Annotated in this window: 93 protein-coding genes, 2 tRNA genes and 2 pseudogenes; 51 read left to right on the forward strand and 46 right to left on the reverse strand. The window is 69.7% G+C overall.

Annotated features, from left to right (window positions below; all coding sequences use genetic code 11):
- Window positions 1–148: 148 nt before the first annotated feature.
- The 4 genes from SSP24_RS25665 to SSP24_RS25680 form a co-directional block, all read right to left on the reverse strand.
- Window positions 149–1,297: a lipid-transfer protein gene (locus SSP24_RS25665; RefSeq protein ID WP_141312066.1), complete on the reverse strand. Its 1,149-nt coding sequence runs from the start codon at window positions 1,295–1,297 to the stop codon at window positions 149–151.
- Complete coding sequence (locus SSP24_RS25670) at window positions 1,294–1,704, reverse strand: MaoC family dehydratase (RefSeq protein ID WP_141312067.1); 411 nt, start codon at window positions 1,702–1,704, stop codon at window positions 1,294–1,296. The genes SSP24_RS25665 and SSP24_RS25670 overlap by 4 nt, the downstream gene beginning before the upstream one ends.
- Window positions 1,701–2,633, reverse strand: coding sequence for a bifunctional MaoC family dehydratase N-terminal/OB-fold nucleic acid binding domain-containing protein (locus SSP24_RS25675; protein WP_373306685.1), 933 nt, complete (start codon window positions 2,631–2,633; stop codon window positions 1,701–1,703). Before SSP24_RS25675 ends, SSP24_RS25670 begins: the two co-directional genes overlap by 4 nt.
- Before the next feature lie 247 nt (window positions 2,634–2,880).
- Window positions 2,881–3,204: a hypothetical protein gene (locus SSP24_RS25680; protein WP_141312068.1), complete on the reverse strand. Its 324-nt coding sequence runs from the start codon at window positions 3,202–3,204 to the stop codon at window positions 2,881–2,883.
- 360 nt (window positions 3,205–3,564) lie between these two features.
- Between SSP24_RS25680 and SSP24_RS25685 the strand changes: the two genes are divergently transcribed.
- Window positions 3,565–4,428: a bifunctional DNA primase/polymerase gene (locus SSP24_RS25685; RefSeq protein ID WP_141312069.1), complete on the forward strand. Its 864-nt coding sequence runs from the start codon at window positions 3,565–3,567 to the stop codon at window positions 4,426–4,428.
- Between the two features lie 716 nt (window positions 4,429–5,144).
- On the opposite strand, the gene SSP24_RS25690 is transcribed toward SSP24_RS25685, so the two are convergent.
- The 3 genes from SSP24_RS25690 to SSP24_RS25695 form a co-directional block, all read right to left on the reverse strand.
- Window positions 5,145–5,229 (reverse strand) — tRNA-Ser (locus tag SSP24_RS25690).
- A 50-nt stretch (window positions 5,230–5,279) separates the two neighbouring features.
- The gene (locus SSP24_RS43015) at window positions 5,280–5,453 is read right to left on the reverse strand and encodes a hypothetical protein (protein ID WP_167529704.1); all 174 of its coding nucleotides are present in this window, start codon (window positions 5,451–5,453) and stop codon (window positions 5,280–5,282) included.
- A gap of 578 nt (window positions 5,454–6,031) precedes the next feature.
- On the reverse strand, window positions 6,032–7,513 hold the full coding sequence (locus SSP24_RS25695) for a S1C family serine protease (RefSeq protein ID WP_141312070.1): 1,482 nt from the start codon (window positions 7,511–7,513) through the stop codon (window positions 6,032–6,034).
- Window positions 7,514–7,751: 238 nt separating this feature from the next.
- Here SSP24_RS25695 and SSP24_RS25705 point away from each other — a divergent pair, with 238 nt between their 5' ends.
- From SSP24_RS25705 to SSP24_RS25715, 3 genes are all read left to right on the forward strand, one after another.
- Window positions 7,752–8,579: a glycerophosphodiester phosphodiesterase gene (locus SSP24_RS25705; RefSeq protein WP_141312071.1), complete on the forward strand. Its 828-nt coding sequence runs from the start codon at window positions 7,752–7,754 to the stop codon at window positions 8,577–8,579.
- Between the two features lie 139 nt (window positions 8,580–8,718).
- Window positions 8,719–9,357 (forward strand): ATP-binding protein, encoded by a 639-nt coding sequence (locus SSP24_RS25710; protein ID WP_141312072.1) that lies wholly within the window; start codon window positions 8,719–8,721, stop codon window positions 9,355–9,357.
- 129 nt (window positions 9,358–9,486) lie between these two features.
- On the forward strand, window positions 9,487–10,452 hold the full coding sequence (locus SSP24_RS25715; protein ID WP_141312073.1) for a DUF5926 family protein: 966 nt from the start codon (window positions 9,487–9,489) through the stop codon (window positions 10,450–10,452).
- 245 nt (window positions 10,453–10,697) lie between these two features.
- Here the strand turns inward: SSP24_RS25715 and SSP24_RS25720 are convergent, their stop codons facing one another.
- Both SSP24_RS25720 and SSP24_RS25725 read right to left on the reverse strand, forming a co-directional pair.
- Window positions 10,698–11,306: a hypothetical protein gene (locus SSP24_RS25720; RefSeq protein ID WP_141312074.1), complete on the reverse strand. Its 609-nt coding sequence runs from the start codon at window positions 11,304–11,306 to the stop codon at window positions 10,698–10,700.
- A 55-nt stretch (window positions 11,307–11,361) separates the two neighbouring features.
- Window positions 11,362–12,027, reverse strand: a complete 666-nt coding sequence (locus tag SSP24_RS25725) for a bifunctional DNA primase/polymerase (RefSeq protein ID WP_141312075.1) — start codon at window positions 12,025–12,027, stop codon at window positions 11,362–11,364.
- Window positions 12,028–12,532: 505 nt separating this feature from the next.
- On the opposite strand from SSP24_RS25725, the gene SSP24_RS25730 reads away from it, so the two are divergent.
- A complete protein-coding gene (locus SSP24_RS25730; RefSeq protein WP_141312076.1) occupies window positions 12,533–14,041 on the forward strand; it encodes a PP2C family protein-serine/threonine phosphatase in 1,509 nt (502 codons plus the stop codon).
- 99 nt (window positions 14,042–14,140) lie between these two features.
- Window positions 14,141–15,607, forward strand: coding sequence for an aminopeptidase P family protein (locus SSP24_RS25735; protein ID WP_141312077.1), 1,467 nt, complete (start codon window positions 14,141–14,143; stop codon window positions 15,605–15,607).
- Here SSP24_RS25735 and SSP24_RS25740 read toward each other — a convergent pair.
- The 3 genes from SSP24_RS25740 to SSP24_RS25750 form a co-directional block, all read right to left on the reverse strand.
- Entirely contained in the window at window positions 15,597–16,505 is a 909-nt protein-coding gene (locus tag SSP24_RS25740) for a triphosphoribosyl-dephospho-CoA synthase (protein WP_141312078.1), read from the reverse strand. The two genes, SSP24_RS25735 and SSP24_RS25740, sit on opposite strands and share 11 nt — an antisense overlap.
- An 11-nt stretch (window positions 16,506–16,516) precedes the next feature.
- Window positions 16,517–17,440, reverse strand: a complete 924-nt coding sequence (locus tag SSP24_RS25745) for an intradiol ring-cleavage dioxygenase (protein WP_141312079.1) — start codon at window positions 17,438–17,440, stop codon at window positions 16,517–16,519.
- Window positions 17,441–17,542: 102 nt separating this feature from the next.
- On the reverse strand, window positions 17,543–17,992 hold the full coding sequence (locus tag SSP24_RS25750) for an ATP-binding protein (RefSeq protein ID WP_141312080.1): 450 nt from the start codon (window positions 17,990–17,992) through the stop codon (window positions 17,543–17,545).
- Window positions 17,993–18,260: 268 nt separating this feature from the next.
- Here SSP24_RS25750 and SSP24_RS25755 point away from each other — a divergent pair, with 268 nt between their 5' ends.
- The 9 genes from SSP24_RS25755 (at window position 18,261) to SSP24_RS25795 (ending at window position 28,229) form a co-directional block, all read left to right on the forward strand.
- Window positions 18,261–19,067 carry a hypothetical protein gene (locus SSP24_RS25755; RefSeq protein WP_141312081.1) on the forward strand — a complete coding sequence of 269 codons (807 nt, stop codon included), beginning with the start codon at window positions 18,261–18,263 and terminating at the stop codon, window positions 19,065–19,067.
- Window positions 19,068–19,270: 203 nt separating this feature from the next.
- Window positions 19,271–20,017, forward strand: coding sequence for a YcnI family copper-binding membrane protein (locus SSP24_RS25760; RefSeq protein ID WP_141312082.1), 747 nt, complete (start codon window positions 19,271–19,273; stop codon window positions 20,015–20,017).
- 159 nt (window positions 20,018–20,176) lie between these two features.
- A complete protein-coding gene (locus tag SSP24_RS25765; RefSeq protein ID WP_141312083.1) occupies window positions 20,177–20,830 on the forward strand; it encodes an SCO family protein in 654 nt (217 codons plus the stop codon).
- Complete coding sequence (locus tag SSP24_RS25770; protein ID WP_141312084.1) at window positions 20,827–21,306, forward strand: copper chaperone PCu(A)C; 480 nt, start codon at window positions 20,827–20,829, stop codon at window positions 21,304–21,306. The genes SSP24_RS25765 and SSP24_RS25770 overlap by 4 nt, the downstream gene beginning before the upstream one ends.
- 12 nt (window positions 21,307–21,318) lie before the next feature.
- Window positions 21,319–23,262, forward strand: a complete 1,944-nt coding sequence (locus SSP24_RS25775) for a copper resistance CopC/CopD family protein (protein ID WP_141312085.1) — start codon at window positions 21,319–21,321, stop codon at window positions 23,260–23,262.
- Window positions 23,263–23,282: 20 nt separating this feature from the next.
- The gene (efeB, locus tag SSP24_RS25780; protein WP_174864710.1) at window positions 23,283–24,611 is read left to right on the forward strand and encodes an iron uptake transporter deferrochelatase/peroxidase subunit; all 1,329 of its coding nucleotides are present in this window, start codon (window positions 23,283–23,285) and stop codon (window positions 24,609–24,611) included.
- A 51-nt stretch (window positions 24,612–24,662) separates the two neighbouring features.
- Window positions 24,663–25,595 carry a prephenate dehydratase gene (gene pheA / locus SSP24_RS25785; RefSeq protein WP_141312087.1) on the forward strand — a complete coding sequence of 311 codons (933 nt, stop codon included), beginning with the start codon at window positions 24,663–24,665 and terminating at the stop codon, window positions 25,593–25,595.
- A 541-nt stretch (window positions 25,596–26,136) separates the two neighbouring features.
- Window positions 26,137–27,414 carry a serine--tRNA ligase gene (serS, locus tag SSP24_RS25790; protein WP_141312088.1) on the forward strand — a complete coding sequence of 426 codons (1,278 nt, stop codon included), beginning with the start codon at window positions 26,137–26,139 and terminating at the stop codon, window positions 27,412–27,414.
- Complete coding sequence (locus tag SSP24_RS25795) at window positions 27,411–28,229, forward strand: HAD family hydrolase (RefSeq protein ID WP_141312089.1); 819 nt, start codon at window positions 27,411–27,413, stop codon at window positions 28,227–28,229. Before serS ends, SSP24_RS25795 begins: the two co-directional genes overlap by 4 nt.
- Before the next feature lie 56 nt (window positions 28,230–28,285).
- Here SSP24_RS25795 and SSP24_RS25800 read toward each other — a convergent pair.
- The 6 genes from SSP24_RS25800 to SSP24_RS25825 form a co-directional block, all read right to left on the reverse strand.
- Window positions 28,286–28,373: transfer RNA gene (locus tag SSP24_RS25800), tRNA-Ser, on the reverse strand.
- A 282-nt stretch (window positions 28,374–28,655) separates the two neighbouring features.
- Window positions 28,656–28,898: an SGM_3592 family protein gene (locus SSP24_RS25805; RefSeq protein WP_141312090.1), complete on the reverse strand. Its 243-nt coding sequence runs from the start codon at window positions 28,896–28,898 to the stop codon at window positions 28,656–28,658.
- 107 nt (window positions 28,899–29,005) lie between these two features.
- A complete protein-coding gene (locus SSP24_RS25810) occupies window positions 29,006–29,725 on the reverse strand; it encodes an ABC transporter permease subunit (RefSeq protein WP_141312091.1) in 720 nt (239 codons plus the stop codon).
- Between the two features lie 10 nt (window positions 29,726–29,735).
- Window positions 29,736–30,647: an ABC transporter ATP-binding protein gene (locus SSP24_RS25815; protein ID WP_141312092.1), complete on the reverse strand. Its 912-nt coding sequence runs from the start codon at window positions 30,645–30,647 to the stop codon at window positions 29,736–29,738.
- Complete coding sequence (locus SSP24_RS25820; protein WP_141312093.1) at window positions 30,644–31,552, reverse strand: ABC transporter permease; 909 nt, start codon at window positions 31,550–31,552, stop codon at window positions 30,644–30,646. The genes SSP24_RS25815 and SSP24_RS25820 overlap by 4 nt, the downstream gene beginning before the upstream one ends.
- Entirely contained in the window at window positions 31,542–32,537 is a 996-nt protein-coding gene (locus tag SSP24_RS25825; protein ID WP_141312146.1) for an ABC transporter ATP-binding protein, read from the reverse strand. Before SSP24_RS25825 ends, SSP24_RS25820 begins: the two co-directional genes overlap by 11 nt.
- A 229-nt stretch (window positions 32,538–32,766) precedes the next feature.
- On the opposite strand from SSP24_RS25825, the gene SSP24_RS25830 reads away from it, so the two are divergent.
- From SSP24_RS25830 to SSP24_RS25855, 7 genes are all read left to right on the forward strand, one after another.
- Window positions 32,767–33,609, forward strand: a complete 843-nt coding sequence (locus SSP24_RS25830) for a M24 family metallopeptidase (RefSeq protein ID WP_141312094.1) — start codon at window positions 32,767–32,769, stop codon at window positions 33,607–33,609.
- 2 nt (window positions 33,610–33,611) lie between these two features.
- Window positions 33,612–35,363, forward strand: coding sequence for an SDR family oxidoreductase (locus tag SSP24_RS25835; RefSeq protein WP_373306684.1), 1,752 nt, complete (start codon window positions 33,612–33,614; stop codon window positions 35,361–35,363).
- A gap of 13 nt (window positions 35,364–35,376) precedes the next feature.
- Window positions 35,377–36,309, forward strand: a complete 933-nt coding sequence (locus tag SSP24_RS25840) for a MerR family transcriptional regulator (RefSeq protein WP_141312096.1) — start codon at window positions 35,377–35,379, stop codon at window positions 36,307–36,309.
- A 126-nt stretch (window positions 36,310–36,435) separates the two neighbouring features.
- Window positions 36,436–36,984, forward strand: coding sequence for an RNA 2'-phosphotransferase (locus SSP24_RS25845; protein WP_141312097.1), 549 nt, complete (start codon window positions 36,436–36,438; stop codon window positions 36,982–36,984).
- Between the two features lie 30 nt (window positions 36,985–37,014).
- A complete protein-coding gene (locus SSP24_RS43025; protein WP_167529702.1) occupies window positions 37,015–37,164 on the forward strand; it encodes a hypothetical protein in 150 nt (49 codons plus the stop codon).
- 42 nt (window positions 37,165–37,206) lie between these two features.
- The gene (locus tag SSP24_RS25850) at window positions 37,207–38,109 is read left to right on the forward strand and encodes an LLM class flavin-dependent oxidoreductase (RefSeq protein ID WP_141312098.1); all 903 of its coding nucleotides are present in this window, start codon (window positions 37,207–37,209) and stop codon (window positions 38,107–38,109) included.
- Between the two features lie 87 nt (window positions 38,110–38,196).
- The gene (locus tag SSP24_RS25855; RefSeq protein WP_174864708.1) at window positions 38,197–39,084 is read left to right on the forward strand and encodes a Cof-type HAD-IIB family hydrolase; all 888 of its coding nucleotides are present in this window, start codon (window positions 38,197–38,199) and stop codon (window positions 39,082–39,084) included.
- 59 nt (window positions 39,085–39,143) lie between these two features.
- Here SSP24_RS25855 and SSP24_RS25860 read toward each other — a convergent pair whose 3' ends face one another.
- From SSP24_RS25860 to SSP24_RS25875, 4 genes are all read right to left on the reverse strand, one after another.
- The gene (locus SSP24_RS25860; protein ID WP_141312147.1) at window positions 39,144–40,202 is read right to left on the reverse strand and encodes a murein hydrolase activator EnvC family protein; all 1,059 of its coding nucleotides are present in this window, start codon (window positions 40,200–40,202) and stop codon (window positions 39,144–39,146) included.
- 157 nt (window positions 40,203–40,359) lie between these two features.
- Window positions 40,360–44,007, reverse strand: coding sequence for a thiol reductant ABC exporter subunit CydD (gene cydD / locus SSP24_RS25865; RefSeq protein ID WP_141312100.1), 3,648 nt, complete (start codon window positions 44,005–44,007; stop codon window positions 40,360–40,362).
- Window positions 44,008–44,058: 51 nt separating this feature from the next.
- Window positions 44,059–45,063: a cytochrome d ubiquinol oxidase subunit II gene (cydB, locus tag SSP24_RS25870; protein ID WP_141312101.1), complete on the reverse strand. Its 1,005-nt coding sequence runs from the start codon at window positions 45,061–45,063 to the stop codon at window positions 44,059–44,061.
- A gap of 20 nt (window positions 45,064–45,083) precedes the next feature.
- A complete protein-coding gene (locus SSP24_RS25875) occupies window positions 45,084–46,589 on the reverse strand; it encodes a cytochrome ubiquinol oxidase subunit I (protein WP_141312102.1) in 1,506 nt (501 codons plus the stop codon).
- A 200-nt stretch (window positions 46,590–46,789) separates the two neighbouring features.
- On the opposite strand from SSP24_RS25875, the gene SSP24_RS25880 reads away from it, so the two are divergent.
- The gene (locus SSP24_RS25880) at window positions 46,790–47,179 is read left to right on the forward strand and encodes a cyclophilin-like fold protein (RefSeq protein WP_141312103.1); all 390 of its coding nucleotides are present in this window, start codon (window positions 46,790–46,792) and stop codon (window positions 47,177–47,179) included.
- A 72-nt stretch (window positions 47,180–47,251) separates the two neighbouring features.
- Here SSP24_RS25880 and hisC read toward each other — a convergent pair whose 3' ends face one another.
- Window positions 47,252–48,331, reverse strand: a complete 1,080-nt coding sequence (gene hisC / locus SSP24_RS25885; RefSeq protein ID WP_141312104.1) for a histidinol-phosphate transaminase — start codon at window positions 48,329–48,331, stop codon at window positions 47,252–47,254.
- A gap of 431 nt (window positions 48,332–48,762) precedes the next feature.
- Here hisC and SSP24_RS25890 point away from each other — a divergent pair, with 431 nt between their 5' ends.
- The 3 genes from SSP24_RS25890 (at window position 48,763) to SSP24_RS25900 (ending at window position 52,347) form a co-directional block, all read left to right on the forward strand.
- Window positions 48,763–49,869 carry a LacI family DNA-binding transcriptional regulator gene (locus tag SSP24_RS25890; protein WP_141312105.1) on the forward strand — a complete coding sequence of 369 codons (1,107 nt, stop codon included), beginning with the start codon at window positions 48,763–48,765 and terminating at the stop codon, window positions 49,867–49,869.
- Between the two features lie 314 nt (window positions 49,870–50,183).
- Window positions 50,184–51,287, forward strand: a complete 1,104-nt coding sequence (locus SSP24_RS25895; RefSeq protein WP_244951800.1) for a metallophosphoesterase — start codon at window positions 50,184–50,186, stop codon at window positions 51,285–51,287.
- A gap of 193 nt (window positions 51,288–51,480) precedes the next feature.
- Window positions 51,481–52,347: a hypothetical protein gene (locus SSP24_RS25900; protein ID WP_141312107.1), complete on the forward strand. Its 867-nt coding sequence runs from the start codon at window positions 51,481–51,483 to the stop codon at window positions 52,345–52,347.
- A gap of 145 nt (window positions 52,348–52,492) precedes the next feature.
- Here the strand turns inward: SSP24_RS25900 and SSP24_RS44290 are convergent.
- A pseudogene (locus SSP24_RS44290) lies at window positions 52,493–52,624 on the reverse strand (thiamine biosynthesis protein ThiC); the annotation flags it as partial.
- Between the two features lie 54 nt (window positions 52,625–52,678).
- Here SSP24_RS44290 and SSP24_RS25905 point away from each other — a divergent pair.
- Window positions 52,679–53,335 (forward strand): DUF4240 domain-containing protein, encoded by a 657-nt coding sequence (locus tag SSP24_RS25905; RefSeq protein WP_141312108.1) that lies wholly within the window; start codon window positions 52,679–52,681, stop codon window positions 53,333–53,335.
- Here the strand turns inward: SSP24_RS25905 and SSP24_RS25910 are convergent.
- Together SSP24_RS25910 and SSP24_RS43030 are read right to left on the reverse strand one after the other, a co-directional pair.
- A complete protein-coding gene (locus SSP24_RS25910; protein WP_141312109.1) occupies window positions 53,244–53,744 on the reverse strand; it encodes a hypothetical protein in 501 nt (166 codons plus the stop codon). The two genes, SSP24_RS25905 and SSP24_RS25910, sit on opposite strands and share 92 nt — an antisense overlap.
- Before the next feature lie 48 nt (window positions 53,745–53,792).
- Window positions 53,793–53,933, reverse strand: coding sequence for a hypothetical protein (locus SSP24_RS43030; RefSeq protein WP_167529703.1), 141 nt, complete (start codon window positions 53,931–53,933; stop codon window positions 53,793–53,795).
- A gap of 130 nt (window positions 53,934–54,063) precedes the next feature.
- Between SSP24_RS43030 and SSP24_RS25915 the strand changes: the two genes are divergently transcribed.
- Window positions 54,064–54,633, forward strand: coding sequence for a DUF4240 domain-containing protein (locus tag SSP24_RS25915; protein WP_141312110.1), 570 nt, complete (start codon window positions 54,064–54,066; stop codon window positions 54,631–54,633).
- A gap of 84 nt (window positions 54,634–54,717) precedes the next feature.
- Here the strand turns inward: SSP24_RS25915 and thiC are convergent, their stop codons facing one another.
- The gene (gene thiC / locus SSP24_RS25920; protein ID WP_141312111.1) at window positions 54,718–56,529 is read right to left on the reverse strand and encodes a phosphomethylpyrimidine synthase ThiC; all 1,812 of its coding nucleotides are present in this window, start codon (window positions 56,527–56,529) and stop codon (window positions 54,718–54,720) included.
- A gap of 728 nt (window positions 56,530–57,257) precedes the next feature.
- On the opposite strand from thiC, the gene SSP24_RS25930 reads away from it, so the two are divergent.
- A complete protein-coding gene (locus SSP24_RS25930) occupies window positions 57,258–58,781 on the forward strand; it encodes a YibE/F family protein (RefSeq protein WP_141312148.1) in 1,524 nt (507 codons plus the stop codon).
- An 83-nt stretch (window positions 58,782–58,864) separates the two neighbouring features.
- Here SSP24_RS25930 and SSP24_RS25935 read toward each other — a convergent pair whose 3' ends face one another.
- From SSP24_RS25935 to SSP24_RS25950, 4 genes are all read right to left on the reverse strand, one after another.
- Window positions 58,865–59,302: an SsgA family sporulation/cell division regulator gene (locus SSP24_RS25935; protein WP_141312112.1), complete on the reverse strand. Its 438-nt coding sequence runs from the start codon at window positions 59,300–59,302 to the stop codon at window positions 58,865–58,867.
- A gap of 100 nt (window positions 59,303–59,402) precedes the next feature.
- The gene (locus tag SSP24_RS25940; protein WP_141312149.1) at window positions 59,403–60,128 is read right to left on the reverse strand and encodes an IclR family transcriptional regulator; all 726 of its coding nucleotides are present in this window, start codon (window positions 60,126–60,128) and stop codon (window positions 59,403–59,405) included.
- Between the two features lie 285 nt (window positions 60,129–60,413).
- Complete coding sequence (locus tag SSP24_RS25945) at window positions 60,414–60,626, reverse strand: DUF5326 family protein (RefSeq protein ID WP_141312113.1); 213 nt, start codon at window positions 60,624–60,626, stop codon at window positions 60,414–60,416.
- 152 nt (window positions 60,627–60,778) lie between these two features.
- The gene (locus SSP24_RS25950; RefSeq protein ID WP_141312150.1) at window positions 60,779–61,096 is read right to left on the reverse strand and encodes a cupin domain-containing protein; all 318 of its coding nucleotides are present in this window, start codon (window positions 61,094–61,096) and stop codon (window positions 60,779–60,781) included.
- A 58-nt stretch (window positions 61,097–61,154) separates the two neighbouring features.
- On the opposite strand from SSP24_RS25950, the gene SSP24_RS25955 reads away from it, so the two are divergent.
- From SSP24_RS25955 to SSP24_RS25975, 5 genes are all read left to right on the forward strand, one after another.
- Complete coding sequence (locus SSP24_RS25955; protein WP_141312114.1) at window positions 61,155–61,532, forward strand: phage holin family protein; 378 nt, start codon at window positions 61,155–61,157, stop codon at window positions 61,530–61,532.
- 5 nt (window positions 61,533–61,537) lie between these two features.
- Entirely contained in the window at window positions 61,538–62,029 is a 492-nt protein-coding gene (locus SSP24_RS25960; RefSeq protein WP_141312115.1) for a low molecular weight protein-tyrosine-phosphatase, read from the forward strand.
- Window positions 62,026–63,183, forward strand: a complete 1,158-nt coding sequence (locus SSP24_RS25965; protein WP_141312116.1) for a cystathionine gamma-lyase — start codon at window positions 62,026–62,028, stop codon at window positions 63,181–63,183. Before SSP24_RS25960 ends, SSP24_RS25965 begins: the two co-directional genes overlap by 4 nt.
- A 228-nt stretch (window positions 63,184–63,411) precedes the next feature.
- Window positions 63,412–64,317, forward strand: coding sequence for a LysR family transcriptional regulator (locus SSP24_RS25970; RefSeq protein WP_141312117.1), 906 nt, complete (start codon window positions 63,412–63,414; stop codon window positions 64,315–64,317).
- Window positions 64,318–64,426: 109 nt separating this feature from the next.
- The gene (locus SSP24_RS25975) at window positions 64,427–64,909 is read left to right on the forward strand and encodes an NUDIX domain-containing protein (protein WP_141312118.1); all 483 of its coding nucleotides are present in this window, start codon (window positions 64,427–64,429) and stop codon (window positions 64,907–64,909) included.
- Between the two features lie 27 nt (window positions 64,910–64,936).
- Here the strand turns inward: SSP24_RS25975 and SSP24_RS25980 are convergent, their stop codons facing one another.
- A complete protein-coding gene (locus tag SSP24_RS25980) occupies window positions 64,937–66,547 on the reverse strand; it encodes a globin domain-containing protein (RefSeq protein WP_373306687.1) in 1,611 nt (536 codons plus the stop codon).
- Between the two features lie 1,244 nt (window positions 66,548–67,791).
- Here SSP24_RS25980 and SSP24_RS25990 point away from each other — a divergent pair.
- A complete protein-coding gene (locus SSP24_RS25990) occupies window positions 67,792–68,658 on the forward strand; it encodes a GNAT family N-acetyltransferase (protein ID WP_141312119.1) in 867 nt (288 codons plus the stop codon).
- A 68-nt stretch (window positions 68,659–68,726) separates the two neighbouring features.
- On the opposite strand, the gene SSP24_RS25995 is transcribed toward SSP24_RS25990, so the two are convergent.
- Window positions 68,727–69,149, reverse strand: a complete 423-nt coding sequence (locus tag SSP24_RS25995) for a GlcG/HbpS family heme-binding protein (protein ID WP_141312120.1) — start codon at window positions 69,147–69,149, stop codon at window positions 68,727–68,729.
- Between the two features lie 153 nt (window positions 69,150–69,302).
- The gene (locus SSP24_RS26000; protein WP_141312121.1) at window positions 69,303–70,511 is read right to left on the reverse strand and encodes an MFS transporter; all 1,209 of its coding nucleotides are present in this window, start codon (window positions 70,509–70,511) and stop codon (window positions 69,303–69,305) included.
- Window positions 70,512–70,652: 141 nt separating this feature from the next.
- Here SSP24_RS26000 and SSP24_RS26005 point away from each other — a divergent pair, with 141 nt between their 5' ends.
- Together SSP24_RS26005 and SSP24_RS26010 are read left to right on the forward strand one after the other, a co-directional pair.
- Window positions 70,653–71,111, forward strand: a complete 459-nt coding sequence (locus tag SSP24_RS26005) for a MarR family winged helix-turn-helix transcriptional regulator (RefSeq protein ID WP_141312122.1) — start codon at window positions 70,653–70,655, stop codon at window positions 71,109–71,111.
- A gap of 9 nt (window positions 71,112–71,120) precedes the next feature.
- Window positions 71,121–71,573, forward strand: coding sequence for a GNAT family N-acetyltransferase (locus tag SSP24_RS26010; protein ID WP_141312123.1), 453 nt, complete (start codon window positions 71,121–71,123; stop codon window positions 71,571–71,573).
- A 118-nt stretch (window positions 71,574–71,691) separates the two neighbouring features.
- Here the strand turns inward: SSP24_RS26010 and SSP24_RS26015 are convergent, their stop codons facing one another.
- The 3 genes and pseudogenes from SSP24_RS26015 to SSP24_RS26025 form a co-directional block, all read right to left on the reverse strand.
- A complete protein-coding gene (locus SSP24_RS26015; RefSeq protein WP_141312124.1) occupies window positions 71,692–73,077 on the reverse strand; it encodes a serine hydrolase domain-containing protein in 1,386 nt (461 codons plus the stop codon).
- An 82-nt stretch (window positions 73,078–73,159) separates the two neighbouring features.
- A pseudogene (locus tag SSP24_RS26020) lies at window positions 73,160–73,396 on the reverse strand (hypothetical protein); the annotation flags it as partial.
- A 64-nt stretch (window positions 73,397–73,460) separates the two neighbouring features.
- A complete protein-coding gene (locus tag SSP24_RS26025; RefSeq protein WP_141312125.1) occupies window positions 73,461–74,441 on the reverse strand; it encodes a quinone oxidoreductase family protein in 981 nt (326 codons plus the stop codon).
- Between the two features lie 82 nt (window positions 74,442–74,523).
- On the opposite strand from SSP24_RS26025, the gene SSP24_RS26030 reads away from it, so the two are divergent.
- The gene (locus tag SSP24_RS26030) at window positions 74,524–74,997 is read left to right on the forward strand and encodes a MarR family winged helix-turn-helix transcriptional regulator (RefSeq protein WP_141312126.1); all 474 of its coding nucleotides are present in this window, start codon (window positions 74,524–74,526) and stop codon (window positions 74,995–74,997) included.
- 187 nt (window positions 74,998–75,184) lie between these two features.
- On the opposite strand, the gene SSP24_RS26035 is transcribed toward SSP24_RS26030, so the two are convergent.
- Window positions 75,185–75,325 (reverse strand): hypothetical protein, encoded by a 141-nt coding sequence (locus SSP24_RS26035; protein WP_229865046.1) that lies wholly within the window; start codon window positions 75,323–75,325, stop codon window positions 75,185–75,187.
- Window positions 75,322–76,797 (reverse strand): replicative DNA helicase, encoded by a 1,476-nt coding sequence (gene dnaB, locus SSP24_RS26040; protein WP_141312127.1) that lies wholly within the window; start codon window positions 76,795–76,797, stop codon window positions 75,322–75,324. Before dnaB ends, SSP24_RS26035 begins: the two co-directional genes overlap by 4 nt.
- A gap of 459 nt (window positions 76,798–77,256) precedes the next feature.
- Here dnaB and SSP24_RS26045 point away from each other — a divergent pair, with 459 nt between their 5' ends.
- Window positions 77,257–78,594, forward strand: coding sequence for an MATE family efflux transporter (locus tag SSP24_RS26045; protein ID WP_141312128.1), 1,338 nt, complete (start codon window positions 77,257–77,259; stop codon window positions 78,592–78,594).
- A 260-nt stretch (window positions 78,595–78,854) separates the two neighbouring features.
- On the opposite strand, the gene rplI is transcribed toward SSP24_RS26045, so the two are convergent.
- The 4 genes from rplI to rpsF all read right to left on the reverse strand — a co-directional run bounded on the left by rplI (window position 78,855) and on the right by rpsF (window position 80,561).
- Complete coding sequence (rplI, locus tag SSP24_RS26050; protein WP_141312129.1) at window positions 78,855–79,301, reverse strand: 50S ribosomal protein L9; 447 nt, start codon at window positions 79,299–79,301, stop codon at window positions 78,855–78,857.
- An 18-nt stretch (window positions 79,302–79,319) separates the two neighbouring features.
- Window positions 79,320–79,556 carry a 30S ribosomal protein S18 gene (gene rpsR / locus SSP24_RS26055; protein ID WP_003949403.1) on the reverse strand — a complete coding sequence of 79 codons (237 nt, stop codon included), beginning with the start codon at window positions 79,554–79,556 and terminating at the stop codon, window positions 79,320–79,322.
- Between the two features lie 57 nt (window positions 79,557–79,613).
- Complete coding sequence (locus SSP24_RS26060) at window positions 79,614–80,192, reverse strand: single-stranded DNA-binding protein (RefSeq protein ID WP_141312130.1); 579 nt, start codon at window positions 80,190–80,192, stop codon at window positions 79,614–79,616.
- 78 nt (window positions 80,193–80,270) lie between these two features.
- On the reverse strand, window positions 80,271–80,561 hold the full coding sequence (gene rpsF, locus SSP24_RS26065) for a 30S ribosomal protein S6 (RefSeq protein ID WP_009189556.1): 291 nt from the start codon (window positions 80,559–80,561) through the stop codon (window positions 80,271–80,273).
- A 263-nt stretch (window positions 80,562–80,824) separates the two neighbouring features.
- On the opposite strand from rpsF, the gene SSP24_RS26070 reads away from it, so the two are divergent.
- From SSP24_RS26070 to SSP24_RS26080, 3 genes are all read left to right on the forward strand, one after another.
- A complete protein-coding gene (locus SSP24_RS26070) occupies window positions 80,825–81,136 on the forward strand; it encodes a hypothetical protein (RefSeq protein ID WP_141312131.1) in 312 nt (103 codons plus the stop codon).
- 190 nt (window positions 81,137–81,326) lie between these two features.
- Window positions 81,327–82,448, forward strand: a complete 1,122-nt coding sequence (gene femX / locus SSP24_RS26075; RefSeq protein ID WP_141312132.1) for a peptidoglycan bridge formation glycyltransferase FemX — start codon at window positions 81,327–81,329, stop codon at window positions 82,446–82,448.
- Between the two features lie 74 nt (window positions 82,449–82,522).
- Window positions 82,523–83,554 (forward strand): alanine racemase, encoded by a 1,032-nt coding sequence (locus SSP24_RS26080; protein ID WP_141312133.1) that lies wholly within the window; start codon window positions 82,523–82,525, stop codon window positions 83,552–83,554.
- 106 nt (window positions 83,555–83,660) lie between these two features.
- On the opposite strand, the gene SSP24_RS26085 is transcribed toward SSP24_RS26080, so the two are convergent.
- Both SSP24_RS26085 and SSP24_RS26090 read right to left on the reverse strand, forming a co-directional pair.
- Window positions 83,661–85,160, reverse strand: a complete 1,500-nt coding sequence (locus SSP24_RS26085; RefSeq protein ID WP_174864709.1) for a glycosyltransferase family 87 protein — start codon at window positions 85,158–85,160, stop codon at window positions 83,661–83,663.
- A 133-nt stretch (window positions 85,161–85,293) separates the two neighbouring features.
- Complete coding sequence (locus SSP24_RS26090) at window positions 85,294–87,996, reverse strand: transglycosylase domain-containing protein (protein ID WP_141312135.1); 2,703 nt, start codon at window positions 87,994–87,996, stop codon at window positions 85,294–85,296.
- 374 nt (window positions 87,997–88,370) lie between these two features.
- Here SSP24_RS26090 and SSP24_RS26095 point away from each other — a divergent pair, with 374 nt between their 5' ends.
- From SSP24_RS26095 to SSP24_RS26110, 4 genes are all read left to right on the forward strand, one after another.
- The gene (locus SSP24_RS26095; RefSeq protein ID WP_141312136.1) at window positions 88,371–89,054 is read left to right on the forward strand and encodes a PadR family transcriptional regulator; all 684 of its coding nucleotides are present in this window, start codon (window positions 88,371–88,373) and stop codon (window positions 89,052–89,054) included.
- A 45-nt stretch (window positions 89,055–89,099) separates the two neighbouring features.
- Window positions 89,100–90,182 (forward strand): inositol-3-phosphate synthase, encoded by a 1,083-nt coding sequence (locus SSP24_RS26100; RefSeq protein WP_141312137.1) that lies wholly within the window; start codon window positions 89,100–89,102, stop codon window positions 90,180–90,182.
- An 80-nt stretch (window positions 90,183–90,262) separates the two neighbouring features.
- The gene (locus SSP24_RS26105) at window positions 90,263–91,525 is read left to right on the forward strand and encodes an MFS transporter (RefSeq protein WP_141312138.1); all 1,263 of its coding nucleotides are present in this window, start codon (window positions 90,263–90,265) and stop codon (window positions 91,523–91,525) included.
- Between the two features lie 124 nt (window positions 91,526–91,649).
- The gene (locus SSP24_RS26110; protein WP_229865043.1) at window positions 91,650–92,075 is read left to right on the forward strand and encodes an LppU/SCO3897 family protein; all 426 of its coding nucleotides are present in this window, start codon (window positions 91,650–91,652) and stop codon (window positions 92,073–92,075) included.
- Window positions 92,076–92,189: 114 nt separating this feature from the next.
- Here the strand turns inward: SSP24_RS26110 and SSP24_RS26115 are convergent, their stop codons facing one another.
- A complete protein-coding gene (locus SSP24_RS26115; RefSeq protein ID WP_141312139.1) occupies window positions 92,190–93,629 on the reverse strand; it encodes a CCA tRNA nucleotidyltransferase in 1,440 nt (479 codons plus the stop codon).
- Between the two features lie 257 nt (window positions 93,630–93,886).
- On the opposite strand from SSP24_RS26115, the gene SSP24_RS26120 reads away from it, so the two are divergent.
- From SSP24_RS26120 to SSP24_RS26140, 5 genes are all read left to right on the forward strand, one after another.
- Entirely contained in the window at window positions 93,887–96,277 is a 2,391-nt protein-coding gene (locus SSP24_RS26120; RefSeq protein ID WP_141312140.1) for a DUF6049 family protein, read from the forward strand.
- 43 nt (window positions 96,278–96,320) lie between these two features.
- Window positions 96,321–98,609, forward strand: a complete 2,289-nt coding sequence (gene murJ, locus SSP24_RS26125) for a murein biosynthesis integral membrane protein MurJ (protein ID WP_141312141.1) — start codon at window positions 96,321–96,323, stop codon at window positions 98,607–98,609.
- A gap of 140 nt (window positions 98,610–98,749) precedes the next feature.
- Window positions 98,750–100,483, forward strand: a complete 1,734-nt coding sequence (locus tag SSP24_RS26130) for a protein kinase family protein (RefSeq protein ID WP_141312142.1) — start codon at window positions 98,750–98,752, stop codon at window positions 100,481–100,483.
- Between the two features lie 27 nt (window positions 100,484–100,510).
- Entirely contained in the window at window positions 100,511–101,236 is a 726-nt protein-coding gene (gene sigM / locus SSP24_RS26135) for an RNA polymerase sigma factor SigM (RefSeq protein ID WP_141312143.1), read from the forward strand.
- Entirely contained in the window at window positions 101,233–102,138 is a 906-nt protein-coding gene (locus SSP24_RS26140; RefSeq protein ID WP_141312144.1) for an anti-sigma factor family protein, read from the forward strand. The genes sigM and SSP24_RS26140 overlap by 4 nt, the downstream gene beginning before the upstream one ends.
- The last annotated feature ends 169 nt before the right edge of the window (window positions 102,139–102,307 follow it).

Here is a 102,307-nt window from a genome sequence, read left to right on the forward strand (position 1 = left end):
GTCGGACGCTCCGGCCCGCTGGGGCGCTCGCTCCCGGTCGTCAGGCGGTCAAAGGTCTCTGAGGGGGCGCTCGCCTCCCGGTGGTCAGGCGGTCAGGGGGCGCGCTTGGAGGGGATCACCTCCAAGCCGTCAGGCGGTCAAGGGTCTCTCATCGGGCGTCATCCCCCGCCGTCAGCACCAGCCCCGACGTCGGCACGCCCGTCCCCGCCGTCACCAGCACCCGCTCCGCCCCGGGCACCTGGTTCACGGACGTGCCGCGCAGCTGTCGTACCGCCTCCGCGATCCCGTTCATGCCGTGCAGGTACGCCTCCCCGAGCTGCCCCCCGTGCGTGTTCAGCGGCAGCCGCTCCTCGGCGACAAAACCGGCCGCCTCACCGCGCCCGCAGAACCCGTACTCCTCGAGTTGCAGGAGCACGAAGGGAGTGAAGTGGTCGTACAGGATCCCCACGTCGATGTCGGCCGGACCGCACCCCGCCGTCCGCCACAGCTGCCGCGCCACCACCGCCGCCTCCGGCAGCCCGGTCAGATCACCGGCGTAGAAGCTCGTCATCTGCTCCTGCCCCCGGCCCGCGCCCTGCGCGGCCGCCGCGATCACGGCCGGAGTGTGCGGCAGGTCCCGGGCGCGTTCGAGCGAGGTGACGACGATGGCCTGGCCGCCGTCCGTCTCCTGGCAGCAGTCCAGCAGCCGCAGCGGCTCGGCGATCCAGCGGGAGGCGGCATGGTCGGCGAGTGTGATCGGGCGGCCGTGGAAGTACGCCGCCGGGTTGGCCGCGGCGTACCGGCGGGCGGTGACGGCGACCGGCCCGAAGGCCTCCTCGGGAGTCAGACCGTAGGTGTGCAGATACCGCTGGGCCGCCATCGCCACCCACGACGCGGGCGTCAACAGCCCGAACGGCATCACCCAGCCCAGTGCCACGCCCTCCGCCGACGGCTCCCGATGCCGGACGCCGGAACCGAAGCGCCGCCCCGAACGTTCATTGAACGCGCGATAGCAGACCACCACCTCCGCCGCCCCGGTCGCCACCGCCAACGCCGCCTGCTGCACGGTCGCGCACGCCGCGCCGCCGCCGTAGTGGACGCGGGAGAAGAAGGACAGCTCGCCGATGCCGCACGCCCGGGCGACGGTGATCTCCGGGTTGGTGTCCATGGTGAAGGTCACCATGCCGTCCACGTCGTCCGGCGTCAGCCCGGCGTCGTCGAGCGCCGCCCGCACGGCCTCGACGGCCAGACGCAGTTCGCTGCGCCCGGAGTCCTTGGAGAAGTCGGTGGCGCCGATCCCGGCGATCGCCGCCCTCATGAGGTGCCCCTGGCCGAGGTGCCCCCGGCGGGCAGCGTGAGGGTCACCGTGCCGGTGACATGCCGGCCGATGCCGTTGTCGCCGGTCACCCGGACCACGGCCGTCGGTCCGTCGATCGCCTCGATGCGGCCGGTCAGCACCATGGTGTCGCCGGGGTAGTTGGGCGCGCCGAGCCGGATGGCGACCTTGCGCAGGACGGCGGTGGGGCCGAAGTGGTCGGTGATGTAGCGGCCGACCAGGCCGTTGGTGGTCAGGATGTTCATGAAGATGTCCGGGGAGCCCTTCTGCCGGGCGACTTCCGGGTCGTGGTGCACGTCCTGGTAGTCCCGCGAGGCGATCGCCCCGGCCACGATCAGCGTGCGGGTGACCTCGATCTCCAGCACCGGCAGCTCGTCACCCACGTTCACGACAGCCCTCCTCGAAACAGCTCTCCTCGGAACACGGGCAGCACCAACTCGTCGTCGTACCGCCGGAACTCCAGCCGCACCGGCATCCCGATGCGCACCTTGTCGTACGGCACCCCGACCACGTTGCTGACGATCCGCACGCCCTCCACCAGCTCGATCAGGCCGACGGCGTAGGGAGGGTCGAAGGCCGGGAAGGGCGGATGGTGCATGACGACGTACGAATGGACCGTGCCGTCCCCGGCCGCGCGGACGGTGTCCCAGTCCAGGCCGCCGCACGCGTCGCAGCCGGGGAGCCAGGGGAAGCGCAGGGTGCGGCAGTCGGCGCAGCGCTGGATCAGCAGCTCGTGCCGCTGGACGCCCTCCCAGAAACCGGCGTTGTCACGGTTGACGACGGGGCGGGGCCGGGTGTCGGCCGGGGCCTTCTTCCGGCGGGCGGGGGCGTACTTGAGGATGCGGAAGCGGTGCGTACCGGCGAGTTCGCCACCGGCGTGGATGCGGGTGCGGGTGGTGACGAAGTAGCCGGTGCCGAGCTTGGTGGTCTTCCTCACCGACACCGACTCGATCACCGTGTCGAAGGTGATCTCGTCGCCGGGGCGCAGGGGGCGCAGATACTCCTGCTCGCAGTCGGTGGCGACGACCGAGGTACAGCCGGCCTCGTCGAGGAGGCCGAGGAGTTCGTCGTACGCCGGTGTCCGCGTCGTATGGCCTGCGAGTCCTCCCATCGTCCAGGCCTGGAGCATGGTGGGCGGGGCGATGGCGCCGGGGCCGGTGTAGGCCGGGTTGGTGTCGCCGAGGGCCTCGCACCAGTGGCGGATCATGGGCAGGTTGACGGGGTCCTTGCCGGTGCCGGCGAGGGTGGCGGGGCGGCCCTCGTAGGCCTTGAGGCGCGCGAAGAGGTCGTCGTCGCCGGTGCGATCCATGCCGTCCATGGCCGTCGTACCCCCTTCCCTCGGGCAGCTTCTGACTGTCCGTCAGATAACCACTGCCTGTCAAGGCCGGTACCCACCGATGAAACGCCCGCCCGATGAAACACCTGCCCGACGGAAGCACCTGTCCGCTGAAACGCCTGCGCGGCGGCGCCGAAGCACCGCCGCGCGGACTGACCTTGTTCACCCCACTGAGCACACCCCACACGGAAGTCGAGGGGGCCGGCGCCGGTGCGCCGACCCCCTCAAATCACCACCAGGGGTAGAAGTTGACGGCGACGTTCTCGTTGCCCTGCTGGAGGGCCGTGTACGCCGAGTCGTCGACCTGCGCGGTGTTGCTCTGGTTCGAGGCGCCGGCGCCGACCGCCTGCTGCTGGGTGGTGGACGAGTTGCCGCTGTTGTCGTCGCCGACACCGCTGCCGATGATGCCCGCGAACGCGTTGGTGACGGAGGCGGTCGATCCGTTGTCCGCGAAGGAGCCGTTGTCCGCCGTCGCAACACCGGCGAAGAGGGCGGCTGCGAGCGGAAGGGCGGAGACTGCGGCGACAACGCGGGCGGTACGGATACTTGCCATGTTTGCTTCCTCCAGTAGCAAATACGCCCGGCCGGACGGCCGTGAGCGTGAAGTACTGCGTGGACCAGGGCAGTTGGCCGACCGCCCCGGCGGTGTGAGCACGACGTCGCGTGATCAGAATTGCCCACCGAATCCCCGGCGAACCATCCCGGAAGGCGCTATTCGCCCTCAAGCGTGATGACAAGTCGATAAACCCCCTAGGTCACGCTGACCCCTCACTTCAGGACACACAGGACGCCTCGCCCCCAAGCGGCACAAGGGATGAAGCGTTCCGCCAACCTTCCGGACAATCCCCTGCCCCCCGGCGCGGCGCGCGCTCCCCCTCTTCCCTTCTTCGAACACTCGTACGAAAATAAATCCATGGCCACCATCGACCGGCAGGCCACGACGCTGGCCCTCGCACACGCCCTGTCAGCCGCCGAGCGCGGCCTGGCCGTCATCCCCCTCTCCCGGACCAAACTCCCGGCCCTCCGTTCCCCCCACCACGCCGACCCGACGGCCCCCGCCTGCCACGGTGAGTGCGGCCGCTTCGGACACGGCGTGTACGACGCCTCGACCGACCCGCGCCGAATCCGCGAACTCTTCGCCGCCGCCCCCTGGGCCACCGGCTACGGCATCGCCTGCGGCCTGCCCCCACACCACCTCATCGGCATCGACCTGGACACCAAGTCGGGTACGGACTCCTCGGCCGCCCTGCGCGAACTGGCGCTGCGGCACCTGTTCACGATCCCCGAGACGGTGGTCGTCCTCACCCCCAGCGGCGGCCGCCACCTGTGGCTGACCGGACCGCCGGACGTGGCCGTCCCCAACTCGGCCGGCCGCCTCGCCCCCGGCATCGACATCCGCGGCGCCGGCGGCTACCTCGTCGGCCCCGGCTCCCGCACCGACCACGGGGTCTACGGCACGGCACCAGGCACGGCCCACCTGGCCCCGGCCCCCTGCCCACCGGCCCTACTGCGCCTCCTGCTCCCCCCACCGCGCACGCCGTCCACACCGAGTGGCCGGACCGCCGGCCACGGCCAAGGCCTCGTCCAGTTCGTCCTCGCGGCACACGAGGGCCAACGCAACACCCGCCTCTTCTGGGCAGCCTGCCGCGCCTACGAAAACGGCCTGACCCCCGACCTGATCCCGGCCCTCCTCGAGGCGGCCCTCGGGACGGGGCTCACCGAACGGGAGGCCCGAGCGACGATCGCGTCGGCGGCACGGCTGACGGGGCGGCCGTGAAACGCCCATGATCAGGCCGGTGGGTTCGGGCCGGTGGAGGCGCTGCCGGCGGTGGGGTGCGTGGGGGGGGCGTTCCACTCCACGGCGGTGGACGAGGCTCATGACCCGGTCCTGTGGCAAGACCTGTGAGCACGCAGACGAGCACGTTGATCGACATGGAGATGTGCTCCACCGTTGCACCGTCGGAGTAGGCGCAGTCGCTGCGAAGAGGCGCCATTGGCAGCTCCCGCCCAAAGCCGCTCCGCCGACCGCGCTGTAATGTCAGCGCCCCCAGATCACCCGCTTCGAAACGCGAGTCTGCCGTGTCCATACGTGAGACCTTCACCGACCTGTTCAAGCGCACGACGAAGACTGCTGCGGGCGCGTCATTCGCAGTAGAACAGCTCTGCCAGTGCTCTCCGGCTTGGCCTGGTCTGGAGACGACAGCGAACGGCTACGTGCTCCCCGCCGAGGCGTCCAGTCACTACAGCGTTCTGACCAACCCCGAGATAGGACCGTTTGTCGCACGCTGCACCGGCTGTCGGGCCCGGTACCCCCGCCCGTGGGTGATCCCGCCAGGCGCCCCCATGCCGTTCGATTGGGCCCAGGAGTGAGAAGCGACGCGTGCCCCTCGCGTGCCCGATCGCCCGGGAACTCACAGGGAATCGCAGTGCTCTACGGTACTCGGACATGAACAAGCCCCCGACCTCAATCCCAGGTCAGGGGCCGTTCACCTGCGGTGGGTGTGGGATTTGAACCCACGGTGGCTCGCGCCACGACGGTTTTCAAGACCGTTCCCTTAGGCCGCTCGGGCAACCCACCTCCGCCCCGCCACCTGTGGCGGAGCGGATACAGCGTACCGGCCCCACGCGTCAGCCGTGCGAGCGCCGGGATTCCCGCACGGCGTGGGCACTGGTGATCGCGGCCGCGAACCACAGCAAGGCCGAGCTGAGGGCGAGCCGACTCTCCACATGAGCTGCGGCGGCCGCCGCGTAAACGGCGATGGCCACCCCGGCACGGCTGCGATCGAGGGCACGTCCCGCCACGGCCGCACGATCGACGTCCGCCCCACAAGGAGCCGGATCGCGACGGCCCGGGCGGCAGGGCCCAGCTGGCCATCGCGACGAGCGCTCCGTTGTTCGCGATCTTCTTCGTCTCGCCCTTGTTGAAGTAGGCGGCCTCGACGGTCTGGACGATGTCGTCGCCGTCCAGCCTGTAACTGGTCGGCACGGGCGCGCCGTTGGCGTCCTTTGCCCAGGGCGCCTCCACCGTACCGAGCGTGACGTGCACGCCTTCCGCGGTCTCCTTGGTGATCTCGAACCCCCCTTCCCCGTCCTCCGCGATCTGCGCGCCCTGCGGCAGGTCGAGCCCGAAGCGCTGCTGCGCAGGCAAGCAGGAGGCTCAGGGAACCGCTTCCCTCGCTGGTGGCGGTGACAGAGCCAGTCGCCTGGTTCGGGGCGCTGACCGTCACCACGCCGTCCTCGGTTTCGGTCACGGCCTGTGCCGGCGTACCCGTCCCGTGCCCGCTTGGTCAAGATCAACCTCAGCAGGCCAACCGGGACAGACCGCATGCCGAAGGGGTGCCCCTCCCTGAGGGACACCCCTTGAGGCCAGGCCCGTGAGGTCAGCTGTCGCCCACCCGGGAACCCAGGGTGACCTCGACCGTGTTGGTCTTGCCGTCGCGTTCGTAGGTGATCATGACCTTGTCGCCGGGCTTGTGGGTCCAGATCTCGCCGATCAGGGTCGGGCCGCTGTCGATCACCGTGTCGTCGAGCTTGGTGATGACGTCGCCGGGCTTCAGGCCGGCCTTGTCGGCGGGGCCGCCCGCCTCGACCGGATCCGTGCCGCCCGCGCCCGTGTCGGTGATCTTCGCGCCGTCGCTGGTGTCCTCCAGGGAGACGGACGCGCCGATCTTCGCGTACACCGGCTTACCGTTCTTGATCAGCTCCTGGGCGACGTACTTCGCCTGGTTGATCGGGATGGCGAAGCCCAGGCCGATGGAGCCGGACTGGCCGGTGCCGAAGCCGCCGTTGCTGCTGGACTGGATCGCGGAGTTGATGCCGATGACATTGCCCTTGGCGTCCAGCAGCGGGCCGCCGGAGTTGCCGGGGTTGATGGAGGCGTCGGTCTGCAGGGCGCTCATGTACGACGCCTGGCTGCCGGTGCCGTCGCTGGAGGCCACCGGGCGGTTCTTGGCGCTGATGATGCCTGTCGTGACCGTGTCCGAGAGGCCGAAGGGAGCGCCGATCGCGATCGTGGCGTCACCGACGGCCACCTTGTCGGAGTCGCCGAGGGTGAGCGGCTTCAGGCCAGAGGGCGCGTTCTTGAGCTTGATCACCGCCACGTCGTAGCCCTGCGCGTTGCCGACGACCTCGGCGTCGTACTTCTTGCCGTCCGGGAACGTGGCCGTCAGCTGGCCGCCGTCGACCGCGTCCGCCACCACGTGGTTGTTGGTGACGATGTGGCCCTCGGTGTCGAAGACAAAGCCCGTGCCCGTGCCGCCCTCGCCGCTGCTGCTCTCGGCCTCGATCGTGACCGTGCTCGGCAAGGCCTTGGCGGTCACCGCGGCGACCGTACCGGCATCGCGCTTGAAGTCGCCGCCGCTGTCCGGGGCGGAGACGGTGGTGGAGCTGGTGTCGTCGTTCCTGGCCAATGTGTAGCCGAGACCGCCGCCCAGGCCGCCCGCGACCAGCGCGGCCACCAGGACCGCCGCGAGCAGACCACCGCGCCGGCCGCCGGGCTTCGGCGCGGGCTGAGCGTACGAGGTTCCCCAGCCGGAGCCGTCACCCGCTCCGCCGGTGCCCTGGTCGGGGTACGCGTGCGTAGGCGGCGGGGGCGGCCAGCCGCCCTCGGGCGCGGTGTTCGGGGAGCCGCCCTGAGGGGTCGCCGACGCGTACACCGGTGCACCGGGGGCGTGCGGCGGCTGCTCCGGTGCGCCGGGGGCGCCCGGAGGTGTGACGGGCATCGGTGTCGTCGGCGCGTCGGCCTCGGGGGCGTGGGCGGGCGCGGGTGCGGGCTGCCGCGGGGAGGCTGCGGGGGTGTCCACCGGCACAGGAGGTGCGGACGGGGCCGGGGGTACCGCAGTGCCCTCGTTCTCGGTGCTCACAGCTTTTCTCCTCGGTCCACTGCTGTTCGGTCAGGCGGCGATGCGCTGCGCCTGTGCTCGCTTGTGAATTTTGTATGCCGTCAGCTTTTCCCACAGGACGTCAGGGCACCATAAGCGGTAGCTGTGGGAGTCCGACTCACCTTTACATAGGACCAGTCCGACTAAAAGTGCGCATTCCCACCGCGGCCGAACCACCTCCGCCCCCACGGCTACCCCGCCCCGGTGGCACCATGACGCGGTGACCCACGCACGACAGCACCGGATCCAGGTCGTCGCCCACCGCGGTGCCTCGGAGGACGCCCCCGAGCACACCCTGGCCGCGTACCGGAAGGCGATCGAGGACGGGGCGGACGCCCTGGAGTGCGATGTCCGGCTGACCGCCGACGGACACCTCGTGTGCGTCCACGACCGCCGCATCAACCGTACGTCCAACGGTCGCGGCGCGGTCTCCGCGCTGGAGCTGGCCGATCTCGCCGCCCTGGACTTCGGCTCCTGGAAGTACCGCGGGTCACTGCACCACCGGGACGAGGAGCCCGACTGGGTGCACCGCCCGGAGGACCCGGCGGAGACCTCCGTACTCACCCTGGAGCGGCTGCTCACCCTCGTCGCGGACTCCGGGCGGCGGGTGGAGCTGGCGATCGAGACCAAGCACCCCACACGATGGGCCGGGCAGGTGGAGGAGCGGCTGCTGACGCTCCTGAAGCGGTTCGGGCTGGACGCTCCGGCGACCTCCGAGGAGTCCGCGGTGCGCGTCATGAGTTTCTCGGCGCGCTCCCTGCAACGGATCCGGGCGGCCTCGCCGACGCTGCCGACGGTCTATCTGATGCAGTTCCTCTCACCCCGGCTGCGCGACGGACGACTGCCCAATGGTGTCCGGATCGCGGGCCCCTCGATCCGGATCGTGCGCAATCACCCGACATACATCGAGCGGCTGAAGCGGGCCGGGCACCAGGTGCACGTGTGGACCGTGAACGAGCCCGCGGACGTCGATCTCTGCGTTGACCTGGGCATTGACGCCATCATCACCAACCGCCCGCGCGCGGTGCTGGACCAGCTGGGTCGCTGACCCATGAAACGAACCTTGACCTTCGGGCCCGCCTGCACCATCCTCCGGTCTCGGCTACACCGTCGAAATCCAGCCACACGCTGACCGGTCCATTACGGGGAGTGCTCCGGCGCGTTCGGTCCGTATTCGATTGTTGCGAATGCGTCGCCGGACATGGATTGGCCGGTTTCCGGTACAGGCCAATGGGGCATCCACACCGTGGCGTGGGGCGAAGGAGGTCTCGGGGGTGGCGTTGGTGGTGGCACAGGAGGTGCCCACGTCGTCGAGCATGGCCGTACCCCATGGCCCTGCGGGCGTGGGGAAGGCGCGGCACCGGATGCGCGATCAGTTGCGCAGAGGTGGCGTGACGGAAGCGGTCATCGACGATGCCGTACTGATCCTTTCCGAACTTTTGAGCAACGCGTGCAAACACGGCCGGCCACTGGGCGACGCCCTGGCCGGGGACGGTGACGTCCGGGCCGCGTGGCGCGTGGACCCGGGCGGCAGGCTGGTCGTGGAGGTGACGGACGGTGGCGGACCGACCCGTCCGGCCCCGTCGACCCCTTCGGTCACCGCACACGGCGGCCGCGGGCTGAACATCATCACGGCACTGGCCGACGACTGGGGCGTACGGGACGACGCCCAGGGCGAGGTCACGGTCTGGGTCGTGGTCCACGACGGCGTGCACGATCCCGCTGCGGGGCACCGGCGCGACGACTTCGCTACGCGTGTCACGGCCCCGCCGGTCTCGGCCATACCCGAGCTGGACTTCGCCGACGCGTTCGACGACCTGGACTGAGACGACGGCGACGTCTTCTCCGCCACGTTGTCCACAACGCCCCCGTCATCCACAGGGTCCCGTTCCCCCCGCGCACAAGCGGCTAGGCTCCCGCCGTACGAGACGAGCCGTAACCGGGAGACACCCACCATGGCCAAGAAGCGACCCCAGACGAAGGCCACGCGCCCGCAGCTCACGGATGGAGAGATCCCGGTGGTCGGCGCCCGTGAGCCCTGCCCCTGCGGCAGCGGACGCCGTTACAAGGCGTGCCACGGCCGGGCCGCCGCACAGGCAGCGACCGAGCTGGTGCATCGCCCGTTCGAGGGCCTGCCCGGCGAGTGCGACTGGGTCGCCCTGCGCGAGCTGGTCCCGGCGGCCACCGCAGAGCTGACCCTGAAGGACGGCCTCCCCGAGGGCGTCCCCTCGGTCACGCTCGCCACGGTGCTGCCGATGGCCTGGCCCGCCCTGCGCCGCGACAACGGCTCGGTCCTGCTCGGCCTGCAGAACGACACCGCCTCCGGCGACATCAGCCGCGACCTCGCCGACACGCTGCTGCGGGCGCTCCAGGCGCAGCCCGGCACCCCGGTGAAGGGCCGCCGCGCCCCCGCCGAGGGGCCCCGCCTGCAGGACCTGCTCGACCCCAAGGCCCCGTTCGAGCCTGTCGTGCACCCCGGCTTCGAGTTCTGGGTGCCGGACCCCCAGAGCGCCACGCCGGACGTGACCGCCTCCCTGGAGCGTGCCAACGCCGCCGCCATCCCCACGGTCAAGCTGCAGGGCGTCGACGCGGCGTACTGGTGCCAGACCCCGGAGAAGAACCACCTGCGCTGGGTCATGCCGCACCCGGAGGAGCAGCTTCTGGACGCCCTCGCGCGCCTGCACGCGGCCGGCCGGTCCAACCTGGGTGAGGGCACCCGGCTCGTCGGCTCCTTCCGGGCGCACGGTCTGACCGTGCCGGTGTGGGATCTGCCGAGCGGTGTCACCGCCGATGACATCGAGAAGCCGGCGGCCGAGTTCGCCGAGCGGCTCGCCGCCGCGCTGGCCACGGACGCGCCGCTCACCGCGGACGAGCGCCGCGCGCGCGGCGGCCTGACCAACCGACAGGTGACCCTCAGCTGACGCCCAGGTCGGCTCGGCAGCTGACTAGTCGGTCAGCCGGGCGGCTCACCGGATCCGGTGAGCCGTCACAACTCCCGCTGCCAACAAGCCAGTCGGTGTCCGAATAACCGAGGAAAACGGGAGATCGAATTTGCGAACCGCCGATCTCTTGTTACCGTTCCAGTAGCCCGGTTGCTGGTGCATCCCCCGTCGCCAGCAACCGGGTCTTTCCATGTGCGGAGACACTCACGCAACGCCGCCGTTGATCAACTGCCCGTAGGCGCCCAGGAGTTGCTCCCCGAACGCAGCAGTGACGAGCCCTGTCCGCCGCGGGCCGCGAACTCCGCGACCGCCGAGTACGCCGTCGGCTCGCCCCGCATCCGCTCCCGAGGCGTCTCGCAACTGGCCGACTCGTCCTCGGCGCCCACCGGGCACCGCATCTGCACCGTCCGCCCGTTCGGCCCCATCAGGCTCAGTACGGCGTCCAGGGCTTCGCCGGTCGGGTTGCGGTAGTAGGTGCGCGCCCAGGACTCCTCGCCCTGCGTCAGCACACAGGTCTGTGCCTCGATGCCGGTGGGGGAGGTGACTTCGGGTCCGCAGCGGGTGGCGGTGGCCAGGCCGAGGCCGAGCAGGGAGGGGGAGCGGGCGGGGTCGGACGCGGCGGCCTCCTCGCCGGGAGCCTCGCCGTCGTCGCGAGACACCTCGGCGTCACCGCGCGACTCCTCGGCGCCCGGCACCTTGGCATCCCCGCGCCCCGACACCCGTACGGCCCCGGACTCATGGTCGTCGCCCACGGGTCCCGCGGACGCCATGGCCAGCGGCAGCGCGATCGCGCACGTCACGACCGCCCCGAGGGCGAGAAGGCGGAGATTCATGAGGGGACGATAACGACCAGAACGGGGCGCCCGGTCCCGCGCGCGCCCGACACCCTCAGAACTCGGGCGCGCTCACACCCGTACGAGTGAGGGCGTCGACCACGGCGTCCACCACGGCCTCCACATCGGGCACCCACGGAGCTGCCGAGCCGGGCAGCGGTGCGCGCTCCCAGCGGATCTGCCCCTGACCGGTCTCGGACGGCGGCAGCGCGAGATAGCCGCCCTCGCTGTGGAAGCGCAGGGAGCCGGGGACGAAGTCCTTGGCGTAGAGCAGTTCGCCCAGTTGTTCCATGGAGTACGGCCGGACCAGCACGGCCCAGCGGGTGCGGGAGGCGAGGACCGGGCCGAGACGCATCCCGGTGCGGTCCAGCGCGGCCAGGGCACGAGCGGCAGCGGGAGCCGGCAGGCTGACCGCACACGGTGCGTTGCCGCCGGTGGCCAGGATGATCGGCGCCGTGGGCCGGTTGGTCCACCACCAGCGCACCATGCGCTCGTCGGTGGTGGCCGCGAGCAGCCCGGGGTCGAAGGGGTGCGCGCCTGGCACCGTGCACTCCGGGTCCGGGCAGCCGCAGCGGGCCCGGCCCTGCGGGTCCGCCGTGACGCCCGGGAGTACGGGCCATTTCCATTCCGTCGCGAAGGTCAGGGCCGCGCTGATCACCTCAGGCCTCCCGTCGTTCCGCCTGGACAGGAGCCTGCGTCGCCTTCCGAGGATCTCGCGCATGAGCGCTCGTTCCTTTCCGTTGCACGCCTGGCAACACCGTGGTCCACATCACACCATGTGTCGATCACTTCACTGTGCGTACCTGTTGGCGCATCACACCCCGGCTATCGAGCACGGGGAGCCCCTATGGGCCGAGCGTTGGCTGCGACCGCGTCCATACTGCGTCTACCAAAAGCATGGGCGTGGCGTGGGGTGGCGAAGTGTGGCGTTTGCCGTCCCGCGTATTTCTCTTCGCCGCCGTCACGGGAGGATGGGGCTCGGTCGTCGGTGGCTAAGACGCCCGGCTCCGTCACCAGGTTCCGGGTGCCCCCCAACCACCCCTGGCCTTCACCGAGTACGTACCCATCACGACCGCTGTGACGCTCCGTCGAGCAAGCCCAGTCGACCGCAATAGGGCATTACCTGAAGCAGTTTTCAGCCAACTTCCGCTTTCCGCAAGAGATCCCGGGAGATCCGGTCCCGGAGCCACAACAGAACCACGGACACCAGGAATCCCAGCAGGACAATGCTGGACATCTCCTCACGACTGCGTGTAGATGTGGAGACACTGCTAGCGGCGCAAAATGACATGGGGGTTTGCGATGCTTTTGAGCGAAATGCACCGGTCGGAAAGCCGGACGCCATGAACGCCCCGCACCCTCCGAAAGTGGCTGGAATCGATTCAACGGTTCCGGCACCCGCACACACTGTCGCGCCCTCCTCCCCGACCACCTCCGCCGTCACCACCGGCCCCGGCGCCCTGCTCCAGGACCGGCTCGCCGGCTGGGTCTCCGACCTCACCACGCTGCACGAACTCACCGAACGCCTGGCCCGTACGGGCACCCTGGCCGACGCGCTCCAGGAACTGCTGCGCGCCGGAGCGGCCCTGGTGGGCGCCCGGCGCGGGCTCGTCGTACTGGAACCGGCCGACGGCCTCGGCCCGCGCAGCACCATCGGTCTGGGCCTCGCCCCGGCGGATCTCGGACACATCGAGACCGTGCCGCGCGGTTCGATGCCGTACGGCGATCTGCTCGACGCTCCCGTCGGGCCGCCGGGTGGCGTCCGGGAGATCGTCCGGCCCGATCTGTTCGCCGAGGACGGCCTCGACCCCCGCCACCGCGAGGTGGCCCGCCGCCTCGGCTACGCCGCCAGCTACGCCCTCCCCCTGTCCACCGACGCCGCGGACCGCCTCGGCGCCGCAGTGTGGCTCTACGACGAACCCGCCGAGCCGGCCGAACGGCAGCGGCACCTCGTCGGCCTGTACGCCCGTTACGCCGGCGAACACCTCGCCCGGCTGCTCGAAGTCGAGCGCACGCGCGCGTGCATGGCGACCATCTCCGAGGAACTGCTCCCCTCCCGGCTCCCCCGCGTCTGTGGCGTCCAGCTCGCCGCCCGGCACCGCACCGGCCCACGCGGCGGCGGCGACTGGTACGACGCGCTGCCGCTGCCGGACGCGGCCCTCGGTCTCGCCGTCGGGTCCGTCACCGGGTCGGGGCCCAGCGCGGTCGCCGCGATGGGACGGCTGCGGGCGTCCTTGCGCGCGTACGCCGTGATGGAGGGCGAGGACCCGGTCGCCGTCCTGTCCGACCTCGAGCTGTTGCTCCGGCTGACCGAGCCCGCCCGTTCGGCCACCGCCCTGTTCGCCTACGTCGAGCCCGCAGTGCACAAGATCACGCTGGCGGGGGCCGGGCACAGTCCGCCGCTGCTGATCGGGGAGCGGCGCACGGAGTTCGTGGAGACGTCGGTCTCGGCGCCGCTCGGGATGCTCGCCTGCTGGGAGGCGCCCAGCGTGGAGGTGCAGGCGGAGCGCGGAGAGACGGTTCTGCTCTACACCGACGGGCTGCTCCAGCGCACCGGCGACCCCGTGGACCGCGCGTTCGCCCGGCTGCACGCGGCGGCGGCCGGGTTGCCGCGGGCCAAGCGCCGGGATCCGGACGCGCTCGTCGACCATGTCCTGCGGACCGTGCTGCCGGACGGGCTGGACTCGGCGGACAACGAGGAGGACGTGGTGCTGCTGGCGGCGCGGTTCGAGTGACGCGCGCCTCCCGGGCGAGCTCGGTAACAGGTCCTTCGGCCCTGGGCCCCCTTTCGTGCGACCGTACGATGGAGGAGGTCCAGTGCCGTATCGAGGAGGATGACCGTGGCCGAAGAGCTCCCGGAGACCCCGGTGGAGGCTTCTGAGGAAGAGCCCGTCAAGCAGCGCAAGAACGGCCTGTACCCGGGCGTGTCCGACGAGCTGGCCGAGAACATGAAGTCCGGCTGGGCCGACACCGAGCTGCGCGACCTGGAGCCGATCCCCCAGGCCGCCGAGACCGCTGCCCGCCGCGCCGCGCTGTCCGCGCGCTTCCCGGGCGAGCGCCTGGTCGTCCCCGCGGGCAACCTGAAGACCCGCTCGAACGACACGGAGTACCCCTTCCGCGCGTCGGTCGAATACGCGTACCTCACCGGTAACCAGACCGAGGACGGCGTCCTGGTCATGGAGCCGGTCGCCGACGGTCACCAGGCGACGATCTATCTGCTGCCGCGTTCGAACCGCGAGAACGGCGAGTTCTGGCTGAACGGGCAGGGCGAGTTGTGGGTCGGCCGCCGGCACTCGCTCGCCGAGGCCGAGCAGCTGTACGGCATCCCCGCGTCGGACGTCCGCGAGCTGGCCGGCAAGCTGCGCGAGGCGACCGGCCCGGTGCGGGTCGTACGCGGGTACGACGCCGGCATCGAGGCCGCGCTGACCGACAAGGTCACCGCCGAGCGGGACGAGGAGCTGCGGGTCTTCCTTTCCGAGGCGCGGCTGGTCAAGGACGAGTTCGAGATCGGCGAGCTGCAGAAGGCCGTCGACTCGACCGCGCGGGGCTTCGAGGACGTGGTGAAGGTCCTCGACAAGGCCGAGGCGACGAGTGAGCGCTACATCGAGGGCACCTTCTTCCTCCGCGCGCGGGTCGAGGGCAACGACGTGGGCTACGGCTCCATCTGCGCGGCCGGGCCGCACGCCTGCACGCTGCACTGGGTGCGCAACGACGGGCCCGTGCGGTCGGGTGATCTGCTGCTGCTGGACGCGGGCGTGGAGACGCACACGTACTACACCGCGGACGTGACGCGGACGCTGCCGATCAACGGGCGGTTCAGCGAGATCCAGCGGAAGATCTACGACGCGGTGTACGAGGCCCAGGAGGCCGGGATCGCGGCGGTGAAGCCGGGGGCGAAGTACCGGGACTTCCATGACGCGGCGCAGCGGGTGCTCGCCGAGAAGCTCGTCGAGTGGGGGCTTGTCGAGGGGCCGGTCGAGCGGGTGCTGGAGTTGGGGCTTCAGCGGCGGTGGACGCTGCACGGGACCGGGCACATGCTCGGCATGGACGTGCACGACTGTGCGGCGGCGCGGACCGAGACCTACGTCGATGGTGTGCTGGAGCCGGGGATGTGTCTGACCGTCGAGCCCGGGTTGTACTTCCAGGCCGATGACCTGACCGTGCCGGAGGAGTACCGGGGGATCGGCGTCCGGATCGAGGACGACATCCTGGTGACCGAGGACGGGAACCGGAACCTCAGCGCTGCGCTGCCTCGGCAGGCGGATGAGATTGAGGAGTGGATGGCCTCGCTCAAGGGGTGAGGTGTGGGTGATGGCCGGATACCAAGTGGGTGTTCGGCCATCGTTGCGGTCTGCGGGTTCGTTGAGGCTGGTCGCGCAGTTCCTCGCGCCCCTGGCGGGCGTCCAGGAACAGGGCGCCCGCCAGGAGGGCCGCGCTGCCCCTTGGGCTCCACTCGCGTGCCTGCAGGTCGGCGTCCAGGGACTCCAGAGCCTCTGCGCCCGCCTTCGTCGCCGTACCGCCCGCATCCAGGACCCGGCGGGCACCCTCCTGGACATGCCGTAGGCCGAGTGGGCCCGCGGTATGCAGGAGTTCGGTGTCCTGGAGGGTCGACATCACCGTCAGCAGGGCGTCCAGGCGAGCCTGTGGTTCGGTGGCGCCGGCCGAGCGGGACACTGTGAGCGCGTCCAGCGCCCGGCGTAGGTGAGGGAATCCGGCGCGGGCCTCGCCCCGGGCGCCCGCGGCGCCGTACTTCGCCGAGACCGTGGAGCCGCGGGACGGCCGCAGCGGGGCCCGGCGGTCCGGGTGGGCGGCGATGCGCTTTGCGGCCGCCATCACCTCCCGCGCACCGGCCCCCTGGGTGAGGGCCGAGGCGGCGACCAGAAGGCCCAGCGTCCACAGGGCGCCCCGATGGCCGCCGCCCGCCAGGGCCACCGAGTGTTCGGTGCCGCGGCCGATCGCGCCCAGCTCCGCGCGCAGGTGGGGCGTGGGTGCGCCGGTGCGGCGGGCGGACGCGGCCATCGCCGCCAGCCCAGGGGCCAGTGCCTTGGCCGACCAGCGCAGGCTGCGGTGGTCCCGGCCGGTGGTGCGGGCGGCGAGGTCGCGGGGGTCGGGCAGGCCGGGCTTGGGAGCCAGCGCCAGCTGCACGGTCAGCGCGTCCACGGCGGCCTGCGCCAGCGCCTCGTCGTGGCGGCGGGTCATGGCCGTACCCCTCAGGAGGATGCGGAGGGGGCGTCGCTCGGAGGCGTGCCGCCCTCCCCGCCGCCGCCCGCGCCGGTGTTCTCGGCGTCGGGGTCGATGGCGAAGGTGAGGAAGCCCTTGTAACCACGGGACGGGTCGGCCTTCTTGACCGCCTTCAGGGTGAGCAGGCCGCCGACGGCGCCGCCACCGTCGTAGACCATGTCGTTGTCGAGGGTGGTGTAGCTGCCGGTGTGCTGGGAGTACGGCTCCAGGGTGAAGATCTCCTGGGCGATCTCGTCGTCGAAGAACAGCTGGCCGGTGTAGTTGACCTTGCCGCCCTCGTAGGTGCCGTCCTCCTTCTCGCCGCCCGTGTGCACCTTGACGTGGATGTGGCAGGTGCGCGGGGTGTACCAGCCGGGGAAGATCGTCTCGAACTTGACCACCCCGTTGGCATTGGCGATCTGGTAACCACGCAGGTAGGTGTTGTCGTTGGCGGTGGAGCCGTCCTCGCTCTCGGCGGGGGCCGAGCCGCCGGGGTTGGCGGTGGTGTAGCCGGAGTAGTAGCCCCAGGCGTCGCAGTGCCAGATCTCCACGGCCGCGCCGGGGACGGGGGTGCAGCCGTCGGTGGCGTCGACGACGGTCAGGCGCAGCGTCAGCGGGACGCCGCTCTTGCCCTCGGTGATGTCCTTGCGCACCAAGGCACCGTCGAGGTAGTAGGGGCCCTCTGTGACGCTCGACATCAGCTGCATGCAGGTGCTGGAGCTGGTCGAGGTCGCGGAGGCTGTGGTGGCCGTGGCGGTCGTGGCGGTCGTGGTCCCGGTCGTCTCGGCGTAGGCCGTCTGGTATCCGGCGACGCCGAGGCCGCCGGCCACGACCGTGCCGCCGGTGACCGCGATGGCCCGGCGCCGGGTGATCGAGGTGTCTTTGTGGGTTCCCTGCTGGTGATTCTCCGTCATGGGCAGGAACGTAGGGAGGTCACCAGTCAGGGAGTTGGGGCCCGGCTGAGCGTGGCCTGTGAATGCCGAGGGAGCTTCCCCGACTGGGCCGCTGCTTCAGCGCTACACCGCCATCAGCGGCGCGTCCTCTCTCCACTTGAGGATCTTGTCGAAGCTCACCACGGCCCCGTCCCGGCCGGGGTTGTTGCCGATGTGGACGTGGTCGGCCAGTTCCTCGATGAGGCACAGGCCGCGGCCGTGCTCGGCGTCGGTGCGGGCGGGAAGCGGACGCGGGTGGGGGCGGGCGAAGCCCGGGCCGGAGTCGGTGACCTCGATGCGGCACTTCTCGCCGTCGAGATAGGCGGTGACCCGGTACGCCCCCGAGGAGCTGCCGTGTGCGGTGTCCCCGCCGTGCTCCACGGCGTTCGCGCAGGCCTCGGTGAGGGCGACGGAGAGGTCGTAGGAGACATCGGGGTCGACGCCCGCCGTCTCCATCGTGCCGAGCAGCAGGCGCCGGGCGAGCGGCACGCTCGCGGCTTCGCGCCGCAGATGGAGTGACCACCAGATGCTCATGCTCCAGCCTCCTGGCCGCGGCTCGACATACCGTTACGTATTACCGCGCGTACGCGTATGTAAGCGCGGATTCAACGTGATGCCGCCCATACGGGGGATGTGCTGAGTGTGGCCGGCGGTGTATGTGGGACCTGAGTGTTCCAGACGGGTGACCGGCGGTAGCAGGCGCGCCGGGCAGACCGGCACAGAAGGGGACCTTCCGGATCGTACGGAATCTTGCGGACCTGCCGTATGGCCGCGATAAGCCCAGTGCGATGATGAGCCCGCCATGTCTGCCCCCCACCCGCGCACAGCGCGCCCCGGAGCCGGGCTCCGGATACTGCGGGCCGCGGTCTTCGCCGCGGTCTGCGTCGTGCTGTCCGGGGCCGGGCACGCCATCGCCTCCTGCGCCACGGTTCCGCTGTGGACGCTGGGCGCGGGGTTCCTGGGCGTGCTCGCGGTCGCGGTGCCGCTCGCCGGGCGGGCGCGCTCGCTACCGGGGATCGCTGCGCTGCTGGCGGTCGGACAGACCGTGCTGCACACGCTGTTCGGGCTGGGGCAGCACGGTACGGCGGCGACCGATGCCGCACACAGCGACGCCACGCTGGTCGCGCAGGCCGCCCGGCTGGTGTGTGGAACGACGGCGGCGGCGCTCAGTCCGGCGCAGGCGCAGCGGATCCTCGTAGAGGCCCGGCTGTATCAGCCCGAACAGGGTGGGCACGCCGGGCAGCACCCGGACGCCATGTCCGCCACCGCCGACCCCTCCGCCGCGCTGCTGCCGTCCCTGCCCATGCTGCTCGTTCACGTCCTCGCGGCGGTCGTCGCGGGCTGGCTGCTGCGCCGCGGGGACCTCGCCCTGCTGCGGATCGCCGAGCTCTCGGCGCATTCGGTCGCGGAGGGGGCGCCCGTACGATCCCTGCGCGCGGCGTTCGCGCTGGCGCGCGCCCTGCGTGCCGGGCTCCTGGGGACGCCGGACGCCCGCCCGCGCTTCCGGTGCGCTCCCGCACGCGCGGTACCCGAGCCTCGTACCACGGCACTCCAGCACACGGTGATCCGGCGGGGACCGCCTGCCGCCGTGCTCGTTCTCGCTGCCTGACGCGACGCGCGCCGCCACTTCCTTCCGTGGGCCGCCGCCGTCGCGCGGCACGCGCGCGTACCTCTCGTTTTCCGCGAGGCTCGTATTCCGCAAGGCTCGTATTCCGCGAGGCTCGTTTTCCGTGGGGCCCTCAACAGGCACCCGCACGCGCGCGTACCCCTCTTCACCAACGGAATCTCACTCGAAGTGGAGTGCTCATCGCCATGAAGGCTTCCCGTCTCGCCGCCGCCGGTGCCGTCGCCGTCTCGGCCGTCTTCGTCCTGTCCACCCCCTGCTTCGCGCACGTCACCGTGCAGCCGGAGGGCACGGCCGCCAAGGGCGGCTACGCGGTCGTCGACTTCAAGGTCCCCAACGAGCGCGACAACGCCTCGACCACCAAGCTGGAGGTCAGCTTCCCGACCGAGCACCCGCTGTCGTCGGTGATGCCTGAGCCGGTGCCGGGCTGGGAGGCCAAGGTCACCAAGTCCACGCTGGACAAGCCGATCGAGGCGCACGGGCAGCAGATCACCGAGGCGGTCACCAAGGTCACCTGGACCGCCGACGGCAAGGGCATCGAGCCGGGCTACTTCCAGAAGTTCCCCGTCTCCGTGGGCGCCCTGCCCGAGGACGCCGACGAACTCGTCTTCAAGGCGATCCAGACGTACTCCAACGACGAGGTCGTGCGCTGGATCGAGGTGCCGCAGGAGGGCCAGGAGGAGCCGGAGAACCCGGCGCCCGTGCTGGAGTTGTCCGCCGCCGAGGACGACCACCACGGCTCCGGGTCCACGGCCTCCGACGAGCCCTCCGACGACGCCTCGGCCGCCGCCGCCAACACCACCGCCGAGGCCGCCGAGCCGGCCGACAGCACCGACACCACCGCCCGTGTCCTCGGCGTCGTCGGCATCGTCGTCGGCGCGGCCGGTGTGGCGTACGGCGTCCTGGCCGGCCGCCGGCGCGACACCACCGCCTGACGCCTCCCCCTCCGACGGTGTGCGCGGGGGCGCACGGCACGTGTCCTACGACCCGTTAGGCATCGCCGCACGACCTGTTAGGCATCGCCGCACGAGCCGTAAGGCATCGCTGCACGCCCCCGGCGTACGCCGGATATCTCACATCTGGGAAATTTTTCTATGCGCAAGAAGACGTTCGCGGCGGCCGCGCTGCTCGCCGCCGCCTCCCTGACCCTGTCCGCCTGCGGCGGCGGTGGTGAAGACGCCGGTTCGCCCGTCTCCGTGGTCTCCGAGGACGCGGGCTCCGACAAGGCGGCCACCGTCCTCGACCAGCCGTTCGAGAAGCCCGATCTGGTGCTGACCGACACGAAGGGCGAGAAGTACGACCTCCGCAAGGAGACCGCGGGCAAGCCGACGCTGATCTACTTCGGCTACACCAACTGCCCCGACGTGTGCCCGCTGACGATGAACAACATCGCCGTCGCCAAGACCAAGCTGCCCAAGGCGGAGCAGGACGAGCTGCGGATCGTGTTCGTCACCACCGACCCGGACCGGGACACCCCGGCCGCGCTCGGCAAGTGGCTCAAGGGCATCGATCCCCAAGTCATCGGCCTGACCGGCGACTTCGACACCATCCAGGCCGCCGCCCGCACGCTCGGCATCACCATCGAGCCGCCGCACAAGGAGAAGGGCAAGATCGTCTCCACGCACGGCACCCAGGTCGTCGCCTTCTCGCCGAAGACCGACGCGGGGTACGTGCTCTACGGCGAGGACGCCACCGTCGACGACTACATCAAGGACCTCCCCAAGCTCGTCAAGGGGGAGAAGCCGTGAGGCGTACGGCGGTGACGGCGGCCCTGCTGACCGGGGCGCTGGCGCTCGCGGGGTGCGGTTCGGACTCGGCGGCGGACTCCAAAGCGGAATCGAAGGCGGGCTCGAAGGCGGAAATCTCCGTCAGCGCCGCCTATATGCCGCAGCCCGTCTCGGACTCCATGGCGGCGGGCTTTCTGACCATCGCCAACAAGGGCGGTACGGCCGACGCGTTGACCTCCGTGACCAGCGACATCGGCGAGGTGACCGTGCACGAGACGGTCGACTCGGCGATGCAGGAGGTCAAGGAACTCCCGGTGCCCGCACACGGAGAACTCGTGCTGAAGAGCGGCGGAAACCATCTGATGTTCGAGAAGCTGAAGCGCAAGCCGAAGCAGGGCGAGACGGTCTCCGTCGAACTGCACTTCGCCCAGTCCGACCCCGTCACGGTGAAGATGCCGGTGAAGTCCGCGACGTACACCCCGCATTCCGGGCACTGAGGGAGGACCACCTTGACACCGACCATCGCTCCCCGCGTCCGGAGCCTGGTGCTGCTGCTCCTGGCCGCCGCCGGGCTGCTCCTCGGCGGCGCCGCACCCGCCTCCGCGCATGCCGCGCTGACCGGCAGCGACCCCCAGCAGGGGGCGGTGGTCGACAAGGCCCCGGCGCAGGTCTCGCTCACCTTCTCCGAAACCGTCTCGCTCTCCGACGATTCGCTCCAGGTGCTCGACCCCAAGGGCAAGCGGGCCGACACCGGCGAGGCGAGCAACGTCAGCGGGACGACGTACGCCGTGAAACTGCACTCGGGCCTGCCCGACGGCACGTACACGGTGGCCTATCAGGTGGTGTCCGCCGACAGCCATCCCGTCTCCGGCGCCTACACCTTCTCCATCGGCGCGCCCTCCTCGACCTCCGTCTCGGTGACCGAGCAGACGGCCGGGGGCGGGGTCGTCGGGTGGCTGTACGGATTCGGGCGGTATGTGTCGTACGCCGGGTTCATTCTGCTGGCGGGCGGGGCCGCCTTCGTCCTGGCGTGCTGGCCGCGCGGCTCGGGCGTGCGGGCGGTGCAGCGGCTCGTCGTCTCCGGGTGGGTGACCCTCACGGCGGCGACATTGGGGCTGCTGTTGCTGCGCGGCTCGTACACGCGATCCGGGGCGCTCGGCGAGGTCTTCGACCTCGATCTGCTCGGGCAGGTGCTGCAGACCAAGACGGGGGCGGCGCTGGTCTCGCGGTTGCTGCTGCTCGCGGCGGCGGCGTTGTTCATCGCCGTGCTCTTCGGGGCGTACGACAAACGGGACGACGACGAGAAGCGGGATCTGACGTTCGGGCTGGCGCTCGGCGGGGGTGTCGTGGCCGCGGGGATCGCCGCGAGCTGGGCGATGGCCGAGCACGCGTCCACTGGGTTGCAGCCGGGGATCGCGATGCCGGTGGACGTGGTGCATCTGCTGGCGGTGGCGGCCTGGCTCGGTGGGCTGAGCGCGCTGCTCGTCTCCCTGTACTGGGCGCCGGCGGAGACTCCGCTTCAGGCGAGTGCGGTACGGCGGTTCTCGCAGGTCGCCTTCGGCAGTGTGATCGCGCTGGTCGCGACCGGCCTCTACCAGTCGTGGCGGCAGGTCGGCTCCTGGTCGGCGCTCACCGGGACGCAGTACGGCCAGTTGCTGCTGGTCAAGGTGGGGCTGGTGGTGCTGCTGGTCGGCGTCGCGTGGATTTCGCGGCGGTGGACCGGGCGGTTGGCGGACGCCGTGGTCGCTGGTGGGGTGGGGAAGCGGCGGGAGCGAGCCGAGGCCGCGGCGCGGTCGACTTCCGGTGGCGGCTCCAAGGGGGCGTCGACTTCGAGTGGCGGCTCCAAGGGCGCCGGGCCCGGTTCCGGGGATTCCAAGCGGGCCGCCCAGCTCGCGCGGCAGCGGGCCGCCGTGGACGTGGCCCGGCAGAAGCGCGAGCGGGACGCCGATCCGAACCGCTACGGGCTGCGCCGCTCGGTGCTGGCCGAGGCGGGCGTCGCGGTGGTCCTGCTCGCGGTGACGACCGTTCTGACGTCCACCGAGCCGGGGCGCACCGTGGAGGAAGCCGAGGCGGCCGCCGCGTCCTCGTCGTCCGCCGCGGCCTCGGCCGCCGGGGTGGTCACCCTGGACATGGCCTTCGACACGGGCGGCACGGACGGCAAGGGCGTCGTACGGGTCGACATCGACCCCGCGCGCGTGGGCGGCAACGAGATGCATGTCTACGTACAGCGCCCCAATGGGCGGGCCTTCGACATCCCCGAGGTGAAGGTCGCCTTCACCCTGGAGTCCAAGAACATCGGGCCCTTGCCCGTCACCCCCGACCACATCACCACCGGACACTGGTCGGCCAGCGGAGTGCAGATCCCCATGGCGGGCGAATGGAAGATCGCCGTGACCGTGCGGACCTCCGACATCGACCAGGTGACCATCTCCAAGAACGCGCAGATCGGCTGAACATCACCATGGCTGAGCACATGGCCGACCACACGGCTGACCAGTCCCTTCCGAAGGCTCGCACCGCCGGGACGCCTGAGACGTCTGAGACGCCTCCAATGGGGGCCGTTTCAGCGGACGCCCTCCCCAGGGAGGGCCTCTCGCGGCGGGCGCTGCTCGGTACTGCCGGTGCCACCGGGCTGGTCCTGGGTGCGGCGGGCGGTGCCGTCGGGTACGCCGCCGCGCCCGCGCAGGCGACGCCGCTCACCTCGCTGGGAGCCGACCAGGTGATGTTTCACGGGAAACATCAGCCCGGGATCACCTCGCCGATGCAGGCGCGCGGCCACCTCGTCGCCTTCGACCTGGCGGCCGGCGCGGGCCGCAAGGAGGCGGCCGCGCTGCTGCGCCGCTGGTCGGAGACGGCCCGGCGGCTGATGGCGGGCGAGCCCGCGAGGGACGGCGACACGGATGTGGCGCGGGACGCCGGGCCGTCGTCGCTGACGATCACCTTCGGGTTCGGGCACAGCTTCTTCGGCCGCACGGGCCTGGAGAAGCAGCGCCCGGTCGCCCTCGATCCGCTGCCCGCCTTCTCCTCCGACCAGCTCGACAAGGCACGCAGCGACGGCGACCTGTGGGTGCAGATCGGTGCGAACGACGCCCTGGTCGCCTTTCACGCCCTGCGCGCGATCCAGAAGGACGCGGGCAGCGCGGCCCGGGTCCGCTGGCAGATGAACGGCTTCAACCGGTCGCCGGGGGCCACGGCCCACCCCATGACGGCTCGCAACCTGATGGGCCAGATCGACGGCACGCGGAATCCGAAGCCGACGGAACCCGACTTCGACCGGCGGATCTTCGTGCCGGAGTCCGGTGCGGCCGACCCGGCATGGATGGCGGGCGGCTCCTACGCCGTCGCACGCCGCATCCGCATGCTCCTCGACGACTGGGAGCGGCTCTCGCTCAAGGACCAGGAGGACGTCATCGGGCGGCGCAAATCCGACGGGGCGCCGCTGTCGGGCGGGTCCGAGACGACAGAGATGGACCTGGAGAAGACGGACGCCGAGGGCAACCTGGTCGTCCCGATCAACGCGCACGCCCGGATCAGCCGACCCGACCAGAACGGGGGTGCGGCGATGCTGCGGCGTCCGTTCTCGTACCACGACGGCTTCGACGGGGACGGGGTGCCGGACGCGGGGCTGCTGTTCATCTGCTGGCAGGCGGATCCGCTGCGGGGGTTCGTGACCGTGCAGCGGAAGCTGGACCGGGGGGACGCGCTGTCGCGGTTCATCCGGCATGAGGCGAGCGGGCTGTTCGCCGTGCCGGGTGGGGCGGCGGAGGGCGAGTATGTGGGGCAGGCGTTGCTGGAGGGGTGACTGGTGCTTCGGGCGCACTCCTTGGACCCGGGGGCCCATTAGGGTGAGGACATGCCAGCGAGCTATGCGTATCTCGGTCCCGAGGGCACCTTCACCGAAGTAGCTCTGCGTACGCTGCCGGAGGCGGCGACCCGCGAGCTGATCCCGTACGTGTCCGTGCAGTCCGCGCTCGACGCGGTGCGCGCGGGTGAGGCCGAGGCCGCGTTCGTGCCGATCGAGAACTCCGTCGAGGGCGGCATCACGACCACCCTCGACGAGCTGGTCGCGGGCGAACCGCTGATGATCTACCGCGAGGTGCTGCTGTCGATCACCTTCGCGCTGCTGGTCAGGCCGGGCACCAAGCTCTCGGACATCAAGACGGTCTCCGCGCATCCGGCGGCCCAGCCGCAGGTGCGCAACTGGCTGAAGAAACATCTCCCGGACGCCATCTGGGAGTCGGCCGCCTCGAACGCCGATGCCGCACGCCTGGTCCAGGAGGGTCAGTACGACGCCGCCTTCGCGGGTGAGTTCGCGGCCGCCCGGTACGGCCTGGTGGCCCTGGAGACCGGGATCCACGACGCGGAGAACGCGCAGACCCGGTTCGTGCTGGTCGGCCGCCCCGCCCGGCCTGCCGCGCCGAGCGGGGCGGACAAGACGTCCGTGGTGCTGTGGCAGCGCGACGACCACCCCGGCGGCCTGCGCGACCTGCTGGGCGAGTTCGCCACCCGGGGTATCAACCTGATGCTGCTCCAGTCCCGGCCCACAGGCGCCGGTATCGGCAACTACTGCTTCTGCATCGACGCCGAGGGCCACATCTCCGACCGCCGGGTCGCCGAGGCGCTGACGGGGCTCAAGCGGATCTGCCTGCAGGTGCGCTTCCTCGGCTCGTACCCCCGCGCGGACGTGAAGCCGGCGGATGTGCAGCCTCCGCTGCCCGGTACGTCGGACGACGAGTTCACGTCGGCGGCGGACTGGGTGGCTCGGTGCCAGGACGGCCGGTTCTAGTCAGTCACCGGTCAGTCTTACCTGCGTATTTTCGTTATCCACAGGCGTTATCCACAGGTCCGCTTCTCGACCTGGGGACAAGTCGACAGCGAACCATGACCCTGTCGACAAATCGCCCTACAGGGCCTCCCGGCGTCCACCAGCGCGCAGGTCACCCTTCGTCCACTCTTTTCCTTCGGGCAACTCTTTGGAGCGATGTATTTCCACTCGAAAGCGGGCGTAAGGGAGGTTTGCCCTGGGAATCCAAAGATCCATCAGCGCGCTTCGGATTGATCAATTCCGAATCCACAGATCTTCCGCACACCCTGTGGATAACTTTTCGGGAGGCATGGATTCCTGTGGACAACCGAGACCCCAAGTCCCGCTCCCCACAAGGAAATCCAGTCAACCGGTCGCCCCTCGACTGACCCGATCAAGGGATCGGGAAGATCATTATTGACGAGGGTGCACAACAGCTGGCAATTACCGCATAACGTAACGTAAGCCGCAGCTCGGAATAGTGAGTCGTGGGCCGTCACCCCGCACCGGTAGCCTTGAGCGCGTGATTGACCTTCGCCTGCTCCGTGAGGACCCCGACCGTGCGCGCGCCTCCCAGCGCGCCCGTGGAGAGGACGTCGCGCTCGTCGACGCTCTCCTGTCTGCCGACGAGCGGCGCAGGTCGTCCGGCGTCCGCTTCGACGAGCTGCGCGCCGAGCAGAAGGGGCTCGGCAAGCTGATCCCCAAGGCCACCGGGGACGAGAAGGCCGAGCTGCTGAAGAAGGCAAGTCAGCTCGCCGCCGACGTCAAGGCCGCCGACGCGGAGCGCGACGCGGCCGACGCCGAGACCCAGGAGCTGCTCCTCAAGCTCGGCAACCTCGTCCACCCGGATGTGCCCGTGGGCGGCGAGGAGGACTTCGTCACCCTGGAGACGCACGGCACGATCCGCGACTTCGCCGCCGAGGGCTTCGAGCCCAAGGACCACCTTGAGCTCGGCCAGCTGCTCGGCGCGATCGACGTCGAGCGCGGCGCGAAGGTCTCCGGCTCGCGCTTCTACTTCCTCACCGGGGTGGGCGCACTGCTGGAGCTGGCCCTGGTGAACGCCGCGATGGCGCAGGCCACGGCGGCCGGCTTCACACCGATGCTGACGCCGGCGCTGGTCCGTCCGCAGGCCATGGGCGGTACGGGCTTCCTCGGCCAGGCCTCCCAGGACGTCTACCACCTCGACAGCGACGACCTGTACCTGGTCGGCACCTCCGAGGTGGCGCTCGCCGGCTACCACATGGACGAGATCCTCGACGCCGACCGCCTTCCCCTGCGCTACGCGGGTTTCTCGCCCTGCTTCCGCCGCGAGGCGGGCTCGCACGGCAAGGACACCCGGGGCATCTTCCGCGTGCACCAGTTCGACAAGGTCGAGATGTTCTCGTACGTCGCTCCCGAGGATTCGCAGGCCGAGCACCAGCGCCTGCTGGAGTGGGAGAAGCAGTGGCTGACCTCGCTGGAGCTGCCGTACCGGGTCATCGACGTCGCCTCGGGTGACCTGGGCGCCTCGGCCGCGCGCAAGTTCGACTGCGAGGCGTGGATCCCGACGCAGGGCAAGTACCGCGAGCTGACCTCGACCTCGGACTGCACCGAGTTCCAGTCCCGCCGCCTGTCGATCCGCGTCCGTGAGGGGAAGACCGTACGGCCGCTGGCGACGCTGAACGGCACCCTGTGCGCCGTACCGCGCACGATCGTCGCGATCCTCGAGAACCATCAGCAGGCCGACGGCTCCGTGCGCGTGCCCGAGGTGCTGCGTCCGTATCTGGGCGGCCGGGAGGTCCTGGAGCCGGTGGCCAAGTGAGCGACACGGCTCCCGCCGCACGGTTCCCCTACCGGCTGATCGCCACCGACCTCGACGGCACGCTGCTGCGCTCCGACGAGTCGGTCTCGCGACGCACCCGGGATGCGCTCGCCGCGGCCACCGCGGCGGGCGCCGCGCACATCGTCGTCACCGGGCGCGCGGTCCCGTGGACCCGGCACATCCTCGACGACCTCGGCTACAGCGGCCTCGCCGTCTGCGGCCAGGGCGCACAGGTGTACGACGCCGGTGAGCACCGCCTGCTGACGTCGGTGACCCTGGACCGGCAGCTGGCGGGGGTGGCCCTGGCCAAGATCGAGGCGGAGGTCGGCCCGCTGTATCTGGCGGCGAGCCGCGACGGCCTGGACGGCGAGGTGCTGGTCGGGCCGGGGTACGCGCTCCAGGGCGGGCTCCCCGCGACGCCCTTCACGGAAGTCTCCGACCTCTGGTCGGCGCCGCTGAACAAGATCTACATCCAGCACCCGACCCTGACCGACGACGAACTCGCGGAGGTCGCCCAGCGGGCCGCGGGCGGTTTCGTCACCGTCACCATGGCGGGCCAGGGCATCGTCGAACTCCTCCCCCTCGGCCTGTCCAAGGCGACGGGGCTGTCGCTGGCGGCCCGGCGGCTGGGTGTGAAGGCCGCGGACACCATCGCCTTCGGCGACATGCCCAACGACATCCCGATGTTCGCCTGGGCGGCCCGGGGCGTGGCGATGGCCAACGCCCACGAGGAACTGCGGGCGGTGGCGGACGAGGTGACCGCGTCCAACGAGGAGGACGGGATCGCGGTGGTGGTGGAGCGGTTGCTGGGCTGACCCAGCGGCTACGCATCTCACCCTGAAGTTGGCGCAGTCCCAGTGACAACGTTGCGCGGAGGATGCACGGATCGAACGTGCGCGGGCTTTCCAGGCCCGACCGCGGTTTAGCAAACCGGTGCCTTACCACTCGGCCAATCCTCCGGGTGGGCGGCCCACGCGAGAGCGACATCGCGTGCTCGAAGCGGCCGCCCCGGGCAGCTCCCCGTGCGGGGCGGACTCGACGGAGCGGTGGCGACTACTCCGGAGTCCGCCGCGGGCTGCCCTGACGGGAGCTGGACGTACTGCCGTGCATGGACATCGTCCGGCTCCTCTCCCAGACCGTGGCGCCGGACTCACCGTCCGGCGATGTGGACAGAACTACTATGTCGTCACGGTGAGTTGGCCGCCACTGATTAAAAGGCCGGGTGAGGCCGCGTACGTCCGCTACCGGCGGCGCCACTTGCGGCGGCGCGCCTTGCTGAAGAACCATCCCGCGGGCGGCTCGTCGGAGCGCCACGGCTGTGGCTCGGGCTTCTCACGGCGCCAGCGGGCGGTCAACATGCGGGCGCGGGCGGACGGTTCCGACGTTTCGGCCGCGCGTATGAAGTCGTCGTCCAGGACCAGGTCGTCCCAGGCGTCGTCCCCGGACTGTCCGCGCTCCTCGTGTCCCGACATCCCGCCTGCCATCCCCGTCCTCCAGTTCGTGCAGTGCATCCCCTTCATCCAGTGTGCCTGGACAGAGGTGAAGCCCCCGTCAGGTCCGGGCCCTGTCAGGGGCCCGGACCTTTACTCCGCTACTCCTCGCCTGCCAGCGTCAGCGACCGCAGCTTCTGCCCGGCGTACCAGGTGGCCAGCACGGTGACCACGACCAGCAGCACCGTCGCCGTCGGCAGCCCGACGTCCGAGGTCACCAGCTCACCGTTCCCGACGCGGTGGGCAACCGCCAGCGACCACTGCTGGACGCTGAGGGTGCGCGCTCCGGACACCAGGGAGCCGAACAGGGCCTCCCAGACCAGCGCGTAGACCAGGCCGAACACCACCGCGTGCCGGGAGACCGTGCCGAGCAGCAGGAAGAGCGCGGCGTAGGCGATGGAGGCGACCAGCGCGGCCACCGTGTAGGCGACGGCGATCTGCTGGCTGTTGCCGTTCAGGATGAACCCTGCGATCAGCGTGGGCACCGCCGAGAACACCATGGTCACCGCGATCGCCACGATCAGCTTGGTGAAGATGATCGTGGGCCGCTTCACCGGCTTGGACAGCAGATACACCACCGAGCCGTCGTCGATCTCCGGGCCGATCGCGCCCGTGCCCGCGATGACGCCGATGATCGGCACCATCGTGGCCAGCGCGAGCCCGCCCAGCAGATCGGCCGCCGTCTGGTCGTCGGCTCCGGCGAGGCCGCGCACGACCACGGAGATCGCGATCAGCAGCAGGGGCAGCGCGCCGAGGATGAGGGCCCGGCGCCGGCCGAGCAGGGCCCGGTAGGTGAGCCGGGCGACTGTGGGGTCGTACATCTTTGGCCTCCTACGCCGCGACCAGATACGAGAACACGGACTCGAGGGACTCGTCGGACGGCGAGACCGTCAGCAGACGGATGCCGTGGTCCCGGGCCACCCGCGGCAGCAGGGCGGTGAAGCGGCCGAAGTCGACGGCCTGGACGCGCAGCGCGCCCTCGGTGAGGTCGACTTCGATGCCGGACGTCGACGGGTCGGCGATCAGCGCGGCCGCGAGGGCGCGGTCGTCGCTGGAACGCACCAGGTAGCGGTGCGGCCGGTCGGTCATCAGGCGGCGGATCTTGCGGAAGTCACCGCTGGCCGCGTGCCGTCCGGCGACCACGACCTCGATGTGCCAGGCGAGTTGCTCGACCTCTTCGAGGATGTGCGAGGAGAACAGCACCGTGCGGCCCTCGTCGCCCATCCGCCGCAGCAGGTCCATCAGCTGCATGCGCTGGCGCGGGTCCATACCGTTGAAGGGCTCGTCCAGCAGGAGCAGCGAGGGGTCGTGGACCAGCGCGCTCGCCATCTTCACGCGCTGCCGCATGCCCTTGGAGTAGGTGGCGATCTTGCGGTCCTGCGCGTACTCCATCTCGACCGTCGCGAGGGCCTTCTGGGCGGCCTTGGCGCCGAGGCCGTGCAACTCGGCGTTGGCGACGACGAATTCGCGGCCGGTGAGGAAGTCGTACATCGCCTCGCGCTCGGGGACGATGCCGATGTGCTGGTAGATCTTCTCGTTGCGCCAGACCTGCTGGCCGTCGAGGGTGACCGTGCCGGTCGAGGGAGCCAGGAAGCCGCCCATCATGTTGATCAGGGTGGACTTCCCGGCGCCGTTGGGGCCGAGCAGGCCGGTGACGCCGGGGCCGATCGTCATGGTGATGTCGTTGACGGCGACGACGTTGCCGAACCAGCGGGAGACGTGGTCGATGGAGAGCGTGGTCACAGTCCCACCTTCTTGTAGCGGCGCATCAGCAGGCCGTAGCTCGCGGCGATGAGGCCCAGGGTGACGATGACGTAGACGACGCCCTCGGCGTTCGTGGGGCCGACCCCGCCCGGGAACGCCGAGTCCGCGCCGAGGAAGGCGGACTGCACTCCGTCGATGAGGGTGATGGGTGAGAAGAGGCCGATCCAGGCGATGGAGTCCGAGGTGCCCTGCGCGTCGGCGATGGCCTGCAGGGTGGACACCGCGCCGTAGGAGATGGTCAGCACGGCGATCACGGCCGCGATGCCGAAGCCGCGGCGCGGCGTGACCGACGCGATGACCAGGCCGATGCCTGCGAAGAGCAGCGAGAGCAGTGCCACGGAGACGAGTCCCTGTGCGAATCCCTTGGTCTGGTCGGCGAAGTCGAGCTTGGCCAGCAGCGCGCCCACATAGAGGACGAGCAGCGGGGCGGCGGTGAGGATGAACATCGCCGAGGCCAGCGCCGCGTACTTCGCGCGCACATAGTCCGCGGTCTCGATGGGCCGCGAGAAGTACAGCGGCACCGTCTTGAATCGCAGGTCGCGCGAGACGGCCTGGGGCGCCTGCGAGGCGATGTACAGGCTGATCACCGCCTGCATGATGATCGCGTAGCGCGTGTAGCCGACCGGCAGGTCGTTGGCCTTGGTGGCGACCGCGACGGCGACCATGATGGCCGCGGGCACGCACATCACCACGAACAGCAGCATCGGCAGCACCTTGGACTTCACCGAGCGGCCGAGGCCGTAGGCGCCGCGCAGGGACTGCGAGTAGAGGGAGCGGCGGGCGTAGGCACGGCCCAGGCGCGGGCCGTCGTACGTGCGGTAGCCGATGTTGTGGATACGGGTCTGGTCACCCGGCGCCGTGGATACGGGCTGCTCAACCGCCATGGCGGACCGCCTCCTTCCGCTGCTCGTCGGTGTCCGTGCCGGTGTCCGCACCGGTGTTCGTGTCGGTCGTGAAGACCTCCGCGATCTGGTGCCGGCGCTGCTCCATGCGGACCAGGCCGAGACCGAGGTCGGCGACCGTGTCGCGGACCAGGTCGTAGGTCTCCTCGCCCTGCGCGGTGAGCAGCAGGACATGGCCGGCGCCGGGCAGTCCGCTGCCGGCGTCAACAGTCACCCCGCGCGCGTGGAGCGCGTCGCGCACCGCGCGGGTGCCGTCCGGGTGCTCGTCGGTGTCGGTGACCTCGATGGCTAGCGTCGTGGTGGTCTGGGTGAAGTCCGTGGTGGAGCTGGAGCGCAGGAGCTTGCCGCCGTCGACCACGACCACGTGGTCGCAGGTGCGCTCCAACTCGCCCAGCAGGTGCGAGGTGACCAGCACGGAGATGCCGAAGTCGGTGTAAATCCGGCGGATCAGGCCGAGCATTTCGTCCCGGCCGACCGGGTCGAGGCCGTTGGTCGGCTCGTCCAGGAAGACCAGCTGCGGGTCGTGGACAAGGGCCTGCGCCAGCTTGACGCGCTGCTTCATGCCGGTCGAGTAGCCGCCGATCGGGCGGTAGCGCTCCTCGTACAGGCCGACATGGCGCAAGGTGTCCGCGGTGCGCTCGCGCGCGGCGGCGGGCGGGAGGCCGGACATGCGCGCCATATGGACGACGAACTCGGTGGCCGAGACGTCGGGCGGCAGACAGTCGTGCTCCGGCATGTACCCGACGCGCTCGCGGATGGCGGCGCCCTTGGTGGCGACATCGAGTCCGAGCACTTCGGCGCGGCCCTCGGTGGCGGGGGACAGACCCAGCAGGATCTTGATCAGTGTGGACTTGCCGGCTCCATTGGCTCCGACGAGTCCGGTCACACCGGGCCCGACGTCCACGGAGAGCCGGTCAAGAGCGGTCACCCTGGGGAACCGCTTGCTCAGGCTTTCGGTCGCGATCACAGTCACGTCTTCGACCGTAGTGATCCGCGCCACGCAAGTCGTCAGACCGCAGAGCCGTCTTGAAGTCACCCTCGAGTATTACGGGACCCTAAGGGTCCCCCTGAGGTCGAACGACGCGCCACGGGTTGTCCACAGGCGCAGGCATGCCTATTGACGCAGCCTCTAACAACTGTCACATTCAGCGGTGTCAAGTTACGAGCACGTACCGCAACCAGTGGGACGGGGTGCCATGGCGACGGCAGTGACCAGTGAACGCTCGGCGGAGCTGCGTGGGTTCCGCAAGGTGCAGCGACTCGCCTACGAGTGCGCGGAGGCCGTGGCCGCCCAACTGACGCCGGGTGTGACCGAGCGTGAGGCGGCTCGGATGCAGCGCGAGTGGCTGCGCCAGCGGGGCGTGCGGGACTGGTTCCACCTGCCGTTCGCCTGGTTCGGCGACCGCACGGCGTTCGCGGGCTTCCGCATCCCGCTGCAGTTCTTCCCCACCAACCGGCGCCTTGAGCCGGGGATGCCGTTCATCCTCGACATGGCACCGGTGTTCGAGGGCCACACGGCGGACATCGGCTACTCGGGCTCGCTCGGCATCAATCCCGTACAGAACAAGCTGATGGCCGACCTGGAGGCGCACCGCGAGCTGATCCTGCGCGAGGTGCGCGAGCGGCGCTCACTGCGGGAGATCTACGAGGACGTGGACCGCCTCATGGTCCGTCAGGGCTACGCCAACCGGCACCGCGCGTACCCCTTCGGAGTGATCGCCCACAAGGTGGACCGGGTGCGGGAGCGCCGCTGGTCCCCACGGTTGTTCGGGTTCGGCACACAGTCCCTGAAGGGCCTCGCCGCCGACGCGTTGCACGGCCACCGTGAGGGCTGGTCCCCGCTCTGGTCGCCGTACCGCTTCTCCGACCACCCGCCGCAGCCGGGTCTGTGGGCGGTCGAACCCCATCTCGGTTTCCGGGGCACGGGCGCGAAGTTCGAGGAGATCCTCGTCGTCACCGACTCGAAGGACCCCGAGGAGAGCGCCTTCTGGCTGGACGACGATCTGCCGCACGTGCGGCGCTGGGCGGAGGAGAAGTGACGATGCCGGCAGGCGCGCGGGAGCGCTGGGTGCGTACGGGCGGGGTCGAGCTCTGTGTGGCCGAGCTGGGGGATCCCAAGCAGCCGACGGTCGTCCTCGTGCACGGCTATCCGGACAGCAAGGAGGTGTGGTCCGAGGTCGCGACCCGCCTCGCCGGACGCTTCCACGTCGTGCTGTACGACGTCCGGGGCCACGGCCGGTCGACGGCACCACAGCCACTGCGCGGCGGGTTCACACTGGAGAAGCTGACGGACGACTTCCTGGCCGTCGTGAACGCGGTGAGTCCGGACCGTCCGGTGCATCTGGTCGGGCACGACTGGGGCTCGGTGCAGGCCTGGGAGTTCGTCACCGTCCGGCGCACCGAGGGCCGGATCGCCTCGTTCACCTCGATGTCGGGGCCGTCCCTGGACCACTTCGGCCACTGGATCCAGCAGCGGATCAAGCGCCCCACCCCGCGCCGGGTCGGCCAACTCCTCGGCCAGGGCGCCAAGTCCTGGTACGTGTACCTGCTGCACACACCCGTCCTGCCCGAGCTGGCCTGGCGCGGCCCCCTCGGCAAACACTGGCCGCGCATCCTGCAGCGCATGGAGAAGGCCCCCGCCGACGCCTACCCGACCGCATCGCTGCCCACGGACGCGGCACACGGGGCGTGGCTGTACCGGGACAACGTACGGCGTCGGCTGCGCAGACCGCGCCCGGACGCGTACGCGCACGCGCCCGTGCAGCTCATCACGCCCCTCGGGGACGCGTTCTTGTCCGAGCGGCTCTACAACGATCTGGAGCGGTGGGCTCCGCAACTGACCCGGCGGACGCTCCCCGCCAGGCACTGGGTCCCGCGCACCCGCCCGGACCAGCTGGCCGCCTGGATCGAGGAGTTCGTGATCGCGAACGAAGGAGGCAGGCCGGTGATCGAGGCGACAGGCCGCTACGCGGACCGTTTCGGCGGGCAGCTCGTGCTGGTCACGGGCGCGGGCAGCGGCATCGGCAGGGCCACGGCGTTCGCGTTCGCGGAGGCCGGCGCGCGCGTGATCGCCGTCGACCGGGACGCGGAGGGAGCGTCCCGGACCGCGGAGATGTCCCGCCTGATCGGTGCGCCGGAAGCCTGGGCCGAAATGGTCGACGTCTCCGACGAGCAGGCGATGGAGAAGCTCGCGGAGAAGGTCGCGACCGAGTACGGCGTCGTGGACGTCCTGGTGAACAACGCCGGTATCGGCCTGTCCGGACGCTTCCTGGACACCACCCCGGAGGACTGGCGCAAGGTCCTCGACGTCAACCTGTGGGGCGTGATCCACGGCTGCCGGCTCTTCGGCCGGCAGATGGCCGAGCGCGGGCAGGGCGGCCACATCGTCAACACGACCTCGGCGGCGGCGTACCAACCCTCCCGGGCACTGCCCGCCTACAGCACCTCCAAGGCCGCCGTGCTGATGCTCAGCGAGTGCCTGCGCGCGGAACTCGCCGGGCAGGGCATCGGCGTCACGGCCATATGCCCCGGCTTCGTCAACACCAACATCACCTCGACGGCACGGTTCGCGGGAGTGGACGCGGCGGAGGAGAAGCGGCGCCAGCAGCGGTCCGCACGCCTGTACGGGCTGCGGAACTATCCGCCGGAGAAGGTCGCCGACGCGATCCTGCGGGCGGTCGTGCGCAACGAGGCGGTGGTGCCGGTGACTCCTGAGGCCCGCGGCGCCTACCTGCTGTCGCGGTTCATGCCGGGTGCGCTGCGCAGGATCGCCCGGGTGGAACCACGGTTGTGAGCGGGGCACGCGCATGAGCGAGCCGACGTACCGCATCGAGGACCTCGCCCACCTCACGGGCACCACCGTCCGCACCATCCGCGCCTACCAGGACCGCGGCGTCCTCCTCCGCCCGGAACGCCGTGGCCGAGCCAACGCCTACACGGACGCGCACGTCACCCGCCTCCGCCAGATCGCCGACCTCCTGGACCGGGGCTACACCCTGGCCTCGATCAAGGAGCTGCTGGAGGCCCACGACTCCGGCCGCGGCCTCGGCGGGGTCCTCGGCCTGGTCGCCGAGGTGGACGGCCCATGGACCGACGAGGAGCCGTCCCGGATCACCCGCGCCGAACTGACCGACCGCTTCGGCGGCATCCCCGACGCCGCGGCGATCGCCCAGGCCGTCGAGCTGGGGGTACTGGAGCCCGTACCGGGCGACGAGGACGCGTTCGTCGTGCCGAGCCCTCAAGAGCTCGCCGTGGCCGTGGAGTTGCATGCGGCAGGAGTGCCGCTGTCCGCGCTCTCCGATCATCTGCGGGAGTTGAGGGCCCAGGTCGAGCACATCGCCTCCCGCTTCCTGGAGTTCACCACCGAGCACGTCTTCGCCCGCTACCTCGACGGACCCCACCGCCCGACGGACGCGGACGCGGCAGAAGCGGCCACTCTCGTACGACGGCTGCGCCCCCTGGCCCGTCAGACGGTGGACGCGGAACTCGCCCGCGCGATGCGGGTGTTGGCGTCCCGGCAGCTGCGCCGGCACCTCGGCGGAGGCGGGGCCGTGGAGGCGGGGGGCGAGACGCGACTGGTGCGGATACCGGCGGACACGATGCGGGCCGTGGAGGAGCTGGTTGGCGCGGAGCAGGCGGGTACGTTTGTCACTCTCGCCGCTGAACGGGAGGTTCGGGCGCGGGCCTTGGATTGCCTGGCGTCACGCGAGACAAAGACCCCCAAAAGTGACGAAAAGTGATGAAGCAGGTGGGTGCTTGTCCACAGCTCCGCCCATCTCCCTGTGGATAACTCCAGGTAGTTGTGGATCAAACCTCCCGAGCAAAATCAAGTGCGTGATCCGCGTCTCTCCCGGCACGCTGAAGGCATGGACGACAGACGCACCGTGAAGGTGTCGAAGTACCTCTCGAAGCACCTGCGCCACCAGCCGGAGCGCATCGGGCTCACCCTCGACGAGGGCGGCTGGGTCGAGGTCGACACACTGATCGCGGCGGCGGCCGCGCACGGGTTCCGGTTCACCCGCGAAGAGCTGGACCACGTGGTCGCGACGAACGACAAGAAACGCTTCGCCATCGAGGGCACCCGGATCCGCGCCAGCCAGGGCCACAGCATCGAGGTCGACCTCGGGTTGCCCCCGGCGACCCCACCGCCGTACCTCTACCACGGCACCGTGGCCGGCAACCTGGACGCGATCCGCGCCGAAGGGCTCAGGCCCATGAACCGCCACGACGTGCACCTCTCGGCCGACCGCGCGACCGCGACCCGGGTCGGCGCCCGCCGGGGCCGCCCCGTGGTGCTGGCCGTGGACGCGGGTGCGATGCACCGCGACGGCCATGTGTTCCAGGTCAGCGCGAACGGGGTGTGGCTGACGAAGGACGTACCGCCGCAGTACTTGCGCTTTCCCGAGCGGCACTGAGCCTGCGTGATCCCTGGTGTGGAGTTTGGTATGGACCACCTGCCCACGACCGAAGCCGCCGCACCGCCGCACGACGATGTGCCCGACTTCCTGGTCGTGCCGCTGCCGGGAGACCGTACGCACAAGGAGTTCATCCTGCTGATCACTCTGACGCCGTGGCTGAGCCGTCACGTGCGGTGACTGTTTCACGTGAAACACGCCAGGCCGCTTAGGCTCGGCTCCATGAGTCTGCGTCTGAGCACTGTGATCCTCCCGTACCGCCGCTGGCACGAGGGCAGCCGATCGGCCTGGCAGCGCGCGGAGCAGCTCGGTTTCCACACCGCGTACACCTACGACCATCTGTCCTGGCGCAGCTTCCGGGACGGCCCGTGGTTCGGCGCCGTACCGACGCTGACCGCCGCCGCGGCCGTCACCGACCGGATGCGGTTGGGCACCCTGGTGACCTCGCCGAACTTCCGGCATCCGGTGACCCTCGCCAAGGAACTGATCTCCCTCGACGACATCTCTGGCGGCCGGATCACGCTGGGTATCGGCGCGGGCGGCACCGGCTTCGACGCCACCGCGCTGGGGCAGGAGGCCTGGGCCCCGAAGGAGCGTGCCGACCGGTTCGCCGAGTTCGTGCCGCTGCTGGACCGGCTGCTCACCGAGGACGCGGTGTCGTACAAGGGCGACTACTACGCGGCGCACGAGGCGCGCAACATCCCCGGCTGTGTGCAGCGCCCCCGGCTGCCGTTCGCGGTGGCCGCCACCGGCCCGCGCGGGCTGAAGCTCGCAGCCCGCCACGGGCAGGCGTGGGTGACGACCGGCGATCCCAAGCTCTACACGGACGGCACGCCCGAGCAGTCGGTTCAGGCCATTCGGCGGCAGGCCGAGCGGCTCGCCGATGCCTGCGCCGCGATGGGCCGCGACATCTCCGGCATGGACAAGGTCCTGCTCACGGGCTTCACTCCGGACCGCAACCGGCCGCTGAAGTCCCTCGACGCGTTCGTGGACTTCGCGGGGCGGCACCAGGAGCTGGGCTTCACCGAGATCGTGATCCACTGGCCCATCCCCGACTCGGACTTCGCCGCGGAGCAGAAGGTGTTCGAGCAGATCGCGATGGAGGCACTGGCGCAGCTGGGCTGAGCCGAGCAGCCGTCGCTGGGCGCAACGGCACAGGTGGGCAGCGGTATCCACTCACCTGTGCGGACTCCCGCACGGCCGTGCAGGCATATGCGCGAGAATGGCCGGGTGACCTCAGCGACTCGACAGCCCGAGACCCCGGCCGCCGCAGTTCCGCCCCGGCTGATCGCCACCGACCTCGACGGCACCCTGCTCCGCGACGACAAGTCGGTGTCCCCACGCACGATCGCCGCCCTCGCGGCCGCCGAGGAGGCGGGCATTGAGGTCTTCTTCGTCACCGGCCGCCCGGCTCGCTGGATGGACGTCGTCAGCGACCACGTCCACGGTCACGGCCTCGCGATCTGCGGCAACGGCGCCGCCGTGGTCGACCTGCACGGCGGCCCCGGCACCCACCGGTTCGTGAAGGTGCGGGAGCTGGCACGGGAGAACGCGCTCGACGCCGTACGACTGCTGCGGGATGCGGCGCCCGGCACGGTGTACGCGGTGGAGCAGACGTACGGCTTCTACCAGGAGCCGGACTATCCGAAGCTGCACATGGAGGTCCCGGACGCCCTGGCGCCGGCCGAGCAGCTGCTGGCGCCGGACGCGCCCGGGGCGGGCGAGCCCGTGCTCAAGATCCTCGCCTATCACCCCGAGATCGACCCGGACGCCTTCCTCACGCTGGCCCGGCTCGCCATCGGCGAGCGCGCCAACGTCACCCGGTCCAGCCCCAGCGCCCTGCTGGAGATCAGCGGTCCCGGCGTCTCCAAGGCCAGCACGCTCGCCCTGTGCTGCGCCGAGCGCGGTATCTCCCACGAGGAGGTCGTCGCCTTCGGTGACATGCCCAACGACGTCGAGATGCTCACCTGGGCGGGCCAGTCGTACGCCATGGGCAACGCCCACCCGGACGTGATCGCCGCGGCGTCGGGCCGGACGGTCGCCAACAACGACGACGGGGTGGCGGTCGTGATCGAGCGGATGCTGGCGGAGCGGGTCTGATCGTCCGCGAGGGCGGTCAGACCCGCTCCGCCGTCGTATCGGACGTTGGCTCATCGGCGTCAGAGGTGGACCCCTCGTGCCGCCAGCCACGGCACCGGATCCACCCCCGACCCCAGTTCCGGAGTGACCCGTACCTCGAAATGCAGGTGAGGGCCGGTCGAGTTGCCGGTCGTACCGGACTGACCGATCCACTGACCCGGCGCCACGCGGGCCCCCTGGTCGACGGCGACCGAGGCGAGGTGGGCGTACTGCGTGTAGTAGCCGCCGGGGTGCGCGATCACGATCTGGATGCCGAAGGCGCCGCCGCAGGACACCTTCACGACCCGGCCACCGCCGACGGACCGCACCGGCGTGCCGATCGGCACCGCGAAGTCCTGCCCGGTGTGCCGGTTCGCCCACCTCGCACCGCCGCTGCCGAACCGCGCTGACAGCTGGTACGTCTTCACCGGCGCCACCCACCCGCGTTTGCGGGACACGTCCCGCTGGTGGAGGCGGACGGCACCCCGGCAGGTGCCCGACGCGGCGGAGGAGTCGGCCTCCGCCTGCAACCGCCGGCGGGCCTCCTCCAGTTTGCGCTCGATGTCCCGCTTCAGCGCCGCGAGCTCGGCGTTCCGCCGCTCCAGCGCCTTCCACTCCGCCGCGGCCTTGCCCTCGTCCGCCGCGAGCTTGGCCTGCGCACGACGGCTCCTGCTGATCGCGTTGTTGACAGCGAGGTCCGCCTTCGACACGGCGTGCTGTCGGCGGAGCAGTTCCTCAGGATTGTCGGCGAGGAGCATGCGTGCGGTGAGGGGGACGTCCCCGCCGCTGCGGTACTGGGCGCGCGCGATCCGGCCCAGGTCCTCGTGCAGGGCGGCGAGCTGCCGCCGTTCGCGGTCGAGGTGTGCGTCCAGCCGCTGAGCCCGCGCTCGATGCGCCTGGACCTGCCGCCGTCCCTGTTCGTACTGCCGCGTCGTCGCCGCCGCGTCCTCGTACAGCCGCGCCACCTCGGCGCTGACACCGGGATCGGCGCCGCCCCGGGCCGGGCTCCTCCCGGGCGTCTCGGTGGGCCGGGCCGCGAGCACGGCGAGCGCGCACAGCAGCGCCGGAACGAGCCAGCGGGGGCGGCGGGATGAGCGCATGTCAGCGATCCTGGCCCGCACGGCCTCTGTGGTCCTGTCGAAGTCGTACGCCTGGGGGACGTCGCGCACGGATGGAGCAGAGCGCTACGGCCGAACAGGGGGCGGTGCCCGGTGGTCTGACGGGGCGTTGGTCAGTACGGCGCCTGCCGCACCATCCTCAGGCCGCTGCGGACATCAGCAGCTCCGCCTCGGCCTCCCGTTCCGCCATGGCCCGCAACGGGCCCTCCACCACGGCCAGCTCCGCGTACGGTCCGCGCTGCACCACCCGTCCCTCGTCCAGCACGATCACCTCGTCGACGGCCTCCAGCCCGGCCAGCCGGTGCGTGATGAGCAGGGTCGTACGGCCCTCGGTGGCGGCCAGCAGGTCCGCGGTGAGCGCGTCGGCCGTCGGCAGGTCGAGGTGCTCGGCGGGCTCGTCGAGGACGAGGACGGGGAAGTCGGCCAGCAGCGCACGGGCCAGTGCCAGCCGCTGTCGCTGCCCGCCGGACAGCCGCGCCCCGTGCTCGCCGACCAGCGTGTCGAGCCCCTCGGGCAGGCCGTCGGCCCAGTCGAGCAGCCTGGCGCGCTGCAACGCGGCGCGCAGTTCGTCCTCGGTGGCGTCCTTCCTGGCGAGCAGCAGGTTCTCGCGCACCGAACTGTCGAAGAGGTGCGCGTCCTGCGCACACAACCCGACCAGCCGCCGTACGTCGTCACCCTCCAGGGCGTACGCGTCCACACCGGCGAGCGTGTACGAGCCGGCGTCCGCGTCCAGGAAGCGCAGCAGCACCTGCGCGAGCGTCGTCTTGCCGGACCCGGACGGGCCGACCACGGCGATCCGGCGCCCCTTGTCGAGCGTCAGGTCGAGCCCGGCGAGCGCGTCCCGGTCCTGTCCGGCGTGCCGGGCCGTCAGTCCCTTGACGACGATCGGGAACGGCGACGCGGGCGCCTGCCGCGGCCGCTCGGGTTCGCGTACGGGCTCGGGGGCGTCCAGCACCTCGTACACCCGCTCGGCGCTCTTGCGCACCCGCTGCCGGAACTGCACGGCGAGCGGCATCCCGAGCACGGCTTCGAAGGCGGCCAGCGGGGTGAGCACGACGACGGCCATCGCCACGCCGTTCAGCCGTCCGGCGGCGACCGCCTGGGCGCCCACGAGCGCGGCGGCCGTGACAGTCAGCCCGGAGATCAGCGCGGTGAGCCCGTCACCGATCGCGGTGGCGGTGGCGGCGCGCGAGGCGATCCGGGTGAGCGCGGTGTCGGCCTGCCGGGTCTCGGCGGTACGTGCGGGCAGGGCGCCGGCGACGGTGAGTTCCGCGGTGCCGGTGAGCAGGTCGGCCACGCGCGTCGCGAGTACCCCTCGGGCGGGGGCGAGCCTGCGTTCCGCGCGCCGCGCCACGGCGGCGGTGACCAGCGGGACGCCGGCGCCGGCCGCGAGCAGTCCGACGGCGAGCACCGTGCCAGCCTCGGGCAGCAGCCAGCCGGTGAAGCCGACGGCGGCCGTGGAGACGGCGACCGCGGCACCGGCGGGCAGCAGCCACCTGAGCCAGTAGTCCTGCAGGGCGTCCACATCGGCGACGAGCCGCGACAGCAGGTCGCCCCGGCGGGCCTGGCGGAGCCCGGCCGGCGCCAGCCGTTCCAGTCGGCGGTAGACGGCCACCCGGGTGTCGGCCAGCATCCGCAGCACCGCGTCGTGCGACACGAGCCGCTCGGCGTACCGGAACACGGCCCGCCCGATCCCGAAGGCGCGCGTCGCCGTTACGGCCACCATCAGATACAGCACGGGCGGCTGCTGCGAGGCCCGCGAGATGAGCCAGCCGGAGGTGGCCATGAGCCCGACGGCACTGCCGAGGGCGAGACTGCCGAGCAGCAGAGCCAGACCCAGCCGCCCGCGCCGGGCACCGGACAGGGCACGGACACGGGCCAGGACACCGGCATCGTCGCGTGTCGCGGGGGCGGCCTCGTGCGTGTCCCGAAGGGGCTCGGAGTCCGGGGCCGTCTCGATCGTCCCGCGAAGGGTCTCGGGGTGGTCCAGGCCCGTTTCGATCCTCCCGCGAAGGGCCTCGGGGTGGTCCAGGCCCGTTTCGATCGGCCGAGTGGCCTCCAGCGACAGCCCGGTGGCCACGCGAGCGGGGGAGACGGCCTCGTCGAGCCCCGCCGCCTGTTCCGCCCCGTCGAGCCGCGCCCCCCATTCCGCCCCGTCCAGCCGCACCACCCGGTCCGCCACGCCCAGCAGCGCCGGCCGGTGCACGACCAGCAGCACGGTCCGCCCGGCCGCCAACCGCCGTACCGCCGCGACGACTTCCGCCTCGGTCTCCCCGTCGAGCGCGGCCGTCGGCTCGTCGAGCAACAGCACGGGCCGGTCCGCGAGGAAGGCCCGGGCCAGCGCGAGGCGCTGCCGCTGCCCTGCGGACAGTCCGGCACCGTCCTCGCCGAGCACGGTGTCGACGCCCTGCGGGAGGGCGTCCACGAACGCGAGCGCTCCCGCGTCCGCCAACGCCCGGCGTACAGCGGCGTCGTCCGCGTCGGGGCGGGCCAGCCGTACGTTCTCGGCGATCGTCCCGGCGTACAGGTGCGGCCGCTGCGGCACCCAGGCGATCCGGGCCCGCCACTGCTCCAGATCGACCTCGGCGAGATCCACTCCCCCGATCCGCACGCGGCCCTCGGTCGGTCGCACAAACCCCAGCAGCGCGTTCAGCAGCGTCGACTTGCCCACACCGCTCGGCCCGACGAGCGCGACCGTCTCCCCGGGCTCGACGTCGAAGGTCACGTCGGACACGGCGTCCATGGCCCGCCCGGGGTACCGGACGGTGACGCCCTCGAAGGACAGCGCACCCGCCGGTGGGGTTCGGGTCCCCGACTCCGGCACCGGCGTCTGAAGGACCGAGAAGATCTCCTCGGCCGCGGCGAGCCCCTCGGCCGCCGCGTGGTACTGCGCACCCACCTGCCGCAGCGGCAGATACGCCTCGGGCGCGAGGATCAGGATGACCAGGCCGACGTACAGGTCCATCTCGCCGTGCACGAGCCGCATGCCGATGGTCACGGCGACCAGCGCGACCGAGATCGTGGCCAGCAGCTCCAGCGCGAACGACGACAAGAACACGATCCGCAGCGTGCGCATCGTCGCCTGCCGGTATTCGCCGGTGATCCGCTTGATCGACTCGGCCTGCGCCTTGGCCCGTCCGAACACCTTCAGGGTCGGCAGCCCCGCGACCACGTCCAGGAAGTGCCCGGACAGCCGGGACAGGAGCCGCCACTGACGGTCCATCCGGGACTGGGTGGCCCAGCCGATCAGCACCATGAAGATCGGGATGAGCGGCAGGGTGCCGACGATGATGGCGGCGGAGACCCAGTCCTCGGTGACGATCCGCGCCAGCACGGCCACCGGTACGACCACCGCGAGCCCCAGTTGCGGGAGATGGCGCGAGAAGTAGTCGTCGAGGGCGTCGATTCCGCGCGTGGCGAGGGCGACCAGCGACCCGGTGCGTTGCCCGCTCAGCCACCCGGGGCCCAGCTGCGCGGAACGCTCCAACAGCCGTCCCCGAAGCTCCGACTTCACCGCCGCGCTGGCCCGGTGCGCGGCGAGTTCGGTGAGCCAGGAGACCAGCGCACGGCCGCAGGCGACGGCCACCAACAGCATTAGGGGAGTGCGGAGTTCGGCGACGGACAGCCCGTGCTGGAACGCGCCGACGACCGTCTCGGCGATGAGCATGGCCTGGGCAATGACCAGTCCGGCGCCGATGGCGCCCAAGCCGACAACCGCCACCAGGAAGAGGCGGGTGGCGCGGGCGTAGCGCAGGAGACGCGGATCGATGGGTTTCACGTGAAACATGCCCTTCAGTCCCGTGGGGTGTGTTTCACGTGAAACACACCCCGGCCGGACTCAATGTGCGGCTTCGGCGATGTGCTGCGTACCGATCCGCTTACGGAACACCCAGTACGTCCAGGACTGGTAGAGCAAGACGATCGGTGTGGCGATCGCCGCGCACCAGGTCATGATCTTCAGGGTGTATGGGCTCGACGAGGCGTTGGTGACCGTCAGGCTCCAGGCGTCGTCGAGCGAGGACGGCATGACGTTCGGGAACAGCGACAGGAAGAGCATCGCGACGGCGGCGACGATGGTGACGCCGGAGAGCGCGAACGACCAGCCCTCGCGCCCCGCCTGGTTCGCCATCAGCGCGACGACCAGCGCGGCCACCGCCACCACCATGGCGACCAGGCTCTTGCCGTTCCCGCTCTCGACCTGCGTCCAGAGCAGGAAGACCACCGCCAGCGCGGCCGTGACAAGACCGACCTGGAAGGCCAGCTTGCGGGCCCGCTCCCGGATGTCCCCGACCGTCTTGAGTGCCGTGAACACCGCGCCGTGGAAGGTGAACAGCGTCAGCGTCACCAGACCACCGAGCAGCGCGTACGGGTTGAACAGATCCCAGAGGGTGCCGACGTACTCGAAGTTACGGTCGATCTTCACGCCCCCGACGATGTTGCCGAAGGCCACACCCCACATGAACGCCGGGATCAGTGAGCACCAGAAGATCGCGTGCTCCCAGTTGCGCTGCCAGTTCTCCTCGGGCCGCTTGACCCGGTACTCGAAGGCGACGCCCCGGACGATCAGGCAGACCAGGATGAGCAGCAGCGGCAGGTAGAAGCCCGAGAAGAGGGTCGCGTACCACTCGGGGAAGGCGGCGAACGTGGCGCCACCGGCCGACAGCAGCCACACCTCGTTGCCGTCCCACACCGGGCCGATCGTGTTGATCAGCACTCGCTTCTCGGGCCGGTTGCGGGCCAGCAGCTTGGTGAGGACACCGACCCCGAAGTCGAAGCCCTCCAGGAAGAAGTAGCCGGTCCACAGGACGGCGATCAGGACGAACCAGACGTCGTGCAGTTCCATGACTGTGCAGCTCCCTCGGCCTAGTACGAGAAGGCCATCGGCTTGTCGGCGTCACGCGCGTCGCCGCCGATCTTCGTGGGCGGGTTCAGGTCGGCCTCGGTGAGCTCGGGCGGGCCGGCCTTGACGTACTTCACGAGCAGCTTGACCTCGATCACGGCGAGGATGGCGTAGAGCGTCGTGAAGACGATCATCGACGTGAGGACCTCGGCCTGGGAGACGCCGGGGGAGACCGCGTCGCGGGTCTGGAACAGGCCGTAGACCACCCACGGCTGACGGCCCATCTCGGTGAAGATCCAGCCCCAGGCGTTGGCGATCAGCGGGAAGGCCATCGTCCAGAGCGCCACCAGCCAGTACAGGCGGGTGAGCCGCGGCCGGAGCGGCTTCCTCAGCAGCACCACATGCGGTACCTCGTCCTCCCCGGTTCGGTACGCGGCCGGCAGCAGGAACTTCTTCCGGGTGAGCCACAGCCCCAGCAGGCCGATGGAGAACGACGCCATACCGAAGCCGATCATCCAGCGGAAGCCCCAGTAGGCGACGGGGACGACGGGCTTGTAGTCACCGGGGCCGAACTTCTCCTGAAGGGCCTTGTTGGTGTCGTTGATGCCCGGCACGTACGACTCGAAGTCGCTGTGGGCCAGGAAGGAGAGCAGGCCGGGTATCTCCAGGGCCACCTTGTTGTGCCCCTTGTCGACGTCCCCGTACGCGAACACCGAGAAGGGCGCCGGCTTCTCGCCGTCCCACAGTGCCTCGGCCGCGGCCATCTTCATCGGCTGCTGCTCGTACATGACCTTGCCGAGGGTGTCTCCGCTGACCGCGGTGAGCAGGCCGCCGACCGCCACGGTGACCAGGCCGAGTCGGAGGGACGTCCGCATCACCGGGATGTGCTTCTTGCGCATCAGGTGGAAGGCGGCGATGCCCACCATGAAGGCGCCGCCCGTCAGGAAGGCCGCGGAGAAGCTGTGGAAGACCTGGTTGAGCGTGGTGTTCTGGGTCAGCACGGCCCAGAAGTCGGTGAGCTCGGCCCGCCCCTTCTCTTCGTTGATCCGGTAGCCGACCGGGTGCTGCATCCACGAGTTCGCGGCGAGGATGAAGTACGCCGACAGCAGCGTGCCGATCGAGACCATCCATATGCAGGCCAGGTGGATCTTCTTCGGCAGCTTGTCCCAGCCGAAGATCCACAGGCCGATGAAGGTGGACTCGAAGAAGAAGGCGATGAGGGCCTCGAAGGCCAGGGGCGCGCCGAAGACATCACCGACGAAGCGCGAGTAGTCGGACCAGTTCATGCCGAACTGGAACTCCTGCACGATGCCGGTGACGACACCCATGGCGATGTTGATCAGGAAGAGCTTGCCCCAGAACTTGGTCGCCCTGAGGTACTTCTCCTTCTCGGTGCGCACCCAGGCGGTCTGCAGGCCGGCCGTGAGGGCGGCGAGCGAGATCGTCAGGGGGACGAACAGGAAGTGATAGACGGTGGTGATGCCGAACTGCCATCGCGCCAGAGTCTCCGGCGCCAAAGCCAATTCCACGTCGTCTCTCCTTACATCGCCGTGGACACTGCGGCAGTTTGCCCCTTTTGCCCAACAGATCCCAGGGAAACCGGGGTCGCTTGTGAACGCGTTCACATTCACAAGCCATTATGACGCACAGATTCTCGACACCCCAAGGGGGGTCCTGTTACTTGCGTCAACCCTTGGCAGTAACTTCAACATATTGTTGAATCACCGCTATGCAGACGCAGCCGACACAGATCCGGATCTCCTGGCCCGCGGGTCACCTCACCGCGAGCCTCCACGACACCCCGACCACGCAGGCCCTCATCAAGGCGCTGCCGCTCGCCTCCACCGCACGCACCTGGGGCGAGGAGGTCTACTTCGACACGGGCGTCGCCGTTTCACGTGAAACGGACGCACGGCAGGTCGTCGAGCCCGGCACGGTGGCCTTCTGGACCGACGGCGACGCCCTCGCGCTCCCCTACGGGCCCACGCCCGTCTCCCGAGGCGACGAGTGCCGCCTCGCCGGCCCGTGCAACATCCTCGGCCGCGTCGACGGCGATCCCCGCCTCCTGGCGTCGGTCCACGACGGCGACCCGATCCGGGTGGAGGTCGTGGACGCCTGAGCGCGGGCATGATTCCCAGGGACCGGGCGACCGCCCTTGACTGCGTCGCCGCGGTCGCCGCCTCGCCCTGCCTCAGAGCTCCTTCCGGAACCCTTCCGTCACCTTCAGGAAGATGTCGTTCCCTTCGGCCTCCCCGATTGTCACGCGCACACCCTCGCCCGGGAACGGCCGCACGATGACCCCCGCCTGCTCGCACGCCGCCGCGAAGGCGACCGTGCGCTCCCCCAGCGGCAGCCAGACGAAGTTGGCCTGGGTCTCGGGGACCGTCCAGCCCTGCTCACGCAGCCCGTCGACCACGCGGTTGCGCTCACACACCAGCGACCCGACCCGGCCGAGCAGCTCGTCCTCGGCGCGCAGTGAGGCGATCGCCGCCTCCTGCGCCAGCCGGCTCACCCCGAAGGGCACCGCCGTCTTGCGCAGCGCATCCGCCACGGGCTCGTGCGCGATGGCAAACCCGACGCGCAGACCGGCCAAGCCGTACGCCTTCGAAAACGTCCGCAAGACACAGACGTTGGGCCGCTCGCGGTACAGCTCGCAGCCGTCCGGCACCTCGGGATCGCGGATGAACTCGCGGTACGCCTCGTCGAGCACGACCAGCACATCACCCGGCACCCGGTCCAGGAAGCGCTCCAGTTCGGCCCGCCGTACGGCCGTGCCGGTGGGGTTGTTGGGGTTGCAGACGAAGATCAGCCGCGTCCGGTCCGTGATCGCGTCCGCCATCGCGTCCAGGTCGTGCACGGCCCCCGGCGTCAGCGGCACCCGCACGGACGTGGCACCACTGATCTGCGTGATGATCGGGTACGCCTCGAAGGAGCGCCAGGCGTAGATCACCTCGTCGCCGGGCCCGCTCGTGGACTGCACCAGCTGCTGGGCGACCCCGACCGAGCCGGTGCCGGTGGCCAGATGGGACGCGGGGACGCCGAAACGGTCGGACAGCTCGTTCACCAGGTCCGTGCAGAACATGTCCGGGTAGCGGTTGAAGGACGAGGCGGCGGCCGTCACGGTCTCCATCACGCCGGGCAGCGGCGGATAGGGGTTCTCGTTGGAGGACAGCTTGTAGGCGACCGGCCGGTCGGCCGCGGCCGGCCGGCCCGGCTTGTAGGTGGGGATTCCCTCCAACTCCGCGCGCAGCTTGGGGCTCGTCTCGCTCACCGCAGTCCTCCTCGCGACCACCGGCGGCCCCTGACCGCCGCCGGCTTCCAATGCTTCTCACCTTATGAGGATTCGGCGCCACTGCGTATGGGTGGGACAGACCCCATCAGCCAGACCCCATCAGTCTCATCAGCATCATGGGCATCACCGCATGAAGGCGCACGAATCGGGGGGCGCGCCACACATATATCTACGCGCCGGTGGCTCACGCCGTAGCGCGCATCCCCCGGTCAGGTGAGTTGAGACCTCTTCGAAACATCGGGGTCTTGGCAGGCTCGTGCGCGCCGACAAGCCACGTACTGCGCCAGAGGGCTGCAACTCCCTTGTTATCCAAGGCATTTGACACCCTTTGACCTTGCAGAAACGTGCCTGTCAACGGGTGCATATGCGTCCGCACTACCCCACCGCATGAGCCCTACTATCGGCTCGCCATGACAGCAGCAGGGAAGCACCAGGTGAGCCGCGCGGAAACCTCTCGTCGAGGCAGTCGGCCGGGCCGGGCGGGCATCAGAGATGTGGCCGCCGCCGCCGGGGTCTCCATCACGACCGTCTCCGACGCACTCAACGGCAAGGGCCGGCTCCCGGACGCCACCCGACGCCATGTCCGTGAGGTCGCCGACCGGCTGGGCTACCGCCCGTCGGCCGCGGCCCGAACGCTCCGTACCGGCAAGTCCGGACTGATCGGCCTGACCGTGACGACGTACGGGGATGAACCTTTCACCTTCACGGAGTTCGCGTACTTCGCCGAGATGGCCCGCGCCGCCACCTCGGCCGCGCTCGCCCGCGGCTACGCCCTCGTCATCCTGCCCGCGACCTCCCGCCACGACGTGTGGTCGAACGTCGCCCTCGACGGCACCGTTGTCATCGACCCCTCCGACCACGATCCAGTCGTCAGCGAACTGGTCAGGCAAGGTTTACCGGTCGTCTCCGACGGCCGCCCGGCCGGCGCGCTCCCGGTCACGGCCTGGGTCGACAACGACCACGAGGCCGCGGTGCTCGGCATCCTCGACCACCTCGCCGACGCCGGCGCCCGCCGGATCGGCCTGCTGACCGGGACCACGACCGACACCTACACACACCTGTCCACCACGGCGTACCTGCGCTGGTGCGAACGTGTCGGCCAGGACCCGGTCTACGAGGCGTACCCGGCGCACGATCCCTGCGCGGGCGCCGTCGCCGCCGACCGCCTGCTCGCCCGACCCGACCGGCCGGACGCCGTCTACGGCCTGTTCGACCCGAACGGCACCGACCTGCTCGCCGCCGCCCGTCGCTACGGGCTGCGCGTACCGGACGATCTGCTGCTGGTCTGCTGCAGCGAGTCGACCGTTTACGCCAACACCGAGCCGCCCATCACCACGCTTTCCCTGAAGCCGCGCCGGATCGGCACGGCCGTGGTCCAGCTGCTCATCGACGCCATCGAGGGCGTCGAGTCGGACCGGCCGGTCGAGCAGGTCATACCTACCGAGCTGATCGTGCGCACCTCGTCGCAGCGGCGCTCCCCGCGCACCACGGTCAGCCCACCGCGGACGCCCGACTAGGACCTGTCGTTCGGATCAGGTCGGCTGAGAGAAACCACGCCTTTCAGCCGACCCGAGCGCGTGCCAGACTCCGCGACGTCGGCATGATCCAAACGACAGACCATAGGGCTGAAGCACCACACAGGGGTGACGCGGCACGCTCATCGGGCCGGTGAAAGCCCGGCCCAATCGGGGCGAAAGCCGCGGTGAACCGGAGTCCCGCCCGATTCACTACCCCTGGGTCATCACATGGCGCGATCCGCATTCCTATGATGGGCCCACGACACCGCGGGCCGCTGCGACCAGGCAGTCCGATGCGGTGCAGATGCGGCGCGATGGTGGAGGGGTCGATGACTCAGGGGGCCGGTCAGGGACCCGAGGTGGAGCGGACGGCGACGCTGCGCGACTTCCGGGTGCCCGCTTACGTCCACGAGACCGGTCCGTACGTCCACAGCGCGCACCCCGGCGACGTCGTGAGCCCCGTCGCCGAGCCGGTGGACTACCCGCAGGAGTACACGCCCACGGAGCGCGACCTGCCCGTCATCAACCGGGGTGACACGGTTCAGGTGACCGTCGATCCGCTGGCCGTGCCGGCCCCGCAGCCGCAGCCCACCACCGGCCCCGGGCCCCTGTACGTCGTGGGCGACGTACACGGCTATCTCGACGAGTTGGTGGCCGCGCTGCAGGAGAAGGGCCTCATCGACACCGCCGGCCAGTGGTCTGCGGGGACCACCCGGCTGTGGTTCCTGGGCGACTTCACCGACCGCGGCCCGGACGGCATCGGCGTGATCGACCTCGTGATGCGGCTGTCCGCCGAGGCCGCCGCGGCCGGCGGCTACTGCAAGGCCCTGATGGGCAACCACGAACTGCTCCTGCTCGGCGCCAAGCGGTTCGGCGACACGCCCGTCAACTCCGGCGCGGGCACCGCCACCTTCCAGGCCGCCTGGCTGCTCAACGGCGGGCAGAAGACCGACATGGACCGGCTCCAGGACCACCATCTGCAGTGGATGGCCCGCCTCGACGCGCTCGTCGAGATCGACGGCCATCTGCTCGTCCACTCGGACACCACCGCCTATCTCGACTACGGCGACTCCATCGAGGCCGTCAACGACAACGTCCGCGAGGCCCTCACCCGTAATGACGCGGACGAGGTCTGGGACCTGTTCCGCAAGTTCACCAAGCGCTTCTCCTTCCGCGACGAGGGCGGCGCCGACGCCGTACGCTCACTGCTCGATACGTACGGCGGCACCCGTATCGTTCACGGCCACAGCCCCATTCCCTACCTGCTCGGCGAGGTCGGCTCCGAGGACGGCGAGGACGGCAGCGGCCCGGCCGTCGAGGGACCGCACGTCTACGCCGAGGGCCTCGCCATCGCCATGGACGGTGGGGTGACCATGGCCGGAAAGCTACTGGTCCAGCAACTTCCCCTGGATATCTGAGCGTTCCCGGGGCAGGCGTATCCCGACGGCGGACCGGCGCACGACGGCGCAGGCCAGGGGTCAATTTCTTCAAACCCCCTGTCACGGCGCACCGTCACCGCTCTACCATCGCCTTATCCGTAGCAGGCTCCCCTCCGTTTCTGCCCGACGGCTCGTCAGCGTGCGAGCCCCAAGCCCTACGGAGCATCGGGGGATGCACATGAACAGCGTTCCGCAGCACCTGTTGAGCGAGGACCGCCAGGAATACGAGCGGCTCCTCGATGAGGCGCTGCGCTCCGCACACCACCGACCGGAACTGGCCGCTGTGGGACAGCGGCTCAACCCCGAACAACTGCGCACCATGGCGCTCAACGCCACCGCACTCATCACGGCGGCCGCGGCGACCGAGTACCAGTACTACGTCAAGGTCCGCGAGGAACTGCGCCGCCCGGCGCCGTCCACCCCGTCGACCGCCCGCGAGTCCGGTTCCACCGAGCCGGGCACGGGCGCCGTGGGGCTCGCCACCACCATGGGAGAGGCCGCCGCCGAGACCGTCGGCGCGGGCGCCGTCGCCATCCTCGCGGTCCTGGCGCCGGTCCTGGCCGGCACGGCCGCGGTGATCTTCCTGCTCGTCGGCTACACCCTGAAGATGCTCGACCCCGAGCCGGGCATCGCCCAGACCATGGTCACCACCGGATGGGTGTTCGGCGCCGTGACCGCGGTCGCGATCCTGCTCGCCGCCGTGGGTCTGCTGCTCACCGCACTGCGCAACCGGCCCGCGCGCGAATCCGGGCCGTACGGCGAACTCGGCGGCGAGGTGGCCAGGGCCAGGGAGGCCTGGCGCCAGGCCCTGCTGGAGAACGGCATCCTGCCGTTCCTCCGGGAGGCGCTCACCGCCCCAGGTCCGGCCGCACTGCACCGTACGGCTCCGACGATCCCGACCAGTCGTATGCCGCACCTGGGCTACGACCGCCCGGGCTTCACCAGCCCCGGTGACGGCCCGTCGGGCGCACGCCCGAGCTTCACCAGCCCGGACTACACCAGCCCGGACTTCGGAGGCCCGGACCACAAGCCGGAATGACCTGCGGCTTGCGCCCCCACCCGGGTGCGCAAGCCGTCGATCCGGCGGTATCGGTGCGCTGTCGTGTGCGGGCTGCTCCGAGACGACGACGGGGCCGCGTGGCCTCGGCGACGCGACCTTCGCGCCCCCGTCGAGTCGTCTCGGCTCAGTCCGCGATCGGCAGATACACCCGGTTACCGGCCGCCGCGAACTCCTTGGACTTCTGAGCCATGCCCTGCTCGATCTCTGCCTGGCTACCGCCGTGTTCGCGGCGGATGTCCTGGGAGATCTTCATCGAGCGAAGGATGATCCCTCACAGGCAGTGCCATACCGGGATGGCATGGTGCCGGCCATGGACATCGACCGGTTCTGGCAGCTCATCGAATCCGCGCGTTCTTCCGCGGCCACCGTCGGCAAGCCGCTCGACGAGGTGCTGGTGAGCCTGCTCGCCGACCGCCAGCCCCAGGAGATCCTTGCGTACGCCGCGAGGTTCGACGAGGTGCATGACGGCCTGTACCGGTGGGACGTCTGGGCCGCCGCGTACCTCATAGGCGGTGGTTGCTCCGACGACGGCTTCATCGACTTCCGAGCGGGGGTGATCGCCCTCGGCCGCGAGTGGTACGAGCGCACCACCGCAGAGCCGGACAGCCTTGCCGAGCATCCTGCCGTGGTGGTGGCGACGTCGGCTCACCACGACGAGGCCCTGTTCTACGAAGCCATGAACTACACGGCTTCCAGCGCCTTCGAACGCCTCACCGGCGACCCGGATGCCTTCTACGAAGCCTGGGCCGGGTACCTGCCCGCTGATGAAGAGGGACGCGCGGAAGCGGACATGGGCGAAGACTTCGACTTCGACGACGCCGAGGAGATGCACCGGCGGCTCCCCGCCTCGCGCGGCTCCATCTCGGACCGAGCGGCTAGATGTAGTCGAAGTACCGAATCCACCAATCGACTCGGTCCCCGGGGCGGTACGTGGCCAGGGGACTCAGTCCGTCGTACGGACGGGTGAGCAGGCGCTCGGGGATCGGCACGTAGCCCAGGTCCGTGAGAGCACGCTCGACTCTGCGCAGGTCGGTGACGTCGAGCGCGCCTGCCTCCACCGCCTCATCGGCATCGGAGTAGACGCCCGGGTTCTCTGCGGCTACGACTGCCATCGATCCGAAGTTGCTGACCAAGACGACGATCCGCTCCCCGCGTGCTGTGGCCTCCGCCGGCACTTCGACCCTGGCGTGCAGGCTCGCGTCCTGCACCTGGCGATCGGCTGTGCATCGGGTGTTGAAGTCGGCGTCCAGCCTGGCTACCAGTTGATCGAACAGCGCGCGCGTCGCCGCGTGGTCGTAGCCAGGTGGATGCTCCACCAGCTCTGGATCGTCCAGGCGGTGAAGGAGGGCGTTCAGGTCGGCATCGCTGTACGTCATCTGCCCAGGATGGCGAAACAGCCACAAGCACACGGCTCGGTCCTGCGGTCAGTGCGCCAGCGGCAGGTAGACACGGTTGCCGGAAGCCGCGAACTCCTTGGACTTCTCCAGCATCCCGGCCTCGATCTCCTCCGGAGTGGCGTCCGCCTCGCCGCCGAACTGCTCTGTGATGCTTCTGCTGATCTTCATCGAGGACGACTTCACTCCGGACTCAGCCGCACCCGCAAGGGATGCACGCAAATCACCGGGCTGCGTGGATAGAACAGAGCTCTACCGAGCGTCGTCCCATTGTCGTACCGGGGTGGCACAGTGCAGCATCATGAACATTGACCGGTTCTGGAACATCATCGAATCCGCACGTTCTGCGGCCGGCGCCTCCGGCGGGCTCTTCGACCAGGCGCTGGTGGAGCTCCTCGCCGGTTGCCCTTCCCAGGAGATCCTTGAGTATGCCGAGCGGTTCGATGAGGTACATGACGCTCTGTACCGCTGGGATGTCTGGGCGGCGGCATACCTCATCGGCGGCGGCTGCTCCGACGACAGTTTCGTGGACTTCCGAGCGGGAGTAATCGCACTCGGGCGGGACTGGTACGAGCGCACGGCTCTGGATCCGGACAGCCTCGCCGGGCACCCCACCGTCATTGAAGCTGTAAGTACCCACCGCGACGAGGTGCTCTTCTACGAAGACGTGAACTACGCCGCCAGCGGCGCATTTGAACGCCTTACAGGAAACCCGGATGCCTTCTACGAGGCCTGGGCTGAGTACCGGACATCTGATGAGCAGGACAGCGACGCAGCGGACATGGGGGAAGACTTCGACTTCGACGACGCGGATGAGATGCATCGGCGACTGCCCCGTCTGGCAAGGCTATACCTCGGAGCCGACGACTAGGGGAGTCGCAATCCGCACCCTCCAAGCGGAGCAGGACGACCCGCGACTGCTCGAAGAGGCGCGGGCCGTTCTGTAGGGCTCCGACTATTCCGCCAGTGGCAGGTACACCCGGTTCCCGCTCGCCGCGAACTCCTTCGACTTCTGCAGCATCCCCGCGGCGATCTCCTCCGGCGACGCCCCCTCAGCCGCAGCACCGAACCGCTCTGTGATGCTTTGGCTAATCTTCATCGAGCAGAACTTCGGCCCGCACATCGAGCAGAAGTGCGCCGTCTTGGCGGGCTCGGCCGGGAGGGTCTCGTCGTGGAACTCACGTGCCGTGTCCGGGTCGAGGGCGAGGTTGAACTGGTCCTCCCACCGGAATTCGAAGCGGGCGTCGGACAGCGCGTCGTCCCATTCCTGCGCACCGGGGTGCCCCTTGGCGAGGTCGGCTGCGTGAGCGGCGATCTTGTAGGTGATGACGCCGGTCTTGACATCGTCGCGGTTGGGCAGGCCCAGGTGCTCCTTGGGCGTGACGTAGCAGAGCATGGCCGTGCCCCACCAGGCGATCATCGCGGCACCGATGCCGGAGGTGATGTGGTCGTACGCCGGCGCGACGTCCGTCGTCAGCGGGCCGAGCGTATAGAACGGAGCTTCATCGCAGATCTCCTGCTGAAGGTCGATGTTCTCCTTGATCTTGTGCATCGGGACATGTCCCGGGCCCTCGATCATGGTCTGCACGTTGAAACGCTTCGCGATCCGGTTGAGTTCCCCGAGTGTCCTCAACTCCGCGAACTGTGCTTCGTCGTTGGCGTCCGCGATCGAGCCGGGGCGCAGCCCGTCGCCCAGCGAGTACGTGACGTCGTAGGCGGCGAGGATCTCGCAGAGTTCCTCGAAGTTCTCGTACAGGAACGACTCCTTGTGGTGCGCCAGGCACCACGCCGCCATGATCGAGCCGCCGCGCGAGACGATGCCGGTCTTGCGGTTGGCGGTGAGCGGCACGTACGCCAGGCGTACGCCCGCGTGGACCGTCATGTAGTCCACGCCCTGCTCGGCCTGCTCGATGACCGTGTCCTTGTAGATCTCCCAGGTCAGCTCCTCGGCCTTGCCGTCGACCTTCTCCAGCGCCTGGTAGAGCGGCACCGTGCCGATGGGGACGGGGGAGTTGCGCAGCACCCACTCGCGGGTGGTGTGGATGTTGCGGCCGGTGGACAGGTCCATGACCGTGTCGGCGCCCCAGCGGGTCGCCCAGGTCATCTTCTCGACCTCCTCCTCGATGGAGGACGTCACCGCCGAGTTGCCGATGTTGGCGTTGACCTTCACCAGGAACCGCTTGCCGATGATCATCGGCTCGATCTCCGGGTGGTTGACGTTCGCGGGCAGTACGGCCCGGCCCGCCGCGATCTCCTCCCGTACGACCTCGGGCGAGATGTTCTCCCGGATGGCCACGTACTCCATCTCGGGCGTGATCTCGCCCCGGCGGGCGTACGCCAGCTGCGTGACCGCCTGTCCGTCGCGGCTGCGGCGCGGCAGACGTGGGCGGCCGGGGAAGACCGCGTCGAGGTTGCGCAGCCCGCCGCGCGGCGAGGTGTGCTTGATTCCGTCGTCCTCGGGACGGACGGGACGGCCCGCGTACTCCTCCGTGTCACCGCGGGCAATGATCCAGTTCTCCCGCACCGGCGGCAGGCCGCGCCGGACGTCGGTGTCGACGAGTGGATCGGTGTACGGGCCGGAGGTGTCGTACAGCGTGACCGACTGCCCGTTGGTGAGGTGCACCTGGCGGACCGGCACGCGCAGGTCGGGGCGTGAGCCCTCGACGTACGCCTTGTGCCAGCCGATGGACTTCCCGGCCTCGCCGTTGCTCGCGTCGTTGGTCGCGTTCTGGGTGGAGGCAGGCGTGCGTGCGTCCTTGTTGGCCATGAGACCTATCTCCCTACGCCGGCATTACCCGGTAACAGGTTCGGCGGTCGACGCAGCGGTTTCCGTCTGTCGGCGTTTCATGGGAAACATCACTCGGGCCGAGTCATGTTCCACGTGAAACATCGCGAAGACGGAGGTCAGCGCCCTCTCAGCCCGGTGCTCCGAGCTCCCGCGTGTACAAAGGTGCCCCCACGCTAGCGTCAATTCGGGCGCGGTGAACAGAGGGCCCCGGTCGTTCTTGCGATGATCGGTCGGTGACCACGAATCAGCAGCCCCCGTTCCCGCCGCACGAACCGCCGCGCGGAACCGGCTCCGGCATGGGGTCGGGAAGCGGCTCGGGCATGGGTGGGGGTGGTACTTCAGGCAGAGGACCGGGCATGGGGCGGGGTGACGCTCCTGGCACGGGGGCGGGCCTGGGGCGGGCTGACGCTCCTGGCACGGGGCCGGGTCGTGAATCCGGGTTCGGCGGCGCTCCTGGCACGGGGCCGGGTCATGGACCCGGGTTCGGCGGTGGTCCTGAGCATGGTGCCGGCCACGGTCCCGGCGGCCGTGTGTACGGCTCTGTGGGCGGGTACCGCGGCGGTGGAGGGCCGGGGGCGGGTCCCGTTGCCGAGGGCGGACAGGGGCACCGCTCTGGCCCGGGTGGCTGGCATGAGCACGGGGCGGGTGCCGGGGGCGTTCCCGGGCAGGGCTCCGGTCATGGCGAGGGGCCGGGGTACGGCCCCGGCCTGGGCAGTGGCCAGGGGCACGGTTCCGGCGCGGGTGACGGCCACGGGCGCTCCGGGCCCGGCGGCGGGCAAGGACACGGTCCCGGCAGCGGCAGCGGCAGCGGCAGCGGCAGCGGCAGCGGCCAAGGGCACGGCCACGGTCCCGGTGACGGGCCAGGACACGGCCCCAGCGGCGGACAGGGACACGGCGGCGGACACGGGCACGGCCACTCGCACAGTCACGCGCACGGTCCCGCCGCCCCCGTCTCCATGCACCTGCGCAAGGTCATCGCCGCGGTACTCATCCCCTTCGCCGCGGCCGTCGTGGTCGGCCTCGCCGTGCTGTGGCCCGGCGGTGCCCCTCCGCACGAGCGCACCGGCGTCGGCTTCGACCGGCAGACCCAGCAGGCAACGGTCACCAGGATCGAGGAGTTGCCCTGCGACTCGGTCAACGCCTCGGCGGAGACACCGAACGGCGACACCTCCACCGCCGAGGGATCCTCCGCCCAGCAGCAGGCGAACGGCACCTGCAAGCGGGCCACCATCCGGATCGACACCGGCAACGACAAGGGCCGTACCTTCACCGAGATCGTGCAGCCGGACCAGTCACGGCAGTTGCACCAGGGCGAGAAGGTCGTGGTCGCCTACGAGCCCTCCGCGCCCAGAGACCTGCAGTACTCGGTCACCGACGTGAACCGCCGACTCCCGATGGCCCTGCTCGCCGGCCTCTTCGCACTGGCTGTCGTGGCCGTCGGGCGGCTGCGCGGCGTGATGGCGCTGGTCGCGCTGACCATCAGCTTCATGGTGCTCAACTTCTTCATTCTGCCCGCGATTCTGCAGGGCTCGAACCCGCTGGTCGTGGCCGTGGTCGGGGCGAGCGCCATCATGCTGATCGCCCTGTATCTGTGCCACGGGCTGTCGGCCCGAACATCCGTGGCAGTTCTCGGCACGCTGATCTCGCTGCTGCTGATCGGCATCCTCGGTTCGCTGTTCATCGGCTGGGCCGCGCTCACGGGCAACACCGACGACAACACCGGGCTCATCCACGGCTTGTACCCGTCGATCGACATGAGCGGTCTGCTGCTGGCCGGCGTCATCATCGGTTCGCTCGGTGTGCTCGACGATGTGACGGTCACGCAGACCTCGGCGGTCTGGGAGCTGCACGAGGCCAACCCGACGATGGGCTGGCGCGGGCTGTACCGGGCCGGCATCCGTATCGGCCGCGACCACATCGCCTCCGTCGTCAACACCCTCGTCCTCGCCTACGCGGGCGCCGCGCTCCCGCTGCTGCTGCTCTTCTCCATCGCCCAGAGCAGCGTGGGGACGGTCGCCAACAGCGAACTGGTCGCGGAGGAGATCGTGCGCACGCTGGTCGGCTCGATCGGCCTGGTGGCCTCGGTGCCGGTCACCACGGCCCTCGCGGCGCTGGTGGTGTCGGCCGACCGGCCCGGCAAGGAGGCCGACACACGCGCGGCTGCCGACGCCGGCGGCCACGAAGCTCCGGTGCCGGCCCGCAGCGGGAGGGGACGGCGGCGCAAGCGCTGAGTACCGACAGCCTGCGCAGCCGTAGTCACAGCAACCCCAATGACCTCAGGCGAAGCGTTACGCCAACGCCCTCATCGCACGCCTCACCCCGCGCTCTGCTCCTCCGCCAGAATCCGGTCCAGCGCCTCGTCGAGATGGGCGTCGAAGTCGGCGAGGGAGCCCTCCTGGCCCAACGGCACGAGCTTGTCCGTGCGGTCGAGGAAGGCGACCAGCGGGGCCGTGGAGGAGCGGAACAGCGCCTGGTCGCAGCCGACCTGAAGCCGGATCAGGACATCGCCCAGCGACTCGGGATCGACCGGCGAGACCCGTACATCGCCCTCCCCGCACGGCCGCCCGACCCCGTCGATCAGCAGTTCCCGCCCGAAGGCCCAGGTCACCGGGGCGTCCCCGGGCAGATGGAAGGTCAGCCGCACGGCGTAGGGATCGCACGTTTCGTAGCGCAGCTCCACAGGGATGCGGAAGGAGAGCTCCTCGGAAACGAGAAAGCTCATCATGACCTCTGCCTGTACGGACTCGCGCATCGCCTACCCCGTCACTTGCCGTTCGATTGGCCGGGAATGAACCTCTGATACCTGGTGGCATCTTGCTGAACGTACACACCAGATCACAAGGAGTGAGTTTTCAGATACTGATAGAGATCGCGAGTGACCCGAGCGCACGGCCCACCTCGCTTTGCAACTGCCGGGCTGCGGGAAGCAGTCGGTCCGCTTGGTGGCTGGGGAGCGAGATGGCCATCGTCCCCGCACTGTCACCCACAGTGATCGGAATGGCCGCGCACACCGTCCCCAGCGCGTACTCCTGGCGCTCGGTCACCGGTTCCATCCGGCTCGTTCGTTCGAGTCGTTGCAGCAGGGCGCGGCCGTCGCGGACGGTGTACGGGGTGATCGACTGCACGGGATAGCGGTCGAGGTGGTCCCGGCGGGTGTTCTCGTCCAGCTGGGACAGAAGGCACTGTCCGATGGCGTGCGCGTGGCCGGTCTCGCGGAAGTCGGCCCACTCCTCCACCGCCGGATTGCCGGGGGTGTCGGAGACGCACATGACCTCGATCTCGCCGTCGCGGTAGATCGCGTAGTACACGGGCACGCCGATGGAATCCCGCCAGCGTGCGAGGGCCGCGTTGACCGTGCTGCGACGTTTCTGCTGGGCTCCGCTGCTGCTCAGCCGCTCGGCCGCCTCGCCGAGGAAGAACAGGCCTTTCTCACGGCGCAGATAGCTCTCGTGCACCAAGGTGCGCAGCAGATGGTACGTCGTGGGGAGGGCGACGCCGGTCTCGCGGGCCAGTTGCTTGGCGGGGGCGCCGTGCTCGTGCTCGGCGACGGCCTCCAGCAGGCGCATGGCGCGCTGCACGGACCCGATGAGGGTGGCGTTGTGCCGGGGCGTGGGGGGTGCGTAGGGATCTGCGGGTGCGGTGTCTGCCGTGGCCAAGGGTCACTCCCGAAGCGCGAGGGGGGCAGCCCGTGCAAGGGGTGCACGGGAGGGGGTGTACGGGTGTGTACGCCGCTCGCGGGGTCGCCCCCGCGTCGGGTTCCGGACTCTATTGGCCTGCCACCGCTCTCAGACCGTCCGCCCGGAAACTTCCCTCCCCCGAGGGAACCGGTCATTCCTGTTACCGGCTCCCGTCACCCACATCTGTTACCAGTCGCCACGCGACGAGGAGTTCGTCGTGAACTTCCGTACGACGTAGATGAGTCCGCCGACCAGGGCCACGAAGACCAGCAGCTTGAACAGCAGTCCGATCACGAAGCCCACGACGTTGGCTATCACGCCGCCGAACACGACCAGGGCGATGACCGGCACCGCGATCCACTTCACCCACCACGGCAGACCCGCGAAGATCTCTCGCATCGCCCTCGCCCTTCTCTCTCTCCACTGTGATGTCCTGCTTCGATGCTAGGGCCGGCGAGGTGCCCGACGGGTGCCGCGCAGCCCTTGTCCTCCCCTGATCGATCCCCTAGGGAATCCGGGGACGCGAGAGCCACGAACCCCGAGCCGACGGGTCAGTTCTCGGGCGGCGAGAACACCACAAGCACCCGCAGGTCCTCGCTGATGTGGTGGAACTTGTGGGCCACCCCGGCCGGGACGTACACCACGCTGCCGCGGGCCACCTCGGTGGTCTCCATACCGACGGTGATCGCGGCGCGGCCGCTCACCACGAAGTACACCTCGTCCTGGTTGTGCGGTTTCTGCGGGTCGTGCTCGCCCGCGTTGAGCGCGTACAGACCAACCGACATGTTCCGCTCCCGCAGAAACTGAAGGTAGGCCCCCTCGTTGGCGGCGCGCTCCGCCTCCAGTTCGTCCAGCCGGAATGCCTTCATCGCCTCGTCGCCCTCGCGCCCGTATTCGTAACCGATCTCGTCTGCCACGATCAGACACATGATGAATTTCGTAGTCAAGACGATCGCCAACGCGGGCGCCCTGGCGGTCGCCGTATGGCTGCTCGACAAGATCACCCTGACCGGGGACAGCACCGGGAAGAAGGTCGGCACGCTGATCCTGGTCGCGCTGATCTTCGGCCTCGTGAACTTCGTGGTCAAGCCGATCGTGCAGCTGCTGAGCCTGCCGCTGCTCATCCTCACCCTCGGCCTGTTCACCCTGATCGTCAACGCGCTGATGCTGCTGCTGACCTCGTGGCTCGCCGACAAGCTCGACCTGAGCTTCCATGTCGAGGGCTTCTGGACGGCCGTACTGGGCGGCCTGATCATCTCGATCGTCTCCTGGGCGCTCAACGTCGTCCTCCCGGACCGGGACTGAGCGCCATGACCTACCGCATCAGCTTCGTCTGCACCGGCAACATCTGCCGCTCCCCGATGGCCGAATCCGTCTTCCGCGCCCGGATCGCGGAAACCGGGCTGGACGGCCTCGTCGAGGTCGACAGCGCCGGCACGGGCGGCTGGCACGAGGGCGAACCGGCCGACCCGCGCACCGTGGCCGTGCTCCGGGAGCACGACTACGGCAGTGAGCACATCGCACGGCAGTTCCAGCCGTCGTGGTTCTCCCGGCTCGATCTCGTCATCGCGCTCGACTCCGGGCACCTGAAGGCGCTGCGCCGCCTCGCCCCCACCGAGCAGGAGGCTGCGAAGGTGCGCCTGCTGCGTTCCTACGATCCCGCCGCGGGCGACGACCTGGACGTTCCGGACCCCTATTACGGTGGCCGGGACGGCTTCGAGGAGTGCCTTGAGATGGTGGAGGCGGCGAGTACGGGACTGCTCGCCGCGGTACGCGAGCACCTGGAAGGACGGGCGGCATGAGCGGTTCTGCACGCGGTACGAGCGCGGAGGGGGGCGTCGGCGAGGGCACGCGCGCGGTGCGGGCGGGGCTGCCCGAGCCGGTGAAGCACGAGCCGACCCTGCCGGGTCCGGTGTTCGCCGCCCACTACCATCTGCCGGGCGAGTCCACGGGACCGTACACCTACGGCCGTGACGAGAACCCGACCTGGACGCACCTGGAGCGGGCGATCGGCGAACTGGAGGCACCCGGGCGGGACGGCGTCGAGACGCTCGTGTTCGCCTCCGGGATGGCCGCGATCTCGTCGGTGCTCTTCTCGCAGCTGCGCACGGGCGACGCGGTCGTGCTGCCCAGCGACGGCTACCAGGCGCTGCCGCTGGTGCGCGCGCAGCTGGAGGCGTACGGCATCGAGGTGCGCACCGCGCCGACCGCCGGCGACGCCCAGCTCGACGTCCTGGACGGCGCGAAGCTGCTGTGGATCGAGACCCCGTCCAACCCCGGGCTCGACGTGTGCGACATCCGGCGGCTCGCCGAGGCGGCACACGCGCGCGGGGCCCTGGTCGCCGTCGACAACACGCTCGCCACACCACTCGGACAGCGCCCGCTGGAACTGGGCGCCGACTTCTCCGTCGCCAGCGGCACCAAGCAGCTCACCGGGCACGGAGACATCCTCCTGGGGTACGTCGTCGGCCGCGACGCCGCAGCCATGGCCGCCGTACGTCGCTGGCGCAAGATCGTCGGAGCGATTCCGGGACCGATGGAGGCCTGGCTCGCACATCGGTCGATCGCCACGCTCCAGCTGCGCGTCGAGCGACAGAACGCCGGCGCCCTGGCGGTGGCCGAGGCGCTGCGCGACTGGCACGAGGATCTCGGGGTGCGCTACCCGGGGCTGATGAGCGACCCGTCGCACAAGATCGCCTCGCAGCAGATGCACCGTTTCGGGTGCGTGGTGTCGTTCACGCTGCCCACGCGCGCGCGTGCGGACCGTTTCCTCGACGCGCTGCGGCTCGTGGACGACGCCACGAGCTTCGGCGGAGTGCGCTCCACCGCCGAGCGGCGCGGGCGCTGGGGAGGGGACGCGGTGCCGGAGGGCTTCATCCGGCTGTCGGTCGGCGCCGAGGACCCCAAGGACCTGGTGGCGGATGTGCTGCGCGCACTGGACGAGTCGGCGCAGTGACGCTCACGGACGCCCGGTGGGGGTCCGACTACGCAAGACGGACGGTCCGAGCCTCCCCCCTCGTGGCTCGGACCGTCCTCGGTTCCGCGCGCGAAGAACCGCGCGACCAAGGCTAGTTGACTCTCTGTCAGTGTCCAATCACTGTAGCGACAGAGACCTATCGACTTATTTATAGTTGGGCCCTGCCTCAGGGGTGGGAGCAGCGCACGGGAAGGGGTGGGGGGCGCCATGGATCTGGCCTTGCTGCGCACGTTCGTGACCGTGCACCGGGCCGGCTCCTTCACCCGCGCCGCCGCCCTGCTGGGCCTCTCCCAGCCGGCCGTCACCTCACAGATCCGCACCCTCGAACGGCAGCTGGGCCGTCCCCTGTTCCTGCGGCAGGCGCGCGGTGTGACGCCGACGACCATGGGCGACGAGCTCGCGCACAAGGCCGCTCCGCATCTGGACGCGCTGGTGGAGATCGCCGAGAGCGGGCTCGACGACGAGTCGTCCTTACGTACGTTGCATCTGGCCGGGCCCCCGGAGTTCACCGCCGAGCGGGCGCTGCCCGCGCTCGTGGAACTGACCGGGGAGGACGGCCAGGGGTTCGCCCTGCGCGCCTCCTTCGGCAACGCGGAGGAGACGCTGGAGGGGCTGGCCGCCGGCCATCATGATCTGGCCATCAGCACGGCCCGCCCACGCGGCGCCCTGCTCACCGCGACTGCGCTCTGCGACGAGGAGCACATCCTGGTCGCTGCTCCGCGCTGGGCGGAAGAGATCGACACCGGGGCGCTGCGCGACAAGGGCGCGCCCGCCCTGGAGAACCTTCCCGTCGTCGAGGTGCACGAGTCGCTGCCCTTCGTCGCCCGCTACTGGGCCTCCGTCTTCGACTCCCGCCCGGCCGCATCCGGCACCGTCATCGTCCCCGATCTACGTGCCGTCCTGGCCTGTACGGCCGCGGGCGCGGGGCTCGCGGTGCTGCCCCGCTATCTGTGCGCGCCCGCCCTGGAGCGCGGCAAGGTGGTCGCCCTGCACGAACCGGCGGTACCGCCCCTGCGGACGTACTTCCTGGTGGTGCGCACCGGAACGCTGGCCATGCCGCATATCGCGCGGGCGCACGAGTGGCTGCAGCGGGCGGCCACTGACTGGTGCTGAAGGGGGCGAGGCGGGTGTGGGTCCAGGCGCATGGCGGCTTCACTCCCCGGGCCCGGCGGGTGACGATCCGCGATGTTTCACGTGGAACATGTCGGGCCACATTTCTCCCATGACCGTCCGACCCGTGGTCAAGCGCACCGCCCGCGCCGTTCTTCTGGACGGTGACGACCTGATCCTGATCAAGCGCACCAAGCCCGGTGTCGATCCCTACTGGGTCACTCCCGGTGGCGGGGTCGACCCCGGTGACCCCACCGTCGTCCACGCCCTGCACCGCGAGGTGTACGAGGAGCTGGGCGCCAAGATCACCGATGTCGTGCCGTGCTTTGTGGACACCGTCGAGCACATCGGCGAGGACGGCGGGGCGACCGGCGTGAAGGTACAGCACTTCTTCGTCTGCCGACTCGAATCCATGGATCCGTCCCTGCGGCACGGTCCCGAGGTCGACGAGCCCATGGGCGCGTACGAGATCGTACGAGTGCCGTTCACCCGCGTCGGGATCGCCTCCGTGCATCTTGTCCCGCTGTCGCTGCGGCACTACCTCGACGGGAACATCGAGGGCGTACGGGCAATGCACGCGCCCGATCTGGGCTGAGCTGGTCGGCGTTCGGTGTCGCACCCGTCAGCTACTGGCGGCGACCAGCTCCTCCACGGAGTCGTGCCGTATGCGCTCGGACGGGATGCCGACGTCCCGCAGAACGTCCACGCCGCTGCGGATCATGCCGGGCGGGCCCGAGAGATAGGCGTCGTACTCGTTCCAGGGACCGTACTCCCTTATGGCGTCGGGGAGCTGGATGTGCGCCTGCTGGTCGATGATCGCGCGTACGGAGAGCCATGGGTGCGTCTGCTGGAGCCTGAGCATCGTGTCGATGTCGTACAGGTCGTGGTCGGTGCGGGCGCCGTAGAACACCTCGACCGGTCGCCGCTCGCCGTGTTCGGCTACGTCCTCGATCAGGGCCTTGATCGGCGCGATGCCCGTGCCGCCGCCCAGGCAGAGCAGGCCGCTGTCGGTGGTGTGGTCCACGGTCATCGAACCGGCGGGTGGGCCGAGGCGGATGACGTCGCCGGGCCGGGCGCGGTGCACGAGGGCGTTGGAGACCCAGCCCGCCGGGACCGCCTTCACATGGAAGCTGAGCAGTCCGTCGGAGCGGGGCGCGGAGGCGAAGGAGTAGTGCCGCCATATGCGCGGCCACCACGGTGTCTCCAGGCTCGTGTACTGCCCGGCGAGGAAGGGATAGGGCTGGTCCGGGCGGACGGTGATGACGGCGACGTCCGGGGTCCTCAGGTCGTGCGAGACGACCTCCGCGTACCACCAGGCCGGGGCGCGCAGCTCGTCCGCGGCCGCCGCGTCGATCATGACCTGCGAGATCGTCGTGTACGCCCGTACCCAGGCCGCCTCCGTCTCGTCGTCCCAGACGGACTCGGCGTACCGGCTCAGTGCCCCGATCAGACACTCGCCGACGGCCGGATAGTGCTCGGGCTGCGTGCCGTACTTGCGATGGCCGCGGCCCAGGTTCTGCAGATAGGGCACGAGCACGTCGGTGTTGTCGATGTGCTCGGCCGCCGTCAGCAACGCCTTGAGCAGGCGGTCCCGCTGGGCGTCCATCGCGGCGGGGAACAGGGAGCGCAGGTCGGGGTGGCGGACGAAGAGCAGGGCGTAGAAGTACGAGGTGACCTTGTCGGCGACGGGGGCGACCGTGGACATGGTGCGCCGGATGAGGACGGCGTCCGGGGAGGCGTCCTCTTGGGGGGCGGGGGTGGTGGACGGCTCGGCGTGTGGGGCCGGACTGGAGGGGGCGGCTTGCGGGGCGGTGCCGGTTGGTCTGGCGTGCGGGTGCGGGGCGGCGGAGCTGGGCGCGTCCGGCTGTGGGGGCGGGACGGAGCTGGGTGCCTGCGGTTGTGCTTGCGGGGCGGGGCTGGGTGCCTGCGGCTGGGGTTGCGCGGCGGCGGAGCCGGGTGCCTGCGGTTGTGCTTGCGGGGCGGGGCTCGACGGCTCGCTGTGCGGGGCCGCCGGGGCGGTGGACGGCTCGGTGTGCGGGGCCGGAGCGGCGGAGGGTTTCCCCCCGGCAGTGAACAGGGACGGCTCGGGGTGGCCCGCCGGAGCGAGGCGTTGGGTGGGCACGCGGTGCGGGGCGGGCGGGGCCTCGGTGAGGGCCGCCGTGCGCTGGTCGGAGGGCTGCGGTTCGGTGCGGGTCGGGGGCGGCGCGGGCGTGGATGTGGCCGCCCGGGTTATTCGCTTCTGATCCGCCGCGACATTGGTGGCGGCGGGCCCCGCACTGTGGGCGGGTGACGCGGCGAAGCCCTCCCACGGTGCTGCCTGCGGCGTCTGCGGCGGCCCGAGCGGCCCCGGGCCGTGCGTTCGCTCGTGCGGCTCCGGGGGCCGCGATCCGGTCACCGCATCAGGAGCGGGGGCCCCTCCCGGTGTCTCTGCCGCCCGCACCCAGGGGGACGCGCCAGTGCCGTGTATGTGGGGCGTCGGCTCAGCGTCAGCTGTGTCACCGGCGGGCGGGACACCGAGGGTCGGGTGGGCTTGGCCGTCGGCAGCCGGGTCAGTCGTATGCGGCTGGGAGAAGGTCTCGGCGACGTAGGGCCGGGCAAGCGGCTCGTCGACTTCGAGATGTCCGTGCTGCTCCGTGCGCTGCGAGGTGGCGTCCGGTACGGCCTCACCGGTGGGCGCGCCCGAGTCGGGTCCTGGCGTGGCCCGGCCCACCGGGCGCATGCCGGCGAGGCGGCGGCCGTCCGTGGCCTCCCGCTCGGTCCCCTGAGTCGGCTCCGGCTTCTTCCGCGGCGTGAACCAGCCGCCCCCGCCGCCCGAAGTGCCGTTGCCGTCCGACGTGGTGGTCGGAGCGTCCATGGTGTGCCTCGCCTCGAACATCTTTCGGTCGGTCTGCGCACTTCCTCGGTTGGAAGATGCCTGCTTCCTCCGCAGCCGGCTGCTGTTCCCGTTCGGCGTCGCGGCCAACGCAGCCATAGTCAACTCTTGTTCCCGCCGCGTACGGACAAGTAGGACGAGAGTGTGACATTGGCCGCAGTGTTCTCACCGCAGCGTCCCACTTCACATGGACGCCCCGGTCGCTTAACCGAGAATGCGGGTCTTCGATCTCTCCGTCCCGTTAGGCTGCATTGCCCTGTCCCCGGCCCCAACGGGAAGCGTGCTCCGCATCCCATACAGGGAACCGGAGTCGACCATACCGGCCACCGCCCCGCACACAAGTCCCCCCTTCCACGACCACGAATTTGACTATGGGGCGATCCAGCGATTCCCCCAATTACGGCGCGTGCCGCACCAATTCGTAGGCATCCCACAGATCCTGCTCTCGGTGACACGGATGGATGCTCGACGTTCGCCGATGTTTCACGTGAAACACCCCGCGCTTGTCCATGTGCCCCGCATTCGCCCACGAGTTGGCCAAAAGGGCGTACCTCTCTGCCGAAACAGGTGGACGTCAAGGGCACCGGTCAGACAGCCTGACCTGCGTGCCTACTCCTTCCCTCGCTGCTCTGCCGATTCGCCGTCTGACCCGTCGCGACCTCAAGGCCTGCGCGGACTTGTCCGAGGACCGGGGGTGGCCGCGCGAGGAACACAAGTGGAGCTTCCTCCTCACCGCCGGGACCGGATACGGCATCGACGACCCTCAGGGAGGGCTCGTGGCCGCCTGTGCGGTCACCGAGTACGGACCGCAGGAACGCCCGGAGCTGGGAGCCGTGGGGATGGTGCTGGTCGCCGAGCGGCACGCACGCCAGGGCGTCGGGCGCCGGTTGATGCAGCACGTGGTGTCGACGATGGGCACCACGCCACTGACTCTGCACGCCACGCCGAACGGTCGCCCGCTCTACGAAGAACTCGGCTTCAAGGTCACCGGCCGCGCAGAAATGCTGCGCGGCTTTTTCATGCCCGGCGGACCCGAGCTCAGAGTGGCCACCCGCCCCGCAACCGGCGAGGACCTCGCCAAGATCCTCCGCATCGACGCCGAGGTGTTCGGCGCCGACCGCACGCACATCATCACGCGCCTGCCCGCCTTTGCCGACCAGGTTCGGGTCGCCGAGGAGGACGGCCGGATCATCGGCTACGCGGCCGCCTGGCCCAACATGAACACGCATGTCGTCGGCCCGCTGATCGCCCAGGATACGGAGACCGCGAAGGCGCTGATCGCCTCGCTCGCCGCCCACACCGACCGCCCGCTGCGCACCGACATCGACGTCCGGCACGAGGAGCTGGTCGCGTGGGCGAAGGAGCGCGGCATGGCATCGGTCGCCTTCAACGCGGTGATGACGTACGGGGTGGCGGAACTCCCGGGTGACTGGCGTCGGCGTTTCGCTCCGCTGACGGTGGCAGCGGGCTGAGGTCCGGAAAGGGAGAACGCCGGTCCCGTGGGGAACCGGCGTCCTGTCGTCGACGAATGGAGCTGCCGTCAGGCGAGCGCCTCGACGGCGGCCGTGGCGAAGCCGTGGTCCTGCTCCGGGGCGCCGCCGCCCACTCCGATGGCACCGATCAGCCGTCCGTCACGGTGAATCGGCAGGCCGCCCGCGATGAACAGCAGCGGCCGGTCGAGCGCGGTCTGCAGGGAGTGGAACGGCCCATCGGGCTTGACCGCGTCGACGAGATCGGCGGTCGGCGCGTTCAGCTGGAGGGCGGTGTACGCCTTGCGGGTGCTGGTCTCTCCGGAGATCAGCACGGCCCGGTCGTCACGCCGGAAGGCGAGCAGGTGCCCGCCGGCGTCCAGGACGGTGACGCTGACGGTCGCTCCGGCGGCCTCGGCGGCGCGACGGGCCGCGGTGACGAGAACCTCGGCGTCCTGGATGGTCAGCGGCGCGACGGCGGTGGTGGTGCTCATTGCGGGTTTCTCCTTGCATGTATTGCTGGTGTCGGGGTTCGGCCGGGCGGCGCGGGGACGGCCCTGGCCCCGCGTGGCCCCGGCTCGGTTCAGTGGTGATCGGACGGTGGGGGGCGTACGGCGGGGCGTACGGTCCTGCGGCGTCCGGCGCGTTCAGTGGCGGATGGCGGCCCGCTCCTCAGCGGGGACGCCGGCTGCGACGACGGCACTCGGGGTGCTCTCACGACGCTCCAGCGCGGCCGAGAGGACGGCGAGGAGCAGAGCGGCCGCGGCGAGGACGGCGCCGACCCAGTTCGGAGCCGTGTAGCCGAGGCCGGCCGCGATGACCAGGCCGCCGAGCCAGGCGGAGAGGGCATTGCCCAGATTGAAGGCGCCGATGTTCACGGCGGAGGCGAGAGTCGGGGCGCCGTGCGCCTGGTCGAGGACGCGCTTCTGCAGCGGCGGGACGGTCGCGAAGCCCAGGGCGCCGATCAGCGCGATGCTCACGGCCGAGAGGACCTTGTCGTACGCCGTGAGTGTGAAGAGCGCGAGGACGACCGCGAGGGCGCTCAGGGAGACGTACAGCATCGGCATCAGGGCGCGGTCGGCGAACTTGCCGCCGACCAGGTTGCCGCCGACCATGCCGAGGCCGAACAGGACCAGCAGCCAGGTGACGGAGCCGTCGGCGAAGCCCGCGACGTGAGTCATCATCGGCGCGATGTAGGTGATGGCCGCGAAGACGCCGCCGAATCCGAGGACGGTCATCGCCATGGCGAGCAGGACCTGGACGTTCTTGAAGGCGGCCAGTTCGTGCCGAAGGTGAACACCCTCGGGCTTGGGCATCTCGGGGACGAGCTTGGCGATGCCGACCAGGCCGACGACACCGAGCGCGGCGACGATGGTGAAGGTGACGCGCCAGCCCAGGGACTGTCCGACGAGCGTGCCCAGCGGGACGCCGACGACGTTGGCGACGGTGAGGCCGGTGAACATCATCGCGATGGCTCCGGCCTTCTTGTCCGGAGCGACCAGCTCGGCGGCGACCACCGAGCCGATGCCGAAGAAGGCACCGTGGGCGAGTGAGGCGACCACCCGGCCGATGAGCATCACGGCGAAGGCGGGGGCGAGGGCGGAGAGCAGGTTGCCGACGATGAACAGACCCATCAGCACCATCAGCATCCGCTTGCGGGAGACCTTGGTGCCGAGCACGGTCATCAGCGGGGCGCCGAACATCACGCCGAGTGCGTAGCCGGTCACCAGGAAGCCGGCTGTCGGGATGGAGACCCCGAAGTCGGTCGCGACCTCAGGCAGCAAGCCCATGATCACGAACTCGGTCGTGCCGATTCCGAAGGCCCCGATCGCGAGGGCCAGAAGCGCGAGAGGCATGGGGGGATACCCTTCCCAGACGATTGCAGGAGCGCTTTGCGTGCGTCCACAATAGTTGCAGACGCGGGCTATATGCAACCGCAGGCTATTGCACGGTTGCTCTATCCTGGATTCAGCCGCTCCGGGACGGAGGAAACGCCAATGACAGCGACGGACCCCGCACTCACCGCCCTCGCCCAGGGCTGGTCCGCCCTCGCTCTGCTGCACGGCAGGATCGAGGCGCACATCGAGCGCGCCCTGCAGGCCGGGCACGACTTGAGCGTGCGCGAGTACTCCCTGCTGGACGTGCTCAGCCGGCAGCACGACGGCGACGGCGGGCATCTGCAGATGAAGCAGGTCGCCGACGCGGTCGTCCTCAGTCAGAGCGCCACCACCCGGCTGGTCACCCGGCTCGAGGACCGCGGTCTGCTGGAGCGGTATCTGTGCCCCACCGACCGCCGTGGCATCTACACGAACGTGACCGAGGCGGGCCTGAAGCTGCTGGAGGATGCGCGGCCGACCAATGACGCCGCCCTGCGTGAGGCGCTCGACGAGGCGGCCAAGAACCCCGAGCTGGCCCCGCTGGTCCGGGTCGTGGAGTCGGTGAGCGTGCCCGCATAGGGTGCGGGCATGGGAGATCTTGAGATACGAGCCGCGGTCACGGACGACCTCCCCGCGATCGTCGGCATGCTCGCCGACGACACGCTGGGCGCGCAGCGGGAGTCACCGGACGACCTGACCCCGTACCGGGCCGCGCTGGAGCGCCTCGGCGCCGACCCGAACCAGCGCCTCGTCGTCGCCGTTCGCGAGGGCCGAGTCGTCGGCACGCTTCAGCTCACGATCATTCCCGGGCTCTCCCGACGTGGCGCCACCAGGTCGATCATCGAGGGGGTCCGTATCCACGCCGACGAGCGCGGAAGCGGGCTCGGTACCCAGCTCATCGAGTGGGCGATCGAGGAGTCCCGCCGACAGGGTTGCCAGTTGGTGCAGCTGACGTCCGACAACTCCCGTGTGGACGCCCACCGCTTCTATGAACGGCTTGGCTTCACGGCGTCCCACGTGGGTTTCAAGCTCCAGCTCTGAGCTCTGGGCCCTGGAGAAGCGAGCGGACCCTGCGCAACGAAGGGCCATGTTTCACGTGAAACATGGCCACTCCTCCGCACCTTGAGATGGCCTCGCCCCGCGCCTTGAGCCCGGACGCCTAACCGATCCCCCGCCACCCCTCCGGGTCCACTCCACCCGGCACATCCGCTGTCTCGTCGTACGGCTGACGCGTGAACACGAACGACCCGAGGTCCAGATGGCTCACGGACCCGTCAGCCCGCCGTACGGGCCGCAGCACCTCTCCGGCGTAGTAGCCCTCCAGCCCTGTCCAGGTGCCGTCCCCATTGGCCCGGAAGCGGGCGCCACGCCCCTTGCCGGACAGCGGCTCCAGCGACACCCCACCTCCTCCGGTGAGGCGCAGACCGAAGGCGTACGTCCCCCAGTACCACTGACCCGCCAACTCCAATACGGACGGGTCGACTTCAGGCAACGGGCGCCACGGTTCGGGGATGCGTGGCTCGGCTTCGGCGACGATGCGGACGAGGTCGGCACCCACCATCGACAGCAGTGGACCGGAGGTGCAGTTGGCGAGCACCACCGCCGCCACGTCGTCCGCCACGCTCAGGGTGAGATTCGCGAGGAAGCCCGGCAGCGAGCCGGAGTGGCCCACGAGCAGCCGACCGTCCCGGTGCTGGATCTGCAGCCCGAGTCCGTACGTCACCCCGTCCGCGACATCCGCGGCCTCGGCCGGCGCCGCGGGCGCCCGCATCTCCCGTACGGTCTGCGCACTCAGCACCCGCTCGTCGCCCTGCGCGAGGAACACGGCGAACCGGGCCAGGTCCCCGGTGGTCGACCAGAGCTGACCGGCGGGAGCCATCCGCCCGAGATCCTCAGCGGGCTCCGGCAGCAGCACATCGGCCCATGGATGCACCGCCCAGCCACCGGCGTGCGGCGCCGACGGCTGCGCACTCGTCCGGTCGAGACCCAGGGGTTCGAGCACCTCGCGCCGCAGCACGTCTTCCCAGGGGGCGCCGCGCAGCCTCTCGACGAGCGCGCCCAGCAACGTGTAGCCGGGGTTCGAGTAGTGGAAACGCCGCCCGGCCGGATGCAGGAAGGGCTGTTCACCGAGTACGTCGGCCAGCTCCGGGCGCAGTGAGCCCGGGCTGCGCTCCCACCACGGCGCAGGGGACTCGGCGGCCAGCCCGCTGGTGTGTGCCAGCAGTTCGGCGATGGTGGCCTCACCGGCACTCGTGCCCGGCAGATGCTTCTCGAGTCGGTCACCGAGGTCGACGAGGCCCTCGTCGCGCAACCGCAGCACCAGAACCGCGGTGAAGGTCTTGGTGATCGAACCGATCCGGTACTGCACGTTCTCGTTGGGCACCTGCCCGTCCACCGACGTCCGCGCCCCGTGCCACACGGCACGCCCGCCCCGCACGACCGCCGCGACCATCGACGGGGCACGTCCCTCGGACTGAGCCACGGCAAGCCGGTGCAGCAACGCCCGGCGCGTGGCGGGCAGCAACTCTTCCTGAGATGTAGTCATGCCCTCAGTCCATCCGGCCGGACGACAGACGTCGAGCACATTTCCCCACGCGCAGCAGCCTGGCGATGACCGACCATGAGAGCTACGCCTTCCGGGCGTCCGCGATCTTGTCCAGTTCGCGCATGGCCTCGGCGTGCGCGCTCATCCGCCGGCTCACCGTGCCGGTGGTGAAGAGCGCCACGCCTGCCGACGACACCGGCACGGACAGCCCGAGCACGGCCAGGGCCTCGGGCCAGTCGCGCTCGTTCTCGCAGTAATCCCCCTTGTGGAGCCCCTCGTTGGCCGTACCGCCCTCTGTCAGCAACCGTGATTCACAATCATGTCCACAGATGGCCGCCGAATCTAGCAGCGGCTTCCCGTGAACTGCGGCTTCTCTGGTTGTCTCATGGCTTGGCCGATGAGTTCTGCCTCACCGCCGCGTCATTTCCGGGCAGGAGGACGACCTTGCCGAGGTTGGCACGGGCTTCGATGATCTCGTGCGCTCGTGCCGCATCAGCCAGCGGAATTTGGGCGTGAATGGCCGGCTGCAACTGCCCGGACATGGTTAGCTTCCACAGCTCCTCGCCATGCTGGTCATAGAGCTCACGCTGAGTGTTGGCAAACCTCGCCATGGTGAGCCCGGTGATGGTTTTCGATCCTGCCAGGAGGTCGAAGGCGGGAACGGTGCCGCCGCCCGAGTTGAAGAAGACGAGTCGCCCGCCGGGTGCAAGGGCAGAGAGGGCGCGTGGGAGTAGATCTCCGCCGACTCCGTCCAGGACGACGTCGACTGGCTCCCCCCAGTGCTTGCTGTCGTAGGTGACGATCTCGTCGGCGCCGAGACCGCGGAGGAACTCCGCCTTGGTGTGTGAGCTCACCGCCGCGACGACCCGTTCAATGCCCTGAAGCTTGGCCAGTTGGACCGCGAGATGCCCCACTCCGCTCGCGGCGCCCGTGATGAGGACCGACTCGCTCACCAGGGGGCGGGCCGTGGCGAGGGCGGCGAGGGCGACGTGTCCACTGCGCACGAGCGCGACGGCCTGGACGGCGCTCGCTCCGTCCGGTATGCGGCTCGCCATGAAGCCGGGGGCGATTGCCAGTTCGCAGTACGAGCCGCCGCTGAAAGTGAGCGACGTGATGCGGTCGCCGACCTCGAAATCCGTCACGTCCGAGCCGAGTGCGATCACCGTTCCGGCGACCTCGCCTCCAAGGACTCCCGGTAGCGGCGTCCTGCCGTCCTCGCCGCGAACCTTGCGCACGGAGGGAAGGGTCACGCCGATGGCTTCCGTGCGGACCAGCAGTTCCCCCGGGCCGGGCTTGGGGGCCTCCGCGTCTTCGACGCGGAGCACTTCCGGACCGCCGTACTCATAGAAACGAACCCGCCGCATGCGCACCTCCAGGTCATTGGGAGACCCAACGATAGCGAAAGATCGTAGGGAGCCCCAACGATTTTCCGGTTAGTCTGGCCTCATGTCCGAGACCACCCGCGCTCCCGCCCGTATCCGCTCCCTCCCCAGCTGGCTCCTGGGCCGTGCCGCAGCTCGGGGACACCGGCTCGTCGCCGAAGCCCTCGCTCAGGTGGGCATGCGGATGATGCACCATGCCGTGCTATCGGCAGTCGCCGAACTGGGACCCGTATCGCAGGCGGAGCTGGGCCGCAGCCTGAGCATCGATCCCAAGGACATGGTCGCGATCCTCAACGATCTCCAAAACGATGGCCTCGTGACCCGAGCGCCGGACGCCAAGGACCGCCGTAAAAACGCCATCGCCCTTTCGCCGAGCGGGAAACGTCGCCTGATTCAGACCGAGAGACTGGGCCGTGAGGCGAACGATGAGTTGACCGCTGCTTTGACGCCTGCCGAGCGGACCCAGCTCATGGGTCTCCTCGTGCGCATAGTCCAGCCGGAAGAGCCCTGCGTTGAAACTGACCCAAGTAGCGAATAGCAGCTCGTCACGCATGCCGGGAAGACAGGGCGGGACGGCAGGGATGCCGGGGGCTTGCTCGCCGGCGCGGAGACCGGCGTCGTGGCTTGCTCTTCCGCGGGGGCGGAGAGGGATCTTGTGGGGGTGGGCCCAGGGGCCATGTTCGCGGTGCTCATGCCGGCTTCGCGGGGGAGGTCCGGCACCCCGTTCAGCGAGCCACGATGCCGTGGACGCTGCGATCGAGGTCTGCGAAGAGCAATCCGGCCAGCTCCAGGCGGGGTTCGTAGTCGCGCATGGTCGCTGACCAGTAGGTACCCGAGTAGTGCTGCCCTCGGTGCCAGCGGGTCAAGTCTGTGCCATGTCCACGAACCGGGAGTAGTGGCCCTGGAAGGCGACCGTGATGGTTGCGGTCGGGCCGTTTCGGTGCTTGGCGACGATCAGGTCGGCCTCGCCCGCGCGGGGCGACTCCTTCTCGTAGGCGTCCTCGCGGTGCAGCAGGATGACCATGTCGGCGTCCTGCTCGATGGACCCGGATTCACGCAGGTCGGAGACCATCGGCTTCTTGTCCGTGCGCTGCTCGGGGCCACGGTTCAGCTGGGAGAGCGCGATGACCGGGATCTCCAGCTCCTTGGCCAGCAGCTTGAGGTTTCGGGACATGTCCGAAACCTCCTGCTGTCGGCTCTCGGAGCGCTTGGAACCGCCGGACTGCATCAGCTGGAGGTAGTCGATGACGACCAGCCGGAGGTCGTTGCGCTGTTTCAGGCGGCGGCACTTGGCGCGGATCTCCATCATCGACAGGTTCGGGGAGTCGTCGATGTAGAGCGGGGCCGCGGAGACGTCCGGCATCCGGCGGGCCAGCCGTGTCCAGTCCTCGTCGGTCATCGTGCCGGAGCGCATGTGGTGCAGCGCGACCCGGGCCTCGGCGGACAGCAGACGCATCGCGATCTCGTTGCGCCCCATTTCGAGCGAGAAGATGACGCTCGGCAGGTTGTGCTTGATCGACGCGGCCCGGGCGAAGTCCAGCGCGAGCGTCGACTTGCCCATCGCGGGACGCGCGGCGATGACGATCATCTGGCCCGGGTGCAGACCGTTGGTGAGCGAGTCGAAGTCGGTGAAGCCGGTGGGCACCCCGGTCATCTCGCCGGTGCGTGAACCGATCGCCTCGATCTCGTCGAGCGCACCCTCCATGATGTCGCCGAGCGGCAGATAGTCCTCACTGGTGCGCTGCTCGGTGACCGCGTAGATCTCGGCCTGGGCCCGGTTGACGATCTCGTCGACGTCGTCGTCGGCCGCGTATCCCATCTGCGTGATACGGGTGCCTGCCTCGACGAGGCGGCGCAGGACGGCCCGCTCATGGACGATCTCCGCGTAGTACTCGGCGTTCGCCGCCGTCGGCACCGTCTGGACGAGGGTGTGCAGATACGACGCGCCACCGACCTTGTTGATCTCGCCACGCTTGGTGAGCTCGGCGGCGATCGTGATGGGGTCGGCCGGCTCGCCCTTGGCGTAGATGTCGAGGATCGCCTGGTAGATCGTCTCGTGCGCGGGCTTGTAGAAGTCGTGTCCCTTGAGGATCTCCACGACGTCGGCGATGGCGTCCTTGGACAGCAGCATGCCGCCCAGCACGGACTGTTCGGCGTTGAGATCCTGCGGCGGAACTCGCTCGAAGGACGAACCTCCGCCGTCCCAGGCGCCGTTCTCCCGGCCTCGCTCATGCTGCTCTTCGCGACCCCGGCCGCCGTCCCCGCGGCGGCGGGAGGGCAGACGATCGCTGGGACCACTGTCGGCCCACGGGTCGTCCAAGGGCTCGGAAATACTCACCGAGCCACCTCCTCCCGTCCGCCGAGCGGACCTCACCGTGCCCGTCATTTCTACGGCACGGCACTGACAACTGAGAGGCCCGGCTCCGGTTCTCGCGCGTTGGTTTTGTGACGGTTTCACAGCCGACGGAGGGAGCGGGCGCCGGACCACGGTAGGCCCCCGGGCACCGTCAGCCAATCTGGTTATCCACAGGCCATGTGGACGACGGCCCCGATGCTGTGGACAACTCCGCGAAACCTGTGCACGACCCGGTGGACAGGCCTGTGAACAAGCCCGCACCGCCGCCCTCAAACTGCTCCTGACCTGCGCCTTTCCCATCCACCGGCTGTGCAGAAGAAAAACTTCCCCAGTCAGCGCAAGATCGCTTCGAACAGTGCACAACAGTACACACGATGCCAGGTCAAGTAAGGGGCACAATGGCATTGCATCTCTTACCTGTGGAAGATTAGATTGGTGCTCATGACACAGGCTCCCGCGACCCCCAGGGCCGCCCGGCGACAACACGATCGGGAGATCGTCTCGCTGGCCGTCCCGGCCTTCGGCGCACTGGTCGCCGAGCCCCTCTTCGTCCTGGCCGACAGCGCGATCGTCGGCCACCTCGGCACGGCCCAACTCGCCGGACTCGGTGTCGCCTCAGCACTCCTGACGACCGCCGTCAGCATCTTCGTCTTCCTCGCCTACGCCACCACGGCGGCCGTGGCCCGACGAGTTGGCGCCGGTGACCTCCCGTCAGCGATCCGTCAGGGCATGGACGGTATCTGGCTGGCACTGCTGCTCGGCGCCGGCGTCATCGCCGTCGTCCTGCCCATGGCACCGTTCCTCGTGGAACTCTTCGGCGCCTCGGACACAGCGGCCCCCTACGCGACCACATACCTGCGGATCTCGTCCCTCGGTATCCCCGCCATGCTCGTCGTCCTCGCCGCGACCGGTGTCCTGCGCGGTCTGCAGGACACCAGGACGCCGCTCTACGTCGCCGTCGCGGGCTTCGTCGCCAACGGCGTCCTCAACGCGGTCCTCGTCTACGGCGCCGGCCTCGGCATCGCAGGCTCCGCCTGGGGCACCGTGATCGCCCAGTGCGGCATGGCGGCCGTGTACCTCGTGGTCGTCATCCGCGGAGCCCGTCGGCACGGCGCCTCACTGCGCCCGGACGCCGCCGGGATCAGAGCGTCCGCACAGGCCGGGGCGCCACTGCTCGTCCGCACGCTATCGCTGCGGGCCATCCTCATGATCGCGACAGCCGTCGCGGCCCGTCTCGGCGACGCCGACATAGCGGCCCACCAGATCATCCTCTCCCTGTGGAGCCTGCTGGCCTTCGCGCTCGACGCCATCGCGATCGCCGGACAGGCCATCATCGGACGCTACCTCGGCGCCGACGACCCGGAGGGAGCCCGCGACGTCTGCCGCCGCATGGTGCAGTGGGGCATCGCAGTCGGCCTCGTACTCGGAGTTCTGGTCGTCGTGGCCCGCCCGGCCTTCCTCCCTCTGTTCACCAGCGACTCCGCCGTGAAGGACACCGCTCTTCCCGCCCTGCTGGTGGTCGCGCTCTCCCAGCCGATCTGCGGCGTGGTCTTCGTCCTGGACGGCGTCCTGATGGGAGCCGGCGACGGCCCATACCTTGCCTGGGCGATGCTCCTCACCCTGGCGGTCTTCACTCCCGTGGCGCTCCTCGTGCCCACCTTCGGCGGCGGGCTCACCGCGCTGTGGGCGGCCATGACTCTGATGATGACGGTCCGAATGCTCACCCTATGGCTGCGCACGCGCTCGGGCCGATGGCTCGTCACCGGCGCGACGCGGTGAGCAAGTTGTCCCGCGAGAAGCAGGACGTCAAGCAGCAGGACGTCAAGCAGCAGGACGCGTAGCCCGGCTCGGCGTTTCACGTGAAACAGCCCCCGATGGCCGATGTTTCACGTGAAACACCCACGGCCGACCGCTCACCACAGGAGCCACAAGAGACATCCACCCAACAACTGGCCACAAGAGACACCCACCCCAACAACACGAGTGGGGCCGCACCCCGAAGGATGCGACCCCACTCCCTGCTTCAACGAGCGCAGCGCTTACGCAGCGACGACCTCGATGTTGACCTTGGCGGCAACCTCGGGGTGCAGACGCACGGACGTCTCGTGGGCGCCCAGCGTCTTGATCGGAGCGCCGAGCTCGATGCGGCGCTTGTCGACCTCGGGGCCACCGGCAGCCTTGATCGCCGAGGCGATGTCGGCCGGGGTGACGGAACCGAAGAGACGACCGGCGTCGCCGGAGCGGACGGCCAGGCGAACCCTGACACCCTCGAGCTGGGCCTTCACCTGGTTGGCCTGCTCGATGGTCTGGATCTCGTGGATCTTGCGAGCACGACGGATCTGCTCGACGTCCTTCTCGCCACCCTTGGTCCAGCGGATAGCGAACTTCCGCGGGATCAGGTAGTTGCGAGCGTAACCGTCCTTGACGTCGACGACATCGCCCGCGGCACCGAGGCCAGAGACCTCGTGGGTGAGGATGATCTTCATGAGTCGGTCACCCTTCCCTTAGCGCGCGGTGGACGTGTAGGGCAGCAGCGCCATCTCACGGCTGTTCTTGACGGCCGTGGCGACGTCACGCTGGTGCTGCGTGCAGTTGCCGGTCACGCGGCGGGCACGGATCTTGCCGCGGTCGGAAATGAACTTCCGCAGCATGTTCGTGTCCTTGTAGTCCACGTACGTGACCTTGTCCTTGCAGAAAGCGCAGACCTTCTTCTTCGGCTTGCGCACAGGCGGCTTCGCCATGGTGTTTCTCCTGTGTGATCAAGAAGTGTGGGTACGACCCACCCTCGGCCGTGAGGCCTAGAAGGGGGGCTCGTCCGAGTAGCCGCCACCGCTGCCGCCGGAGCCACCGCCCCAGCCGCCGCCACCGCCCTGCTGGCCACCGGCGGGAGCGCCGGTCGCCCACGGGTCGTCGGCGGGAGCGCCGCCGCCCTGCTGGCCGCCACCGGGGCCACCGCCCCAGCCGCCGCCACCCTGGCCGGCACCGCCGCCGTAACCACCCTGGCCACCTCGACCCGTGGTCTTGGTGACCTTGGCCGTGGCGTTGCGCAGGCTGGGGCCGACTTCCTCGACGTCCAGCTCGAAGACCGTGCGCTTGACACCCTCACGGTCCTCGTACGACCGCTGCTTCAGCCGGCCCTGCACGATGACGCGCATGCCTCGCTGGAGCGACTCGGCGACGTTCTCAGCCGCCTGGCGCCAGACCGAGCAGGTCAGGAACAGGCTCTCGCCGTCCTTCCACTCGTTGGTCTGACGGTCGAAGGTGCGAGGCGTGGACGCGACACGGAACTTCGCGACCGCCGCACCGGAGGGGGTGAAGCGCAGCTCGGGGTCGTCGACAAGATTGCCGATGACCGTGATGACGGTCTCGCCTGCCATGGGGGAACCTCTCGGCGGGTTTGCTGCTGCTGGCTGCTTGTGGTGCTACTCGAATCCCGGGATCAGCTGAGCGGAAGCTCAGTGGGTCTCGGGGCGGAGGACCTTGGTCCGGAGGACCGACTCGTTCAGGTTCATCTGGCGGTCGAGCTCCTTGACGACCGCAGGCTCGGCCTGCAGGTCGATGACCGAGTAGATGCCCTCGGGCTTCTTCTTGATCTCGTACGCGAGACGACGACGGCCCCAGGTGTCGACCTTCTCGACCTTTCCGCCACCGTCACGGACGACAGAAAGGAAGTTCTCGATCAGCGGGGAGACAGAGCGCTCCTCGAGATCGGGGTCGAGGATGACCATCACCTCGTAGTGACGCATGTGGAACCCACCTCCTTTGGACTCAGCGGCCACGGTCGTTCCGTGGCAGGAGGGTTGTGATGCGTACGCAACGGTATCGGCCGCCACTGACAATCGGGACCCCGATCGGGGTATCCCGCTGTGGCCTGGGCAGACACCGGTGCAGACGGTACAGAGTACCCGCACACCGGCTTCCGGTTGAAATCCAGCCGCGGTGCCCGTCAATCTGTACACATCGGGTGTGTAAGGCGCTACGATGCGCCGCCTTCCGCAGGAGGTGCCCCATGGCACAGGCATTGCGACCCAACACCGCCGGATCCCTCTTCGCCACGGACGGCCGACCCCATCCCGTCCAGGACGCACTGCTCGCGGTGACCCTGGTCCTCGGAGTGGTCGCCTTCGTCACGGCGATGTTCGACGGCCTTCATCTGATCAGCTCCTGGACTGGCCTGGTGGGGATCCTCACCGGGGCGTACGGCCAGTGGATCTCGGAGACGACCCGCGAACGCTTCGGACTGGTGCTGGGCCTCGGCGCCTCGGCCGTCGGCTTCTTCCTGGGCATGGCCCACGGGGGGCTGTTCGGCGGGCTGTTCTGACCCGCTCGACCACAGTCTCGTAACACCGCGCTGAGCCCCTCGGGGCACAGCGCTCGCCGCCGCGGCCGCGACAGGCCGGGGCGAAGGTTGCGTACGCCCAGTCGGGGCGCTCGTGGGGCGCAGTAGGCTTCGGCGCGAGAGCCGGAGCCCCTGACCCCATGGGGACACACCAGCCCGAGGAGCGCCCCGAATGAGCCTGACCCTGAGGACCATCAGTCGAGAGCAGCATCTGGCCTACATCCAGAGCCTGCCGTCGGCGAGTCACATGCAGGTTCCGGCCTGGGCGGACGTCAAGGCGGAGTGGCGCTCGGAGAACCTCGGCTGGTTCGACGAGCGGACCGGCGAGCTGGTCGGCGCGGGCCTGGTCCTCTACCGCCAGCTGCCCAAGATCAAGCGCTACCTCGCCTACCTCCCCGAGGGCCCGGTCATCAACTGGTTCGCGCCGAATCTCGACGACTGGATCCAGCCGATGCTGGCCCACCTCAAGCAGCAGGGCGCGTTCTCCGTGAAGATGGGCCCGCCGGTGATCATCCGGCGCTGGGAGGCCACGTCCATCAAGAAGGGCATCCAGGACCCGGACGTCAAGCGTCTGCGGGACATCGAGGCCGACTTCATCGAGCCGCGCGCCTTCGAGGTCGCCGACAAGCTCCGTCGTATGGGCTGGCAGCAGGGCGAGGATGGGGGCGCCGGCTTCGGCGACGTACAGCCCCGCTATGTCTTTCAGGTGCCGTTGGCGAACCGCTCCCTGGAAGAGGTCCACAAGGACTTCAACCAGCTGTGGCGCCGCAACATCAAGAAGGCCGAGAAGGCGGGCGTCGAGGTCGTCCAGGGCGGTTACCACGACCTCGAGGAGTGGCAGCGGCTGTACGAGATCACGGCCGTGCGCGACCACTTCCGGCCCCGCCCGCTGGCGTACTTCCAGCGCATGTGGACGGCCCTCAACACCGAGGACCCCAACCGGATGCGGCTGTACTTCGCCCGTCACAACGGCGTGAACCTGTCCGCGGCGACGATGCTGATCGTCGGCGGGCACGTCTGGTACTCCTACGGCGCCTCGGACAACATCGGCCGCGAGGTCCGGCCCTCGAACGCGATGCAGTGGCGGATGCTGCGCGACGCCTACGCGCTCGGCGCCACCGTCTACGACCTGCGCGGCATCTCCGACTCGCTGGACGAGTCGGACCACCTCTTCGGACTGATCCAGTTCAAGGTCGGCACGGGCGGGCAGGCCGCCGAGTACCTCGGCGAGTGGGACTTCCCGCTGAACAAGCTGCTCCACAAGGCGCTCGACATCTACATGTCGCGCCGCTGAGCCCCGGACGTTTGGTTCGATAGCTTCCACACCTCTGATACACCGCAGCCACGAGAAAGGTTCCAGGTCCGGCCATGGCGCTCACGCTCTACGTCGACACCGCGCGCTGGCGGGCGCACCACAAGCACGTGCAGGAGCAGTTCCCGGGGCTCGTCCCGGTCTGCAAGGGCAACGGCTACGGCTTCGGACACGAGCGCCTCGCGGAGGAGGCCACACGGCTGGGCTCGGACATCCTCGCCGTGGGCACGACGTACGAGGCGGCGCGCATCAAGGACTGGTTCGGCGGTGACCTGCTGGTGCTGACGCCGTACCGGCGCGGCGAGGAGCCCGTACCACTGCCCGACCGTGTCATCCGCTCGGTGTCGTCGGTCGACGGCGTGTACGGCCTCGTGGGTGCCCGCGTGGTCATCGAGGTGATGTCCTCGATGAAGCGGCACGGCATCAGCGAGCAGGACCTGCCGCAGCTGCACGCCGCCATCGAGAACGTCCGGCTGGAGGGCTTCGCCATCCATCTGCCGCTGGACCGCACCGACGGCTCGGACGCCGTCGAGGAGGTCATCGGCTGGATGGACCGCCTGCGTGCGGCCCGGCTGCCGCTGCACACGATGTTCGTCAGCCACCTCAAGGCCGAGGAACTCGCCCGGCTCCAGCAGCAGTTCCCGCAGACCCGCTTCCGCGCCCGTATCGGCACGCGGCTGTGGCTGGGGGACCACGACGCCACCGAGTACCGCGGCGCCGTCCTGGACGTCACGCGCGTCGCCAAGGGCGACCGCTTCGGCTACCGGCAGCAGAAGGCGGCCTCGGACGGCTTCCTGGTCGTCGTGGCGGGCGGTACGTCGCACGGAGTGGGCCTGGAGGCCCCCAAGGCGCTGCACGGCGTCATGCCGCGCGCCAAGGGCGTCGCCCGCGCCGGCCTCGCCACGGTCAACCGGAACCTCTCGCCGTTCGTGTGGGGCGGCAAGCAGCGCTGGTTCGCCGAGCCGCCGCACATGCAGGTGTGCATCCTGTTCGTGCCGGCGGACGCCCCGGAGCCGAAGGTCGGTGACGAGCTGGTGGCCCATCTGCGGCACACCACCACGCAGTTCGACCGCCTCGTCGACCGCTGACGGCGGCGACGTCCACAACAGCCGGAAGGCCGTACACGGAATCGCCGTGTACGGCCTTTCTCATGGCCCGGCTCCGGGCGTACGACGTCCGTGAAGGGCTGTTCGCTCAAAGCGAACTGTCGGTCGCCTTCCCGCTGCCCCACTCCACCTGAGGCCCTTCGAACTGGGCCGCGTGCCGCGGCGGATGGGCCGCAGGCCCGAGGACGAACACGTCCTCCGCCCGGTCGAGCACACCCCCCGAGGGATCGTCCTCGCCGCCCTGGCGCACCACGTCCCGGTCCGGCATGAGGATGTCGCGCACGACGACGACGCACAGGTACAGGGTCCCCAGCAGGTGCACGCCGATCGCCCAGTGGTAGCCGTCGGTCGGCAGCCCCTTGTGGGCGTCACCGCTGGTCGTGTACGCGAGGTACATCCAGATGCCCAGGAAGTACGCGACCTCGCACGCCTGCCAGATCAGGAAGTCCCGCCACTTCGGCCGGGCCAGCGCGGCCAGTGGGACCAGCCACAGGACGTACTGGGGCGAGTAGACCTTGTTGGTGAGGATGAACGCCGCGACGACCAGGAAGGCCAGTTGGGCGAAGCGCGGACGGCGCGGCGCGGTGAAGGTGAGTGCCGCGATGCCGACGCAGCACAGCAGCATCAGAAGCGTGGCGAGGGTGTTGACCGTCTCGGTGCTGAGCGGGTCACTGGAGTTCTGGACCAGGATCAGCCAGAAGGACCCGAAGTCGACGCCCCGATCCTGGCTGAACGTGTAGAACTTCGACCAGCCGTCGAAGGCAAAGAGCATCACCGGCAGGTTCACGACCAGCCAGGCGACGACCGCACCCGCCAGCGCCTTGCCGAAGTCCCGCCACTTGCCCGCACGCCAGCACAGCAAGAACAGCGGCCCCAGCAAGAAGAGGGGATAGAGCTTTGCGGCCGTGGCGAGCCCCAGCAGCACGCCGAAGGCCACGGAACGGCCCCGCGACCACATCAGCATCGCCGCGGCCGTCAGAGCGACCGCCAGCAGGTCCCAGTTGATGGTGGCGGTCAGCGCGAAGGCGGGCGCCAGGGCGACCAGCAGACCGTCCCAGGGGCGCCGGGCGTGCGTCCGGGTCACGCAGACGGCGATGACGGCCGCGCAGACCATCAGCATGCCGGTGTTGACCATCCAGTACCACTGCTGCTGGTCCTGCATGCTGCCGGTGCCGGGCGTGAGCCAGGCGGCGACCTCCATGAACACACCGGTCAGCACCGGGTACTCGAGGTACTCCATGTCGCCGGGGATCCGGTCGAAGTACGGCACGAGCCCGTCAGCGAAGCCACGCCCGTTGTAGAGGTGCGGGATGTCCGAGTAGCACGCGTGCGTGTACTGCGAACTGGCACCGAAGAACCAGGCGCCGTTGTAGCAGGGCGCCTTCTGGACCAGTCCGAGGGCGAACACCCCGATCGCCACGAGCGCGATCACCCGCACGGGAGTCCACCAGGACGTCCCCAGTAGGGCGCGCCGTCCGAGGGGACCGCCGATCAGCTCACTGCCGCTCGCGGCGACCTCGTCGGCCGTGGTGGGCCGCACCGGGTCCGGCTCGTGTGCGCTCACTCGCGTCGTTTCTGCACTGGGCATGGCCCACATCCTGCCGTACGTGTCTAGGAGTACGCCGAGGGCCGCCGCACCTCAGCGGTGCGGCGGCCCATGTTTCACGTGAAACACCCCATCTCGGTTTCACGTGAAACACCGTCGATGGGAAATTCGGCGGCTAACCGGTCGTGCCTTGGAAGAGGCCGCCTCCGTTGCCGTTGCCATTGTTGCCGTTCTCCCCACCCGACTCCGTGGGATCGGGCGATGTGGTCACACCACCGTCGGTGCCGCCGGTGTCCGTACCGCCGGTCCCCGTGCCACCGGTGTCCTGACAGTTCCAGTCGAAGGGCTCACAGGTGTCGCTCGCCGAGGGCGAGGGAGTGACTTCGGACTCGGTGGGCGTCGGCGTCGGCGAAGGGCTCTCCTCCACCTCCTCGGTCTCGGTGACCGTGGGAGTCGGCGTCGGCGTCGGCAGCTCGTTGACCACCTCGCCGATGGGCTCGGGCTCCGGGAACGCCTTTGGCTCCTCGCCCTTCAGGGCCTGCTCCATGTAGTCGTGCCAGATCTCCGACGGGAACGAGGCACCGTGAATCGACTTCTGATCGCCCGTTCCGTACATCTCCAGGAACGTGCGGTTCTTGATGTTCTCGTCGTCGGGGTACCGGAACATGCTGATCGCGGTCGACAGCTGCGGGGTGTAGCCGACGAACCAGGCCGACTTGTTGCCGTCGGTGGTACCGGTCTTGCCGGCCACCTCCCGACCCGTCAGCTGGGCGTTGGAACCCGTACCGTCATCGACCACGGTCTTCAGAACGTCGGTGACGTTGTCGGCGACCTTCGCCGTGAAGGCCTGCTCGGCCGTGACCTCGTGCTCGTAGAGCGTGCCGTCCTTGTCCGTGACCTTCTGCACGGAGTACGGGTCGCGCTGCTTCCCGCTGGCCGCGAAGGTGGCGTACGAGCCCGCCATGCGGATGGCGCTGGGGTCGGAGATACCGAGGGAGAACGACGGGTAGTCGATGCCGGCCAGGCTGGTCTCCAGCACACCCGCGCGGACGGCCGCCTCCTTGACCTTGTCCAGGCCGACATCCATGCCGAGCTGCACGTAGGCCGAGTTCACCGAGAACTGCATCGCCTCTCGGAGGTCGATCTGGTGGTTCGGTGGGTCGCCGTACGTCTCGTCACCGTCGTTGACCTGCAGCCACTCCTCGCCCTTGTCGTTGTGCCAGATCGAACCGTCATAGTTCTTGATCTTGAGCTTGTTCTTGCCGCTGTACAGGCTCTTCGGGGAGACGAGGGTGCGCTCGTCCTGGGCCTGGGTGGGGCCGAGGTCGGGATCGCGGACCCCCCACGTCATGGCGGCCGCGAGCACGAACGGCTTGAACGTCGATCCGACCTGGGCGCCGGTTTCGTTGGCGTTGTTGGTGAAGTGCTTGGTCGCGTCCTCACCGCCGTAGATGGCCACGATGGCACCGGTCGCCGGATCCACGGAAGCGCCGCCGAACTGGACGTGCGTGTCCGTCTTGGGTCGCTTCTTGGGGTCGATGTTGGCCTTCTGGACCTTCTTGACCGCCTTCTCGAGCTCGTCGACCTTTTTCTTGTCGAAGGTCGTGTAGATCGAGAGGCCGCCTTCCCGGAGCTTGCGCTCGGTGACGCCGGTCTTTTCGCTGTTGTTGAGCAGGTAGCCGTTGGCGAGGTCCACGAGGTAACCGATCTGGCCGCTCAGCGCCCTGTTCGCCCGGGGGTTCTCGACCTTCGGCAGTCCGGTGTGCTTGGCTCGCTCCGCGGCGTCCAGATGACCGTACTCGACCATCTTGTCCAGCGTGTCCTGCATCTGCCTCAGGGCCCGCTTCGTGTTGGCTTCCGGCGTGGCGGCGGGGTCGATGGACGTCGCGCCGGCCGGGTCGTAGTACGTGGCGCCCTTGAGCATGGCCGCCAGGAAGGCGCACTCGCCCGCGTCCAGGTCGATGGCGTCCTTGTTGAAGTACGCACGTGCGGCCGCCTGGATACCGAAGGCACTCCGGCCGTAGTACGCGGTGTTGAGGTAGCCCTCCATGATCTTGTCCTTGGGGACGGAGGTGCCCACCTTGATGGAGACGAAGAGCTCCTTGAACTTACGGGTGAGGGTCTGCGACTGGTCGTCCAGCATGGCGTTCTTGACGTACTGCTGAGTGATGGTGGAACCACCCTGCGTCTCGCCGCCCCGGGCCATGTTGAACACCGCGCGGGCGATGCCCTTCGGGTCGATGCCGCTGTCCGTCTCGAAGGTCTTGTTCTCCTGGGAGATGACCGCGTACTGCATGTTCTTCGGGATCTGCGACAGATTGATGATCTGCCGGTTCGTCTCCCCGCCCGTGGACACCATCTCGGTGCGGTCGGACCAGTAGTAGACGTTGTTCTGCGCCTTGGCCGTCTTCGCCACGTCCGGGACGCCCACCATCGCGTATCCGATGCCCGCGACGGCCACCAGACTGCCGAAGAAGCCCAGGCACAGGCCGGAGACGAGCTTCCAGGACGGCACCCAGCGGCGCCAGCCGTACTTGCCCGCGCGCGGATAGTCGATGATCCGCTTCCTGTCGGAGGCCGCCGCGCGCCCCCGACCCGGTCCGGCCGCGCCGGCCCGCCGGCTGCCCCGGCCGGGGTCGGCCGCTCTGCGACGACCGCCCCCACCTCTTTGTGCCGCGCGCCGGGCCTCGGCGCGGCCGCCGTGCGGGCGCTCCTCTCCTCCCGACCCATAGGAACCCGACCCGTACGCGTCGGAAGGAGACCCGGTGGCGCCTCGCGGTGCCGCACGGCGGCCGGAGGACGAACCGGACTGGCCGCGTCGGGCCGCGGCACGTCCGCCTCCCTGCGGCTGCGGCGGTTTGCGACGGTGCTCGCTCATCGAACGACTACTCCTAGGGCAGGCGCACCCTGGCGCGCCTGGAAACGGCGGCTGGTTTCCGGTCCCCCCGAAGTACGGATGTGGTCCGTTCCGCATTCATCCGTACTGCACCGAGGACGAGGACGCCCCCAGAGGCAACTCGGTTCCCGGTGGTGTGCATGCCGCACAGACTACGCAGCACCAAAACCCACCGAGTCCTGAAGTTCACCCCAAAACAGGCAACTTGCTTCCTACGAATCAGTGATGTGACGCCGTTCACGATTCCCCCTCTTGTCGCATTCCAGGGGTCGTTCTATCGTCGTGATGTATCGAGTCGATACATCAGCGCGACATAAAGACCGTGACGGCCCGACCGCAGCAGAGAGGAGGCGACAATGAGCCGGCGTTCCGGGATCCTCGAGTTCGCCGTACTCGGCCTGCTCCGCGAATCTCCGATGCACGGCTACGAGCTGCGCAAACGACTCAATACGTCACTGGGCGTGTTCCGTGCGTTCAGCTACGGGACGCTTTACCCCTGCCTCAAGACGCTGGTCGCCAACGGCTGGTTGATCGAGGAGCCGGGGAACACCTCCGAGGACGCCCTCGCCGCTCCGCTCACCGGCCGTCGCGCCAAGATCGTCTATCGGTTGACGGCGGAGGGTAAGGAACACTTCGAACAGCTGCTCTCGCAGACCGGGCCGGACGCGTACGAGGACGAGACCTTCGCCGCCCGGTTCGCCTTCTTCGGCCAGACCTCCCGTGACGTACGCATGCGCGTGCTGGAGGGCCGCCGCAGCCGGCTGGAGGAGCGCCTGGAGAAGATGCGCGCCTCCCTGGCCCGCACCCGGGAGCGCCTCGACGACTACACCCTCGAGCTCCAGCGCCACGGAATGGAGTCCGTGGAGCGCGAAGTGCGCTGGCTGAACGAGCTCATCGAGAGCGAGCGGGCCGGGCGGGACCTTCGCGGTTCCGCCACCGGGGGGCCCGCTCAGCAGGACACCACATCTGGAGCGTCTGGCGACCTGCCCCGGCCCGGGGACACCTCTCGGCCGGATTCGTCCGACGACACCGCCACGTGAGGTCCCCGTCAGGGCCTCACCGAGTACACACAGGGAGCAACCGGAATGGGTTCGGTTCGCGTAGCCATCGTCGGCGTGGGCAACTGCGCCGCGTCGCTGGTGCAGGGAGTCGAGTACTACAAGGACGCCGACCCGGCGTCCAAGGTCCCCGGCCTGATGCACGTCCAGTTCGGCGACTACCACGTCCGTGACGTGGAGTTCGTCGCCGCGTTCGATGTCGACGCGAAGAAGGTCGGTCTCGACCTCGCGGACGCCATCGGCGCCTCCGAGAACAACACCATCAAGATCTGCGACGTACCCAGCACCGGCGTGACCGTCCAGCGCGGCCACACCCTCGACGGCCTCGGCAAGTACTACCGCGCCACCATCGAGGAGTCCACCGAGGAGCCGGTCGACATCGTCCAGGTCCTCAAGGACAAGCAGGTCGACGTCCTCGTCTGCTACCTGCCCGTCGGCTCCGAGGACGCGGCGAAGTACTACGCCCAGTGCGCCATCGACGCCAAGGTCGCCTTCGTCAACGCCCTCCCCGTCTTCATTGCCGGTACGAAGGAGTGGGCGGACAAGTTCACCGAGGCAGGCGTCCCGATCGTCGGTGACGACATCAAGTCCCAGGTCGGCGCCACCATCACGCACCGCGTCATGGCGAAGCTGTTCGAGGACCGCGGCGTCATCCTGGACCGCACGATGCAGCTCAACGTCGGCGGCAACATGGACTTCAAGAACATGCTCGAGCGTGAGCGCCTTGAGTCCAAGAAGATCTCCAAGACGCAGGCCGTCACCTCCCAGATCCCCGACCGGGACCTCGGCGAGAAGAACGTCCACATCGGCCCGTCCGACTACGTCGCCTGGCTCGACGACCGCAAGTGGGCGTACGTCCGTCTGGAGGGCCGTGCCTTCGGTGACGTCCCGCTGAACCTGGAGTACAAGCTCGAGGTCTGGGACTCCCCGAACTCGGCCGGCGTCATCATCGACGCCCTGCGCGCCGCGAAGATCGCCAAGGACCGCGGCATCGGCGGCCCGATCCTCTCCGCGTCGAGCTACTTCATGAAGTCCCCGCCGGTCCAGTACTTCGACGACGTGGCCCGCGAAAACGTCGAGAAGTTCATCAAGGGCGAGGTCGAGCGCTAGAGCTCACCTCCCTTCCTGCTGGGCTGAGGGTCCCCGAGGCAGTGCGCCCGGGGACCCTCCCCGTATGTGAGGCTGTGCCCATGGCCGTCGTACGTGATCTACGCGTCCTGCTCCGCTTCCGGAACTTCCGGCGCCTGCTCGCCGTGCGGCTGCTCTCCCAGGGCGCCGACGGCGTGTACCAGGTCGGGCTCGCCACCTACGTCGTCTTCTCCCCGGAACGGCAGACCTCACCCGCCGCGATCGCCTCGGCCATGGCGGTCCTGCTGCTCCCGTACTCCCTGGTGGGCCCGTTCGCCGGCGCCCTGCTCGACCGCTGGCGCCGCCGCCAGGTCTTTCTGTACGGCAACCTGCTGCGCGCCCTGCTGGCGTCGGCGACGGCCATCCTGATGATCGCCCAGGTCCCGGACTGGCTCTTCTACGTCTCCGCCCTGTGCGTCACCGCCGTCAACCGCTTCGTCCTCGCGGGCCTGTCCGCCGCGCTGCCGCGCGTGGTCGACGGGGACCGCCTGGTGATGGCCAATTCCCTCTCCCCGACGGCCGGAACCCTCGCCGCGACCGCCGGCGGCGGCCTCGCCTTCGTCGTACGGCTGTTGATCGCGGACTCCGATGCCGCCGTGGTGCTGCTGGGCGCCGCGCTGTACCTCTGCTCGGCGCTGGCGTCACTCCTCATCGGACGGGAACTGCTGGGGCCGGACCGGGAGTTGGTGCAGCCGCGTCTGAAAGCGGCGCTCTCCGGTACCGCCCGGGATCTCGTGGCGGGTCTTCGTCATCTCGCCGAACCCGCACGGCGGCAGGCCGCCTGGGCGCTCGCGTCGATGACGCTGATGCGGTTCTGCTACGGCGCCCTGACGGTCATGCTGCTGATGCTCTGCCGATACGCCCTCACCACCAACACCGACGACGGACTCGCCCTGCTGGGGCTGGCGGTGGGCGTCTCGGGCGCCGGTTTCTTCGCGGCGGCGGTGCTGACCCCATGGGCCGCCGGCCGGTTCGGCCCCGGCCACTGGATCGTCATCTGCGCCGCGTCCGCCGCCGTCCTGGAGCCCGCCCTCGGCCTCCCCTTCACCACCGAGCCCGTCCTGGTCGCGGCCTTCGTCCTCGGTCTGACCACCCAGGGCGCGAAGATCTCCACGGACACGATCGTGCAGTCCTCGGTCGACGACGGCTTCCGGGGCCGGGTCTTCTCCGTCTACGACGTCCTGTTCAACGTCGCCTTCGTCGCCGCCGCAGGGGTGGCCGCCCTGATACTGCCGCCGGACGGGCGCTCGGTTCCTCTGGTGCTGACGGTGGCGGTGATCTACGGGGCGGTTGCAGGGGCTATGGCCCGCTTTGAACGCCGCTGATGTCACATCAGAGCCACAGAGCTGCTCCCGAGTTCGGAGTTGTCAGTGGGGAGCTGTAACTTACGTGCGTCTTACGCGCGACTTTTCGCGCGTTCTCACGTCTACGTTTCCAGGGGGACCCCCAGTGACTACTCCGCCGCCCCAGGGCAACCCGTTCGCGCAGGGCCAGAACCCGTACGCGCAGGGCCAGCCCCAGACTCCGGTCCCCCCGGAGCAGCCGCGCCGCAAGCCGAGCTTCAAGACGATCAAGAATGTGGTCATCGTCATCGCAGTGCTCACCGTGGCCATCGGCGGCTACATCGCCAGCCGGGACGACGCCGATCAGGCCGCCGTGGGTGACTGCCTGAAGAGCACCTCGTCCTCCTCGGACCGTATGGAGGTCGTGGAGTGCACCTCCGCCGAGGCGGAGGCCAAGGTCGTGAAGAAGATCGACGGCCACTACTCCGAGGTCACCGCCGAGACCGAGTGCCGCAAGGTCGAGGAGGCCACGGGCTTCTACGCCGAGACCGGCGACGGGGCCGAGTTCCTGCTCTGCCTCGGGGACGTCTGACCGACCCCAGCAGCGAGGGGCGATGTTTCACGTGAAACATCGCCCCTCTTCTGCATCCTGGAAACCTTGCGACGGGCCTATGTTTCACGTGAAACATAGGCCCGTTTCACGACCTCAGCTCTGCTCGGCCCACCACTCCTTGAGCGCCGCGACCGCCTGGTCGTGCTCCATCGGGCCGTTCTCCAGGCGGAGCTCCAGCATGTGCTGGTAGGCGCGGCCTACCGCGGGGCCCGGCTTGATGCCCAGAATCTCCATGATCTGGTTGCCGTCGAGGTCGGGACGGATGGCGTCCAGTTCCTCCTGCTCCTGGAGCTGGGCGATCCGCTCCTCCAAGCCGTCGTACGCCCGCGACAGCGCCGCCGCCTTGCGCTTGTTCCGCGTGGTGCAGTCCGAGCGGGTCAGCTTGTGCAGGCGGTCGAGCAGATGTCCCGCGTCCCGGACATAGCGGCGGACGGCGGAGTCGGTCCACTCGCCGGTGCCGTAGCCATGGAAACGGAGGTGCAGCTCGACCAGCCGCGCGACGTCCTTCACGAGTTCGTTGGAGTACTTGAGCGCCGTCATCCGCCTCTTGGTCATCTTCGCGCCGACCACCTCATGGTGGTGGAACGAGACCCGCCCGTCCTTCTCGAAGCGACGCGTGCGCGGCTTGCCGATATCGTGCAGCAGCGCGGCCAGGCGGAGGGTCAGGTCGGGGCCGTCCTCCTCCAGCGCCATCGCCTGCTCCAGAACGATCAGCGTGTGGTCGTAGACGTCCTTGTGACGGTGGTGCTCGTCCCTCTCCAGCCGCAGGTCCGGCAGCTCCGGCAGCACATGATCGGCGAGTCCGGTGTCGACCAGCAACGTCAGGCCCTTGCGTGGGTTCCGGGACAGGACCAGCTTATTCAGTTCCTCCCGGACCCGCTCGGCCGAGACGATCTCCAGGCGCCCGGCCATCTCCTTCATCGCCTTGACGACCTCGGGTGCCACCTCGAAGTCGAGCTGGGCGGCGAAGCGTGCGGCCCGCATCATTCGCAGCGGGTCGTCCGAGAAGGACTCCTCGGGAGTGCCCGGCGTACGCAGCACCCGCGCCGCCAGATCGTCGAGCCCGCCGTGCGGGTCGATGAACTTGTTCTCCGGCAGCGCGACGGCCATCGCGTTCACGGTGAAGTCGCGCCGGACGAGGTCCTCCTCGATGGAGTCGCCGTACGACACCTCCGGCTTGCGGGAGGTCCGGTCGTAGGCCTCCGACCGGTAGGTCGTCACCTCGATCTGGAAACCGTCCTTCTGGGCACCGACCGTGCCGAAGGCGATCCCGACGTCCCAGACGGAGTCCGCCCACGGCCGGACGATCTTCAGTACGTCCTGAGGGCGGGCGTCGGTCGTGAAGTCCAGATCATTGCCGAGCCGGCCGAGCAGCGCGTCCCTGACGGAGCCGCCGACCAGGGCGAGTGAGAACCCGGCCTCCTGGAAGCGGCGGGCAAGGTCGTCGGCGACAGGCGCGACCCGCAGCGGCTCATTCATCGCGTGGGGCGGCACCTGACTCAGGGCACGGGTGTCATCGTTGGCGTTCGGCACAACAGAACAGGGTACGTGGCCCGGACGACCGCGAGCGTCTCGATTAAGTACGAGCGAACACCGCCGTCGATACGGCACAAGGCCAGCCCTCACGACGTACGGAGGCGTTCCTCTTTATAGGCGCACATACGGGACAGCGGCCCCGGCTCCCCCGATCTTGTGGAGCAGTCCGCGGCACTTCCCCTCAGCGCACATCGTTACCATGCGGGGACGCACATTCCGACGACCACTGACGACGACGAGGGACGGGCGAGCGCGTGGCCGAGGCGGCAGACTTCCAGGGGACGAGTCCCTCACCTGCCCGCCGGTGGCTGAGGCGCACCGGAGCGTTGCTGGCCGGGGCGCCGCTGCTGGCAGGGCTGTTCCAGCTGCCCGCCGCCCCCACCGCAGACGCCGCCGGTCAGACCTCCGCGCAGCAGGCCTCCGGCTCCCGCACGGTGAGCGTCGCCGTCGACTCGCTCACCCCCAGCGCTCCCACCGAGGGCGACACCCTGACCGTCGCCGGCACGGTGACCAACAACGGCAAGCAGGCGGTCACCGACGCCCATGTGGACCTCCGTGTGGGCCCCGAGCTGACCACCCGCTCGGCCATCGACAGCGCCGCCAAGCGCACCGGCTACTTCCCGGGCGCCGACGGCACGGAGATCGACGACGCCTACCGCCAGGAGTTCGCCAAGCTCACGCCGGGCGTCGCGCAGCGCTTCAGCATCTCCGTACCGGTCGACGAACTGGACCTCGGCGAAAGCGGCGTCTACCAGCTCGGCGTCGCCCTCTCGGGCGAGACGTCCGCACAGTCCTGGGACCAGGTGCTGGGCATCCAGCGGACGTTCCTGCCGTGGCAGCCCGAAGCGGCGGACACGACGACGAAGACGACGTTCCTGTGGCCGCTCATCTCCACCGCGCACATGACGGCGGAGACGGGCTCGAACGAGCAGCAGACGCCGGTCTTCCTCGACGACGACCTGGCCAAGGAGATCTCCCCGGGCGGCCGCCTGCAGCAGCTCGTGTCCCTGGGCAGGGACCTCGACGTCACCTGGGTGATCGACCCGGACCTGCTGGCCTCCGTCGACGCGATGGCTCGCGGCTACCGCGTGCGGAGCGACGGCGACACCATCAGGGGGGGCACGCACCAGGCGGTCGCCAAGCAGTGGCTGGCCGATCTGCAGAAGGCGGTGGCGGACAAGGAGGTCGTCGCCCTGCCCTACGGCGACCCGGACCTGGCCTCCCTGGCCCACAACGGCACGAACGTCACCGGCTCGCTGAGCCGCCTCAAGGAGGCCACGGACGTCGTCGCCAACACAGTGGAGACGATCCTCCACGTGAAGCCGAACACCGACTTCGCCTGGCCCGTCGACGGCGCCGTGGACCCGTCGATCGTCAAGGTCGCCACCTCCGCCGGCGCCGACAAGGTGATCGCCCGCAGCGACAGCCTGGAGGAGACCGGCGGACTGTCGTACACGCCGTCCGCGGCCCGTCCCATCGGCGGCGGCACCACGGCAGTGGTCGCGGACGCGCGGCTGTCGACGGCCTTCCAGGGCGATCTGACGAAGGCGTCCACCACGACGCTGTCCGTGCAGCGCTTCCTCGCCCAGAGCCTCGCCCTCAACCTCCAGACGAACCAGCAGCGCAGCATCGTCGTCGCCCCACAGCGCATGCCGACCGCGAGCCAGGCCCGGGCCATGGCCGAGGCGATCACGGCGCTGCAGAGCGGCGGCTGGAGCGAGTCCCAGAACCTCAGCGCCGCCGCCAAGGCCAAGCCGGACCCCGGGGCCACCAGGAAGGTGCCGACGGCCTCCGACTACCCCTCCTCGCTGCGCAAGCAGGAACTGCCGCGCACGGCCTTCGAGCAGATCGCGCGGACACAGGCCAAGCTGGACGGCTTCCGGGTGATCCTCACCGACCAGTCCCGCGTGGTGACCCCCTTCGGGCGGGCCATAAACCGTGAGATGTCCACGTCGTGGCGCGGCCGGGCCACCGAGGCGCAGAACTACCGCGACGGCGTGGAGGACTACCTCGACAGCCTCGCCGAGGGGGTCACGCTGATCGACAAGTCGGAGACCAAGCTCTCCGGCCGCAGCGCCACGATCCCGGTGACCGTCCAGAACAACCTGGTGCAGGACGTCGACCACCTGTTCCTGCGGCTCACCTCGACCAGCCCGACCCGACTGGCGATCGGCGGCAGGGCCTACGCCGAGCAGCCCGTCACCGTCTCGGGCGGCCACAGCCAGTCGGTGAAGTTCGCCACGTCCGCCAACGCCAACGGCCGGGTGACCGTGAAGGCCCAGCTGTTCACGGAGGACGGCAAGCCCTACGGCATGCCCGTCTACTTCGACGTGAAGGTCACCGAGATCACCGCCACGGTGATGCTGGTCATCGGCGGCGGCGTCCTGCTGCTCGTCCTCGCCGGCTTCCGGATGTACACCCAGCGCAAGCGCGCGGCCGCACGACAGGCCGAGGAGGACCGCCCGGACACGGCCGACGACGACGCCGAGCGTGCGCAGAACCCCGAGGGCCCCACGGAACGTCTCAAGGAGGAGTCGGGTCCCCGGCCCGGGGCAGGCGCCCCGGAGCAGCCGAGTGACCCTGTGCCGGACACCCCAGCGGAAAGCGCAGACCCGTCCGGGACGGGTGAGAGAGTGGACCGTTGAGATGTCGTGGCCGGTTGGCCCGGGACGATGAGGTGGGGTAACCATGAACGCGCCGTACGACGGTGACCGCGGCCAGGCTGCGGGCAGCTCGGGCTACCCCGAGGGCCCGCCGCCCGAGCACGGCCAGGTGCCGCCGCAGCACCCCGCGGACATGTACCTCCAGGACGCCTACGAGCAGGACCCCTACCGGGCGCAGGACCTCGCCGCCCAGGACCCGGTCACCGAGGCGCTCTACGACCGCGCCGCGCACCCGCCGCCGCCCCCGGGCACGTATCCGTCGCCGCAGCAGCTGTACGCCCAGCCGCCCCAGTCGCCGTATGCGCCCGACCCGCGTGTGTGGGCCCAGACGCCGGCGCCCGAGCCGGCGGGTCCCACGCAGCACCTGCCGTACGGCGACGACCCCCGCACGACCCAGTACGTGGGCGTCGACGATCTGGTCACCCAGTCCGGTGACCAGCGCCACGAGCCCGACGCCTTCGCGCACCTGTTCCGTGATCAGCAGCAGACCGGCGTCCGTCCGCCGATGGACTACCCGGGCGTTCCGAGTCCGGCCACCGGGCAGGGCCCGGCGGGACAGTACGAGGGAACGCACGACGCGCAGGGTCAGTACGGCGGCGCCCAGGCGCCCGCCGATCAGTACCAGGCGCCCCCTCCGCGACCCGTCGCCGAGCCCGCTCCGGCCCCCGCCGCACCGGCCAAGGGCGGACGGGCCGGGGGTCTGCTGAAGTCGAGCGCCGTGATGGCGGCGGGCACGATGGTGTCCCGGCTGACCGGGTTCATCCGGTCAGCGATGATCGTCTCGGCGCTGGGTGTCGGCCTGCTGGGCGACACCTTCCAGGTCGCGTACCAACTGCCGACCATGATCTACATCCTGACTGTCGGCGGTGGCCTCAACTCGGTCTTCGTGCCGCAGCTCGTGCGGGCCATGAAGGAGGACGAGGACGGCGGCGAGGCCTACGCGAACCGACTGCTGACGCTGGTCATGGTGGCACTCGGCGCGCTCACGGTCCTGTCCGTGCTCGGCGCGCCGCTGCTGATCCGTCTGCTGTCCGACGCGGTCGCCAGCGACCCGGCGGCCAACGAGGTGGGCGTCACCTTCGTCACCTACTTCCTGCCCTCGATCTTCTTCATGGGCATCCACGTGGTGATGGGTCAGATCCTCAACGCCCGCGGTCGCTTCGGCGCGATGATGTGGACCCCGGTCCTGAACAACATCGTCATCATCGTGACGCTCGGCATGTTCCTGTGGGTGTACGGCACGGCCGAACACTCCGGAATGAAGGTCACGAACATCCCGCCGGAGGGCCAGCGGCTCCTGGGCATCGGGGTACTGCTCGGACTCGTCGTACAGGCCCTGGCAATGATCCCGTACCTGCGCGAGACCGGATTCAAGCTGCGCTTGCGCTTCGACTGGAAGGGCCACGGCCTCGGCAAGGCCGTGACGCTCGCCAAGTGGACCGTCCTGTTCGTCCTCGCCAACCAGGCGGGAGCACTGGTCGTCACCCAACTGTCCACCGCGGCCGGCAAGGACTCGCCCGTCGACGGCACAGGCTTCGCCGCCTACGCCAACGCCCAGCTGATCTGGGGGCTTCCGCAGGCCATCATCACCGTCTCCCTCATGGCCGCCCTGCTGCCCCGCCTCGCGCGATCCGCGGCGGAGGACGACGCCGGTGCCGTCCGCGACGACATCTCTCAGGGGCTGAGAACGACGGCAGTGGCGATCGTGCCCATCGCCTTCGGCTTCCTCGCACTCGGCATCCCGATGTGCACGCTGATGTTCGGTTCCTCGGGCAGCAGCGAGGCCACGAACATGGGTTACATGCTGATGGCCTTCGGCCTCGGCCTGATTCCGTACTCCGTGCAGTACGTCGTCCTGCGCGCCTTCTACGCGTACGAAGACACACGCACTCCCTTCTACAACACGGTGATCGTGGCCGCCGTCAACGCCGGTGCCTCGGCCCTGTGTTACTTCGTCGTCCCCGCCCGCTGGGCCGTCGTCGGCATGGCCGCCTCCTACGGCCTCGCCTACGTGATCGGCGTCGGTGTCGCCTGGCGCAGGCTGCGCAAGCGGCTCGGCGGCGATCTGGACGGGGCCCGCGTGATGCGGACGTACGCGCGCCTGAGCATCGCCTCGGTGCCGGCGGCGCTGCTGAGCGGCGCGGCCTGCTACTACGTCACACAGGCGCTCGGCCAGGGCGTCGCAGGTTCCCTCGCCGCGCTGGTGGCCGGCGGAGCCGTCCTGCTGGGCGTCTTCTACATCGCCGCCCGCCGTATGCGCATCGAGGAGCTGAACTCGCTCGTCGGAATGGTCCGAGGGCGTCTGGGCCGCTGAATCGGGGGGTACGCGCACAACCATCGTCCGCCACCGCGTGTCGTGCATAGCGGCGGACTGTGGGCACAATTGGTTTCGGCGTCGGACGGCGCGCAACGGAGTTCGGCCGGCGCGCTATGGATGGGGAGGCAGGAACGACGGTGGCGGAACGGAGCACGGCTGCCGTCGACGTGGCAGACAACAGCGGCGACGAGCCGCTGACCGCCAAGGCGGACCAGGCGGACCAGTCCACGGCCGACGGGGTGGCCAAGAACCTGGAGCGGGACACGGAACACGACGAGGCACAGGGGAGTGGCGGGACCGAGGGTTCCGGAGCGAAGGCCTCGCCGCCCGAACTGCACAGCGGTCACAAGCTCGCCAGACGCTACCGACTCGAGGACTGTGTCACTCGTCTGGACGGTTTCAGCAGTTGGCGTGCGGTGGACGAGAAGCTGCGCCGCGCTGTCGGCGTGCATGTCCTGCCCGCGGACCACTCCCGGGCCCGTTCCGTGCTGGCCGCGGCCCGCTCCTCCGCGCTGCTCGGCGATCCCCGTTTCGTCCAGGTCCTCGACGCCGTCGAGGAGAACGACCTGGTGTACGTGGTGCACGAGTGGCTGCCGGACGCGACGGAGCTCACCACGCTCCTGTCCTCCGGGTGCCTGGAGCCGCACGACGCCTACCAGATGGTCAGTCAGGTCTCCGCCGCCATGGCCGCCGCGCACCGCGAGGGCCTCGCCCATCTCCGGCTGAACCCCAACGCTGTCCTGCGCACGTCCACCGGGCAGTGGCGTATCCGCGGCCTGGCCGTGAACGCCGCTCTGCGCGGCATTAGTTCCGACACCCCGCAGCGCACCGACACCGAGGCGATCGGCGCCCTGCTGTACGCCTCGCTCACCCAGCGCTGGCCGTACGAGAGCGACGCCTACGGTCTGTCGGGGCTGCCCAAGGACGTCGGCCTCATCCCCCCGGATCAGGTGCGCGCCGGCGTCCACCGCGGCCTGTCGGAGCTCGCCATGCGCGCGCTCGCCAACGACGGCGCGACCGCCTCACGGCACGAGTCCCCCTGCACGACGCCGGAGGAGCTGGTGAAGGCGATCGGCGAGATGCCCCGCATCCGCCCGCCGGAGCCCGCGTTCACCGCGCCGCCGGACTACCAGCGCACGACGTACCAGCAGGGCACCTACGGCCGCCCCGCACCGCACCCCGGCGTCACCCAGCCGGTGTCGTCCCCGCCGCCCCCGCTGCAGAGCCGTACCGGCAAGGCCCTGAAGTGGGCCGTCTCCGCGCTGCTCATCGCCGCGCTGGGGCTGGGCAGCTGGCAGCTCGCGGACGCCCTGATGGAGCGCGGCACTCAGTCGGACGACCCGAACAAGTCGCAGACCACGGACGGAAACGACAAGAGCTCCGCGGAGAAGAAGCCGACCGCCAAGCCGCTCACCATCGAAGGCGCTCAGGAGTACATCGCGAGCGGCGAGGCCCAGGCCCCCGAAGACGTCGGCCGCACCTACGACGACGACAGCTCGACCTTCTGGCGCACCAAGCGCTACAACGACGGTCCGGAGCTGGCTCCCTACAAGCCCGGCGTGGGCATCGTCTACGACCTCGGCTCGTCCCAGGAGATCTCGGCCGCGTCGATAGGGCTCCGGTACCCGGGTGACCACACGACGGTTCATCTCTATGCGACCGACTCGCTGACCCCTTCGACGGGGGTCGACGGAATGCAGGAGATCGGAACCGCCACCACGAGCGGCACCTCTCTGACGGTCAACGCGTCGAAGTCACTGAAGACGCAGTACGTGCTGTTGTGGATCACGGCAGTGCCGAACGCACCCACCGACGGCTACAGCGGCGCCGGTTACAAGCAGGCCGTCACCGACGTGAAGTTCACGGGCTGACGTCTCACCGAAGGGGGAGGGGGTCCGATGGCGGAAGGCGCCGGGTACGAGACGGCGAGCGATCAGGATCTGCTCGCCCGGCATGTGGAAGGCGACCCCGACGCCTTCGGTGAGATCGTGCGGCGGCACCGCGACAGGCTCTGGGCGGTCGCCCTGCGGACGCTGGGCGACCGCGAGGAGGCCGCTGACGCGGTCCAGGACGCTCTCGTCTCCGCCTACCGGGCCGCCCACACCTTCCGCGGCCAGTCGGCCGTCACGACCTGGCTGCACCGGATCACGGTGAACGCCTGCCTCGACCGCGCCCGTAAGGCAGCCTCCCGGAAGACGTCCCCCGTCGACGACACCGAGCGGCTGGAGCAACTGCTGGAGCCGCACGAGTCGGCCTCGGCGCCCGCCGAGCGCAACGATCTGCACCGCCAGCTCCTCGAAGCGCTCGGCACCCTCCCACCCGAGCAGCGCGCGGCCCTCGTCCTGGTGGACATGCAGGGCTACCCGGTCGCCGAGGCCGCCCGCGTCCTCGACGTGCCGACCGGGACCGTGAAGAGCCGCTGCGCCCGCGGCAGAGCCAGGCTCCTGCCGCTGCTCACCCATCTGCGACCGGAAAACTCCGCTGACGAGGAACAGCCGGCCGCTGGACGGAACCGGACGCAGGGGACATCCGTCCCACCGGCAGCGGGACCGCACGATGCGGGCCCACGGAATGCAGGGCCAAGCGATTCAGCTGCTGTGAAGGGCGGAGGTGGGCGAGCGTGACTTCCACGACGGACACGGCCGGGCACCCGGACGTCACGGAGATCTCCGACCTCACCGAAGGCCTGCTCCCCCCGTCCCGGACCGCGGACGTACGACGCCATCTGGACGAGTGCGAGCTCTGCGCGGACGTCTTCGCCTCACTGGAGGAGATCCGCGGCATGCTCGGCACGCTGCCGGGCCCTGCTCGCATGCCCGCCGACGTCGCCGAGCGGATCGACGCCGCGCTCGCCGCGGAGGCGCTGCTCAGTGCCACGGCGCCCGACGCGGTGAGTACCCCGGCACCCGTCGAAGCGGCCCGCGCGGGCGACGGCGCGCATGTTTCACGTGAAACATCGACCCCGGCGGATCGCCCCTCGGGTCGTGCCCGCACCTCCACCACCGGACCGGGCCGCAAGGAGCGCAAGCGTGGCGGGCGCCGCAGGGTCGCCGTCCTGGGAGCCGTCCTCTCCGTCGGGGCCCTGGGGCTGGCCTCCCTCCTGGTGTCTTCCCTTGAGGGCGACCAGGGCACCACCGCCCAGAAGCGGCCGTCCGCGGCCGCGGACACCTTCTCCGAAGGGAAGCTGGAGCAGCAGGTCGCGGACCTCCTCGCCAAGACCGAGGAGTCCGGTGGCCAACGCACCCCACGTGATCTCCCTGAGGAGTCCGGCTCCGACGGTCCCCGCATCCTCACCAGGCCCACGGTCCCGGTGCCCGAGTGCGTACAGAAGGGCATCGGACGCGACGACGAGGCTCTGGCGACCGAGCCCGGCACATATAAGGGAGCGACCGCCCTGCTCGTGGTCATGCCCGACACCTCGGACCCCTCACGGGTCACGGCCTACCTCGTCAATGCCACCTGCGTGAAGGACTCGCCTTCCGCCTCGGCCGAGGTTCTGCTGAAGCATTCCTACAAGCAGCCTTGAGAGCACTAACCGCTCCCGCTTGAGAGCACTATCCGCTCCCGGGACGGCTCTCCCGTGTGCCCGGACACAGCGGGAATGCGAGCCCCTTAGGATCCGTTGGGTGGGGTGAGAGTCTGAGAGGGGCTCCCACCGGTCGAACGACGCAGTCCAGAGACGAGGAATCAAGCCG

The sequence above is a fragment of the Streptomyces spinoverrucosus genome (assembly GCF_006539505.1).
GTDB lineage: Bacteria > Actinomycetota > Actinomycetes > Streptomycetales > Streptomycetaceae > Streptomyces > Streptomyces spinoverrucosus.

Bases quoted from the DNA above. Each gene is read 5' to 3' on its own strand.
- SSP24_RS26105 (WP_141312138.1), top strand. From the start codon at position 90,263: ATGGCCGTCGTACGTGATCTACGCGTCCTGCTCCGCTTCCGGAACTTC.
- SSP24_RS25890 (WP_141312105.1), top strand. From the start codon at position 48,763: ATGACAGCAGCAGGGAAGCACCAGGTGAGCCGCGCGGAAACCTCTCGT.
- SSP24_RS25860 (WP_141312147.1), bottom strand. From the start codon at position 40,202: ATGCGCTCATCCCGCCGCCCCCGCTGGCTCGTTCCGGCGCTGCTGTGC.
- SSP24_RS25900 (WP_141312107.1), top strand. From the start codon at position 51,481: ATGCACATGAACAGCGTTCCGCAGCACCTGTTGAGCGAGGACCGCCAG.
- SSP24_RS25720 (WP_141312074.1), bottom strand. From the start codon at position 11,306: ATGAATCTCCGCCTTCTCGCCCTCGGGGCGGTCGTGACGTGCGCGATC.
- SSP24_RS25910 (WP_141312109.1), bottom strand. From the start codon at position 53,744: ATGACGTACAGCGATGCCGACCTGAACGCCCTCCTTCACCGCCTGGAC.
- pheA (WP_141312087.1), top strand. From the start codon at position 24,663: ATGCCAGCGAGCTATGCGTATCTCGGTCCCGAGGGCACCTTCACCGAA.
- SSP24_RS25935 (WP_141312112.1), bottom strand. From the start codon at position 59,302: ATGCGCGAGTCCGTACAGGCAGAGGTCATGATGAGCTTTCTCGTTTCC.
- SSP24_RS25710 (WP_141312072.1), top strand. From the start codon at position 8,719: ATGCGTCGCCGGACATGGATTGGCCGGTTTCCGGTACAGGCCAATGGG.
- SSP24_RS25725 (WP_141312075.1), bottom strand. From the start codon at position 12,027: ATGCGCGAGATCCTCGGAAGGCGACGCAGGCTCCTGTCCAGGCGGAAC.
- SSP24_RS26030 (WP_141312126.1), top strand. From the start codon at position 74,524: ATGTCCGAGACCACCCGCGCTCCCGCCCGTATCCGCTCCCTCCCCAGC.
- SSP24_RS25845 (WP_141312097.1), top strand. From the start codon at position 36,436: ATGGACGACAGACGCACCGTGAAGGTGTCGAAGTACCTCTCGAAGCAC.
- SSP24_RS25850 (WP_141312098.1), top strand. From the start codon at position 37,207: ATGAGTCTGCGTCTGAGCACTGTGATCCTCCCGTACCGCCGCTGGCAC.
- SSP24_RS26080 (WP_141312133.1), top strand. From the start codon at position 82,523: ATGGCGCTCACGCTCTACGTCGACACCGCGCGCTGGCGGGCGCACCAC.
- SSP24_RS25880 (WP_141312103.1), top strand. From the start codon at position 46,790: ATGCAGACGCAGCCGACACAGATCCGGATCTCCTGGCCCGCGGGTCAC.
- SSP24_RS26015 (WP_141312124.1), bottom strand. From the start codon at position 73,077: ATGACTACATCTCAGGAAGAGTTGCTGCCCGCCACGCGCCGGGCGTTG.
- SSP24_RS26095 (WP_141312136.1), top strand. From the start codon at position 88,371: ATGAGCCGGCGTTCCGGGATCCTCGAGTTCGCCGTACTCGGCCTGCTC.
- murJ (WP_141312141.1), top strand. From the start codon at position 96,321: ATGAACGCGCCGTACGACGGTGACCGCGGCCAGGCTGCGGGCAGCTCG.
- SSP24_RS25955 (WP_141312114.1), top strand. From the start codon at position 61,155: ATGATGAATTTCGTAGTCAAGACGATCGCCAACGCGGGCGCCCTGGCG.
- SSP24_RS26000 (WP_141312121.1), bottom strand. From the start codon at position 70,511: ATGCCTCTCGCGCTTCTGGCCCTCGCGATCGGGGCCTTCGGAATCGGC.
- SSP24_RS25755 (WP_141312081.1), top strand. From the start codon at position 18,261: ATGTCTGCCCCCCACCCGCGCACAGCGCGCCCCGGAGCCGGGCTCCGG.
- SSP24_RS25915 (WP_141312110.1), top strand. From the start codon at position 54,064: ATGAACATTGACCGGTTCTGGAACATCATCGAATCCGCACGTTCTGCG.
- efeB (WP_174864710.1), top strand. From the start codon at position 23,283: ATGGCCGACCACACGGCTGACCAGTCCCTTCCGAAGGCTCGCACCGCC.
- SSP24_RS26005 (WP_141312122.1), top strand. From the start codon at position 70,653: ATGACAGCGACGGACCCCGCACTCACCGCCCTCGCCCAGGGCTGGTCC.
- SSP24_RS26060 (WP_141312130.1), bottom strand. From the start codon at position 80,192: ATGGCAGGCGAGACCGTCATCACGGTCATCGGCAATCTTGTCGACGAC.
- SSP24_RS25960 (WP_141312115.1), top strand. From the start codon at position 61,538: ATGACCTACCGCATCAGCTTCGTCTGCACCGGCAACATCTGCCGCTCC.
- SSP24_RS25820 (WP_141312093.1), bottom strand. From the start codon at position 31,552: ATGGCGGTTGAGCAGCCCGTATCCACGGCGCCGGGTGACCAGACCCGT.
- rpsF (WP_009189556.1), bottom strand. From the start codon at position 80,561: ATGCGTCACTACGAGGTGATGGTCATCCTCGACCCCGATCTCGAGGAG.
- thiC (WP_141312111.1), bottom strand. From the start codon at position 56,529: ATGGCCAACAAGGACGCACGCACGCCTGCCTCCACCCAGAACGCGACC.
- SSP24_RS25835 (WP_373306684.1), top strand. From the start codon at position 33,612: ATGCCGGCAGGCGCGCGGGAGCGCTGGGTGCGTACGGGCGGGGTCGAG.
- cydD (WP_141312100.1), bottom strand. From the start codon at position 44,007: ATGTTTCACGTGAAACCCATCGATCCGCGTCTCCTGCGCTACGCCCGC.
- SSP24_RS26010 (WP_141312123.1), top strand. From the start codon at position 71,121: ATGGGAGATCTTGAGATACGAGCCGCGGTCACGGACGACCTCCCCGCG.
- rplI (WP_141312129.1), bottom strand. From the start codon at position 79,301: ATGAAGATCATCCTCACCCACGAGGTCTCTGGCCTCGGTGCCGCGGGC.
- SSP24_RS25840 (WP_141312096.1), top strand. From the start codon at position 35,377: ATGAGCGAGCCGACGTACCGCATCGAGGACCTCGCCCACCTCACGGGC.
- SSP24_RS25945 (WP_141312113.1), bottom strand. From the start codon at position 60,626: ATGCGAGAGATCTTCGCGGGTCTGCCGTGGTGGGTGAAGTGGATCGCG.
- SSP24_RS25680 (WP_141312068.1), bottom strand. From the start codon at position 3,204: ATGGCAAGTATCCGTACCGCCCGCGTTGTCGCCGCAGTCTCCGCCCTT.
- SSP24_RS25745 (WP_141312079.1), bottom strand. From the start codon at position 17,440: ATGACGGAGAATCACCAGCAGGGAACCCACAAAGACACCTCGATCACC.
- SSP24_RS25855 (WP_174864708.1), top strand. From the start codon at position 38,197: ATGCGCGAGAATGGCCGGGTGACCTCAGCGACTCGACAGCCCGAGACC.
- SSP24_RS25715 (WP_141312073.1), top strand. From the start codon at position 9,487: ATGGCCAAGAAGCGACCCCAGACGAAGGCCACGCGCCCGCAGCTCACG.
- SSP24_RS43030 (WP_167529703.1), bottom strand. From the start codon at position 53,933: ATGAAGATCAGCAGAAGCATCACAGAGCAGTTCGGCGGCGAGGCGGAC.
- SSP24_RS25830 (WP_141312094.1), top strand. From the start codon at position 32,767: ATGGCGACGGCAGTGACCAGTGAACGCTCGGCGGAGCTGCGTGGGTTC.
- SSP24_RS25995 (WP_141312120.1), bottom strand. From the start codon at position 69,149: ATGAGCACCACCACCGCCGTCGCGCCGCTGACCATCCAGGACGCCGAG.
- SSP24_RS25765 (WP_141312083.1), top strand. From the start codon at position 20,177: ATGCGCAAGAAGACGTTCGCGGCGGCCGCGCTGCTCGCCGCCGCCTCC.
- SSP24_RS25950 (WP_141312150.1), bottom strand. From the start codon at position 61,096: ATGAAGGCATTCCGGCTGGACGAACTGGAGGCGGAGCGCGCCGCCAAC.
- SSP24_RS26090 (WP_141312135.1), bottom strand. From the start codon at position 87,996: ATGAGCGAGCACCGTCGCAAACCGCCGCAGCCGCAGGGAGGCGGACGT.
- SSP24_RS26085 (WP_174864709.1), bottom strand. From the start codon at position 85,160: ATGCCCAGTGCAGAAACGACGCGAGTGAGCGCACACGAGCCGGACCCG.
- SSP24_RS26025 (WP_141312125.1), bottom strand. From the start codon at position 74,441: ATGCGGCGGGTTCGTTTCTATGAGTACGGCGGTCCGGAAGTGCTCCGC.
- SSP24_RS25735 (WP_141312077.1), top strand. From the start codon at position 14,141: ATGACCGTGGCCGAAGAGCTCCCGGAGACCCCGGTGGAGGCTTCTGAG.
- rpsR (WP_003949403.1), bottom strand. From the start codon at position 79,556: ATGGCGAAGCCGCCTGTGCGCAAGCCGAAGAAGAAGGTCTGCGCTTTC.
- SSP24_RS25805 (WP_141312090.1), bottom strand. From the start codon at position 28,898: ATGGCAGGCGGGATGTCGGGACACGAGGAGCGCGGACAGTCCGGGGAC.
- SSP24_RS25760 (WP_141312082.1), top strand. From the start codon at position 19,271: ATGAAGGCTTCCCGTCTCGCCGCCGCCGGTGCCGTCGCCGTCTCGGCC.
- SSP24_RS25905 (WP_141312108.1), top strand. From the start codon at position 52,679: ATGGACATCGACCGGTTCTGGCAGCTCATCGAATCCGCGCGTTCTTCC.
- SSP24_RS25685 (WP_141312069.1), top strand. From the start codon at position 3,565: ATGGCCACCATCGACCGGCAGGCCACGACGCTGGCCCTCGCACACGCC.
- SSP24_RS25730 (WP_141312076.1), top strand. From the start codon at position 12,533: ATGCTGGACATCTCCTCACGACTGCGTGTAGATGTGGAGACACTGCTA.
- SSP24_RS25665 (WP_141312066.1), bottom strand. From the start codon at position 1,297: ATGAGGGCGGCGATCGCCGGGATCGGCGCCACCGACTTCTCCAAGGAC.
- SSP24_RS43025 (WP_167529702.1), top strand. From the start codon at position 37,015: ATGGACCACCTGCCCACGACCGAAGCCGCCGCACCGCCGCACGACGAT.
- SSP24_RS25965 (WP_141312116.1), top strand. From the start codon at position 62,026: ATGAGCGGTTCTGCACGCGGTACGAGCGCGGAGGGGGGCGTCGGCGAG.
- SSP24_RS25675 (WP_373306685.1), bottom strand. From the start codon at position 2,633: ATGGACGGCATGGATCGCACCGGCGACGACGACCTCTTCGCGCGCCTC.
- SSP24_RS25895 (WP_244951800.1), top strand. From the start codon at position 50,184: ATGGTGGAGGGGTCGATGACTCAGGGGGCCGGTCAGGGACCCGAGGTG.
- sigM (WP_141312143.1), top strand. From the start codon at position 100,511: ATGGCGGAAGGCGCCGGGTACGAGACGGCGAGCGATCAGGATCTGCTC.
- SSP24_RS25975 (WP_141312118.1), top strand. From the start codon at position 64,427: ATGACCGTCCGACCCGTGGTCAAGCGCACCGCCCGCGCCGTTCTTCTG.
- femX (WP_141312132.1), top strand. From the start codon at position 81,327: ATGAGCCTGACCCTGAGGACCATCAGTCGAGAGCAGCATCTGGCCTAC.
- SSP24_RS25750 (WP_141312080.1), bottom strand. From the start codon at position 17,992: ATGAGCATCTGGTGGTCACTCCATCTGCGGCGCGAAGCCGCGAGCGTG.
- SSP24_RS26100 (WP_141312137.1), top strand. From the start codon at position 89,100: ATGGGTTCGGTTCGCGTAGCCATCGTCGGCGTGGGCAACTGCGCCGCG.
- SSP24_RS25740 (WP_141312078.1), bottom strand. From the start codon at position 16,505: ATGACCCGCCGCCACGACGAGGCGCTGGCGCAGGCCGCCGTGGACGCG.
- SSP24_RS25810 (WP_141312091.1), bottom strand. From the start codon at position 29,725: ATGTACGACCCCACAGTCGCCCGGCTCACCTACCGGGCCCTGCTCGGC.
- SSP24_RS26070 (WP_141312131.1), top strand. From the start codon at position 80,825: ATGGCACAGGCATTGCGACCCAACACCGCCGGATCCCTCTTCGCCACG.
- SSP24_RS26045 (WP_141312128.1), top strand. From the start codon at position 77,257: ATGACACAGGCTCCCGCGACCCCCAGGGCCGCCCGGCGACAACACGAT.
- SSP24_RS25970 (WP_141312117.1), top strand. From the start codon at position 63,412: ATGGATCTGGCCTTGCTGCGCACGTTCGTGACCGTGCACCGGGCCGGC.
- cydB (WP_141312101.1), bottom strand. From the start codon at position 45,063: ATGGAACTGCACGACGTCTGGTTCGTCCTGATCGCCGTCCTGTGGACC.